The sequence below is a fragment of the Sphingomonas immobilis genome (assembly GCF_030580995.1).
Taxonomy (GTDB): domain Bacteria; phylum Pseudomonadota; class Alphaproteobacteria; order Sphingomonadales; family Sphingomonadaceae; genus Sphingomonas; species Sphingomonas immobilis.
Genome location: NZ_JAUQSZ010000006.1, coordinates 1 through 113,921 on the forward strand (window position 1 = coordinate 1; position 113,921 = coordinate 113,921).

The following is a 113,921-nucleotide window of genomic DNA, read 5'->3' on the forward strand; positions in this document are numbered from 1 at the left end:
CGCCCGAGCCGAGCGCGGAGCTGCGCGAGGCGCTGGCGGGCGCGCGCGACGCGGGCTCGGCGCGGCGCTGGATCGGGCGGCGGCTGGCGGAGGCGCATGAGACGCCGCTCAGCGCGATGCTGGTCGCGCTCAACCGCTTCGACATGATCAACACCGCCTACGGCCGCACCGTCGGCGACGGCCTGCTGCGCGGCGCGCTGAAACGCATCGAGGAGGCCGCACGCGAGGTGCTGGGTCGCGAGGCGCTCGTCTCGCGGATGAGCGGATCGTCGTATCTGGTCGCGGCGCGGAGCCCTCGGACCCGCATCGATCTTGCCGCCGAACGCATCGCTGGCGAACTTGCGCGGCCGTTCGTGACCGGCGAGACGATCGCCGTGCTGGGCTGCCGCATCGGTCTCGCCGAGGCGGTGGCGGCGGACGATTCCGGCAGCCTGCTGCGCCGCGCAAGCGAAGCGCTGGCCGACGCGCGCGCCTCCGACAGCGCGACGGTGCGCGTCGCGGAAGCGGGCCCGCGCGACGAGACGCCGATCGACATGCTCGCCGTGGCACTCCACCACGCGATCGAGCAGGGCGAGATCGACATCCTCTTCCAGCCGCAGGTCTCGGTCTCGACCGGCGCGATCGTCGGCGTCGAGGCGCTGGCGCGCTGGGAACATGCCAAGCTCGGCACGATCGGCGCGGAGACTTTGTTCGCCGCCGCCGCCCGCGCCGAGCTCGAGATCGGCCTGTCCGACCATATCCAGAAGATCACGCTGGAGCGCGCCGCCGCCTGGCCGGCGGAACTGCGGGGGCTTCGGCTCGCGCTCAACCTCACCGCCGCCGACATCGCCCGGCCGGGCTTCGCCGATCGGTTCCTCGACCGCGTCGACACCAGCGGCTTCCCACGCAGCCGCCTGACGCTGGAGATCACCGAGAGCGGGCTGATCGAGGATCTCGGCATCGCCGCTAGCCTGCTCTCGCAACTCCGCACGGCGGGTTGTCGCATCGCCATTGACGATTTCGGGACGGGCTATTCGAGCCTCGCCTATCTCAAGGCGTTGCCGCTCGATTACCTCAAGATCGACAAGAAGCTGGCACAGGACATCACCGGCACGCCGCGCGACCGCGTGGTGGTGCGCGGCGTCATCGACATGGCGCGCTCGCTGGGGCTGACGGTGATCGCGGAAGGGGTGGAGACGGCGGAGCAGCTCGAACTGCTCGCGAAGGAGGGGTGCCAGTTGTACCAGGGCTTCCTGCGCAGCGAGGCGGTGTCGAGCGCGGTGTTGGTGGGGCTGGTGTCGGGGTAGACGTTCCCACGCTCGCGTCGTCACCCCGGACCTGTTCCGGGGTCCAAGGTTCCGCCGGCGAAGCGGCATGATGTTCAAGCGTCACGCGCGCCGCACGTTGGGCTCCGGCACAAGGCCGGAGTGACGCCTGAGGCTTGGGGAACAGCAGCCAACCACCCGAACGGGACGTCCGCTCCGACCCGTAGCGCACGCTCGCAGACCATTTGAGCTGTACCGCAAACCGTTGTAGAAAGCCGCCGCGGCGGGGGGCAGAGGAAACCCGCAAGGGTGCCAGAGGGTAGTGCTGACCGCGCCCAGGGACTTGGGCACCGCTCGCGTTAAGCCTATGCGCGAGCCTTAGCCCCGCCGCACCTCGCGTCCGCTAATCACCCATCCCGGACATTTCCGCTGTCCTACAGCGCCCGTCATATGCGATGCCCAGCCGTCGCTCTTTCAAACCGTCGATCCCTGGGTTGTGCGCCCGCGGCGCACAGCCTCCGCGCGTCCGTATGCCGCAGTCGTCGGTGCCGGCGGACGGGGGCACCAGCGTGAATCGGTGTGAGCTTCGGCACCCTATTGGTGCAATTTCGGAAACGATCGCGCCTTACATTTTCGATTCAGGTGTCAATCTGTCAAGCGAAGTCTAACTCTACGCCCACCCCTCCAGCACCTGATCCGGCGGCCTGTGCCCGTCGGCCCACATGCGGATGTTCTGGATCACTTTCTCGCCCTGCGCCATGCGGCCTTCGAACGTGGCGGAGCCCATGTGCGGGGTCATCACCACGTTGGGCAGCGCGAGCAGGCGCGGGTCGATCTCGGGCTCGTGCTGCCACACGTCGAGGCCCGCGCCCGCCAGTCGCCCGCCTTCGAGTGCCGCCACCAGCGCCTCCTCTTCGACGATGCCGCCGCGCGAGGCGTTGATGAGGTGGACGTGCGGCCGCAGCAAGGCGATGCGGCGCGCGTCGATCAGGTCGCGGCTGTCGGCGTTGAGCGGCGTGTGGATCGTCAGGATGTCGATCGCGCCCAGCATCTCGTCGAGGTTCGGATGCCATTGCGCGCCGAGTTCCGCCTCCAGCACCTTCGGCAGGCGCTCGCGGTTGTGATAGTGGATCGACAGGCCGAACGCGCGCGCGCGCCTTGCCACCGCTTGCCCGATCCGCCCCGCGCCGATGATTCCGAGCGCCTTGCCGCCGATGCGGTGGCCGAGCATCCCGCCCGGGCTCCACCCCTTCCACTGGCCCGAGCGGACGAGCTTCTCGCCCTCGGCCAGCCGGCGCGGCACCGACAGGATCAGCGCCATCGTCATGTCGGCGGTATCCTCGGTCAGCACGCCGGGCGTGTTGGTAACGATGATGCCGCGTGCGCGCGCCGCTGTCAGGTCGATATGATTCACGCCCGCGCCGAAATTGGCGATCAGCTTCAGCCGGGGGCCCGCGCCGGCGATCAGCTCCGCGTCGATCGCGTCGGTGACCGACGGCACCAGCACGTCGCACTCGGCAACCGCCGCGGCGAGATCGTCGCGGGTCAATGCCACGTCCGCACGGTTGAGCGTGGTGTCGAACAATTGCTCCATACGCGCCATGGTCGCATCCGCCAGTTCGCGGGTGACGAAGACCTTGGGATGAGCGACGCGTCTCGTTTCGGGCATATGCGCGGCTTGGCGAAGCGTGGCCGCATCGTCAACGCCATTGAAGCCTGCAGCAATCGCGCGGTAGAGATGGCGGGGGAGGATGAGGGAACGAACATGCGGGGTTTCAACAAAGGTGTGGCGGGCGCGCTCGCGGCGGTGATGATCGCAACGACCGTCGGGCCGGCGATCGCCGCGCTGGTGCAGCGCAAGCCGCCATACTACGCCTCGATCGCGGCGGGCCGCGCGCGGATGCGCACTGGCCCCGCGCGTACCTATCCGGCGATCTGGCAATATCAGCGCGCCGACCTGCCGGTGAAGGTGATCGACACCTACGAACACGGCAACTGGTTGAAGGTCGAGGATCCGGGCGGCACGCAGGGCTGGATGCTCGGCTCGCTGATCCGCGATACGCGCACCGGCTTCGTGATGGGCCCGCCGGCCGAGCTGTTCGATCAGCCACATGCCGATGCGCGCATCCGCTGGCGCGCGGCGCCGGGCGTGGTCGGCCGCCTCAGCAAATGCGCGCGCGGCTGGTGCTATTTCGACGTGCGCGGGCGCGGCGGCTATATCGAGACGATCCATCTCTGGGGCGTCGATCCGACGGAGATCATCCCCTGAGCCTCCGGTTCGAGCGCGATGACCTGACCCGGCCCGACGTGGTCGCACTGGTCGAGCTGCACCTGCGATCGGCGTTCGAGAATTCGCCGCCGAACGCGGTGTTCGCACTCGACCTGTCGGGCCTGCGCGATCCTGCCGTGGCGCTGTGGACCGCATGGGAGGGCGATACGCTGCTCGGCATGGGCGCGCACAAGAAGATCGAGGACGGGCACGGCGAGCTAAAGTCGATGCGTACCGCGCCCGTCGCGCTCAGGCGCGGGGTGGGCGGGGCGATCCTCGCGCACCTGATCGCGGAAGGGCGCGAGGCGGGCTATTCCCGATTGAGCCTGGAAACCGGATCGAACGAGGCCTTCGCCCCCGCGCGGGCGATGTACGAACGCGCCGGCTTCGTGCCATGCGGCCCGTACGGCGACTATCCACCAGGGGATTTCAGCCGGTTCTATACGCTCGACCTGCGCGTTTGAGCGATATGGAAACCCTCACCACGGTCCTCAAATGGATCGCCTCCGGCGGCGGCATGATCGCCGCCATCATGGTCTCACTCGACATAGGACGGAAGATCACCGGCTGGGGGCTGGTGCTGTTCGCCGCCTCTGCTGTGGTGTGGGTGGCGGGGGCGATCATCACGAAGGACGGCGCGCTCGGCACGCAGAACGCGGTGCTGTGCGCGATCGATCTGTTCGGGGCGTATCGCTACCTGATCCGCAAGAAGGCCGATGGCTGAGCTGATCGTGTGGGCGGTGCTGCTCGGTCTGCTGGGAGCGGTGATCGGCAGCTTTGTCGCGACGCTGGTGATCCGCTGGCCACAGGGGCGGACGATGGGCGGGCGCTCGCAGTGCGATAGCTGCACGCGGACGCTGGGCGCGCGCGACCTCGTGCCGCTGCTGAGCGCGGCGCTGTCGCGCTGGCGGTGCCGGACGTGCGGTGCGGGGATCGACGCGCGGCACTGGCGGATCGAGGCGATGGCGCTGCTGATCGGTGTCGCGGCGGGGCTCGCGGTGCCGGGGCCGGTAGGGCTGGCGGGGGCGCTGTTCGGCTGGCTGCTGCTGGCGCTTGCCGCGCTCGACGTGACCGAGTTCTGGCTGCCCGACCGGTTGACGCTGACGCTGGCGCTGGCGGGGCTCGCGACCGGGGTCGTGGGGATCGACCCGCCGTTGACGGATCGCCTCATCGGCGGCGCGGCGGGGTTCGCGAGCCTGTGGCTCGTCGCCTTCGGATACAGGCATCTGCGCGGGCGCGAGGGGCTGGGCGGGGGCGATCCCAAGCTGTTCGGCGCGATCGGGCTCTGGATCGGCTGGCGGATGCAGCCGGTGGTGCTGTTCCTCGCCGCGCTGGCAGGGCTGGCGGTGGTGCTGTTCGGCATGGTGCGCGGGCGCACCGCGCGGCTCGACGACCGCTTGCCGTTCGGGGCGCTGCTGGCGGTGGCGGCTTACCCGGCGTGGCTGTTCCTGCTAGGCAGCGGGGCATGAGCCTGCTCCTCGCCCTGTTGCTTGCCGCCGACGATCTGCCGCTCGGCACGCTGCCGAAACAGGCGCTGCCGGCGAGTGGGTGCGCGGCCTTCCTGTGGAGCGGCGGCGAGCAGAAGACGCTGATCGCAATGGCGACCGCCGAACCGGGGCAGTTGCGCCTGGTACTGAACGGTGCCCCTGTCGATCTGCCGCGTACCGCGCGATCCGGCGCGAGTACCTACGGCCTGTCCGCGACGACCGACTATGCCGCGCCCGGTGTCCGCGCCACGCTCGATATCAAGGTCGAGGCGCGGGGTGATGTCGTCAAGGGCGGCGTGGTCTCCGAAGGGACGCTGCGGCTGGAGCGCGACGGGCAGGATGGGGTCGTCGTCCCCATCACCGGCATCGTCGGCTGTAGCTAGCGGACCTGCGGCGCGGGCTGGACGTCCTCCGCCTCGACCGGTTTGGGATTGCGGATCGAGGGGCGCAGGCGCGCAACGCTGCACAGCCCCGCCACCACCGCCAGCCCCGCCGCGACCAGCGCAGGCGTGCGGCCGCTCCCGATGCCGAATGCGAGCAGGCACGCGACGAGCGTCGCGCCCGTCGTCTGTCCGACCAGCCGCACCGTCGAGACGAGCCCACCCGCCGCTGCTGCGCGATCCTGCGGCGCAGAGCCGATGATGAGGCGCGCGTTGGGCGGCAGGAACAGGCCGAAGCCAGACCCGCACAGGGCCATCCGCCAGGCGATGTCGAAATAGCTCGGATCGGCTGGCATGAAGGCAATTAGCGACAAGGCCGTCACCGCCACCGCCATACCGATCCCGCCGAGCAGCCCGGCCGGAACCCGGTCTGACAGCCAGCCGGAGAAGGGTGCCACAAACATATTGGTAAGCGGCCACGGCGCGATCGCTGCGCCGACCTCGGCAGGCGTGAAGTGGAATTCGTGCTGGAGGCGGAAGGGCGTCGACAGCAACAGGGTCATCGAGGCGATGAACGCCGTGTAGGCGCCGATCGCCGACAGCGCGAGAACGGGACGGCCGAGCAGATCGATCGGCAAAATCGGATTGCTCTCCTTGCGTTCCCGCTGAACGAAGCGATAGCCGATGATGAGACCGACGATAACAATCGCCGCCGACACGACGTGGCTGCCACTCGTATCGTGTACCGCCGATTCAAGTCCGCCGATGACGAGTCCGAACGTTGCCGCACACATCACCGCGCCGAGAATGTCGAACGGCTCCTCGCGCGGTTCCGATTCGGGTAGCGCCTGACCGAGTACCAGCGAAAGGATCGCGAAGGGCACGGCGCTGGCGAACACCCACGGCCACGGCGCGACCGCCAGGACCAGTCCGCCAAGCGTCGGGGCGAGTGCGGCGGAGCTGGATACGATCACCGAATTGATGCCGAGCCCGCGCCCGAGCTGCGCCTTGGGATAGACCTGCCGGATAAGCGCCGCCGAGACGCTGAGCGATGCGGCCGCGCCGATCGCCTGCGCACCGCGGACGATCAGCAGGAACGGCAGGCTCTTGGCAAAGAAGCACAAAACCGTCGCGACGGTGAAGATCAGCTGACCGAGCTGGTACATCCGCCTCAGCCCGATCCGTTCGCCGAGGCCCGCGAACGGCAGGAGCAACATGACGAGGGTCAACTGATAGATGGTGACGACGCTGACAACGGCGCTGCTGTCGACGCGAAGGTCGCGGGCGATCGTGGGAAGCGCGACATTCGGCACCGCGCCGTCGATGATGACGAGTGCCGAGCCGCAACAGAGCGCGCCGATCGCCATCAGGCGGCGCGGCATGGGAAGACCGTCGGACATCTACCGTGCTTCCGGCCGAGAAAGAATATGGTTCATGCGGGCGACCATCCCGGCGGCGCGAGTTCGAAACCGTCGAAGGTGAAGCCGGGCGTGACGACGCAGCTTACCAGCCCCCAGCCCGCCGGGGCCTCGGTCGATTGCCAGGCGTGTGCGGGAACGAGGCCCTGCGGCGTATCGGCGCTGAGCACGATTTCACGGGTTTCGCCAACTTCATGGATGAGGAGCGTGAGCGGCGATCCGGCGTGCCAAAGCCAGAGTTCGACGGCGTCGACGCGGTGCCAGTGCGATCTTTGCCCCTCTTCGAGCAGGAACAGGATCGCCGAGGCGAGGCCGCGCGGGTCGCCGCCGGGCGCGGGCTGGCGCATCGTTTCGCGATACCATCCACCCTCGGGATGCGGCGCGAGATCGAGGCTGGCGACGAGGGGATGCGTCATGCCGCCGCGCTAACCCCGGCGGGAGAAGTAGGCAAGCGTCCCAAAACAAGGCGCGTCAAGTCTTGCTGCGCTGCGGCATTTTGCGTACAGGTCGGACTATGAACGCTACCGCAAGCCTGGCCGTGAAAGAAGCCCCGTCCGCCGACGTCCCCACCGTATTCGAGGGGATCGTGCGCAAGCGCTGCCTCTCCGCGACGTATAACCGCACCGAGGTAACGCTCGCGCCGCACGTCATCTATACCCGCCATGGCGACCTGTTCGTCGATGGCGTGGTGATCGAGCGTGACGGCAAGCCGCCCAAGGAACTCAAGCTCGGCACGTTCAAACTGGCCGGGCTGACCGCGCTGCGCCTGACGCCGCGCGCCTTCAAGCCGAGCCCGCTGTTCATCGCCGGCGATCCCAAATACGCCGAGACGGCGCTGATGACGGTCGAGCCCTAAGCCGCTTTTCCGTCGAAGATGACGTTGCGGATCTGCGCGGCTTCACCGACGTAGCGCGTGTCGGGTTCCGCCACGCCGCGCCGGTTGGTCTGGGCGGGCAGTTGCGAATAGAGCGACGATTCCTCGTGATGGATGCGGGTGCGGATGCGCTGCATCAGCGCGCGCGTCGCCCGCACGTAATCCGGCCATTCCGCTTCGCTGGCGAGCGAGCCCCAGCGGCGGACGTGGTCCTTGAAATCGTTCAGCAGGCGGTTCTGTTCGGCCAGCGCCTTCGTCGCCATCGCCGCGACGTGCGGGCGGCGGTCGTTCATCAGCGGACGCAGCAGCGTCGCTTCCTCGTTGGCGAAATGGGCCAGCAGCTCGCGCGTGAAGGTCCAGCGTTTGGCGGCGAGCTCGGCCGAGCTTTCGGGGCGCGGGCCTGCGATCTGGCGCTCATTGCCGGCCACCGCCGCGAGGATGCGGCGATGTTCGTCGAGCAGTTCGGGCGCGCCAATGATCATGTTGCTCCGACTAAATGCGTTTAGTGACCGAAAGGTTGTGACGGCCGCCCGTACTGCTACTTAAGGGCCATGGACGAGGAGGCTCCCGTGGCGCCGGGTACGCGGCTGGGCGTGCCGTGGCTGTGGCCACTTGCGGCGCTTTTCGCCGTGTCCGCGCTGTTGCTCGGTATCCATATCGCGGGCGAGCTGATCGAGGGTGAGGGGTTCGGCTTCGACATTCCGATCCTGCTCGCGCTCCGCGTGCCGGGGCATCTCGACACGCCCGTCGGACCGGTGTGGCTGACGCAATCGGCGATCGACCTGACTGCGCTGGGCGGATTCACGTTGATGTGGTTGTTCGGGGCGTCAGGCATCGCGTTCCTCGTCTATCTGGGCCGCCGGGCCGAAGCGGCGTGGATCGCGGCGGCGCTGATCGGCAGTTCGCTCATCAGCACGCTGCTGAAGGGCCTGATCTCGCGACCGCGGCCGGCGCTCGTCCCGCATCTTGCCTGGGTCGACAACGCCAGCTTCCCGAGCGGCCATGCGATGATCTCCGCCGCGACGTACCTCACGCTCGCGCTGATGCTGTGCGAGACCTATACGGCGCGGGGCGTGCGGGTGGCGATCGTCGCGTTCTTTTCCCTTCTGGTCGTGCTGATCGGGTGCAGCCGTGTGTATCTGGGCGTCCACTGGCCGAGCGACGTGCTGGGCGGGTGGTGCTTCGGGACGGTGTGGGCGGCGGCGATGTTCGCCGCGAACCGGGCGTTGAAGCGGCGGATCGTCTGAGCTGCCCGAGCCTTCGGATCGGGTCCGAAGGTAACGAAGGTGCCGCAAAACGGGGGCGAAAATGCGACGAACCGAGTGGCTATCCGTTTCTGTCGAAGCGGGGGCGCATTGCCGCGAGCAACAGGCTCGTATTGTACCGCTTGCGACTGCCGACCTGTTGGCCGCGGTAGAATACCGGCACCTCCTCGCCCTCGATCGCGCGGTCGATCGCGGTGCCGTCGCGCATGACGCCGCCCGCTTCGACAGCCCGGTCCCAGGCTGCGGCGAAGCTGCTGTCCGGGCCTGCGCGGCGGCGTAGCGCATAGGCCGACTTTGCGCTCATCCCCGCGCTTCTGGCCGCCGGGCGCACCGCACCGATCTTCGCGAGACCGGCGATGAAGAGGCGCTGCCGTTCGGGCGTCCAGCCGTCGTGGCGGGTGGAGGCGGACGGGACGGGGGTGAAATCGAAGGGATCCGTACCGTCGTCGGACGGGGCCTCACCGAGCTCGCCGAGCAGGGCATAGAGATCGGGGAGGGTGCGGGGCTTGCTCATCTAGGAGCGTATGACGCGGGACGGGGTGTGTAGGACAGCGGATTTTGCAGGTGGGGAGGAGCGCGAACGCGCCCCTCCCTTCGCGGTCAGCGGCAGATGCGGACGCGGCGGTGATGGCGCCATTCGGTGCGGCAGCGCCTACGGCCGTTGTTCCAGCCACGGCGATCGTGGCGGGCATAGCTGCGGCGCTCGCTGCGGCGATCCCAGCGGCGGTCCTGCCGGCCGTCGTGGCGATCCATGCGGTCGCCGCGACGATCGTCGCGCATGCCGTCGCCGCGATGATCGCGCGAGACCGCGCCGTCGTGCATCTGCGCCGAAGCCGCGCCGGACATGCCGATACCGGCGGCCATCAGGCCGGCGGCGATGAGGTGAGTGAATTTCATGAGGTTCCTCTCGCAGGCCCGGTTCGGGCCTGCGGGGGATACGAATGGCGGGGGTTATGGTTGCGCTATCGTAATCGTCGCGTGTCAAGTGACGGTTGACAACATGACTGTATCGGGTTAGTCGGAAGCGTGGAGATCGAGAGCATTCGGCACAAGGCGTTGCGATCGTTTGCGGAGACTGGCCGGGCGAAGGGCTTGCCCGGCAACCTCATGGATCGGTTGCGCAATATGCTGGCCTATCTGGCGGCGGCTGCATCGCCGGATGAGTTGAAGGTTCCGCCCAATTTCGGGGCGCACGTCCTGACCGGCGACCGCGCCGGAGAATGGTCGCTGACGGTGACGAAGAACTGGCGGATGACGTTTCGGATCAACGCGAACGGCGCGATCGAGGATCTCGATCTGGAGGATTATCACTGATGGCGATCAAACTTCATTCCAGCTTCGCGGTGCATCCCGGCGCGTGGCTGCGCGCGGAAATCGTCGAGCCGCACGGGCTGTCCGTAACGGATGCGGCGGCGCGGCTGCACGTGACGCGGCAGGCGATGAGCAATCTGCTCGGCGGACGGGCCGGGCTGTCGGCGGAAATGGCGATCCGCTTCGAAAAGGCATTCGGGTTGAGCGCGGATACCTTGATGCGGATGCAGGCGGCGCATGATCTGGCCGAGGTGCGCGCGCGGGCGGGGGAGATCGAGGTGGAGCGGGTGGCGGCTTAAACTATGAAAAAAGTGACCAAGCCGGAATCGGAAAAGGCGATCCGACATCTTGTCCGTCAATGGGCAAACGCAAGCGGAGTTCTTCCGGGCCAATCAAAGATGCCTAGCTTCGACGATTTCGTATTGTGGCTCCGGCAACGAGGAGGGAGCAAATATCTAGAATTCCGCTCGGTGATGGGGGCCCTCGAGGATGCTGAACTATGGTTTGACGAAGAATTGCGTCAGACTTGGCGTAACTGATCTCAAGCCGCCTTCAAATCCCTGAACGGTAGCGCGCTGGTTTCCAAGGTCGTCAGGTCGAGCTTGGTCGAGGCGTGGTCGATGTCGATGCCGACCACCGCGCCGTCCGCATCGAAATCGGCGTTTACGCCATCGGCGATCTCGCGGGTTTCAGTGCCAGCGGCCTCGCGCAGTTCGATGTAGAGACTGTCGGTCTCAGGATAATAATGCAGCTTCATCACTCGGCCTCGCGGTAATTGCGGTCGAAGAAGGCGTTATGCACCGTCTCGCCATCCTCCAGCGTCACGACGCGAAGGATATAGGATTTGACCGGATCGGACAATTCGACGCGGCCCCAATAGCGGATGCGGGCATCGGGTTGGACTTCGCGACGGAGCGGATCAGTAAGGGTGGCCACGATCCATTCGCGTTTGAGGTTGGGTCGCTTACGCATCACCTGCTCCTCGAAATAGCGCGTCGTCTTCACGCGGGGATGGTCACGAAGCTATCCATAACCCGCTTCCGGCCGGCCTCTTCGAAATCGATCTCGAGCTTGTTTCCCTCGATCTCGGCGATCGTGCCGTAGCCGAATTTCTGGTGGAACACCCTCAACCCTACCGACACGTCCGCGCGGCCCTTGTTGCCCAGGCTCACCGCGCTCGCGCGGGCCTCGACCACGCGGCTCGGTTCGCGCGAGAATGTGCGGCTGGTGAAGGTGCCCCCGTCCTTGAAGGAACCGTCCTTCACGCCCGCCGCGCGTTGCCAGCCGGGGCCTCGGCCGGTGCCGCGCGCGACGTCGGCGAACGGGTCGGCCCGCTCCGACCAGTTGGCGCGCCACAGGCTTTCGCCGCCGCTCATGCTGTTTTCGGATTCGACATGCGCTTTCGGCAGTTCGCCGACGAAGCGGCTGGGGATGCTCGACGTCCACTGGCCGTAGATGCGGCGGTTGGCGGCGTGAAGGATCACCGCTTTGCGCCGCGCGCGGGTGATGGCGACATAGGCGAGGCGGCGTTCCTCCTCCAGTGACGCATTGCCGCCCTCGTCGAGCGAGCGTTGCGAGGGGAACAGGCCTTCCTCCCAGCCGACAAGAAAGACGGTGTCGTATTCGAGCCCCTTGGCGGCGTGGATCGTCATGATCGTCACCTTGGCCTCGTCGGCCTGCGCCTCGTTGTCCATGACGAGGCTGACGTGTTCGAGGAACGCGCCGAGACTCTCATATTCCTCCATCGCGCGGACGAGTTCGTTGAGGTTTTCCAGCCGGCCCGACGCCTCGACCGATTTCTCGGCCTGGAGGACGCCGGTATAGCCGCTTTCGTCGAGGATCTGGCGGGCGAGTTCGGCGTGCGGCAGGTCGTTGGCCATGCGCCGCCAGCGGGCGAGATCGATGACGAAATTGCCGAGCGATTTCCGCGCGGCGCCGGTCAGCTCGTCGGTGTCGAGGATGCGCGCCGCCGCCGTCGAGAGCGGGATGCCCTCGGCGCGGGCGAGCATGTGGAGCTTCTGCACCGCCTTGTCGCCCAGGCCGCGCTTCGGGACATTGACGATGCGCTCGAAGGCGAGATCGTCGGCGCTTTGGTGGACGATGCGCAGATAGGCGAGCGCGTCGCGGATCTCGGCGCGTTCGTAGAAGCGGAAGCCGCCGATGATGCGGTAGTTCATGCCGATCGCGATGAAGCGGTCCTCGAACTCGCGCGTCTGGTGCTGGGCGCGGACGAGGATGGCGACCTTGTCGAGCGACAGGCCGTTCCGCTCGGCCGCCTCGATCTCGTCGCCGACGCGGCGCGCCTCCTCCGGGCCGTCCCACACGCCGAGAACCTTGACCTTCTCGCCCTCGGCCTCCTCGGTCCAGAGCGTCTTGCCGAGGCGGCCTGAGTTGTTGGCGATCACGCCCGATGCGGCGGCGAGGATGTGCGGGGTGGAGCGGTAATTCTGTTCGAGCCGGATCACCTTCGCGCCGGGGAAATCCTTTTCGAACTTGAGGATGTTCTCGACCTGCGCGCCGCGCCACGAATAGATCGACTGGTCGTCGTCGCCGACGCAGCACAGGTTCTTGCGCTCCTGCGCGAGCAGGCGGAGCCAGAGATACTGGACGCTGTTGGTGTCCTGATATTCGTCGACCATGATGTAGCGGAAGCGCTGCTGGTATTGCTCCAGCACTTCGCGGTGCGTCTTGAGGATGACGAGCATGTGGAGCAGCAGGTCGCCGAAATCGCAGGCGTTCAAGGCGGCGAGGCGGGTCTGATACTGCTGGTACAGCTCGCCGCCGCGGCCGTTGGCGTAGCGTTCGCTCTCGCCGGCGTCGATCTGCGAGGGGATGAGGCCCTTGTTCTTCCATTCGTCGATCAGCCCGGCGAGGCTGCGCGCGGGGAAGCGCTTCTCGTCGATGTCGGCGGCGATGACGAGCTGCTTGAGCAGGCGGAGCTGGTCGTCGGTGTCGAGGATGGTGAAGTTGCTCTGCAGGCCCACCAGTTCGGCGTGGCGGCGGAGCATCTTCGCGCCGATTGCGTGGAAGGTGCCGAGCCACGGCATCCCCTCCACCACATCGCCGACGAGGCGGCCGACACGCTCGCGCATTTCGCGCGCGGCCTTGTTGGTGAAGGTGACGCTGAGGATTTCCGACGGATAGGCTTTCCGCGTCCACAGCAGGTGGCCGAGCCGCGCGGTCAGCGCCGCCGTCTTGCCGGTGCCTGCGCCCGCCAGCACCAGCACGGGGCCCTCGGTGGTGAGCACGGCCTCGCGCTGCGGAGCGTTGAGACCCTTGAGATAGGGCGGTTCGCCTGAAGAATCGGAGGGGGACGGTACTGGCATGGACATCGGTGAACAGGTAGGGAACAAGGCGAGTCGGGGCAAGTTGCTTGGAAAGGATCGCTCATGGCCCTGGAGGGCGGATGCCATTGCGGCGCGGTGCGCTACGCCCTCGAAGGCGAGCCCGAGCATAGCGCTTTGTGCCTGTGTACCGATTGCCGCAAGGCGGCGGGCGCGCATCTCGTCGGCTGGGCGCTGTTCCGGCAGGATCAGGTTTCGGTTTCGGGCACGACGCGGGCGTACAATTCGTCCGGCGATATCGAACGGCATTTCTGCCAGGAATGCGGCACCGGGCTGTTCTATCTGAGCGAGAGCATTTTCCCCGGCAAGATCGACGTGCAGACCGCGACGCTCGACGATCCCGAGGCGCTGGCGCCGCAGCTATGGGTGCAGGCGGCGGACGCGCCGAGCTGGGCGGGGGGTATAACAAATCTGCCACGGTTCGATCGCTATCCGGTCTAGGAGCCGATCTCGCCGTATTGAGCAATTGCCCCGCGCCTGCGAACGCGATATGGGCGCTCCTCGAAACGCGGTGCAGATGGTGCATCGCTCCGGCCTCGTCGATCGACTGGGCTGCCGTCAAACGGTAACAGACCAGGCAACGCCGACCTTATGGCCTCAAGTCCCCTAGCGCAGCCCGATGCGGGCGAGCGTCACGTCAGCGCGCCGCATCTCGACCGGGCGCTGCACCCGGCCGGGCGCTGGATCTTCCTGGCGGTGCTGATCGGCGCGCTGGGCTATGCCGGCGCGAGCATCCTGTTCGACACGCGGCAGGCGGGCGAGGGCATGGCCTTCGCGACCTTCGCCTTCCTGGGGCTGGCGCTGCTGATCGCGCTGGGCTTCGAATTCGTGAACGGTTTCCACGACACGGCCAATGCGGTGGCGACGGTGATCTATACCCACTCGCTGCCCGCGCCGGTCGCAGTGGTGTGGTCGGGCCTGTGGAATTTCCTGGGCGTGATGTTTTCGAGCGGGGCGGTGGCCTATGCGATCGTCACCTTGCTGCCCGTAGACCTGATCCTGCACGTCGGATCGGGCGCCGGTTTCGCGATGATCTTCGCGCTGCTGTTGGCCGCCGTGATCTGGAATCTCGCCACGTGGTTCGTCGGCCTGCCCAATTCGTCCAGCCACGCGCTGATCGGATCGGTCCTCGGCGTCGGTTTCGCCAATCAGTTGCTGGTGGGCGGCGACGGCACGTCGGGGGTCGATTGGGGCCAGGCGCAGAAGGTATTGTCGGCGTTGCTGTTCAGCCCCCTGATCGGCTTCGTCGCCTCGCTGGTGCTGCTGCTCGTGATGAAACGGGTGCTGCGCAATCCCAAGCTGTATTCGGCGCCGGAGGGCAATGCCCCGCCGCCCAAGGGCATCCGCGCGACGTTGATCGCGACCTGCACCGCCGTTTCCTTCTTCCACGGCAGCAATGACGGGCAGAAGGGCATGGGGCTCATCATGCTGATCCTGATCGGCTGCGCGCCGACGGCCTATGCGCTCAACCGCACGATGCCGGCGAGCGAGACGCCCGCCTTCGTCGCATCGGTCAACGCCGCCGCCACCGCCTTCCGCGCGCATGGCGGGGCGAGTACCGCGGGCGATGTCGAGGCTTCGCGGAAAGTCCTGACGCAGGCGCTGCAGACGCGCACCGCGACGAGCGCGCCCGTCTACGGCGCGATGGAGACGCTGTCGCGCGACGTCAGCGCGCGGATCCAGGGCTATGGCTCGCTCGACAAGGTACCCGCCGCCGCCACCCCGAACCTGCGCAACGATATGTACCTGTTGCAGGGCGTGGGTCAGCTCGTCATCAAGGACAAGACCGCCGCCAAGACCTTCTCCGAACCCGAGCTGAAGGCGATCGGCGATTACGAAAAGCGGCTGGAGCAGGGCACGCGCTTCATCCCGCTGTGGGTGAAGATCGCGGTCGCCATCGCGCTGGGGCTCGGCACGATGGTCGGCTGGAAGCGGATCGTCGTCACCGTCGGCGAGAAGATCGGCAAGACGCACCTGACCTACGGCATGGGTGCGTCGGCGGAGATCGTCGCCGCCTTCACGATCATGACCGCCGATATGTTCGCCGCGCCCGTCTCCACCACGCATATCCTGTCGAGCGGCGTCGCCGGTGCATCGGTTGCGAGCGGAAGCGGCCTGCAGGCGCGCACCATCGTCAACATGGTGCTGGCCTGGGTGATGACGCTGCCCGCGGCGATGCTGCTGTCGGGCGGGCTCTATTGGCTGTTGCTGGGCGTGGTGAAGCTCGTCGGCTAGCCGCGCAGGCGAGGGCTTACTTCGCCGCCGTCAGAATCTGCTGGCCGGAATGTTCGGTCCAGGCATTGAGCCAGGTCAGCGCCGCGAGTTCGGAAATGAACGCCTGGCCCTGACTGCTCATGTCGGCCTTGAGCCGAAGCTTCATCATGCTGTTCGTCACCAGCATCGCGGTACGATCCCCCGGCTGGCGGATCGCGGCCATCGCATCGATGAGGTCGCGGCGCGCCTTTTCGCTGAACCGCGCTTCCAGACGATCATCGAATATCAGGCGATAGGGATCGCCGTTGCGACGCGCAGCGACCATCGCGGCGGTAAGATCCGCGATGAGGCGCGGAACTTCCGAATCCCGGATGGCGCGTTGGACTTCCAGCACGATCACGCCGTCGCCACGGTCTTCGGCGGGGGAAAGTAAATATGGTGGCATTGCGCCGGGCCCCTGGCTCATGTCTGTCCGTGTCGATCCGTCGGGAATGGCGCGAACAAGGTTAAGATCGTTCAAAAACAGCGATTAGACATTGGTCGAAGTGACGGAGCTTGACCGCCCGGCGCGACCACGCAATCAGGCATGGGTGAAAGCCCATCCGATACCCGCGCACCCCATGATACGTCACCGGCGGGTGCTGCTCGCCAGCCTGACCGGCACCACGGTCGAGTTCTACGATTTCTACATCTACGCGACCGCCGCCTCGCTGGTGTTCGGTCCGCTGTTCTTCCCCGGCGAAGACAAATGGGTGCAGATGCTGTCGTCCTATGCGGTGTTCGCGGTCGCCTTCGTCGCGCGGCCGGTGGGAGCGGCGCTGTTCGGGCATTTCGGCGACCGGATCGGGCGCAAGTCGACGCTCGTCGCCAGCCTGATGTTGATGGGTGGATCGACCGTCGCGATCGGATGCCTGCCGACCTACGAACAGATCGGCTGGTGGGCACCGGCGATCCTGTGCGTGCTGCGTTTCGGCCAGGGGCTGGGGCTGGGCGGCGAATGGGGCGGTGCGTCGCTGCTGGCGGTCGAGAATGCGCCGAAGGGGTGGGAGATGCGCTACGGCATGTTCCCGCCGCTCGGCGCGCCCGTGGGGTTCATCGCCGCCAACGGCTTCTTCCTGGTCCTGGGCGCGGTGCTGGACGACCGTCAGTTCGCCGACTGGGGCTGGCGCCTGCCGTTCCTGACGAGCGCGGTGCTGGTGCTGATCGGTCTGTGGGTGCGCCTGAAGCTGACCGAGACCCCCGCCTTCCTGGAGGCGGAGGCGCAACACGCGATCCCCAAGGTGCCGATCGGCGAGCTGCTGCGCGATCATCTGCGGCCGGTGCTGGCGGGGACGTTCTGCGTCGTGTCGACCTTCGCGATCTTCTACCTCGCGACCGCTTTCGCCATCGGGTACGGCACCGGCGTGCAGGGCCATCCGAAGCAGATCTATCTCTCGGTCGAGATGGCGGCGATCCTGTTCCTGGCGCTCGGCGTGGTCGTCGCGACGACGCTGTCGGACTGGTACGGCGTGCGGCGCGTGATGACGCTGGGGTTCGCGGGCTGTGCGATCGCGGGGCTGACGATGGCACCGGGGCTCGGTGCGTCGTCAATGGTCACGGTGTGGTTGTGGCTGAGCTTCGCGCTGTTCGGGATGGGCTTCACTTATGGCCCGCTTGGCGGGTTCCTGCCCGAACTGTTCCCGGCGGGCGTGCGCTACACGGCGGTGTCGCTGGTGTTCAGCCTCGGCGGCATCATCGGCGGCGGGCTGGCACCGATGGGTGCCGCGGCGCTGGTCAAGACCGGCGGGCTGGCATCGGTCGGCTTGCTGCTGGTCGTGGCGGCGACGCTGAGCCTGATCGGTATGGCGCTGATCAGGCCGCGCGCCGCAGCAAGGTGATCTTGGCCTTGCCGTAGACGCGGCTGGCCTCTTCCTCGAAGCCTGCCACATCGACGACTTCGCGCTTGCCGGTCTCGATGCTGACGATCGTCGCGTCGTTCACCCAGCCGAGCCGGGCGAGCTTGTCGAGCGCGACGAAGCCCGCGCCGCTGTCATAGGGCGGGTCCATCAGGATCAGGTCGAGCGGGGCGACCGCGGGCCCGAGCGCGAGGACAGAACCGGCGCGGACATCGGCCTTGGCCCCCAGTTTAGAGACCTCCAGCTTGGCGATGTTGGCGCGCAGCGCGTCGAGCGCGGGCTTGTCCTGTTCGACGAACAGGCAGGAGGCGGCACCGCGCGACAGCGCCTCGAGTCCGAGCGCGCCCGAGCCCGCGAAAAGATCGGCGACGGCAAGCCCTTCGAAACTGCCGACGCGGCTGGCAAGCATCGAGAACAAAGCCTCTCGAACGCGGTCGGCGGTGGGGCGGGTGGCGTCGCCCTTCGGCGTTACGAGCGGGCGGCCGCGCCACTCTCCGGCGATGATGCGCATGACTTACTTCCGGCTGCGGGGAGGACGGGGTTTGCCGCTCGGCTTGCCGCGACCGCCCGAGGGGCCGGCCGTGCGGGGCGAGGCGGGGCGCGGCGGACGCGGGGCGGCATCGTCGCGATTGGCGCGGTGCGCGGCGGCACGCGCGGCGCGGGCGGGCTTGGCGACGGTCGACGGGGTTTCTGTGCCGCGCTTGGGCTTGGCGTCGTAGAAGCGCTTCGGTTTTATCGGCGCGGGTTGCGTCGCGCGTTCCTCGGCAGGGCGGCTGTCGCGCGGGGACCAGGTGGCGTCGCGCTGCGGGCTTGTCCTGGCGGCGTTGGCGCGGCGCGGCGCGGGGCGCGGTTCGGCGAAGGCGGCCTTGTCGGCGCGGGCCGCGACTTCGCGGGTGATGCGGGGCTTCGCCGGTGCGCGCGGGCCCTTCGCCGCAGCCGGTGCCGCGCGGCTTTCGCGCGGCGGCGCGGGGGACGGGCCTTTCGCCCGCGCCGGTTGCGGCAGGTCGATGCGCGTGGGGTTCTTGCGGAAGCTGGCGACGTCGTGCCCACGAACCTCGCCGACCTGGCCGGGGCCGAGATCGCCGAGCACGAACGGGCCGTAGCGCGTGCGGATCAGCCGCGAGACCTTGAGGCCGAGATATTCGAGCACGCGGCGGACTTCGCGGTTCTTGCCCTCGGTCAGGATCATCTCGATCCAGACGTTCGCGCCGGTGCGGCGTTCGAGGTTGGCGTCGATCGAGCCGTAGCGCACACCCTCGATCTCGATGCCGTGGATCAGGTCTTCGAGCTGTTCCTGCGTGATCGGGCCGTAGGCGCGCGCGCGATAGGCGCGCTCGACGCCGGTCGCGGGCAGTTCGAGCTGGCGCTTCAGCTCGCCGTCGGTGGTGAGCAGCAGCAGTCCCTCGGTGGCGAGATCGAGCCGTCCGACGGGCACCACGCGCGGCAGATCCTTCGGCAGGCGATCGTAGATGGTCGGCCGCCCCGCCGGGTCGCGCTCGGTGACGAGCAGGCCGGGCGGCTTGTGATAGAGGAACAGGCGCGCGGGCGCGGGGGCTTCGACGGGGTTGCCGTCGACCGTCACGCCGTCGAGCGAGGGCAGGATCGTCGCGGGCGTATCGATCACCGTGCCGTTGAGCGCGACGCGCCCCTCGGCGATCATCCGCTCGACCTCGCGGCGCGAGGCGATGCCGGCGCGCGCGAGCAGCTTGGCGATGCGCTGCGTGTCTTTGGGGGCGGTGGGGGGCGGGGAAGGACGTTTCACCCGCACCTGATAGCGATTTTCGCTGTCCGCACCCGCAAAATTTCTTGCGCCCGATTTGTTGCCCGCGCGTTAAGGAACCGGACACGTAACGAAAGGCATCGGCAAACGATGTTCGGGCGCAAGAAACGACGGATCACGCGGCTCCTCATCGTAGAGGACGAACCGCTCGTGGCGTTCGATACCGAGCATTTCCTGCGTGATGCCGAATATGAGATCGTCGCGACGGTCGACCGTGTCGCCGATGCGCTGGCCGCGATCGGCGATGGCGCGGCGATCGATCTCGTGCTGGTCGACGTCAGCCTGTCGGATGGTAGCGGCGTGGATGTCGCCAAGGCGGCGCACGCGGCGAACATCCCCGTGCTGTTCGTGACCGGCCAGTGCCCCGAAGGCGGGCGCGCAGTGGCGAACGGGTGCCTCGCCAAGCCCTATGCGCAGCGCGATCTGCTCGCCGCGATCGGCGTGATCGAGGCGGTGCTGGACGGCAAGGCCACGCCGAAGCGACTTCCCGGCGGCCTCACGCTTTTCGCGGATGCCGCCTGAGCGCCACTGTTGCGGGAACATTGCGCGGACTCTAGGCTGGCGGCGTGCCGGGGCTGGAGTGACGGAATGGACGTGGTGGGGGAAAAGACCTGGTTCGACGGGATAAAACCCTATGTCGAGAAGGCACCGCTGGCCTCGCTGGCGCTGGGCGTATCGTCCGCCTTCCCGCTGACGATGATCAACAGCACGCTGGCGAGCCGGCTTGCGGAAGCCGGGATCGAGAAGAAGAGCGTCACCGCCTTCGCGCTGATCATCCTCGCCTATAATCTCAAGTTCCTGTGGGCGTGGATCGTCGAGGGGGTGAAGCTGCCGTTCCTGCACCGGCTTGGGCAGCGTGTGTCGTGGCTCATCGTCATCTCGGTGCTGGTGTGTCTTGCCGCGATCAACCTAGGGCTGGCCGATCCCAAGGTGTCGCTGGCGGGGACGGCGACGGCGGCGCTGCTGCTGGGGATCGCGGGAGCGACCTTCGACATCGTCATCGACGCATACCGGATCGAGCTGCTCGAACCGCGCCAGTTGGGTGTCGGCGCGGGCATGGGGCAATATGGCTGGCGGATCGGGTCCGCGCTGCTCGGCGGGCTCGCGCTGGTGACGGCGCAGCGCTACGGCTGGGCGACCGCCTATTTCGTGAGCGCGGCCTTCGCGCTGCCTGCGCTGGTGACGGCGCTGCTGATGGGCGAGCCCAAGCGGCACGTAGAGATCACGGCGAAGCGCCCCGGTGGCAATATCGGCAAGGCGCTGGTCGGGCCGTTCGTGGAATTCTTCCAGCGGCCGGGCGCGGTGATCGTGCTGCTGTTCATCGTCATCCACAAGATCGGCGATACGCTGGCGAACCTGACCTTTCGCATCCTGTTCAACGACCTCGGCTTCAGCAAGGACGAGATCGCGCTGTACGATGTCGGCGTCGGTTTCTGGGCATTGATGATCGGCGTGTTCGTGGGCGGCGTTCTCTATGCCAAGCTCGGCATGAAGCGGGCGGTGCTGATCAGCCTGGTGCTGATGGCGGTTTCCAACCTCAGCTTCGCAGGGCTGGCGGGGGCGGGCCACTCCAACCTCGGCATGGCGGCCGCGATCGGCTTCGAGAATTTCTCGAGCGGCGTCGGCGGCGTCGCGGTGACGGCGTATTTCTCGGCGCTGACCGACCTGCGCTTCACCGCCGCGCAATATGCGCTGATCTCGGCGGCATCGAGCATCTTCGGGCGGATCCTGTCGGGCACGATCGCGGGCGGCCTGGTCGAGCGGTTCGGCTTCGTGGACTTCTACCTGCTGACGACGGTGGCGGCGCTGCCCGGCGTGCTGCTGTTCTGGTGGATGCTGCGCGCAGGGATGGTCGACCGTTCGATCGGCGACGCGGGGACGCGCGATTCCGACGGGAGCGTCGATCCGGCATGATCCTCTATCTCGCCATGTTCGCGATCCAGGTCGCGTGCATCATCGACGTGATCCGCAACGGACGGAATCAGCTCTGGATCATGGCGCTGATGTTCCTGCCGGGCGCGAGCGCCTTCGCCTATGTGATCCTGGAGGTGCTCCCGCGCATCCAGAACAATCGCCACGTCCGCACCGCGCACGCCAAGGCGGTCGACGCGCTCAACCCGGAACGCGAGGTGAAGGCCGCGCGCCACGCGCTCGACATCGCCGACACCGCCGCCAACCGCCTGCGCATGGCCGACGCGCTGACCGCGCTGGGGCGGCATCCTGAAGCGCTGCCGTATTACCATGACGCGATCGAGCGCGGGCCGCTCGACATGCGCACCGGCGAGAAACTCGCGCGGTCACAGTTCGAAACGGGCGATGCGGCGACGGCGCTGGCAACGCTGGAGGCGAACCCGCCCGCCAGCGCGCAGAGCGACCGCGACCGGCAGGGCTTGTTGCGCGCCCGCATCCTCGACGCGCTGGGGCGCAAGGAAGAGGCGCTGGAAATCTACGCCGATCTCGTCACGCGCATGCCGGGCGAGGAGACACGCTGCCGCTATGCCGCGCTGCTGATCGAGCAGGGCTGGGACAAGAAAGCGCTCGGCGTGCTGGAGGAGGTCGAGGCGCGGATGAAGCTGCTAGACCGCCAGCAGCGCGCGGCCGAGGCCGATATGTACCGCTGGGCGATGGAGCGGCTGCGCGAGTTGCGGGGGAAATAGGTCGGGGTGGGCAGGCTTGGGGCGAGTGCTGTCCCTTCCTCACTCCAGCCCACCCCTGGCCCCTTCCGTGACCGGAAGGGATAAAGAAGACTTTAGCCCCGACCGATCGGCCGCCCCGCATCCGCGAACGCCGCGGCGACCGCGGTCGCGCTCGCCAGCACGCCATCGGCGCGGCGCACGCCGAGCAGATCGCCGAGCAACACCGCCGCGCTGTCGGGTTGCGTTTCGCAGCGCGCGAGGATCGTCACCAGCGTCCGTTCCGATGGGGTCATGCGGCCGCAGCACACGGGTGCGATGGCGATCGGCATGGTCGAGGCGGACGCGAGATCGGCCATCAACGCGCGGATCAGCGTCAGCGGGCGGCGGAAATCGCGGCCGAAACCGTGGACCAGCGCCTGCGCCGCGACCGCGTCGTTCAGCCCGTGCGCGCCGATCCGCCGCATCGCGAACAGGGCGAGCCGCGCATTGTCGCAGTCCGGCATGGGTGCGAGCGGGGCGTTGCTGGTCAGGGCGGCAATCGTCATCGGGGGCTCTCCTGTTGTCGAGTCCCTTGTCCGAAATCCGCTATTGATAGTCAATCGCAATAATATCAGTCGGGAATCTCGTCGTTCGCGCGGAGCACTTCGCCCGCCAGATAGAGCGAACCGAGGATGAGGACGATCGGCGGCTCGGCCTGATCGGCGATCTCGACGATGTCGGCGAGCGCGCCCGGCACGTCTGCGGCGGTGTGCGCGGCGATACCCAGCGCGCGGGCGGTGGCGGCGAGATCGGCGGGCGCGTGATGCGCGTGATCGGGCACCGGCACGGCATGGAGCGTGGTGGCGAGGCCCGCGAACGGCGCGAGGAGACCGGCGGGATCCTTGTTCGACAGCATGCCGAGGATGAGGTGAACCTCGCTGCGGCCGGTGCCGGGGTGCGCGATCTGTTCGAGCGTCGCGGCAATGGCACCGGCGGCGGCGGGATTGTGCCCGCCATCGAGCCAGAGCTGGCTGCCCGGCGGGAGCATCGCGGCGAGCGGGCCGGGCGCAAGATGCTGCATCCGCGCGGGCCAGGTCGTGCCGGTCGCCGCGGCGGTGAAGGACTGCGGCGGGATGGCGAGCGCGCTCTGGTGGCGCAGCATGGCGATGGCGAGCGCGAGGTTGCCGGGCTGATGCGGCCCGGCCATGCGCGGGAGCGGGGTTTCGACGGTGCCGCGTGCGTCCTCATATACGAGCGTCGCCCCGGCGGAGGCCGGGGCCGTTGCGTGTCGGGCACCTGGCTCGCCGTGTAACGTGGCGGCCCCGGCCCCCGCCGGGCCGACGATGTGGTGACGCCACTCGGTCCTCACTGCGCCTGCCTTCGCCGCGACTTCGGCGACGCGCGCGGCGATGTCGGGCGGGTATGCCATCGTCAGCAGCGGGACTCCCGGCTTGGCGATGCCCGCTTTCTCCCCCGCGATCTCCAGTGCGGTGTCGCCGAGGAAACTCTGGTGATCGATACCGAGCTGGGCGATGCCGGTGACGAGCGGCGCGGGGATCACATTGGTCGCGTCGAGCCGCCCGCCGAGGCCGACCTCGATCACGCAGGCGTCGGCGGGGGTGCGGGAGAAGGCGAGGAAGGCGGCGGCGGTCGTCACCTCGAAGAAGCTCGCGCCGATATCCCCGGCATGGTCGAGCACTTCCGAAAGCAGCGCGGCGAGCGTGTCGTCGTCGATCAACGTGCCCGCGATGCGGATGCGCTCGTTGAAGCGGACGAGGTGCGGGCTGGTGTAGACGTGGCACGTCAGCCCCGCCGCCTCGATCGCCGCGCGCAGGAAGGCGCAGGTCGAACCCTTGCCGTTGGTGCCCGCGACGTGCAGCACCGGCGGCAGGCGAAGGTGCGGATCGCCGAGCCGCGCAAGCAAGGCGGTGATGCGTTCCAGCCCGAGAATGTCCGCGCCTGGGGAGAGTGCCCACAACCGGTCGAGCTGCGCCTGCACGGCGGGAGCGGAGGAGGTGGCGGAGTCCATTCAGCTCCCCTCCCGCTCGCGGGAGGGGTTGGGGGAGGGCAGTGTCGCGAGCACCCGTTCGATTTCGGCGACCACGCCCTCCGTATTATGCAGAATGTCGTTGTTCCAGAAGCGCATGACGCGAAAACCTTGTGACTCGATAAAGGCCGTGCGGGCGGCGTCATCACTCACAGCAAGAGCGTGCTGCCCGCCATCGACTTCGATCACCAGCCCACCACTCCGCGAAACGAAATCGCAAATGAAAGGGCCAATCGGCACCTGACGGTTGAAGCGAACACCGGCGACCTTGCGCGCGCTGATAGCCCGCCAGAGACACTTTTCGGCCTCTGTCGGATTGGCGCGGAGAGCGCGAGCGGCGGTTCGTTGCTCCATTCCCTCCCCCAACCCCTCCCGCAAGCGGGAGGGGAGTTATTTCGGTGCCCTCTCCCCGGAGGGGAGAGGGCATTTTATACTTAAGCCGCCCGTTTCGCGCCGAGGAAATCGACGACGCTCGCCAGTGTCGCGCGCAGGTCTTTCCGGTGCTTCACCATGTCGATCATGCCGTGATCGAGCAGATATTCCGCGCGCTGGAAGCCCTCGGGCAATTTCTCGCGGATGGTCTGTTCGATCACGCGCTGGCCCGCGAAGCCGATCAGCGCGCCGGGCTCGGCGATCTGGACGTCGCCGAGCATCGCGTAGCTCGCCGTCACGCCGCCGGTCGTCGGATCGGTCAGCACCGCGATATAGGGCAGGCCCGCGTCATGGAGCAGCTGGATCGCCGCCGTGGTGCGCGGCATCTGCATCAGGCTGAGAATGCCTTCCTGCATGCGCGCGCCGCCGGCCGCGGTGAAGATGATGTACGGGCATTTCTCCGCGATCGCCGCCTCGACGCCGCGGATGAACGCCTCGCCCACGGCAAGCCCCATCGATCCGCCCATGAAGGCGAAATCCTGCACGGCGACGACGACCTTCAGCCCTTCGATCTTGCCCTTGGCGGTGATCAGCGCATCGGTCTCGTTGGTCGCGGCGCGCGCGGCCTTGATGCGATCGACGTAGCGCTTGCTGTCGCGGAACTTGAGCGGATCCTCGGGCACCTTGGGCACCGGCAGCAGGGTGTAGCCTGGATCGAGCGTATATTCGAAGCGCTGAGTCGGCCCGATCCGCTCATGATGCTGGCAATGCGGGCATACGTGGAGGTTCTCCTCCAGCTCCTTGACGAACACCATCTGCCCGCAACCCTTGCACTTGTGCCAGAGGTTGTCGGGCGTCTCCTTCTTGACGGGGACGACGAGCGAGAGCGCGTTGCGGACGTTGCTGAGCCAGCTCATGCGGCGATTTCCTGCCTGGCACCGCGAATGGCGGCGGATAAGGTTTCGATATAGGCGCGAACCGGGGCGGGCGCATCCTTGCCGTGCGCGCCGACCAGCTCGACGATGGCCGAGCCGACGACGACGCCGTCCGCGACGCGGGCGATGGCAGCCGCCTGTTCGGGCGTGCGCACGCCGAAGCCGACCGCGACGGGAATGTCGGTCGCGGCCTTGAGGCGCGCGACGGCATCCTCGATCGATGCCTGTGCGGCCTGCTGCTTGCCCGTGATGCCCGCAACCGAGACGTAGTAGAGAAAGCCGCTCGCGCCATCGAGGACGGCCGGCAGGCGCGCGGCGTCGGTAGTGGGGGTGGCGAGGCGGATCAGGTCGATCCCCGCGCTGCGCAGCGCGGGGCCGAGCGCGGCGTCCTCCTCGGGCGGGATGTCGACGCAGATGACGCCATCGACGCCCGCGTCCTTGGCGGCGGCGGCGAACCAGTCTGCCCCGCGGATCGTCATCGGGTTGGCATAGCCCATCAGGACGAGCGGCGTTTCGGGATGACGCGCGCGGAAGGCCTTGGCGATGCTCAGGATGTCGGCGGTGCGCGTGCCGGCACCGAGGCTGCGGATGTTCGCCGCCTGGATCGCGGGGCCGTCGGCCATCGGATCGGTGAAGGGCATGCCGAGCTCGATCACGTCGGCCCCGCCGGCGACGAGCGCGTCGAGAATGGCGGCGGTGTCAGCGGGAGTCGGGTCGCCCGCCGTGACGAAGGCGACGAGCGCGGGATGGGCTTTGGCGAAGGCGTTGGAGAGGCGGGTCATACGGCAGTCCGTCTTTGAACGATAAGTTGTGAGAGGGCGCCGATGGCGATGCCTGCTTGAACAGCCTCAACGAGTCGTGGGGCGTGCAAACTCCAAGCCGCGAAATTCAGCCCGTATTCGTTGAGTTGGCGGACCACAACTGCGATAGCCGCGCCCACGACCGCGGCAACTCCCACGTTGAGTAACCGGCGGGTTTGTCGGTTCACACATCTACCTCGTCACCCCGGACTTGTTCCGGGGTCCAAGGTGCCGCGTGCGAACCAGTCGCGGTTCTTGCGACGCGGTGGATGCCGGAACGGGTCCGGCATGACGAGTAGAGAGTGGCGGCGCGGGTCATCGCGCGCCTCTTAGGCGAAGTGGGACGCGATTGGAAAGCCGCGTCCTCAGCCTGCTTCGTCACCCCAGCGAAGGCTGGGGTCTTTGTGGGGCGGGCGTCACGCTCGCCCACGCGGAGATCCCGGCTTCCGCCGGGATGACGGAATGGAGATCAGGCCGCCTTGCGCTGGAACATGGTGATGCCGATCGCGGCACCCATGCCCATCGCCAGGGCCTGCATCAGATTCTCCGGCGATACTGCGCCTTCCAGCGGCTGATCGAGCGCGCCGGCGAACAGTACGCGCATCACGATGATCGTCGTCATGATCACCAGCATCGACGTGATGCCACGCCGGATCATCTCGTTGTTCAAACCGTTCATTCGCCACCCCCCGGTGAGCATTAACCAAATCAGATCGCCACACCCAATGCCTCGGCAACCGTGAAGATATCCTTATCGCCCCTGCCGCACAGGTTCGCCAAGATGATCTGGTCGCGCTTCATCTCGCGCGCGCGGCGGGCCACCGCAGCGATGGCGTGGGAGGGTTCCAGCGCGGGGATGATGCCCTCGGTCCGGCACAGCAACTGGAACGCATCGAGCGCCTCGGTGTCGGTCGCCGAAGTATATTCGACGCGGCCGATCGAATGCAGCCAGCTATGCTCCGGGCCGATGCCGGGATAGTCGAGCCCCGCCGAGATCGAATGCGCCTCGTCGATCTGGCCGTCCTCGTCCTGCAACAGATAGGTCTTGTTGCCGTGGAGGATGCCCGGCGCGCCGCCCGCGAGACTGGCGGCGTGCTGCTTGTCGAGGCCGTGGCCCGCCGCCTCGACGCCGAGCATCGCCACGTCGGCGTCGTCGAGGAAGGGGTGGAACAGCCCGATCGCGTTCGATCCGCCGCCGATCGCCGCGACCAGCAGATCGGGCAGGCGATCGATGCGGCTCAGCATCTGCGCGCGCGCCTCGCGGCCGATCACGCTCTGGAAATCGCGGACCAGCTCGGGGTACGGGTGCGGGCCCGCCGCCGTGCCGATGATGTAGAACGTGTCGTGGACGTTCGCGACCCAGTCGCGCATCGCCTCGTTCATCGCATCCTTGAGCGACTTCGACCCGCTCTCGCACGCGCGCACTTCCGCACCGAGCAGTTTCATGCGGAACACGTTGGGCTGCTGCCGCACGATGTCCTTGGCGCCCATGTAGATGACGCAGGGCAGGCCGAAGCGCGCGCAGACGGTCGCGGTGGCGACGCCGTGCTGGCCCGCGCCCGTCTCGGCGATGATGCGCGTCTTGCCCATCCGCATCGCCAGCAGGATCTGGCCGATGCAATTGTTGATCTTGTGCGCGCCGGTGTGATTGAGTTCGTCGCGCTTGAACCACACCTGCGCGCCCATGCCCTCGGGGGCGTTCTCGCGCAGCGCCTCGGTCAGGCGCTCGGCGTGATAGAGCGGGCTGGGGCGACCGACATAATGTTCGAGCAGATCCTCGAACTCGGCCTGGAACGCCGGGTCCGCCTTCGCCGCCTGCCACGCTTTGTCGAGATCGAGGATCAGCGGCATCAACGTCTCGGCGACGTAACGTCCGCCGAAGGGCCCGAAATGCCCGGTCTCGTCGGGCTGGGCGCGGAAGGAGTTGGGAGCGTTCATGGGGTGGGCTTTAGCACTCCTCTGCGATCATCCAACCCCACCCGTTCGCCCTGAGCGAAGTCGAAGGGCATGTCACGAGCGCTGCGTTTGCGGCACGTGCTTCGACTTCGCTCAGCACGAACGGTTAGAGGGAGGCGACCGCCGCCAGAAACGCCGCGATCTTGCCCGCGTCCTTGATGCCGGGCGATATCTCCACGCCGGACGACACGTCGACCAGAGTCGCCCCCGTCCGCGTCACCGCCTCGCGCAGATTGACCGGATCGAGCCCGCCAGACAGCGCCCAGGGCAGGGGATGGCGGAAGCCCTCGAGCAGCGTCCAGTCGAAGCGCACGCCCATCCCGCCGGGCAATGCCGCGCCGGGCGGCGTCTTGGCGTCATAGAGGATGCGATCGGCCGCGCCCGCGAAGGTGACGGCTGCGGCGAGGTCGGCGGCGGTGCGCACCGCGACGGCCGCCCAGATCTCGCGGCCGGTCTTAGCCTTGATCGCGGCGGCGCGTGCCGGGGCGGTGTCGTGGAGCTGCAGCGCATCGAGCAGGCCAGCGTCGAGCGCCGATTCGACTGTCGCATCATCGGGATCGACGAACACGCCAACACGGCGGACATGGCCGGGCACGCGCGCGGCGAGTTGCGCGGCACGCTCCCGCGACAGGTTGCGCGGGGAGGGCGGGAAGAACACGAAGCCGACATGGCTCGCGCTGCCGGCGATGGCGGCGTCGAGCGTTTCGGGTGTGCTGAGGCCGCAGATTTTGGCTGTCACTGGCATGGCGTCTCATCATCAGACGACGCGGCCATGTCCATCCCCAATCGTCACCCCAGCGCAAGCTGGGGTCTTATGGGGGCGGGTGCTGCGTTCTCCTCCTCGCGACCCCAGCTTGCACTGGGGTGACGGTCATCGGAGGGGTGACGGTTGCGCGAGGCGCTTCGCCAGCACCGTCATGAACAACGGCGGATCGAGCGGGATCGGGAAATCGCGGCGCTCGCCGGTCTGCGCATAGCCGCGGCGTTCGTAATAGGCGATCAGCTCGGCGCGCTGCTCGATCACGGTCATCTCGATGCCCATCGCGGCGAAGCTATCGCGGGCGAGATCCTCGGCGGCGGTGATGAGCTGACGGCCCAGCCCGCCGGCCTGCAAGAGCGGATCGATGCACAGCAGGCCGAGATAGGCGATGCCGCTGCCCTTGTCGCTCACCTGAACGCAGCCGATCGGGGTATCGCCGTGGAGCGCGACGATGAGCCGCGTCGTCGGGTCGGCGAGGATGCCCTCCAGCGTCGCCATGTCGGTGCGCGTGCCTTCGGCGATGATGTCGGCCTCGTGCGTCCAGCCCGCGCGGGCGGAATCGCCGCGATAGGCGCGCTCGATGACCGGGTGAAGCCGCTCGAGATCGGCCGCGACGGCGAGGCGGGAGGTCGTCAGCCTCATACGTGGCCGTTGAACGCGACGTGCGTGAACGTCTTGGCCGCCACGTCATATTCCGCGCCGAAGAACGCCTCGCCCCCGTCGCAGACGATGATGGGCTCGCGGCGCCAGCGGCCATCGTCGCCACCCGCGCCCTTGGGCACGAAATTGCCATAGATCAGCCGCTTCCCGCCGCGCACGATGCCAACATATTGCCGGATCCAGCCATGCGGCGCGGAGGCGAAGGCGGGCCGGTGCCTGATCTGCTCGGTCAGCACCGTGGGCAGCGCCGCCTCCATCGCCATGATGTCGCCCGCCAGCGGCGTCCACCCCGCTTCGCCGACCGGCGGCGTATCGCGAGAGCATTGGTGCAACAGCGTCGCGACCTTGCTGCGGTCGAACACGACGTAATCGCCATCGGCTGCGAGGGCGGGCGTCGCGGCGAACACCGCGAGCAACAGGATCAGGCGCTTCATCGGGAAATCTCCTCGCTCACCTGCCACAATACGCCGGCGGGATCGAACAGGAAGCCGACGCGCAGGCCCCAGGGCTGGACCTTCGGCGCGCGCGGTTTCTGGACGTGGAAGCGCGTGGTCAGCCCCTCCGTGCGCGTCCACCAGCCGTCGAGGTCGCGCACGAACAACTGCAGCATCATGTTCTCCGCCCATTCCTTGACGTAGAATTTCTGCAGCAGAAACCCCGCGCCCTCGAAATCGAGGATCGCGAGGTCGTCGTCCTGCCAGTCGATCGTGAAGCCGATCGCTTCGTAGAACGCCTTCGACACCGCGAAATCCTTCGCGGGCAGGAACGGGCGGATCATCGCGCTCACTGGTTGGGCGCGACCCAATTGTTGGCGGAGATGAAGCGGTCGTCGATCCGGTAGTTCCCGCCCGGGCAGAAACGCTTCGTCGCGGGCGAGCCGGTAAGGACCAGCTCCGTCAGCGCGCCGCTCTTGTCGTATTTGAAGGTGAAATCGACCGTGTCCGCGCCGCTCGTCCAGCGTGCGCTGGTCGGGCCGGTGATCGTCGCGACGAGCGAATCGCCGTCGTTCTTGGGCAGCATGCAGTAATTCTTGCTGTCGTCATCGACGCTGCTGCGGCGCAGGCTGAACAGGAATTCGCGCGCGTTGCGATGCTCGACATGCAGATAGGCGATATCGGCAGTCTTGTAGTTCGCCTCGAAATCCTCGGTCTCGAAACCCTGGAGGTTCGTCAACTGGCCCTCGTAATCCTCCTCGACCTTCTTCGCGTCGCAGGTCTTGGCGCAGCTCCGGCGCATCAGCGCCTGCCAGTCGCGCTGCTGGCCACGGAAGTTTCCCTTGTCGAACAGGACGGACAGCCGCTCGCGGTAGAGGGCGGCGACGTCGGCGTCGAGTTTCGACAGCTTCGGGCTCGCGCAGATCGTCTTTTCGAGCGGATGGCTGGCCTTGGCGCAATCGAAGCTCGGACCCCCGGCAGCGGCGGCAAGAAGCAGAAGCGTGATCATATCCATCCCCCCGGATTGTCTGGTTAGAGCGTCGCCTCGATGGCCCTTGCGGCGGTATCGGGATCCTCCGCGCCGGTGATCGGGCGGCCGATGACGAGGATCGAGGCACCCGCGTCGAGCGCGGCGCGCGGCGTGACGATGCGCTTCTGGTCGCCCACTTCGCCGTTGGGCGGGCGCACGCCGGGGACGACGAAGAAGCCCTTGGGCCACAATTTGTGCGCCGCGCCGACCTCCTCGCCCGAGCAGACGATGCCGTCGACGCCGGAGGTCATCGCCAGCTCGGTCAGGCGCAGCACCTGCTCGTGCGGGTCGCCATTGACGCCGATCGACTTGAGGTCGCTGCCGTCGAGGCTGGTGAGCGTCGTCACCGCGACCACCTTGGTGCCGAGCGGGGCGGCCGCCTTGGCATCCTCCAGCATGGCGCGGCCGCCGGCGGCATGGACGGTCAGGATCGCCGGCTCGAGCCCGCGCAGCGCCATGATCGCCTTGGCGACGGTGTTGGGGATGTCGTGGAACTTGAGGTCGAGGAAGATCGGCAGGCCGAGATCGTGCATCTCGTGAACCCCCGACCGCCCGTTCGCCATGAAGAATTCGAGCCCGAGCTTGATGCCGCCGACATGATGGCGGACGCGCGCGGCAAGCGTCTTGGCGCGCTCCAGATCGGGCGTGTCGAGCGCCACGTAGATGCGGTTGCTCACAGCGTCGCCCCGGGCAGGAGCGGCGCGGGTGTGGGTGCCGCGACGACGGGGCCGTCGGGCTCCAGCACGGGCGGTGGCGGCGGGGTCAGCGCCTCGCGCAGCGTCGCGATCGTGCGCTCGGCATTGGCGAGCTTGCCGCGCAGCCGCCACCGCGCGGCCTGATGGAACAGTAGCATCGGCAGCAACCCGATGAGGAAGGTGATGAGCAGCAGCAGCGGCAAATTCACCTCGGCGACGAGATTGCCCCACAGCGCGATCCGCACCGTCGTCCAGTTGGCGAAGGTGAACAACGCCCCGACGCAGGTGAGAAGGCACCAGAAGAGGATTTTCAGGAACTGCATGGCGACGAGGCTAACGCGGACCAAGCCGTCATGCCAGCGAAAGCTGGCATCTCGGGGTTTCGGTCGCGCCAATTGCCACGAGACCCCAGCGTTCGCTGGGGTGACGAATGTGGCGTGCGCTACCCGATCTCCAGCCGCAGGCTCGCGATCAGCGGGGCGATTCCCGTCAGCCGCGCTTCCTCCTCGTCCAGGATCGCGTGGAACGCCGCGCGCTTGATCGCGGCGACGCGGCCGGGCTTCAGCCGCGCCTTGCCGTCGAGCGTGGACACGGTGATGTCGATCATCCGCTCCGCTCCGTGCAGACGGCCCCACAGATAGTCGTTCTCGCGATACGCGCGGCTGAAGAACGCGCCGAAGGTGTTGAACTGCACGCCCTTCAGCGTCGCCTCCGCGACGCCGCTGCGGATGCCCGTTGCGTCGTCGGGCGCGATGCGATCGACCTTGATCGGATCGAACTCGTCGAGGCCCTCGCCCTGCAGCAGCGGCAGCGTGGCGACGTCGAAGAACGGGAAGCCGAGATAGGCGAGCAGCAACGGCCGCTTCACCTCGCGGCTGGCATTGCCGAGCGCCTCGGCCAGCCGCGCGTCGGTATCGGTATCGAGCGTCTTCAGGTTCAGCGATTCGGCGAGCGCGTCGAGCAGCGGCCCCGCGTCGCCGCGCAGCAATCGCACCTCCTTGCGCAGATGCGCGTGATGCTCGGTGCGCTGGCAATCGAGATAGTCGGCGAGGCTGGCATAGACGGCCTCGCGCACCGCGATCAGCGTGGTGTCGGTCGTGTCGGCCTCCATCGCCGATACGCGCCGCGCGAGCAGGCGCAGGCGGCGGATGCGAAAGCCGAGGTCGAAGGTGCGCAGGAACGCGATCGTCTCCGCGCTCGCCCCGCTGGCGAAGGTGGTGGCGACGTCGAAGCCGCGCCCGCGCACCGCCGCGACGATATCGGCGCGGATGCGCGTCCAGCGGTGCGGTTCGGGCTCGCCGCCGGCGTGGCAGAGCAGCGACACGATCGTCTCGATCACGCCCGATATCTTGAGGTGGCCGTATGCCGCATAGCCGTAGCCCGCTTCCTTGGCGGCGGCGGATTGCGCGCGGGTGCGCCACGCGGCGAGGCGCTGCGGCGTCGGATAGTCGAGGAACAAGGTGTAGCCGAACAGCGCCTCGATCTGGCGTTCGACCTCGGGACGGATCGCCTCGGTGATCGCGCGCATCCGCTCGATCCGGCGTGAGCGTTCGGCGATCTCGTCGAGATTGTCGCGGATCGGCTGCTGGCGCGGCAGTTCGGAGACCGCGCCGATGATCGTCTGGAAGAAACCGGGCGGCTTGGTGCCGCTGCCGCCGAAGCTGAAGTTCAGCCCCGGAAACGGATCGATATAGACGAAGCGGCGGTCGACCTGGCGGCGCGCGGGGCGTTCGCGCAAAGCCTCGATGGCAGGGCGGAACGGCGCGTTTGCGAGCACCGATCCGTCGATCAGCACCGCGCTCTCGGCGGCATTGGCGGCGGCCTGCCGCGGCAGCACGCGGGCGATGAAATCGGCGCGGCTGGGCCAGCTCACCGCGCGGTCGGCCAGCACGCGGTCGAGCTCCCCCAGCATGAAGGGCGGGAAGGCGCCGGGGAAGCTCGACGTCGAGCGGGCCGCGAAGGCGAGCTCGGCGGTGTGCGCGAGGCTGTCGACCGCCAGACCGTGATCGGTGAAGGGCACGACGAGGCGATGTTCGGTCTCGACCACTTCGGGCGGCGAATTGAGCGTCAGGCGCTCGGGATGGCCGCGGAAATCGGTGACGGTGACGAACAGGTCGAGCGGCTGGCCCTCCGGCAGCAGGCGGGGGCCGCGCGGCGCGACCGTCATCGCATCGAATGCATCGATGATGAGATTGAGAAAGCGCTCGCCCCCGAACGGCGGCTCGAACCAGCGCGAGCGGATGAAGTGCGACAGCTTCGCGCGCACCTCGTCGCGCGCGCCCGCCTCCACCGCTTCATCGACGGTGCTGCCGCTTTGCTGCGCAGCATACCAGACGATCGGGAAGGCCCACATCTTCGAGAAGCGCGATCCCGGCGCCTGCTTGGGATCGACCAGGGCTTCGATATCGGCGGTGTCGAGCCACAGGTCGGTCAGCGGATCGAGCGACTGGCCGGTGCTGATCGCCTGCGCGAGGAAGATCGCGTTGATGCCCCCCGCGCTCGCGCCTGCGAGGATATCGACCAGCGCGCGCAGCCGCACACCGGTCTCGTCGGCGATCTCGGCGAGCAGGGCGTGATAGACGCTCTCGCTGCCCGGAGACGGCGTGGTGCCGGCATGGAAGCCCTGGCTCGCGCGGGCGAGGCGCCAGATCTCCTTGGTGATGCCGTGCATATAGACCGCCAGGCTGATGCCGCCGTAGCAGACGAGCGCGAGGCGAAGCTCCTTCTCGCGCAAGGGTTATGCACTCCCTCCGTTCGCCCTGAGCTTGTCGAAGGGCTGTCCTTCTTTTCGATCGTCGAAAGAAGAACAGTGCTTCGACAAGCTCAGCACGAACGGTTTAGGGGCGATTGTCACGCCTCCTCCAGCACCGCCCATACGGGCAGGTGATCGGACGCGCGTCGCGCCGTTGCGCTCGCATGGACGCCGCATTCCACCACGCGCAGTTCGCGGCTGACCATGATGCGGTCGAGCCGGCCGATCGGGCGGCGCGCGTGAAAGCTCGGGGGCGTGGGGGCGCTGGGATAATGCTGGCCGAAATCGCGCAGGCACCCGCCGTTCGCGCTCCATTCGTTGAGATCGCCCATCAGCACCGCCGGTATTTTCCGCACGCTCGATTCGACATGCGCGAGGATCGTGTGCGCCTGCCGCCTGCGCCAAAGTCCCGACAGATCGAGATGCATTCCGACGATCCGCACCAGCGACCCGCCGACGCGGATATCGGCGGAGACCGCGCCGCGCGGCTCCAGCGCGGGCAGGTGGATCGTCTCGTGATCGATCACCTGCGCGTCCTTGCGCACGAGGATGGCGTTGCCGTGCCAGCCCATCGTGCCGTCGTGCCGCCCGAAGGTGACGGCGCGAAACGGCGAATGCTCCTCGATCTGGTGATGCGGGATGATCCGCGCCTTCGCGCCGAAGCGGCGGTCGCATTCCTGCAGTGCGACGATATCGGCATCGACCTCGCACAGCACGTCGAGGATGCGGCGCGGATCGCGCCTGCGGTCGAGCCCGATGCCCTTGTGGATATTGTAGCTGGCGACCTTGAACATGTGCGTCGCGCGGTAACGCTCCGGGCCGAAGGATGGTGCCGAGAGCACCGGGGCATCGGATTGCGCCGCGCTGTTCGTCGGGTCAAGAGGTCCGGGAGCGCAGCGCCGCGTTCAGCGCATCCCGGTCGAGTACGCCCTCCCAGCGCGAGACGACGATCGTCGCCACCGCGTTGCCGATGAAGTTGGTGAGACTGCGACATTCGCTCATGAAGCGGTCGACGCCGAGGATCAGCGCCATGCCCGCCACCGGCACCGAGGGCACGATCGACAGCGTCGCCGCCAGCGTGACGAAGCCCGCGCCGGTCACGCCCGCCGCGCCCTTGGAGGAGAACATCGCCACCGCCAGCAGCAGCACCTGCTGCTCCAGGCTGAGCTGCACGTTGGTCGCCTGCGCGATGAACAGCGCCGCCAGCGTCATGTAGATGTTGGTACCGTCGAGGTTGAAGGAATAGCCGGTCGGCACGACGATGCCGACGACCGACTTCGGGCAGCCCGCCGCCTCCATCTTGGTGATGAGCGCGGGCAGCGCGCTTTCCGACGAGGAAGTGCCGAGCACCAGCAGCAGTTCGGCCTTGAGGTACACGAGCAGCCGCAGCACGGAAAAGCCGCAGGCCCAGCCGACGAGGCCGAGCACCACCACCACGAAGAAGATCGACGTCAGGTAGAAGGTCGCGACCAGCGCCGCGAGGTTGGCGAGCGTGCCGACCCCGTACGCGCCGATCGTGAAGGCCATCGCCCCGAACGCGCCGACGGGGGCGGCCTTCATCAGGATCGCGACGACGCGGAACACCGCCGCCGATACGTCGTCGAGCAGCGCCGCGACCCGCTCCCCGCGCTCGCCGATCAGGACGAGGCCGATGCCGAACAGCACGGCCACGAACAACGTCTGCAGGATGTTGCCCTGCACGATGCCCGACAGGAAGCTCTCGGGAATGATGCCGAGCAGGAAGCCGATCAGCGTGGTCTCGTGCGCCTTCTCGGCATAGCCGCTGACCTTGCTGACATCGAGCGTGGCGGGATCGATGTTCAGCCCAGCGCCGGGCCGCACGACGTTGGCGACGACCAGCCCGACGATCAGCGCCAGCGTGGAGAAGGTGAGGAAATATCCGAACGCCTTCGCCGCCACGCGCCCGGTCGAGGCGAGATCGCGCACCCCCGCGATCCCGCCGACGATGGTCAGGAAGATGACCGGCGCGATGATCATCTTCACCAGCTTGATGAAGGCGTCGCCGAGCGGCTTGAACGCCTTGCCGATATCGGGCCAGAAATGCCCGAGGATCACGCCCAAGGTGATCGCCACCAGCACCTGCACGTAGAGATGCGCGTACCAGGGGTGCGGCGCGGCCGGTGCGGCATCGGCGGAGGGGATCTTCAGGCTCATCTCCTTCAGGTGATCGGGGAGATTCGCCGGGTTGGCAAGTTCGGGCGGCGCGATCTTTTCGGGCTACGCACGTCGCGTCGACGCGCTAAGACGCGCGCATGATGAAACGCCTTCTCGCGCTCGCCGCCATCGCCATCGCCACCCCAGCCGCCGCGCAGGGCGTAGACCCCGCCGCGATCACCAGGACGGTGCAGGACATTTCCGCCGACGCCTTCCAGGGCCGCGCACCCGGCGGGCCCGGCGAGACGGTGACGATCGACTATCTGGTGAAGCGCTTCGCGGCACTCGGCCTGCAACCCGGCGGCCCGGATGGCCAGTGGACGCAGACCGTGCCGCTCCTGCACACCAGGCTCGGCCAGCCCGAGCGGTTCGGCGTGTCGGTCAAGGGCAAGTGGCAGGGCTGGACGCGCGGCGAGCAGGCCTATGCCTGGTCGTTGCAGCCGAACGACAAGGCGGTGATCGACAACGCCCCGCTCGTGTTCGTCGGCTACGGCGTGACGGCCCCCGAGCGGAAATGGGACGATTTCAAGCGGGCGGACCTGCACGGCAAGGTCGCCGTCATCCTCGTCAACGATCCCGATTTCGAAGCGGTGCAGGGTGAGCCTGTCTTTCAGAAGTTCGGCGGGCGCACGATGACCTATTACGGCCGCTGGACCTACAAGTTCGAGGAGATGGCGCGCAGGGGCGCGATCGGCGCGCTGATCGTCCACGATACGCCCGGCGCGGGCTATGGCTGGAACGTCGTGATATCGGGGCAGGGCGAGGCGTATGACATCGTTCGGCCCGCCGGTCAGATCACCAGCCTGCGCCTGCAGGGCTGGTTGAACGGCGACGCCGCGGCGACCCTGTTCGCCCAAGCCGGGCTGGACCTGCCGGCGCTGCGCAAGGCGGCACGCGACCCCGCTTTCACGCCGGTCCCGCTCAAGGGCATCACTTTCTCGGCGGCGATCCCGGTCAGCCATGAAGTCGTCGAGAGTCACAACGTCCTCGCGAAAATTCCGGGCAAGGCCGCGGCGGATCAGACGGTGATGTTCGGCGCGCATTGGGATGCGTACGGCGTCGGCCCGGCCGACAAGCAGGGCAACACCATCCGGCGCGGTGCCAACGACGACGGCATCGGCGTGGCCGCGCTGCTGGAGATCGCCCGCATCCTGAAGGCCGAGCCGGCACCGCGGCGCACGATCGCCTTCGCCGTCTGGACGGCGGAGGAGCGCGGTCTGCTCGGTTCCGAATATTATGCCACGCACCCGGTCTATCCGCTCGAGACGACGGCGGCGAACCTGACGATCGATATCCTGCAGACCGCCGGCAAGGCGAAGGATGCGATCCTGGTCGGCGTCGGGCAGGACAGTCTGCAGGACGACATGGCGCGTGTCGCCGCGACGCAGGGGCGGCGCGTGACGCCCGAGGGCCTGCCCGAGCGCGGGCTGTTCTACCGCGCCGATCATTTCAGCCTGGCGAAGCGCGGCGTGCCCGTCCTGCTGCAAATGGGGATCGCCGGCGCCTCCGATCTGGAGACGGGCGGCACGGCGGCGGGGCAGGCGTGGATCGATGCCTATACCGGCAAATGCTATCACCAGCCCTGCGATGCCTGGTCGCCCGACTGGAATCTCGACGGCGCGAAGCAGGATATCGACCTGATGCTCGTGATCGGCCGCGAGGTGGCGAACGGCACTGCATGGCCGAGCTGGAAGCCGGGTTCCGAGTTCAAGGCGATCCGCGACAAGAGCGCCGCGCTCAGGAAGTAAGCGCCAGCAAAGCGAACGTGGCGAGCCAGTGCGTGCCCATGTAATCGTCGGCGATGTGCGGCAGGCTGGCGGTGATATGGGCGTCGGCGGCCGCGCACGCGGCGGGCGTGACGGGGTGCGCATCGCCGAGCGCGGTGGCGATCGTCCGCCAGCACCACGCGCGGCTGAGGTTGAGGCCGTCGAGATGCGCGATCTTGCCGTCGCTGCGATCGGAGACGTGGGCGGGGGTGAACAGGGTCGCGGGGCGGCCTTCGGTCAGGTGCGGCAGGAAGGCGTCGAACCATTCGGGGAACGCCGCGCCGAGCAGGCGGCTCATCAGCGTGGCCTCGATCAGCGAGGATGACAGGAACTCGTCGCCGCCCGGTTCCCACGCCTGACAGTCGCGGTCCTCGCTGAACCAGCCGCGCGCGGTGGTCTCGATCAGTGCGGCGAGATCGGGGTCGTGGGTCCGCGCCCAGTCGATCGCCAGCGTCAGCGCGAAGGCGGAATTGCCGTGCGTGCCGGTGCGGATCGGGTAGGTCAGCTTGGGCAGGAAGGCGCGGAAGCGATCCGCGAAAGCGCGTGCCAGCGGCTCCAGCGCCGCGCCCCACGGCGCCCCGGTTTCATCTGCGTGCCGCGCCGCCTCGCCGTGCAGCGCCAGCGCCCAGGCCCAGCCATATGGCCGCTCGAACCCGCCGGAGCTCGGCCGCGCGAGATAGGCAAGCTCGCCCGCGACGTTCTCCGGCGTCAGCATCGCGTCGGCGCGCGCGCGGATCGCCTCGGCCTCGGGCATGTCCGGGAACAGCCGCGCCAGCGTCAGCACCTGCCACCAGCCATGCACGCAGCTATGCCAGTCGAAGCTGCCGTAGAAGATCGGGTGCAACGCCGACGGCGTCGCCGCATCATCGGGGCCGTCCAGCACGTGATCCAGCTTGTGCGGATATTCCTGCCCGAGATGCCCGAGCGTGAGCGCGGCGAACCGGGCGGCGAGACTCTGGTCGAGCATCATCGGATCACCATCCACAACAGCACCACGTTGAATACGAACAGCGGCAGCGCAGTCGGCAGTTGCGCCTTGATCACGCCGTTCCGGTCCTTCAATTCCAGCAGGGCCGCCGGCACGAGATTGAAGTTCGCCGCCATCGGCGTCATCAGCGTCCCGCAGAAGCCCGCAAGCATCCCGATCGCCGCGACCGGCGCGGGATCGGCACCGTGCAGCCGCACCAGCAACGGCAGCCCGACCGCCGCGATCATCACCGGGAATGCGGCGAAGGCGTTGCCGATCGCGATCGTGAACAGCAGCATCCCGCCCGCATAGACGATCACCGCGCCGATCAGGCTGCCGCCCGGGATCGCCTGTCCCGCCAGCACGCCGACCGCAGTGCCGACGCCCGCGCTCGCGAACACCGCGCCGAGGCTGGCGAGCATCTGCGGCAGCACCGCCGCCCAGCCGATATCGTCCATCAGCCGCAACCCCTCGCGGAACGGCGCGGCGGGGGCGGGCCGCAGCCAGACATAGCAGACCGCGAGCGCTACACCCACGCCGAGCGTCAGCGCGACGAGCGTCGCCTGCTTGGGGTCGATCAGCGCAGGCATCTGCTTGAACGCGAAGGTGCCGATCAGCGCGGTCGCCGGGATGATGAGCGCGGGCACGAACAGCATCGCGCCGCGCGGTCGCGTCGGGGCGATATCGTCGGTGCGCCGCGCCCGCATCCGCCCGAACGCGGCGACCGCGACCAGGGCGATGACGAGACAGCCATTGCCGAGATCGCCCAGCCGGTCGCCGGCGAGGAAGCTGAGCGCGAGCAGGGCGTGGAAAGCGGCATTGCCCCAGCGCCGCCCACCCGCGCTCAGCACCGCGAACGTGAGGAACACGCAGCCCGCGATCGGATAGACGAGGTTCAGCCCGATCATGCGCGTTTCGCCCGGCGGTCGAGCCACAGCAGCCGCGCGCCGTGGATCAACAGCGCGGCGATCGCAGTCGGGATCGCCCAGACCGAGAGGTGGAGCGGCTCGATGGCGATGCCGTACCCCTGCAGCACGCCCTTCATCAGCAGGATCGATCCGATCGCGATGAAGATGTCCTCGCCGAAGAAGAGCGCGATATTGTCGGTCGCGGCGGCGAGCGCGCGCAGTTTTTCCGGGTCGTGATCGCTGCCTTCCGCCGCCGCCTCGGTCATCGGCGCAACGAGCGGGCGCACGGTCTGCGGATGCCCGGCAATCGACGTCAGCCCGAGCGCGGCGGCCCCCTGCCGGAAGATCATGTAGAGCAGCAGCAACCGCCCCGGCGTCGCCCCGCGCAGCGTGCGCACCAACCCCGCCGCGCGCGCCTGCAGGCCGTGGCGTTCGAGCAGGCCGATCACCGGCAGCACGATGTAGACGACGGTAACGAAGCGGTTCTCGTTGAACGCCTTGCCGAACAAAGCGATGATCCGCAGCGGATCGAACCCCGCCGCCAATCCCGTCACCAGCGCCGACGCTGCCACCACCAGCAAGGGATTGAAGCGCAGCGCAAAGCCGAGCGCGATCACCGCGATGCCCGCGAGTACGAGCATCAGTGATCCATACCCTGCCGCCGCAATCCCACACTCCGTTCGGGCTGAGCGTGTCGAAGCCCTGCACTTTCTTCCGGGGAAGAACAGCCCTTCGACAAGCTCGGGGCGAACGCGGGGAGGGTGAAGGTTTCCATCGCTGCAGCTTTGCATATCGATGCGAAGGTCGCCAAGCAGGGACGATGAACGGCTGGCAATTCTGGATCGATCGCGGCGGCACCTTCACCGATGTCGTCGCGCGGCTGCCCGACGGCCGCGTGCGCACGGCCAAATTGCTGTCGCACGATCCCGCCCGCTACGAGGATGCCGCCGTCGCCGGGATCGCGCGGCTGCTGGCGGACGGCGGCGCGACGCTCGCCCACGTGACGGCGGTGAAAATGGGCACGACCGTCGCCACCAACGCGCTGCTCGAGCGCAAAGGCGAACCCACGCTGCTCGCGATCACGCGCGGCTTCGGCGACGCGCTGCGGATCGGATACCAGGCGCGGCCGGAGATTTTCGCGCGGGCGATCGTGCTGCCCGAACAGGCCTATGCCGGGGTAATCGAGATCGCCGAACGGGTGGATGCGGACGGCGCGGTGCTGGAACCGCTCGATACGGACGCAGCGCAGCGCGATCTGGCGGCGGCGTATGCGCGCGGCCTGCGCTCCATCGCAATCGTGCTGATGCACGGCTATCGCCATACCGCGCACGAAGCGGCGCTGGCGGAGATCGCGCGCGCGATCGGCTTCACGCAGGTCTCTGTAAGCCATGTCGTCGCGCCGTTGATCCGGCTGGTCGGGCGCGGCGAGACGACCGTCGTCGACGCCTATCTGTCGCCGGTGCTGCGGCGCTATGTCGATCGCGTCGCTGCGGCGCTGGGCGATACCGAGCTGCTGTTCATGCAATCCAACGGCGGTCTCGCCAGCGCGGGCGCGTTCCAGGGGCGCGACGCGATCCTTTCGGGACCGGCGGGCGGCATCATCGGCATGGCGGAGACGGCGCGTCAGGCCGGGATCGCGCGTGTGATCGGCTTCGACATGGGCGGCACCTCGACCGACGTGTCGCATCATGCCGGCACGCTGGAGCGGATCGGCGAGGCGGTCGTCGGGGGCCTGCGCGTTCGCGCGCCGATGTTGCAGATCCACACCGTCGCGGCGGGTGGCGGATCGATCTGCCGCTTCGACGGAATGCGGCTGCGGGTAGGCCCGGAAAGCGCGGGGGCCGATCCGGGGCCCGCCTGCTACCGCCGCGGCGGGCCGCTGACGATCACCGACTGCAATCTGCTGCTCGGGCGGCTGCAACCGGCGCATTTCCCGAAGCTGTTCGGCGTAAACGGCGACCAGCCGCTCGACCGCGACGTGGTTGTGGCGAAATTCGATACGCTCGCCGCCGAGACCGGATCGACGCCCGAGGCGCTCGCGCTCGGCTTCATCGAGATCGCCAATCAGGCGATGGCCAATGCGATCCGCACGATCTCGGTCGCGCGCGGCCACGATCTTGCGCGCTATGCGCTGGCGAGTTTCGGCGGGGCGGGCGGGCAACATGCCTGTGCGATCGCCGATATGCTCGGCATCGACCGGGTGATGATCCACCCGCTCGCGGGCGTGCTGTCGGCGTTCGGCATGGGCATGGCGGCGCAGCGCGTGGTGCGCGAGGCAACCGTGGCGCTGCCGCTCGACGCGGGCGAACCTGCGGCGCTCGACATGCTGGCGCGCGATGCGGAGGCCGCACTCGCCGCGCAGGGCGCGCAGCTCGAACGCACCGAGCGGCGGCTGCGCCTGCGTCACGCGGGCGCGGACACGACGCTGACGCTCGATGCCGCGCCGTTCGAGACGCTGGCAGCGCGTTTCGCCGAGCGACACCGCGCCCGCTTCGGCTATGTCGATGCCGCCACGCCGCTGGTGATCGACGCCGCCGAGGCCGAGGCGGTCGCGCGCTCGACCGCCGCCGAGGTGCGCTTCGAGCCCGGTAGCGGTGCGACGTCGGAAGCGGTGGCGCTCCACGACGGCACCGCGCCGCTGTTCGACCGCGACACGCTCCCTGCCCGATGGTCGTGCGAAGGCCCCGCGATCGTCGCCGATGCGTCAGGCACCAGCTTCGTCGCGCCCGGCTGGCGCGCGGAGATCGACGCCACCGCCAATCTGATGCTGACCCGCGCCCAGCCGCTGGTGCGTCAGGCTGCGGCCGGCACCGAGGTGGACCCGGTGCGGCTCGAACTGTTCGCCAACCTTTTCATGGCGATCGCCGAGCAGATGGGCGTCGCGCTCCAGCAGACCGCGCGGTCGGTGAACATCAAGGAGCGGCTCGATTTCAGCTGCGCGCTGTTCGATGCCGAGGGCAATCTCATCGCCAATGCACCGCACATTCCGGTGCATCTCGGCTCGATGGGAGAGAGCATCCGCACCATCATCGCCAATCGCGGCGATACGATGCGGCCCGGCGACGTCTATGCGCTGAACGATCCCTATCACGGTGGCACGCATCTGCCCGACGTGACCGTCATCATGCCCGTATTCGCGGATAGCGACGGCCCCGCCTTCTTCGTCGCGGCGCGCGGCCATCAGGGTGACATCGGCGGAACGACGCCCGGTTCGATGCCCGCCGACAGCAAAGTGATCGGCGAGGAAGGCGTGCTGATCGACGATTTCCTGCTCGTCCGGGCGGGCCGTTTTCGCGAGACCGAACTGCGCGCGCTGCTGGCCTCGGGCGACTGGCCCGCGCGCAACCCGAACCAGAACGTCGGCGATCTCCGCGCGCAGATCGCCGCGTGCGCACGCGGCGGCGAAGCGTTGCTCGCCGCCGTAGCGGAACACGGGCTCCCGGTGGTGCAGGCGTACATGGCCCATGTCCGCGCCAATGCGGAGGAAGCGGTGCGACGCCTGCTCGCGCGGATCGAGGGCGGCTCATTCCGCTGTCCGATGGATAACGGCGCGGAAATCGCCGTCGCCGTCACGATCGATCGGATCGCGCGCAGCGCCCGCGTCGATTTCACCGGCACCAGCGCCCAGCGACCCGACAATTTCAACGCGCCCGCCTCGATCGTGCGGGCGGCGCTGCTCTACGTCGTGCGCGTGCTGGTCGACGAGCCGATCCCGCTCAACGAGGGCTGCCTCGTCCCGTTCGAGATCGTCGTGCCGGAAGGATCGATGCTGCGCCCGCTTCCGCCGGCGGCGGTGGTCGCGGGCAATGTCGAGACCAGCCAGATCGTGACCGATGCGCTGTTCGGCGCGTTCGGCGCGATGGCTGCGGCACAGGGGACGATGAACAATTTCACCTTCGGCGACGGCGCGCGGCAATATTACGAGACCATCGCGGGCGGCTCAGGCGCGGGCCCGGATTTCGCGGGCGCCTCCGCCGTCCAGACGCACATGACCAACAGCCGGATGACCGACCCCGAAGTGCTCGAAACGCGCTTCCCCGTCCTGGTCGAACGCTTTGCGATCCGCGCCGGCTCTGGCGGGGCGGGGACGTATCCGGGCGGCGACGGCACCGTCCGTCAGATACGCTTTCGCGAACCCATGACGGCGACCCTCCTCACCAACCGGCGCGAGACGGCGCCGTTTGGCTTGGACGGCGGCGCTGACGGTGCGCCGGGACGCAATAGCCTCGTCCGCGCCGACGGCGCTACGCAGACGTTGCCCGCCTCCGTCCGGCTCGACGTCGCAGCGGGGGATTCGATCGTCGTCGAAACGCCCGGTGGCGGAGGTTTCGGCGACGGCCGCTAAGTCCGGCGTTCAGCCGCGCGAGACGCAGCGAAAGCCGATGTGGCTGGTGGAGGAATCGATCGGCTGCGGATGCCGCGCGGCGGGCCGGTATCGCTGACAGTAATTGGCGGCGCAGAGATGCGATCCGCCTTTCAGGACTTTGCGGCCGATCCTGATCTCGGGCTCCAGCGGGTCGAAGCTCGCGGCGCGCGTTCCGCCCCTCGGATTGGCTTCCGCGGGCGCGCAGCATGACCTGGCGGGCTTGCCCTTCGCGCCGCCACGGACGCCGTACCAGTCGGCGGTCCATTCCCAGACGTTGCCGATCATGTCGTACAGGCCAAAGCCGTTCGGCGGATAGATGCCGACCGGAGAGGTTCTGGCCCAACCGTCGAGCAACTGGTTCGCGAAGGGAAAGAGCCCCTGCCAGTAATTGGCGAGCATGGCCCCGTCCGGCGCAAGCGTGTCGCCCCAGGCATAGTCGGCATCGTCGAGCCCGCCGCGCGCGGCATATTCCCACTCGGCTTCGGTCGGGAGGGTCTTGCCCGCCCAGGCGGCATAGGCCTGCGCGTCGGCATAGCTGACATGGACCACGGGATGATCCTCCAGCCCGTCCAGCGAACTGTCGGTCCCGAGCGGCCTGCGCCAGTCCGCTCCGGCGGTGAAATGCCACCAGAGCGAGGGATCGTTCGTATCGACCGGCGTGGATGTCGGCTGGAACACGCCGGATCCGGCAAACGCCATTTCGGGCAACATGCCGGGGTAATCCGCGGGATCGGGCACCGTCTCCGCGATGGTGACATGGCCGGTCTCCGCCACGAACCGCGCGAACTGGCGGTTGGTGACGGGAAAGCGGTCGATACGGAAAGCATCGACGCGAACCTGCCGCCGCGGCGCTTCTTCCGCGTAGAAACGATCGGAACCCATGCCGAACGTGGCACCGGGCAGCGCGACCATGTCTCCGTCAGGATCCGTCATCATGCGCCCTATATCCGCACGCGCACACCCATTGTGTAGGTGGTTTCGTCATAGAAGGATTCGAAGGACAGGTAGGAATTGCCGACATAATCGCGGGTCTTGCTCCGCAGGATGTTCGTGCCGCCGACATCGAAGCGGATCTTCGGGGTGATATCGTAGCCGAGGCTGAAATCGAGGCGGCCGGCCGGGCGGACGTAGCTCAGCAACGTGGTCGTGCCCGCCGGGCGCACCGAGATCGAACCGGTCTGGTCGCTGTCGAAATATTGCGATCGATAGGTGTAGATCAGGCGGCCGCTCAGGCCGTATTTCTCGTAGAGCAACCCGGCGGTGAAATTGTACTTCGAAACGCCCTGAAGCGGGTTGCCCGCGAGCGGATCATTGCCCTCGATCTTGGAATCCGCCAGCGTGAAGGCACCCTGCACGCCGATGCCGGACCAGGCGCCCGGCAGGAAATCCGCGAAATACTGGCCGCTGACCTCGATGCCTTTCAAGCTCGCCTCGCCGAGATTGCGCGGGCGGGTGACGCTGTAGGTGACGGCGTTGTACGTTTCGGGTGCCGCGCCGTTCAGCACGCGGTCGTGGATCTTCCGATAGTATCCGGCGACGGCGATATACCCACCGTGGAAATAATATTCGACCGTGGCGTCGAAATTGTCGGATTTCTGCTCGCGCAGATTGGGGTTTCCGGCGCTGCCGCTGCTCTGCACGAACGGGTTGTTCGACAGCGCGAGCGTGACGACGGGGTTGAGATCGGTGAACTCCGGCCGCCGGATGGACTTCGAGTAGCTGAGGCGCGCCTGCAGGCCACCGTCGAGCTTCAGGCGCGCGGTTGCAGTGGGCAGGAAATCCCGGTCGGTCGTGTCGGCGTTGATCGGCGTGTAGGTCGTCACGCCGGCCGCCGTCGTCGCCTGGAAGAAGTTCAGGGATCGATCGGTCTGGACGAAGCGCCCGCCGACGATGCCGTCGATGGCCAGGCCTTCGCTCACGTCGAGCGCGTAGTTCAGCTCGGCATAAGCGGAGATCGTCTGCTCATCGGCATTGAACTGCCTGTCCTTCTGGTACGCGGGGCGTCCGGCCGCCAGGCCGACGTAGCGCCGCAGCGCATCCTGACCCGCGCCCGACAGCAGATAGTCGGGATTGGGCACGTAGAAGGCTTGCCCGCCATTGATGCCGGGCGCGGCCGAGCCGAGCGACAGGAAATCCGCCGGCAGCCCGGTCGCCGAAACCTTGACCGCCGTCGGCTCCGTCGCGGTGCCGAGGTTGCCGCCCGGCACGGCGGTGTTGAGAACGACCTGCTGCGTGCTGGCCGATCGCTTCGCATAGCGCGCGCCGACGCGGATGCTCGACAGGAACCCGCCCAACTCCTTCCGCGCGTCGGCCTTCGCCGCGAACAGATAGCCGTCTGTCAGCTGGAAATTCTGCTGATAGCTGTTGCGGATATAGAGCCCGTCTGTGGTCTGGAGCGCTCTGCCGGGGATCGTGAAGCGCGGAACGCCGTCCACGTTCGGCTCCAGCGTCACGCTGGCGAGGCGCTGGCCGATATCGGCGATGATGAGCGTGTTGTCGGCGTGCGACGTCTGGTAGGAAAGGTCGAGATTGGCATTCCACCCCGCCCGGTCGAAGGTGATGCCGCCGGCGATACTCTTGTTGTTCGTGTAATTGTCGCGCGCCTGCGTCGTCTGGTTCACGACGAGATTGTTGAAGGTGATGCTGTTGACCGCGCAGAGCGTCTGCAGCGTGGATGCGGCCGTTCCCGTCGGGTTCTGGCCCGCCGCCGTCGCGTTCGCCTGGAAGCAGTTGTCGCTCTTCGAAATGCCGCTCAGCGTCACGTTGGTGGTATAGGGCTGCATGTTGGCGCCGTAATGCGCGCCGCGATCGTGCGAATCCGTATAGAGCCCGTCCAGGTAGACCTGCACGCCCGGTGCGGCCTGCCACTGTACGGACGCATTGACCTGGGTGCGGTCCAGCCGGCCTTCTTCCGGGAAATTCTGCATGATGTTGGGAAGCAGCAAGCCCGGCGTATTGAGCGGCGCAGCCTGCGAGCTGCGGACACCGCTCAGGATCGTCTGGTCCCGTTCGTAATCGTTGCGCTGCCACGTCGCATTCACCAGCACGCCGATTTCGCCGATGCCGGTGTCGAACCGTTTCGTGGCGAGGCCGCCGAACGAGGGGCTCACGTCGCCGGCGCGCAGGCCGTAATTGCCGCGTGCGGACAGGACGACCGTCGGCTTGGTAAAGCTGAACGGCCGGTTGAGCTTGAGGTCGATCACGCCCGCCAGGCCGCCTTCCACGAGATCCGGCGATTGCGATTTGTAGACATCGACGCCCGCCAGCGCCTCGGCGGGAAGATCCTGAAGGTTGAACTTGCGACCCGTCGTCGTGAAGATTTCGCGGCCGTTCACGGTGGTCAGGACATCGGGCAGGCCGCGCACGCGAACATCGCCGAGTTCGTTGTTGCGATTGACCGACACCTGAATGCCGGGAACGCGCTGAAGCGCGGCGGCCGTGGTCGGATCGGGGAGCTTGCCGATATCCTGTGCGACGATGGAATCGACGATCTGCGTGGCGTTCCGCTTGATGTCGGCGGCGCGTTGCAGCGACTGGCGGATTCCGGTCACGACGACTTCGCCGTCGTTCTGCGCGTCGTCTGCGGCCGCGGCGGCGGGAGGAGCGGGGGCGTCGGTGTCGCGCGCGTGTGCGGGCGCGGCGGCGGCAATGGTCAAAAGCGAGGCTGAGAGCCCGAGGGCGATACGCGCGTTCACTGGAATGTCTCCCTGTCGTGTCGCGACACCAGCTAGCAAAGCTCGTGAAAAGCTGGCGCAAGAATTCCTATCAACGTAGTATGATTTATCTGCACGCGGGGATTTGCGATCCTGCTAGGACGCGCAAACGCCTCGCTGGCCGAAGGAGATTGGAGAATGTCCGTACCCCGCAAACGCCCATTCCTGCGCGGTGCCGCCGTCGCGCTCGCGCTGGCCGCGCCGCTGGCCGTCGTCGCGACGACGGCACCGGCAACGGCCAAAGAAGCGCCGGCACGTCCGGTTCCCGCCGCACAGCGCCCGAACGTGCTCTTCGTGCTGGTGGACGACATGGGCTATGGCGATCTGTCGATCATGGGCAATCGCAAGGTCGCGACGCCCAATCTCGACAAGCTCGCACGAGACGGCGTGCTGCTCACGCAGTTCCATGACGCATCGCCGATCTGTTCCTCCTCGCGCGCCGGTTTTATGACCGGGCGTTTCCCCGCGACCGTGGGCTTTGTCGGCATCACCGCGACGCGCGCCAAGAATGCGGAACAGGGGCAGGCGGACTGGCTCGATCCCAAACTGCCGACGCTGGCCAAGTTGCTGAAAGGCGCGGGCTATACGACGGCGCATATCGGCAAATGGCATCTCGGCGGCGGGCGCGACATCGGCAACGCGCCCTGGCCGACCGCCTACGGCTTCGACAAGAGCTTCACCACGTTCGAGGGGCTGGGGCCGCGCGTGCTGGTATCGGACGAGGAACGCGATCTCGCGCAGGCGTCGGACAAACTCGGACAGGGCCCGCGGTTCTGGGAAAACAAGACGAACCTGACGCGGCTATATGCCGACATGGCCGTCGATTTTGTTGCGCAGCATGGCGACAAGCCGTGGTTCGTGAACCTGTGGCTCAACGACGTGCATGATCCCTGGGCCCCCGATGACGAGAGCCTGTCCGAAGTGATGGGCAAGGGGACGAGCTCGGACGACGACCGTTTCCTCGCGAGCCTCGTCAAGATGGACCGGACGCTGGGGCGGCTGTTCCAGCGGCTCGATCAGATGGGCCAGCTCGACAACACGCTTGTCATCGTGACCTCCGACAACGGGCCGTCTTCGCTCCAGAAATATTACAAGGATGGCAATACCGCGCCCGGCAGCGCCGAAAACCTTCGCGGCCGCAAGTTCAGCCTTTACGAAGGCGGCATCCGGCAGCCGTTGATCCTCTACTGGCGCGGCCATGCCAAGGCGGGCACGCGCGACGAGACCACGGTTGCGGGCGGTGTCGATCTGTTGCCGACGCTGGCAAGCATCATCGGCGCGCCGGCGCCAGAGGGGAGCGTGGGTATTGATCTCTCGCCGGCCCTGGCCGGCACGCCCATCACCACGCGCCCGCCGCTATTCTGGGCTTATGGCAAGGAAGGTGCGAAGACGCAGCCGAACGTGCCGTTTCAGGAACGCGACGTGTCGCCGCGTTTCGCGATCCGCGACGGCGACTGGAAGCTGCTTGCCGAGTTCGGCGGTGCCAAGCCGCAGCTCTACAACCTGGCGTCCGATCCTGCCGAAGCGAAGGATCTCGCGGCAGGGCAGCCGGCGGTTCGTGATCGCCTGCTCGCCAGGCTGAAGAGCTGGATGAGCAGCCTGCCACGCTATGTTCCGCGTGACGAACCTGCGAAGCCGGTGCCCGCGGCCTCGCCAGCGCCCGATCAATAGCGACGAGTCATTGGAAGCGCAGCGCGCGCTCCGCTTTCAATGGCCGCCGGCGCGTTTGCGGAAGGAGGTTGGCGCGTCGCCGAAGTGATTTCGGAAGGCGCGGTTGAAATGGCTCTGGCTCGTGAAGCCGAGCGAATCCGCGATGAAGGCGATCGACACGTTCGACTGGTTGAGCATCTGTTCCGCACGCTCGAGCCGGGCCTTCAGCACATATTGATGCGGCGAGATGCCGACCGCCTGCTTGAACACGCGGCAGAAATGCGACGGCGTGATGCCGGCGATCGCCGACAGATCCTCCAGGCTGTGCTCGGCCTCCGGCGCCTTGTTGATGGCGCTCAGCACATTGTGGATGCGGTACGAGGAAAAGGACGAGGTCGGCACGTCGGCGGGCGCCGCGCTCGACGGGCCGCGCATCATGTGCGCCTTCAATGCGTCGATCAGCGCGGCGACATAGACGTCGCGCCCGTCGGACGACGGCTTGTACAGTTCCGACAGGATCTGGCGCGCCAGCGCCGCGCCGAGCGGATCGGAAAACGCGAAGCGCATCTTGGCGAACTGCTCGAAAACGGATGCCGCCTGCAGGTCGTGCCGGTTGATACTGAAAGTAATGACATCAAGCTCGCCATCAACCAGCCAGCGCGTCGGCATGGTCGCGGGCACGATGGTGGCGGCACCGGGGAAGGAGGTGGTTTCACTCCAGCCGTCGCGGTCCCACGTCCGCACGCTCGGCTTGCCGCCGAGATGAATGACGAACATCGGATCGGGCAGGCCGGGCAGCGTGTAGCTGCCGACGAAATTGCGCCAGCGGCTGAAGCGCCAGCGGCCGTCCGAAGACGCCGCCGCCATTTCGGGTCCGCGCTGCAGCGTGTCGGAGATGATCGCCTCCGAATGCCAGACATCCTGAGTCGGATCCTTGCCGGCGCGGGTCAGCATGCCGCCCCCCGTTCGAGGGCCGAGTGTCGGGAAACGGCGCATCGACGCATCTGGGGCAAGATCAATCCATATCCTCTCTGCGCGGGCTGCGCCCGTCTCGGCCAGGTACTATAGCGCACATTGCGGTCGAATCTTTGCAAAAATCGTCGTGGCTTTGCCTTTGCCACGCGCCGTTCGGATTCTCGGCGATTGCCATCAGGCCGTCCCCTCGCATCACGGGATCAGCACGGCTTTGATGCAATCGCCGCGATGTTGCGCCGCCACCGCCGCGTTGATCTCGGCGAGCGGATAGGTCGTCACCAGCTTGTCGAACGGGAAATGCCCCGCGCGGTGCAGCGCGATCAGTTCGGGGATGAAGCCGTCGAGATCGGTATCGCCCTCGATGATGCCGACGATCCGGTGGCCGTAGGTGATGACCGAGGCGAGGTTGATGGTGAGCGTGCTTTCCGGCCGCGGCGGCACACCGACGAGTCCGAGCATGCCATGGCTGCCGAGTGTCGCGAGCGCCGCTTCGACCACGGCTTCGCGCCCGCTGGTCTCGATCGCGAAATCCACGCCTGCGGGCAGGAGTTCCCGGACCGCGGCTGTTACGTCGCCGGCGGCGGGATCGATGACATAGGTGGCGCCAAGCTCGATCGCCATGTCGCGCCGCGAGGCGAGCGGTTCGACGAGGATGATGGTCGCGCAGCCGCGATAGGCGGCCGCCATCACCGCTGCCTGGCCGACCGGCCCGCCGCCGAAGATCGCGATCGAGGAGCCCGGCGGGCAATCGAGCGAGCGCATCACCGCGCCCGCGCCCGTCTGCAGCCCGCAGGCGAGCGGACCCAGCAGCTCGAGCGCCACGCCGTCGGTATCGACCTTGACCAGATTGCGCTCCTCCGTCAGCGCGAAACCGGCGAAGGACGACTGGCCGAAGAAGTTCGCCGACAAGGGCGCGCCGTCACGGTGAAGGCCCGTGCTTCCGTCCGCCCGCGCGCCCGCATAGTTGAGGTCCGGGAAGGACTGGCAATAGGAGGGCAGGTGTTCCGCACAGCGCGGGCAGTGGCCGCAACTGCTGAACCCGATCACGACGGAGTCGCCTGGCTGTACCTTGGTGACGCCTGCGCCGATCGCCTCGACGACGCCAGCACCCTCATGGCCGAGCACGGCGGGCAGCGGGATCGGGATGAATTGGTCCCGCGCGACGAGATCGGTGTGGCACAGGCCGACGCCGGCAATGCGCACCAGCACCTCGCCGGGGCGCGGCGCGTCGATCTGCACGGTCTCAACGGTGAAGTCGGGTATCGACCTGCTCGTGACCGACCATATCATGCCACAGATGACCGGTGCCGACCTCGCTCGCGCCGCGAAGAAACTGCGGCCCCGGCTGCATGTTCTGGTGGTCTCGGGATATTCCGATGCGACAGGCCTCGCGGCCGATCTGCCGCGACTCGAAAAGCCGTTCCGGCAGGCCGAACTGGCCTCGCATCTGGAAGCGGTGATGAGCCCGCGTTCGTCTGCCACGAGCGTTCACTAAAGCGACCGAAATGCGATGCGGACGCCCTCGACCAAGGGCAGTCGATGCGCGTGCCTGTCGTGGAAGCAGAACTGCCTCGATAATGTCACGATACCGCAACGCCGCGCGTGCAGGCGGCGCCTAAGCCGATAAACGGCGGATCAGGGGAATACACATCATGACTGTCCGAGCATCTCACCTGCTTTGCGGGTCGCTTCTGCTTGCCTGCACCTCCACCGCGGCTCTCGCACAGAGCAACGAGACGCCGAGCACTGCAGCGCCCGCGGAGGCGGATACGGCGACCGACATCGTCGTGCTCGGCTTCGGTCAGTCGCGTCAGGTGCAGACGGTGACGCAGGCCGACATCCTGCAGCTCACGCCGGGTTCGACCCCGCTGAAGGCGATCAGCAAGCTGCCGGGCGTCAACTATCAGGCGGCCGATGCCTTCGGCGCGTACGAATGGTCGTCGCGCATCACGCTGCGCGGGTTCAACCAGAACCAGCTTGGCTTCACGCTCGACGGCGTTCCGCTCGGCGACATGAGCTACGGCAACTCGAACGGCCTGCACATCAGCCGCGCGATCATCTCGGAGAATATGGGCGCGGCGTCGGTCGCGCAGGGCGCCGGCGCGCTCGGCACGGCATCGAGCAGCAACCTCGGCGGCACGATCGAGTTCAATTCGCTCGCGCCGTCGAACACCTTCGGCATCGCGGCCTCGGCCACCTACGGCAGCGACCAGACCTTCCGCGGTTTCGTGCGCCTCGAAAGCGGCGACATCACCGGGGGTGGCCTGAAGGGCTATCTCAGCTACGCCTATCTCAAGACCGACAAGTGGAAGGGCTTCGGCGAACAGCGCCAGCACCAGATCAACGCGAAGATCGTGCAGGATCTGGGGGATCGCGGTTCGATCACGGCATTCTTCAACTTCTCCGATCGCCGCGAGCAGGATTACCAGGATCTCAGCCTCGATCTGATCAACCGGCTCGGCTACAATCTCGACAACATCTCGAACGACTTCCCGCTCGCGAACCGCCTCGCGCAGATCTACGCCAACCAGAACGCGCCGGTCGGCGGTCCGCTGCCCTACCCGGGCGTCGGCACCGTATTCCCGGCACCGTACCAGACCGTCGACGACGTCTATTTCGACGCGGGCGGCCTGCGCCGCGACTATCTGGCGGGTGCGACCTTCGACAGCCACCTGACTGACAACCTGTCGCTCAAGCTGACCGGCTATTACCACAACAACCACGGCCAGGGCGTCTGGTATCTGCCGTACACGCCGACGCCGGGTGGTGCCGCGCTGTCGGTGCGCACGACCGAATACGATATCCACCGTGGCGGTATCCTCGGCCATGTCGCGCTCGATACCGGCCCCAATCACCTCGAGGTCGGCGGCTGGTACGAATCGAACGACTTCGAGAACGCGCGCCGCTTCTACGGCCTCGCCAATCAGGCGACCGCGTCGCTGCCGACGCTCGAGTTCAAGACCAACCCGCTGTTCACGCAGTTCGACGCGAAGTTCAACACCGAGACGCTGATGTACTACGTCTCGGACAAGCTGGCGCTTGGCAGGCTGACGCTGACCGGCGGCTGGAAGGGGCTGAAGGTCACCAACAACGCGATCGGCATCGTCGGCGTGCTGGCGACGGGCCGGATCGAGGCGAAGGACTGGTTCCTGCCGCAGGCGGGCGCGCTCTACCGGCTTTCGGATCAGGCCGAGCTGTTCGCCAATTTTACGCAGAACATGCGCGCCTTCACCTCCGCCGCGGTCGGCGCTTCGCCGTTCGCCACGACGCAGGCCGGCCTCGATGCGATCCGCAACACGCTGAAGCCGGAGCGGTCGACCACCTATGAGGCGGGCGGGCGTTTCCGCATGAACGGCTTCCAGGCGTCGGTCGTCGGCTATTACGTCGACTTCTCGAACCGCCTGCTGTCGCTCGCCAACGGCACCGGTGGTGCTGGCAACCCGACGACGCTGCAGAACGTCGGATCGGTGCGCAACTACGGCATCGAGATCACGGCGCTCTACAAGGTCTTGCCCGCCGTCTCGCTGTTCGCCTCCTATTCCTATAGCCGGGCGGAATATCTCGACAACGTCATCAGCAACGCCATCGGCAGCGTCGGCGCGATCGATACGGCGACCAAGGGCAAGACCGTGCCCGACAATCCCGAGCACATGCTGAAGGGCGAGGCGGTGTACGACGACGGCCGCTTCATGGGGCGGATCAGCGCGAATTATATGTCGAAACGCTATTTCACCTATCTCAACGATCAGTCGGTGCCCGGCCGGGTGCTGGTCGATGCGGCGATCGGCTATACGTTCAAGGGCGAGGGCTTCCTCAACGGCTTCGGCATCGAGGCGAGCGTCACCAACCTGACCGATCTCAGCTATGTCGCAACGATCGGCTCGAACGGCTTCGGGAAGAGCGGTGACAGCCAGACGCTGCTCGCAGGTGCGCCGCGCCAGTTCTTCGTGACGCTGAAGAAAGGTCTCTAAGGGCTGAAACGCAAAACGGGGGCGCCGGCCGGCGCCCCCGTTCTCTTTTTCCCGTTCGAAATGCCCTCAGCCGGCGGCGTTGCGCCCGTGCTGTAGAACCGCCGTGTGGCCGATCATCGCCTTGCGCGAGGCCGTCTTGATCGTGTCCATCATCACCCAGTCGTTGCTGATCCGGTCCGGCGTGATCGTCGTCGCCATATAGCCGCGGCGGCTGGTGTCGCACCATTTCAGCTCGGGATTGGCCGCCACCAGTCCGGCGGCGACGCGCTTGGGATCGGTGCGGACGCTATGTTCGTAGCCCGGCGAGGTCACGCTGTGCCCGGCGAACTCGACGCCGGCGGGCTTGCCGTCCTGCGCCAGATCGTAGCTCCAGGCATTGTGGCTGTCGCCCGTCAGCACGACGAGGTTCGCGCCCATCGCCTGCGCCGATTTCAGGAAGCGCGACCGCGCGGCGGGATACCCGCCCCAGCTGTCGTAGTTGAACGGCAGCCCCGCCTGCGCCGCCGCGATGCCTGCGAGGATATACCCCTTCGAACTGTCCTTGGCATCCGGATCGATCCAGTCTGCCGCCTGCGCCGGCATCACCGTACTGCCGAGGATCGTGCCGAAGCCCACTACCTGCCAGTGCGTGCCGCGTGCGACAGAGCCGCGCATGGCGTGCGCGAGCCAATCCTCCTGCTGCGACCCCATCATCGTCGCGGCCGGGTCCATCCACGCGCCGTCGCGGAAGGCGACGAGCGCCTTCGCCGGATCGGCTTGCTTGAAAAGATCGGCGATATCGGGCTGCCGCGTGCGCGCCAGCAGCCGCGTTTCGGTGCGGAACAGCGTCGCCAGCGTGCCGATGTCATAGGCCTTCCACGGCTCGTCTGACACCGGCATCCATTCACGGTAGGCCTGGATCGCGGCGGCGCGGCGGATGCCCCAGTCGCCCTCCGCCGCCTGGTGGTTCTCGGCGCCGCCCTCCCAGCTGTCGTTCGCGGATTCATGATCGTCCCACTGGACGATCATCGGCACCGACGCATGCAGCTTCTGGAGATCGGGGTCCGCGCGGTAGCTGGCGTAGCGGAGGCGGTAGTCGGCGAGGTGCAGGAGTTCGGTCGACGGCTCCAGCGGGCGCCCCGCCACGACCTCCGCGGCGGCGGGATAGGTTCCCGCCTCATATTCGTAGAGATAGTCGCCGAGGTGGATGGCGAGATCCACGTCGCCGCGCGCGACGGCGTGGCCATAGGCGTTGAAATAGCCGAACGGCATGTTCGAACAGGAGAAGGTCGCAATGCGATAGCTCGCGGGGATGCCTTCCGGCAGCGTCTTGGTGCGTCCGGTCGGCGAAAACGTGCCGTCGGGCGCGACGAAGCGGAAGTAATAGCTGCGGCCCGGCGCGAGCCCGCCGACGGTGATCTTCGCGGTGTGATCGCGCCACGGCCCGGTAATCTGCGCGCCGCCGGAGACGATCTTCGCGAAGTCCGGCGTTTCCGCCACTTCTACGCGAAGCTCGACGGCGTCGCCGTTCGTGGGAACATAGCGCGTCCACAACAGCATCGAATCCGCCGCCGGCTCGCCGCTCGCGACGGCATGGGTGAAGCCCCGCGCGGTCGCGATGCTGGCCGATTTGGCGAAGCCGGGCACGGCGAGGGCCGTCAGGCCGAACGTGCCGGTCATGAGGAGAGAACGGCGGTTGATCGACTGCATTGGGAGGCCTCCTGCGCTTCCCGCGAAGTCCTGCATTGTCGATAAGTCCTGCGCGTGACACTTTGCCGGAGCGCGGTGAGTCAGCGCCCCGCCGACGGAGTCAGATCACGCGCGGGTCAACGCCCGGCGACGCCTCACGCCGCCGCCGGGTTTATATGGTCAGTTCGCCGGCAGTGCCCAGGCGATCACCTGATCGCCGATCGGGGTCTTCATGAAGTGATGGCCGCCGGTCATCAGCACGACATATTCGCGGCCGTTCTGCTCATAGACCATCGGTGTGGCCTGACCGCCGGCGGGAAGCGCGACCTGCCAGAGGATCTTGCCGGTCTTGATGTCGATCGCCTTGAACAGATCGTCGGTCGCTGCCGCCACGAAGATCACGCCGCCCGCTGTCACCACCGAACCGCCGTTATTGGGCGTACCGATCGTGAAGGGCAGGTAGCTCGGAATGCCGAACGGCCCGTTCTTCCGGGCCGAGCCGAACGGCCGGTCCCAGATCGTCTTGCCGGTGGCGATGTCGATCGCGCGGATGCCGCCGTATGGCGGCTGCTTGCACAGCATGCCGGTGAACGGCATCTGCCAGCCGGCGTTGACGTCGATCGCATAGGGGGTGCCGGCCTGCGGGTCACCGGCACCCTCGGCACCCGCCTCGACCTTCACCTGCTTGCCGTCCTTCAGCATCGCCGCTTTCTGTTCGCGCGTGAACCAGCCCTGCTTGTCGGCCTGAACACGCGGCACGAGCCGGTTGTAGTTCGGCATGTCGTTATAATTGGCGACGATCACGCCACGCGCCGGATCAACCGCAAGGCTGCCCCAGTCGCTGCCGCCGTTATAACCGGGATACTCGATCGAATGCCGGTCCACCTCGGGCGGAGTGAAGAAGCCCTTGTAGCTCGCACGGCGGAAGTTGATGCGGCAGATCATCTGATCGATCGGCGACATGCCCCACATATCGGACTCGGTCAGCGGATCCTTGCGCAGCGTCTGCCACAGCGACACGATCTGCGTAGGCGAGCGCTGCCCGGGTTCGATCCCGCCCCCCGGAGCCTTGATCGTCCCGACCGGCGTCAGCGGTCTACCCGTCGCGCGATCGAGCACGTACATGTCGCCCTGCTTCGAGGCGACGAGCAGGGCGGGCGTGCCCTTATAGTCGATCAGCGAAGGTTGGCTGCCGAAGTCGTAATCCCAGACGTCGTTCTTCACGGCCTGGAATTTCCAGCGGGGCTTGCCGGTCGTGACATCGAGCGCGACGATCGAGGTGCCGAAGCTGTTCTCGATCGGGGAGCGCAGCGTGCTCCAATAATCGACCGTCGAATTGCCCATCGGCAGGTAGACGAGGCCGAGCTGTTCGTCGCCGCTCGCAATCGTCCACATATTGGGGGTGCCGCGCGACCATTCCTGGCCGGCGGGCGGATAGCCGTTCCACTCCGGGTGTTTCATGTCCCAGGCGAAGCGCAGCTTGCCGGTGACCGCGTCGAAGCCCTGGATCACGCCCGAAGGCTCCCAGCGCTCCTGCCCGTCGGTGGTCTGGTGGCCCGTCACGGCGATGCCGCGGATGATGACGGGCGGCGAGTTGATCGAGACGAGGCCGGGAAACACCTTGCCCATGCCGATCTTGGCATCGACCTGGCCGTTCGCGCCAAAATCGGCGCAGGGCTTGCCGTCCTTCACGTCGACCGCGACCAGTCGCGCATCAAGCGTGCCCTCGATCACGCGCTCCGCGCAGGCATCGCCGGGCTTGGCGACGGGGTTTTTGTAGTAACTCACGCCGCGACAGGCGGCGGTGTACGGAATCCATTCGTCCGCGACCTTCGGATCGAAGCGCCAGCGCTCCTTGCCCGTCGCCGCGTCGAGCGAGATCATGATGTTCTTGGCCGAACACAGATACAGCGCGTCGCCGATCTTGAGCGGCGTCGTCTCCGCGCCGTACATCTTCGCGGCGGCAGGGGTAGCCGGCATGTCGCCGGTGTGGCTCAGCCAGACCTGTTGCAACTGGCCGACATTGCCGGCGTCGATCTGCGTGAGCGGCGAATAGCGGCGTGCCGCGCCGGTGCCGCCATAAGCGGGCCAGTCGGCGCCGGTCGCCGTGCCCGATGGATCGCCCATGCCGATGGAATTTTGCGCGGGCAGTGCCGCGACCGTGCTATCCTGCGACCCGAGCACGGTGAAGAGGACGGCCGTCGCCGCGATCACCGCCGCCACGCCGCCACCCGCCAGTTTCCAGCGGTTTGGCGCGCGCGTCAGCGTCGGCATGACGAGGAAGGTGGCGATCAGCAGCACGATCGGCGCGACGATGCGCGGCACCAGCGCCCAGACGAGATTGCTGTGAGCATCCACGAACGCCCACGGCACCGTTACCGCCACCACGCCGATATACACATAGGCGCCGATCATCCGGCTGCGCATCAACTGCACGCCCGCGGCGAGCATCGCGATGCCGACGACGAGATAATAGAGCGACCCACCCAGCACCGCGAGCCATGCTCCGCCGATGCCGAGCACGATGCCGATCGCGGCAATCACCAAACCGAGTAATATTGCCGACCAGCTGCGCCGTCCGCCCATCTTCAAGTCTCCATCTTTGTCCCGGTGGGCATCTGCTGGGCGCGCGTGGAGAACGCCTGATCTGCTTGGCGTGGCCAACCGGTCACGGCGCGGAGAGTTCCTTGTGGATACATGCAACACAGGGTTTCCGGTTTGTTGCTGCAGACCGCAGGTTCATTGCCCGCCGATCGTCGCTCCACGTTTGTCCGGCAGTCCGTGGCGCATCCGTACGATACGATCGTCCGCTTCTGAATCGAAACGGTCGAAAAACGCCGCGCGGAGACAATCCGCACATATCGCACTCGAGTATAAGGGAAATATGGTGGACGCACTTGGGCTCGAACCAAGGACCCGCTGATTAAGAGTCAGCTGCTCTACCAACTGAGCTATGCGTCCGTATCCCTCGTCGGCAGGGGCGCTGTTGGCGCGGCCGCTTCGGGAGGTGCGCGGTTAGCAACGCTTGTCCGCGCATGCAAACGGTTTTTTGCTACCAGCGCGTCACATTGCTGTTTTGGCGGTCGATCGACATCAGGATGCCGAGGCACAGCATCACCGTCATCTGCGCGGAGCCGCCGAAACTGATGAGTGGCAGCGGCACGCCGACGACCGGCGCGAGGCCCATCACCATCGCCATGTTGATCGAGACGTAGAAGAAGATCGTCGTCGTCAGCCCCGCCGCCGTCAGCCGCGCGAAGCGGCCTTCGGCGCGCAGGGCGACGCTCAGGCCCCATTGCACGATGATGCCGAACGCCACGATCAGCAGCACGCCGCCGACCAGGCCCCATTCCTCCATCATCGTCGCCAGCGCGAAATCGGTATGGCCCTCCGGCAAATAGTCGAGGTGGCTTTGCGTCCCGTTGAGGAAGCCCTTGCCGAAAATCCCGCCCGATCCGATCGCGATCTTCGACTGGCTGATGTGATAGCCGATGCCGAGCGGATCGCTCTCGGGATCGAGGAAGACGAGGATGCGGTTGCGCTGGTATCCGTGCAGCACGAAGTTGATCGCCAGCGGCACGGCCGCCGCCAGCCCCAGCGCGGCGCCGATGAACAGCCGCAGCGGCACGCCGGCCAGGAACATCACCGTCACGCCGCTCGCCACGATCATCAGCGCGGTGCCGAGATCGGGCTGCTTCATCACCAGCGCGGCCGGTAGCAGGATGAGCAGGCCGGCAGGCCAGATCGCGCCGAATTTGCGGATCTCACCGGGCGGCAGCATGTCGTAGAATTTGGCGGCAGCGAGCACGATGCACGGTTTCATCAGCTCGGACGGCTGCAGGCGGATGATGCCGAGATCGAGCCAGCGCTGCCCGCCGCCGCGCACCGCGCCGACCAGCTCGACCAGCACCAGCATCACGATCAACACGCCGTAGGCTGGAAGCGCGAACTTCGGCCAGAAGCGCCCGGGCACGCGCGACAGCACGATGGCACCGCACAGGAATACGATGAAGCGGATGCCCTGTGGCACGGCCCATTGCCGCGCGTTGCCGCCCGCCGCCGAATAGAGGACGAGCAGGTCGAAACCGCCGATGCACAGCACCAGCAGGATGATCTTCCACGGCAATTGCGCGAGCGGCTTGGGGACGTAATCGAGCGTGCTCACTGGTCGCGCTCCGTCGTCCCGTCAGCGGCGACGCTGTTGCCGGATTCGGTGGTGTGGGCGACGGCCTCCGCGGTCGAGACGTCGGCAGCTGCGGCGGCGTTGACGGCGGGGGCTTCGGTCGCGGCGGTGGCGCCCACCTCGGTCTGCGCGGCGACGGTCGGCGGCGGGGCGTTGGCGGCAAGGCGGTACGCTTCGGACTCCGCCGCCATGCGCGTCTTGTAGTCGCCGCCCCAGGTCGGCTCGACCTCCGCAAGCGACTTCAGCGCACGCTCGCGGTCGAATAGATAGGTCATGATGTCGCGGCCTATCATCGGCGTGTCGAGGTTGCGGACAGTATGGCCGTTGTGTTCGAGCACGATCGCGGCGGCATAGCGCGGCTTGTCGGCGGGCGCGAAGCAGACGAACAGCGCGTGGTCGCGCAGCTTGAACGGCAGGCTCGCGTTCTTGAGCACGCCGCCGGCGCGTTCCGCCATCGTGATGCGGCGAACCTGCGCGGTGCCGGTCTTGGCGGCGAGGCTGATGCCCGGCACCTGCATCCGCGCCGCACCGCCGGTGCCGCCGCCGTTGACGACGTTGAACATCGCATCGCGCACGACGGCGAAATGCTCGGGCGCTATGCCGATTTCCGGGGCGTCGTGCGCCTGGCCGGCGATGATGCTGGGCTTCAGCGCCCGGCCGGATGCGAGCCGGGAGGCCATGACGGCAAGCTGCAGCGGATTGGCGAGTACATAGCCCTGGCCGATCGAGGCGTTTAGCGAATCCGCCACCGTCCAGGCGGTCTTGTATTTCTTCAGCTTCCACGCCGGATCGGGCATCGTGCCGTAGCGCTGGCTGGCGAAGGGCAGCTCGAACTTCTGCCCAAGCCCCATCTCGCGCGCGATGGGGGCGATCTTGTCGTACCCGACCCGCCGGGCCATCTCGTAGAAATAGATATCGCAGCTCTGCATGATGGCATGTTTCAGATCGAGGCCGCCGTGCCCGCTCTTCTTGTGGCAATGGAACACGCCGTTGCCGACGCGCAGCGCCCCGGTGCAGTTGACGCGCGCGCTGGGATCGATCCCGGCGGCGAGCAGGGCGAGGCCGTTCATCGGCTTGACGGTAGATCCCGGCGGGTAGAGCCCCTGCAGAACCTTGTTCATCAGCGGCACGTGATCGTTGTCCGACAGCATCTTCCATTCGAGGTGGCTGATACCATCGGTGAAGCTGTTGGGGTCGTAGGCCGGCATCGAGACCATCGCCAGCATCTCGCCGGAAAGGCAGTCGATCACCACCGCCGACCCGGAGTTGGTGCCGAGCCTGCGCGCCGCATATTCCTGCAGACCCGCGTCGATCGTCAGGCGCGCGGTGTGGCCGGGCTGGTCGGGGCGGGTGGCAAGCTCACGCACCAGCTTGCCGCGCGCCGTCACTTCGACGCGCTTGGCGCCGGGCACGCCGCGCAGCGTCTGCTCGAGCGTCTTCTCCAGCCCGTCCTTGCCGAGCTTGAAGCCCGGCGCGAGCAGCAGCGGATCCTTGGTCTTGAGATATTGTTCGGAACTCGCCGCACCGACATACCCCGTAAGGTGCGCGACCGCGGCACCGAGCGGGTAGCTGCGTGCAAAGGCCCGCGTCGGCTGAACGCCGGGCAATTGCGGCAGGTGGACGCTGATGCTCGCGAACCGCTCCCAATCGAGATTGTCGACTACCTGCACCGGCTGGATGCCGCGGGCGTGCTTCAGGTCGGCGGCGATGCGGGCGAGGTCGGTGTCCTTCAGGCCGAGCAGGCGCTGCAACTCGGCGATGACCCGGTCCTTGTCCTCGAGCAGATCGGGGATGAGATCGACACGGAAATCGGTGCGGTTGTTGGCGATCGGCCGGCCGTGGCGATCGACGATCCAGCCGCGACGGGGCGGCACCAGCGTGTTGTTCACGCGGTTGCTCTCAGACAACAGGCTGTAATGCTCGTTCTCGGCGATCGCGAGCCACGTCATACGGCCTGCCAGCACCAGCGCGAACGCTCCCTGGCCCACGCCCAGCATCAATGCCCGGCGCGAAAAGCTATAGGATTGCGTGGCCTCGGTAAGGATCCGCTCGGGACGGCTCATGCAGGTTCATAATCCCGATCGAGCCACGCGCAAAGCAGCGATACGACCGGAAACAGCATCACCGAGATCGCGATCTGCAGCACGACCGCCGTGTCGACATGCGCGGCGAGCGGCGACGCGGTGAGGCGGGCAAGCGAAAGGCAGAAGGCGACGCCCCCCGCCGCGATCAGCCAGTTCTGCCAGAAATCGCGAAACACGAGACGCTGGTCGATCAAATCGATCATGAAGAAGCACAGCATCCACATCGTCATCGCGCTGCCGAAGGGCTGCCCGCTCAGCAGATCGTCCCACAGGCCAAGGCCGAGCGGTGCCCAGATCGGGATTGCATCCGGCCGCATCAGCCGCCAGCCGAGCAGCATCAACAACCCGAACGGCGGCAGAATGGGGAAATGCGCGACCATCGGCAGGATCGCGATCAGCGACCCGGCCATCACGCTCACCGCCGGGCGAACGCGCATCCAGGTCGAGTCGGGCGCCTCGTCGAACGGGCCGCGCTTGCGCGGGGGCCTCATTTCTTCGGGGCCTTGGGCGGTGCGGCCGGGGCGGGCGGGGGCGGCAGCGGCGGCAGATAGGCACGCTCCACCATCGCATAGTCGAGCGTGTCGGCGCGCGCGAAAGCCTGCGCCAGCGCGATGTCGCGGCCGCGCTTCACGACGCGCGCGACCGGAATGTTGGGCGGATAGACGCCGCCCGCGCCCGAGGTGACGAACAACTCGCCAGCGACGAAATCGGCGTTGCCGCTCACGGCGCGCACATCGAGCAGCCCGTCGCCGCGCCCCTGCGCCAGCGCGGCGAGCCCGTCGCGCGTGCGGCGGACGGGCACCGAGCTTTCCGGGTCGGTCAGCAGCAGCACGCGCGCGGTGTTGGGGCCGGTCTCGATCACCTGGCCGATCAGGCCTCCGGGCCCGCGCACCGGCTGCCCCGTCTCGACATGCTGCCACGCGCCCGCGTTGAGCGTCGCGAAGCGCCGCGTGCTCGATCCCGAGGAGGAGACCAGCCGCGCCGTGACGACCGGCTCGGCGATCCGCTCGCGCACCTTGAGCAGCGCCTTCAGCCGCCGGTTCTCATAGGCCAGCGCGCGCGCGCGCGTGAGCAGCGCCCGCTCATCCTCGATCTGCTTGCGCATCGCGGCGGTCTGCCCGCCAGTCACGAAATCGACCACCGTCTGCGGCGCCGCGCCGACCGTGCGACCGGCCCAGGCGATGCCCGAGGAGATCGGCGTGGTCACTTCGGCAACGCCAGCGCGGAACGCCGCGAACGCGACCGGATCGAAATGCGAGAGCGCAAGCAGGATCGCGCCGACCAGCGTCCCCGCGACGGCGATCACATAGCTTGCGAATACGCTATATTGCGCGCGCCTGGAAAATCCCGGACGCCGATTGCCGGACGCCGCCATCAATACCCCGTGTAAGGCCGCAACGGCCCGCTAGAATCGTCTGCTGTCCTACACCGGGCGGCCGGCATTGGGTAGCGATCAGGCGCTGTGCAGCACCCCGCGATAGACCGGATCTTCCAGCGCGCGGCCGGTGCCGAGCGCGACGCAGGTCAGCGGGTCTTCGGCGATGGTCACGGGCAGGCCGGTCTCGTCGCGCAGCACCTCGTCGATCCCGCGCAGCAGCGCGCCGCCGCCGGTCAGGACGATGCCCTGGTCGACAATGTCGGCGGCCAGTTCCGGCGCGGTGTTCTCGAGCGCGATGCGCACGCCCTCGACGATCGTGCCGACCGGCTCCGAGAGCGCCTCGGCGATCTGGCCCTGGTTGATCTGGATTTCCTTGGGCACGCCGTTGACGAGATCGCGGCCCTTGATGTGGATCGTCAGGCCGATGCCGTCTGCGGGCGGCTTGGCGACGCCGACTTCCTGCTTGATCCGCTCGGCCGTCGCATCCCCGATCAGGAGGTTGTGGTTGCGGCGGACGTAGCTGACGATCGCCTCGTCCATCTTGTCGCCGCCGACGCGCACCGAGGTGGTGTAGGCGAGGCCGCGCAGCGACAGCACCGCGACTTCGGTCGTGCCGCCGCCGATGTCGACCACCATCGAACCGATCGGCTCGGTGACCGGCATGTCGGCACCGATCGCCGCCGCCATCGGCTCCTCGATCAGCCACACCTGGCTCGCGCCCGCGTTCGATGCGGCGTCACGGATCGCGCGGCGCTCGACCGAGGTCGAGCCCGACGGCACGCAGATCACGATCTGCGGCCAGCGCATGAAGCGCCGCTGCCCGCCGTGGACCTTGTGGATGAAGTGCTTGATCATCTGCTCGGCGACGTCGATGTCGGCGATCACGCCGTCGCGCAGCGGGCGGATCGCCTGGATGCTGTCGGGCGTCTTGCCCATCATCAGCTTGGCGTCGTCACCGACTGCCTTCACGCGCTTCACGCCGTTGATCGTCTCGACCGCGACCACCGAAGGCTCGTTGAGAACGATCCCGCGCCCGCGCAAATACACAACCGTATTCGCCGTACCGAGATCGATCGCCATGTCGTGCGACATGAGTCTGAAGAACTTCGAAAACCAGGCCATTGGGTAATCCGTCTTGCGCCGCTTTTCAAAGAACACGCGGCAGGTCGCACAGCCCCGCGAGGGACCACTTTCATGAGTGATTGCGGGTCGCGGGATGGCTGCGCTTGGGCTAGAGCATGACCCATGTCAATACGGCGCCTGCCCGAACACCTCATCAATCGAATCGCCGCAGGGGAGGTCGTCGAACGCCCTGCATCGGCGCTCAAGGAACTGGTCGAGAATGCTATCGACGCCGGTGCCACGCGCATCGCGATCCGCCTCGGCGCAGGCGGCACGGACCTGATCGAAGTGACCGACGACGGCTGCGGCATGAGCCCCGCCGACATGGCGCTCGCGCTGGAGCGGCATGCCACATCGAAGCTCCCCGACGAGGCGATCGAGGCGGTTGCGACGTTGGGTTTTCGGGGCGAAGCGTTGCCCTCGATCGCGAGCGTCGCACGGCTTTCGCTGGAGAGCCGGGTGCCGGGAAGCGAAGGCTGGTCGCGCACGGTCGACAACGGCGAAGTGACGGGCGAAGGGCCCGCCGCGATTCCCCCCGGCACGCGGGTGCGGGTCGATAGCCTGTTCGAGCGCGTTCCCGCGCGGCGGAAATTCCTGCGCTCGCCGCGCAGCGAATATGCCGCCTGCCTCGATGTCGTGAAGCGGCTCGCGATGGCGCGGCCCGATATCGGCTTCACGCTCGAGCATGACGGGCGGCGCGTGCTCTCGGTGAGCGCGGGCGAAACGCTGCCCGATCGCGTCGCCGCGCTGACCGACCGCGGCCTCATCGAGAACGGCATCGGCATCGACTTTGTGCGCGAGGGCGTCGCGCTGGGCGGGATCGCCGGCCTGCCGACCTTCAATCGCGGCGTCGCCGATCACCAGTATCTCTTCGTCAACGGCCGGCCGGTGAAGGACCGGCTGCTCGTCGGCGCGGTGCGCGGTGCCTATGCCGACTTCATGGCGCGCGACCGCCATGCGGTGGTCGCGCTGTTCCTCGACGTGCCGCCGAGCGAAGTCGACGTCAACGTCCACCCCGCCAAGACCGAGGTCCGCTTCCGCGAGCCCGCCCTGGTGCGCGGATTGATCGTCAGCGGGCTGCGGCGTGCGCTCGATGAGGCGGGCCACCGCAGCGCGCAGCGCGCCGACGCGGCGACGATGGAAATGTGGACCTCTTCTTCTTTTTACCCCTCCCCTTCAGGGGAGGGGCAAGGGGTGGGGGATGCCTCGCAGAGCTTTGCGTTTGAGGCGCAGCCCCACCCCAACCCCTCCCCTGAAGGGAAGGGGCTTGGCTCGCGGGTGTACGACCGCCGCCCCACCTTCTTCACACCACCCCCGCAGGCCCGCGCCGAGCCCGCCTACGCCCCGCCGCCCGAGACCGTCAGCTTTCCGCTCGGCGTGGCGCGGGGGCAGGTGGCCAAGACCTATATCGTCGCCGAGGCCGAAGACGGGCTCGTGCTGGTCGATCAGCACGCCGCGCACGAACGGCTCGTGCTGGAACGGATGCGCAAGAGCATGGCCAATGGCGGCGTGGCGTCACAGGCGCTGCTGCTGCCCGAGGTGGTCGAGCTGGACGAGCCCGCCTGCGACCGGCTGGAGGCGCGCGCGGGTGAGCTGGCCGAGTTCGGCCTCGACCTCGATCGCTTCGGCCCGCGCGCGATGCTGGTGCGCGGCGTCCCGGCGATGCTGGGTCAGGGCGACGTGACTGGCCTCGTCACCGACATCGCCGACGAACTCGCCGCCTTCGACGAGGCGCTGAGCCTCAAGGAACGGCTCGATCACGTCGCCGCGACGATGGCCTGCCACGGCTCGGTCCGCGCCGGCCGCGTGCTGTCGGTGGCGGAGATGAACGCGCTCCTCCGCGAGATGGAGGTCACGCCGCACTCCGGCCAGTGCAACCACGGCCGCCCGACGTGGGTGAAGCTGGCGCACGGCGATATCGAGAAGCTGTTCGGCAGGCGCTAGGGGCGTAGCCCCGGTGCGCGGGAGCGCAAGCGCCGCGCCCGGACGGCGGGTCGGCGCGAAGCCCCGAACCCGGCCGACGGCTTTGCCGTCGGCGCGCCAGTGGATGGCAGAAATCGACCTATAGTGGACGTTCGCGGCGGATTGTGGACGGCAGCTATCGCCCCAAGAGCGGACGTTCGCCGCCATTCGTCACCCCGGCCTTGAGCCGGGGCCCATGCCTCCGCAAACGCAACGCGGCGGCTCAGGTGAGCGACGACAAACCAAGGCCGATCGCCAAATCCTCCCATTGCGGATTGTCACGTTCGATCACGCAATCTTCCAGTCGCGCAGCCACTTCTTGATCCGCTTCTCGCGGAGGATCGCAGCTTCCATCGTGTCGCCCAGCTCGAACCAGACGAGGCGCCTGACCCCATATTCCTTGGTGAAGCCGTCGAAAGTGCCCTCGCGGTGCTGGATGATGCGACCGAGCAGGTTCGAGGTCACGCCGGTGTAGAGCGTGCCGTAATGGCCGCTCGCCAGCATGTAGATGGATGGGCTCACTTCCCTCATACCGGCACGTCTGCGGCAGCATGGGCCCCGGCTCAAGGCCGGGGTGACGATCGGCTGGTGCAAACGGCAGCTCCTCACCCACCCCAAACACCGCTGTCCTACACCCACCTCTCCAGGTTATACCGCACCCTCGCTCTTTGAACCGTCGGCCGCCACGTCCCGCCATTCCGGCGAATGCCCGCTCTCGCCCACATGCAAACCACGCGGGGAAGGGAGGAAGGGGGCAGACGTAACGTAAACTTCGTAAACTTCCGCCGCGAAACGCGCCGGCTCCCGACCCCCGGACCAGTGTGACCTTAGTGTGACTTTCCGCCGCGCCGGCCGCTAAACCTCGCCCACTTTCACCCGCTTCAACCGCGGCAGCCGCTCCAGATCGGCCGCCTCCTTGATGCCCTTGCGCAACTCGTCGCGCTTCTCGTGGATCGAGGCGATCACCGGGCCGACCGCCACACCGAGATCGGTCAGTACGGCTTCCGACAATTGCAGCGAGCTTTCCAGCGTCTCGGGCACGGCATCGGTAACGCCTGCGCGGTACAGCTCCGCCGCGTGATCGACATCGCGGGCGCGCGCCACGATCGTCAGCCCCGGCACCCAGCCGCGCACGCGCCGCGCCAGCCGCACCGTCAGCACCGGATCGTCCATCGTCAGGATCAGCGCGCGCGCACGGCCGAGGTTGAGCCGGTCGACGAGTTCGGGACGCGCCACGTCGCCGAAGATCACCGAATAGCCCTCCTGCCGCGCCGTCTTCACGACATCGATATTGGCCTCGACCGCGACATAGGGCTGGTTGTGGACGGCCAGCATCTCCGCGACCATCCGCCCGACGCGACCGAAGCCGATGATGACGGTGCCGGGGCCTTCGACGGAGATCACCGTGTCGCTGGTGTCGCCGCCGCTGCGCCGTTCGAGCCGCGCCGCCACCGCGCGGCCCATCATCGCGAGCAGCGGCGTGATGGTCAGGCCGATCGCCGTCACCGTCTGCCAGAAGGCGGCGGTGGAAGGTGCGATCAACGATGCCTGCGCTGCGGTGCCGAGCACGATCAGCGTCGTCTCGGACGGGCTCGACATGAGGAGCCCGGTCTCGGCCGCGACGCCGCTCTTGGCGCGGCCCATCTTCAGCAGCACGAACGTCACCAGCGATTTGACCGCGATCACGCCGACGATGCCGAGCAGCAGCGCCTGCCAGTTCTGCGCGACCTGCCGCAGATCGAGGCTCATGCCCACGGTGATGAGGAACACGCCGAGCGCGAGGCCCTTGAACGGCGCGGTCATCACCTCGACCTCGCTGTGATAATCGGTCTCGGCGATCAGCAGCCCGGCGAGCAGCGCGCCCACGATCGGCGACAGCCCCGCCGCCGCGGTCGCCAGGCTGGCGACGATGACGATCAGCAGCGATGCGGCTAGGAACAGCTCCGGGCTCTTGGTACGCGCCGCCTGCGCGAACAGGCGCGGCAGGATGAAACGGCCGGCGACGAACAGCGCCGCGACCGTCAGCAGCCCGCGCCCCAGCACGCCGACGAACGCCCAGTTGCCGCCCGCCGCATTGGGGGCGAGCGCCGCCAGCACGAAGATGATCGGCACGAGCGCGAGATCCTCGAACAGCAGCATCGCGAAGGCTGAGCGGCCTACGGCGCTCGTCGTCCCCGCGATCGGGATCACCAGCGCCGTCGAGGACAGCGACAGCGCGAAGCCGAGGCCCATCGCGCCCGGCCATTCCTGACCCAGAAAGTGCAGCGCCACGCCGATGATGAGGCCCGAGGCGATCAGTTCGGCCGCGCCGGTGCCGAACACCTGCGCGCGCATCGCCCATAATCGCTTGAACGACAGTTCCAGCCCGATCGAAAACAAGAGCAGGATGATGCCGAACTCGGCGAACGGCTCGATCGAATGCGGGTCCGAAATCGTGATGTAATAGAGCCAGGGATAGTGCGGCGTCAGCGCGCCCAGTCCCGCCGGGCCGACCAGGATGCCGACCAGGATGAACCCGATCACCGGACTGATCTTGAACCGTGCGAAGGTCGGGATAACCAGACCCGCCGCGCCGAGAATAACGAGCGTGTCGCTCAGCCCCTGATTGTCGATCCCCAATGCCATGCGCTAACCTTAGGGGGCTCGTGAAGGATTTGTCATCCCATGACTGATAGCGATGTGCTGATTATCGGCGGTGGCCCCGCCGGCATGGTTGCGGGGCTGTTGTTCGCGCGGGCCGGGCTACGGACGACGGTGCTGGAGAAGCACAAGGATTTCCTCCGCGACTTCCGCGGCGACACCGTGCATCCGTCCACGTTGCGGATCTTCCACGAGCTCGGGCTGCTGGAGGCGTTGCTGGCGCGGCCGCACCAAAAGGTGCGGCAACTCGGCGCGCGGGTGGCGGGGCGCGATCTGCACATCGTCGATTTCACGCATCTGCCGGTGCCCGCGCCGTACATCGCGCTGATGCCGCAATGGGATTTCCTCGATTTCACGGCGGAGGCGGCGCGGCGCTATCCCGGCTTCGCGCTGCGCCAGTCGTGCGAGGGCGCCGCGCTGATCGAGGAGGACGGGCGCGTTCGTGGCGTGCGCACGGCAGCGGGCGAGGAAATCCGCTCGCGCCTCACGATCGCCGCAGACGGGCGCGATTCGCGGCACCGCGACGGGCTGCCCTCGATCACGGTCGGCGCACCGATGGACGTCTTCTGGTTCCGCATCCCCAAGCGCGCGGAGCCCGAGAACGAGAGCATGGGCGTGTTCGACACCGGCCTGCTCTTCGTGCTGATCGATCGCGGCGACTATTACCAATGCGCTTTCGTCTTTCCCAAGGGCGGAGCGCAGGCGATCCGCGCCGAGGGGATCGCGGCGTTCCGCGAACGCGTGCGGGCGGTCGGCCCGGAGACGACCTCGATCGACGAGACCGTAAAGAGCTGGGACGACGTCAAGCTGCTGACAGTGACGGTCGACCGGCTGGAGCAATGGCACCGCCCCGGCCTCCTCGTGATCGGCGATGCCGCCCATGCGATGTCGCCGATCGGCGGAGTTGGCATCAATCTGGCGGTGCAGGATGCGGTGGCAACGGCGAACCTGCTCGCCGCGCCGATGGTGGCGGGGGAGGATGTCGATCCGCTACTCCATAAGGTCCGCGACCGGCGGATGATGGCGGTTAAGCTGACGCAGCAGATGCAGAAGCTGGTTCAGGACGCGATCGTCGCGCCGCTGCTTTCGGCGACGGAACCGATGGACGGCCCGCCGCTCGCGGCGCGGTTGCTGGACCGCGTGGCGCTGCTCAGGCGGATACCGGCGCGCGTTGTGGGGCTGGGTTTCCGGCCGGAGCATGTGAAATCGCCGGAGGCAGAAACGGGGGAAAGTCTATGATGAGCGTGGTGATGGTCGCGGCGATGTTGGCGGGTGCGGCTCCTGCCGATCCGTTGATGGAGGCGGCGCAGCTCGTGAAGGCCGGCAAACCGGAGGCGGCATTGCCGATCCTCGACGCATCTCTTGCCGGCTTCGCGAAGGATTATGCCGGTGAGAAGCGCCGTATCTATTGCGGTAACGCTCCCACGGAGACGATCGTTTATATGCTTGGGGCGGCAAAGGACAAGGCGGACGCCGTGGCGATCAAGCCCGATTGGTGCGAGGCGCTGTTCCTCAAGGCCTTTGCGCTGGTCGATCTCGGCCGCCTGCCGGAGGCGCGCACGCTGCTGGAACGCGCGGTGGCGATGGCGCCGATGCACGCGCACTACCTCAACGAACTCGCCTACAACTACACGCAGACGCGCGAATGGCCGCGCGCGCTGGAGCTTTACGAGAGCGCCATCTCCGCCGCCGAGATCGGAGCGAAGGAAGCGCGGATCGAGGAGAAGGGACGCGGCTATCGCGGCGTCGGTTTCGTGCGGGTCGAGCAGGGCAAATGGGACGAGGCCAAGACTGCTTATGACGAGACGCTTAAGCTCGACCCGAACGACGCGAAATCGAAGGGCGAGCTCCGCTACATCGCCGAGAACCGTCCGCACGACCCGAAATGAGAAAGAGCCGGACCCGCATCGGCGGGCCCGGCTCTTTTCAGAACGCGGCGCGTCGAGGGATCAGAGACCCTTGGCCATCGCCTGTTCGAGGTTCTCGCGGACGGCCTCGAAGAACTGCTCGGTCGTCATCCATGCCTGATCGGGGCCGATGAGGAGCGCGAGATCCTTGGTCATCTTGCCGCTCTCGACGGTGTCGATGCAGACCTTCTCCAGCAGCTCGGCGAACTTCGTCACCTCGGGCGTATCGTCGAACTTGCCACGATAGATGAGGCCGCGCGTCCAGGCGAAGATCGAGGCGATCGGGTTGGTCGAGGTCGCCTTGCCCTGCTCGTGCATGCGGAAGTGGCGGGTGACGGTGCCGTGCGCCGCCTCGGCCTCGACGGTCTTGCCGTCCGGCGTCAGCAGCACCGAGGTCATCAGGCCGAGCGAGCCGAAGCCCTGCGCGACCTGGTCCGACTGCACGTCGCCGTCGTAGTTCTTGCAAGCCCAGACGAATTCGCCCGACCATTTCAGCGCCGATGCGACCATGTCGTCGATCAGGCGGTGTTCGTAGACGATGCCGGCTTCCTTGAACTTGTCGGCGAATTCGGCCTCGAACACCTCGGCGAACAGATCCTTGAAGCGGCCGTCATAGGCCTTGAGGATGGTGTTCTTTGTCGACAGGTACACCGGCCACTTGAGGTTGAGGCCGTAGTGCATCGAGGCGCGGGCGAAATCGCGGATCGAATCGTCGAGGTTGTACATCGCCATCGCGACGCCCGAGGACGGGAAGTCGAAGACCTCCTTTTCGATCTTGTCGCCATTTTCGCCGACCCAGGTGATGCTGAGCTTGCCGGGGCCGGGGACGCGGAAATCGGTCGCACGGTACTGGTCGCCGAAAGCGTGGCGGCCGACGACGATCGGCTTGGTCCAGCCCGGGATCAGGCGCGGCACGTTGGAGATGACGATCGGCTCGCGGAAGATGGTGCCGCCCAGGATGTTGCGGATCGTGCCGTTGGGCGACTTCCACATCTGCTTGAGCTTGAATTCCTCGACGCGCGCCTCGTCCGGGGTAATCGTCGCGCACTTCACGCCGACGCCGTATTTCTGGATCGCATGCGCGCTGTCGATCGTGACCTGATCGTTGGTCTCGTCGCGGTACTGGACGCCGAGGTCGTAATAATCGAGCTCGATGTCGAGATAAGGCTTGATCAGGCGCTCGCGGATCCATTCCCAGATGATCCGGGTCATCTCGTCGCCGTCGATCTCCACGACGGGGGTCTTCACCTTGATCTTCGCCATGTGCGGTTTCCTGTTTCCGGGAGTGATTTGGGGCAGCGTCTAGGAGGAAGGAGGGAAGGGGGTCAAGCGCGTCGGGCACGGGAACGTAGCTGAGAGGCCGGGAAGCGCGCCGTGTTGGCGCGGCAATACGCTGGCCATCGGCGCGGACGCGGGGTAGACCGGGGCCATGCCATCACTCGAAAAGCCGGAAATCGTCACCACCACCGTCAAGTGGCGCGTGCCCGACATGCACCCCGAAGGACGTAAGTACGTGCTGATCGCGGGCGCGGCGACGTTGGTCGCGCTCTGGTGGGTCGGGTGGTTCCTGGCGTGGCCGCTGGTCGCGCTGACGGTGTGGATCGCCCTGTTCTTCCGCGATCCGCTGCGCGTGACGCCGCAGGGCGACGGGTTGATCGTTGCGCCAGCGGACGGGCTGATCACGATGATCGAGCGGGTGCCGGTGCCGGTCGAGATCGCCGGCGAACTCGGCGACGCGCCTATGGTGCGCGTGTCGATCTTCATGTCGGTGTTCGACGTCCACATCAACCGCACGCCGATCGCGGGGTCGATCAAGCAGGTGGTCTATATCTCCGGCAAATTCCTCAACGCCGATCTCGACAAGGCGAGCGAGGAGAACGAGCGCCAGCATATCGTCGTCGAGGGGCGGCCGGACGCGAGCGGAAACGCGCGCAAGATCGGCTTCACGCAGATCGCCGGGCTGGTGGCACGGCGGATCGTGCCGTTCGTGAAGCCGGGCGACATGGTCGCCGCGGGGCAGCGGATCGGGCTGATCCGCTTCGGCAGCCGCGTCGACGTGTACCTGCCGGAAGGCTGCATCTGCCAGGTCGCGCTCGGCCAGCGCAGCATCGCCGGTGAGACGGTGCTGGGCCGCGTCGGCGGCGACGCGGTGACGGGCGTCACGCAGTGATCGTGTCCGTTATGAGTCCTCCCCCGCAAGGGGAAGGTGGCATGCGAAGCATGTCGGAGGAGGAGGACAGGGGTGTCCTCTCGAATGGTCCGCAGACATCCCCACACGTCGCTGCGCGTCACTTCCGCCTGGCGGTGAAGGATACGGAGACGGCATGAGACCGCCAAGCCTCCGCCGCCGTACGCCGCGCGGGCTGCCACTGCGGGCGGTCGCGCCCAATGTGGTGACGGCGCTGGCACTGTGTGCGGGCCTGACCGGCATCCGCTACGCCATCTCGGCCGATTGGGAAGCGGCGGTCACGATGATCATGATCGCGGGCGTGCTCGACGGGCTCGACGGGACGGTCGCGCGGCTCGTGCGCGGCGAAAGCCGGTTCGGAGCAGAGCTCGATTCGCTGTCGGACGCGATCTCGTTCGGCGTCTCGCCCGCGTTGATCCTCTATCTGTGGTCGCTGAAGGAAGCGCCGCGGCTGGGCTGGGCCTGCGCACTGGTCTTCGCGGTGTTCTGCGCGCTGCGACTGGCGCGGTTCAACGCGGCGATCGACGTCGGCGCACAACCTCACAAGTCGGCGGGATTTCTGACCGGAGTACCCGCGCCGCTCGGCGCGGGATTGGCGATGCTGCCGCTGTACCTGACGTTCTGGACGGGTGAGCCGCTGTTCCGCAATCCTGCGGTGGTGCTGCCCTGGGTTGCGATCATCGCATTGCTGATGATCTCCAGCGTGGCGACCTTTAGCTGGTCGTCGCTGCGGCTGCGCAATCACATCCGTTTCGAGGCGCTGGCCGTGGTCGTGCTGCTCGGTGCGGCGCTGATCTCCGCGCCGTGGCACACGCTGACCGCGCTGTGCGTAGTCTATCTCGCAATGCTTCCGTTCAGCATCACGAGCTACCGCCGGGTCAGGCGACTGCGCGAAGCGGCGCAGCCGGGCGTGCCGCCGTCGCCGGACGCATCGTCCGCGCCCGGACACGCGGATCGCTGATCACCAGCCTGGCCTGATCGAGCGCCGGATCGGGCAGGCCACGCAGCAGCGCCGCGATGCGCGGGAGGGAAGGAACGAGGGTAAACGCGAACACCCAGGCTGCGACCGCGAATCCGGCGGCGAAAACCATGCTATCGAGAACAGCGACCATCCCTCGAAACTCCCTATTGCGGCGCGAGGACCGAATCGCTGGTACGCCCCAATGCGACCAATGGTTCCGTGTCCTCTCTTGAGTCCCGTTATGTTCCATTCATGTTCCGACTGTCAAGCGCCCTGCGCGCTTGATTTGCGCGAAATGTTCCGCTAACGGCCACGCCTTCACACCGCATGGGAAGCACATATAGCCGGTGTCCGGGGCTGAGCCCGATGGATCACACGCTTCCCAGAGGAACAACCGGAAAGGAAATATCTATGGCGGCACCTGTCGTCTCCATGCAGCAATTGCTCGAAACGGGCGCGCACTTCGGCCACCAGACTCATCGCTGGAACCCGAAGATGAAGCCTTACATTTTCGGCGACCGCAACGGCGTCCATATCCTCGACCTCTCGCAGACCGTGCCGCTGTTCGCGCGCGCGCTGGAGTTCGTCGCCGCCTCGACCGCCGCTGGCGGCAAGGTGCTGTTCGTCGGCACCAAGCGCCAGGCGCAGGAGCCGGTCGCAGACGCCGCGCGCCGTTCGGGCCAGCATTTCGTCAACCACCGCTGGCTGGGCGGCATGCTCACCAACTGGAAGACGATCTCGAACTCGATCAAGCGCATGAAGGCGCTTGAGGAGCAGCTCTCGGGCGACACGCACGGCCTCACCAAGAAGGAAGTGCTGCAGCTCACCCGCGAGAAGGACAAGCTCGAACTGTCGCTCGGCGGTATCCGCGACATGGGCGGCATCCCGGACGTGATGTTCGTGATCGACGCCAACAAGGAAGAGCTGGCGATCAAGGAAGCCAACACGCTCGGCATCCCGGTCGTCGCGATCCTCGATTCGAACGTGTCGCCGGACGGCATCGCCTTCCCGGTGCCCGCCAATGACGACGCCAGCCGCGCCATCCGCCTCTATTGCGAGGCGATCGCCATCGCCGCGACGCGCGGCGGCAACGAGCAGGTCGCGCGCCGTCAGGACATCGGTTCGATGGAACAGCCACCCGTCGAGGAAGCGCTGACTGTCGCGACGCCGGCAGCCGAGCCGGCCGATGTTCCTGCCGAGCCGGAAATGGCAGCGGAAGCCGAGCGCCAGCTCGACGCGTAAGTGTCACAAGGTGCGTCTACGGGCGCACCTTTATTGCCGTTCGCCCTGAGCCTGTCGATGGGCGTGTCCAGCACGTGTTTCGACAGGCTCAGCACGAACGGTTCTTTTTATCGGGCCGCAAACGGCTCAAAACACGAGGAAACGTAAGATGGCCGAGATCACAGCCGCTGCGGTGAAGGATCTGCGCGAAAAGAGCGGCGCGGGCATGATGGATTGCAAGAAGGCGTTGACCGAAGCGAACGGCGACACCGAAGCGGCAATGGACTGGCTGCGCGCAAAGGGTCTGGCCGCCGCCGCCAAGAAATCGAGCCGCACCGCCGCCGAAGGTCTGGTGGGCGTCGAGGTTTCGGGCACCAAGGGCGCTGCCGTCGAAGTCAACTCCGAGACTGATTTCGTCGCGAAGAACGTACAGTTCCAAACGTTCGTGCGCGACGTCACTTCGGTCGCGCTCGAACTGGGCGACGATCTCGACACGATCAAGGCAGCCCCGCTGGGCACCGATACGGTCGGCGAGATCCTGACCAAGAACATCGCCACGATCGGCGAAAACCAGGCGATCCGCCGCGCGAAGCGGCTGGAAGTGACCCAGGGCGCTGTCGTGCCGTATGTCCATAACCAGCAGGTTGCGGGCCTCGGCAAGATCGGCGTGCTCGTCGCGCTCGAAAGTGCCGCGCCGGTTGAAAAGCTCGAAGCGCTGGGCAAGCAGATCGCAATGCACATCGCAGCCGCCTTCCCGCTGGCGCTGAACGCCGACGGCATCGATCCCGCCATCGTCGAGCGCGAAGCTGCGATCGCCAAGGAAAAGAACGCCGACAAGATCGCGGGCAAGCCGCCCGAGGTCGCCGAGAAGATCATTCGCGGGCCGGTCGACAAGTTCCTGCGCGAGAACGCGCTGCTGACGCAGGCGTTCGTGATGGACGGCAAGACCCCTGTGCAGGACGTCGTCGCCGCCGCCGCCAAGGAAGCCGGCTCGCCGATCGTGCTGAAGGATTATGTCCGTTTCCAGCTCGGCGAAGGCATCGAGAAGGAAGTCAGCGACTTCGCGGCGGAAGTAGCGGCCGCATCGGGCGTTCCGCAGAACGCCTGATTCGCCTTCCAGGCACGGATACGGCGGTCGGAGCGATCCGGCCGCCGTATCCAGTTTCGAAGGATAATGTATGCGGGAACGACGAAGCGCGCGGCAAGCAGTTGCCCCTTCAATCCGCCCCGCCTAAGGTCCGCGCCGCTCCCACCGGCCAGCCACGCAGGACATTTGTGACCAATCCGCGATTCAAACGCATCCTGCTCAAATTGTCGGGCGAGGTTCTGATGGGCGAGGGTGGCCTTGCCATCGATCCCGTCGTCACCGCGCGTGTCGCCGGCGAGATCAAGGACGCGCGTGAGGCGGGGTTTGAGCTGTGCGTCGTCGTGGGCGGCGGCAACATCTTCCGTGGTCTTTCCGCAGCCGCCAAGGGCATCGAACGCGCGACCGCCGATTACATGGGCATGCTTGCGACTGTCATGAACGCGCTCGCGGTGCAGAACGCACTCGAGCAGATCGGCGTCGATACGCGCGTGCAATCCGCCATCCCGATGCAGTCGGTATGCGAGCCCTTCATCCGCCGTCGTGCAGAGCGGCATCTGGAAAAGGGCCGCGTCGTGATCTTCGCGGCAGGCGTCGGTTCGCCGTTCTTCACTACCGATTCCGGCGCGGCGCTGCGCGCCGCCGAGATGAAGTGCGACGCTTTGTTCAAGGGTACGTCGGTCGACGGTGTCTATGATGCCGATCCGAAGAAGGTGGCAACGGCAAAGCGTTATGAGACCGTCGCTTACAGCACGGTCCTCGCACAGGATCTCAAGGTGATGGACGCCAGCGCCATCGCGCTCTGCCGCGACAACAACATTCCGATCGTCGTCTTCAACATCCGTGAAGCCGGGAACCTCGCCGCCGTCTTGCAAGGCGATGGCGTGTCGACGATCGTGCAAGCTCAGGGAGAGTAAATATGGCCGCATACGACAAGGCCGATCTGGAACGCCGCATGGCCGGCAGCGTCGAGGCGCTGAAGAGCGATCTCGGCGGTCTGCGCACCGGCCGCGCGTCGACGTCGCTCCTCGATCCGGTGACGGTCGAGGTGTACGGGTCGCACATGCCGCTCAACACGATCGCGACGGTATCCGTGCCGGAACCGCGAATGATCTCGGTGCAGGTGTGGGACAAGTCCAACGTCGGCCCTGCGGACAAGGCGATCCGTTCGGCCGGGCTCGGTCTCAACCCGATCGTCGACGGCACCACGCTGCGACTGCCGATCCCGGACCTGACCGAGGAACGCCGCAAGGAACTCGCCAAGCTCGCCGGCAAATATGCCGAGGGTGCCCGCATCGCCGCGCGCAACGTGCGCCGCGACGGTATGGATGCGCTCAAGACCGACGAGAAGAAGGGCGTCTATTCCGAGGACGAGCGCAAGCGGCATGAGATCGAAGTTCAAAAGCTCACCGACGCGACAATCGCCGACATCGATGCGGCGGCGGCCGCAAAGGAAAAGGAAATCCTGGGCAAGTGAGCACCCGGCCCGCTCCTGCTGATCCGATGGCTGCCGGCGGGGCTGTCCCGCGGCACGTCGCGATCATCATGGACGGCAACGGGCGCTGGGCCAAGAACCGCTTCCTGCCGCGCGTTGCTGGGCACAAGGCCGGGATCGACGCCGTTCGCCGCGTTACCCGCGCCGCCCGCGCGATGGGAATCGAGGCGCTGACACTCTACGCCTTCTCCTCGGAGAATTGGCGCCGTCCCGAGGACGAGATCAGCGATCTGATGGCGCTGATGCGTGTCTTCATTCGCTCCGACCTCGAAGAACTGGTGCGCGAAAACGTGCGGCTGCGGATCATCGGCGACTATCGCCGCTTCTCCGACGATCTGGTCGAGATGATCGACAACGCCGTCGCGCGTACGTCGGTCAATACCGGCGCGATCCTTGCGGTCGCGCTGAATTACGGATCGCAGGCAGAATTGGCTAGCATCGCACGACATTTCGCCGAAGCTGCGCAGCGCGGCGAGATCGACCCTGCCGCGATCGATGCGAACATGATCGAGGCCGCGCTCGACACGCGCGATCTGCCACCTCTCGACCTGCTGATCCGCACGTCGGGCGAGGTGCGGCTGTCGAACTTCCTGCTGTGGCAGGCGGCTTATGCGGAGTTGCTGTTCACCGAGACCCTGTGGCCCGACTTCGATGGCGATACGCTGGCCGAGGCGGTCGCGACGTTCTCACAGCGGCAGCGCCGGTTCGGGGGCCTGTGAGCGAAGGCCCCGTGTCAAAGCAGTTGCCGGAATTGGCGACGCGCGCGATCGTCGGCGTCGCGCTTGTCGGCGTTGCGCTGGCCGCGATCATCTTCGGCGGGTTCATCTTCTGGCTGGTCTGTTCAATCCTTGGCTTGCTGATGATGGCGGAATGGGCGGACCTGTTCAAAACGCCGGCGGGTCAAAAGAGACTTGCGCAGTTCGCCTTGTTCGCGGCGCTCTCGGCAATGTCGCCGATCACCTGGGGCCCGGGCTTCTTCACGCTCGGGCTGGTGGCGGCGGCGGGCTTCTTCATTGTCATCGTGACACAGCGGCCGATGCTCGCACTAGGCGCGGTGTATGTCGGTCTGCCGACCTTGTCGCTGTTGCTGATCCGCGAGCAGCACGGATCGGGTTATGACGGGTTCGTGCTGACGGTCTGGGTATTCGCGCTGGTCTGGGCGTGCGACGTCGGCGCCTACGCGGCGGGGCGAACGATCGGCGGGCGCAAGCTGGCACCGCAGATCAGCCCGAACAAGACCTGGGCCGGGCTGATCGGCGGAATGGCGTTCGCGAGCCTCTTCGCGGCGGCGATGCATTCTTTCTACGGCCTTCCGCTACGTCTGACGCTGGCGACCCCGGTGCTTGCGCTGATGGCGCAGGGCGGCGATTTATACGAAAGCTGGTTGAAGCGCTGCGCCGGCGTGAAAGACAGCGGCAACATATTCCCCGGCCACGGCGGCGTGCTAGACAGGCTCGACGGATTGGTGCCGGTGGCACCTGTCGCCGCATTTTTGGTCATTTTGCCGAGATTCTATTTCTGATGAAGACCGTTACCATTCTCGGCGCGACCGGATCGGTCGGCACCTCGACGCTCGACCTCATCGAACGCGACCCCGAACAGTTTCAGGTGCTGGCGCTGACCGCCAATAGTGATGTCACGAAGCTGGCAGCGGCGGCGATCCGCACCAATGCGCGCCGCGCGGTGGTGGCGGACGAGCGCTGTCTCGACGCCTTGCGCGAGGCGCTGGCGGGAACGGGCATCGAAGCGGCTGGCGGCGCGCAGGCCGTCACCGATACCGCCGAACTCGGCGCGGACCTGACAATGGGCGCGATCGTCGGCTGCGCGGGGCTGGAGCCGGTGCTTGCGGCCGTCGATCAGGGCCGCACCGTCATCATCGCCAACAAGGAGCCGCTCGTCTCGGCCGGCGACGTCGTACTCGCTGCGGCGGCGAAGAGCGGGGCGACGCTGTTGCCCGCCGATTCCGAGCACAATGCGATCTTCCAGTGCTTCGACGCGGCGCGGCCGAACCGTGTACGGCGGATCATCCTGACGTGCAGCGGCGGGCCGTTTCGGGAAAAGTCGCTTGAGCAAATGCGCACGATGACGCCCAAACAGGCGGTCGCGCATCCCAATTGGTCGATGGGCGCGAAGATCTCGGTCGATTCGGCGACGCTCTTCAACAAGGGCCTCGAACTGATCGAAGCCGCGCGGCTGTTCCCGGTGCCGCACGATGCGATCGAGATCGTCATCCACCCGCAATCGGTCATTCACTCACTGGTCGAATATATCGACGGCTCGACGCTGGCGCAGCTCGGCCCGCCCGACATGCGCGTGCCGATCGCGAGCTGCCTCGCCTGGCCGGACCGGATGGCGACGCCGATGGAGCCGCTCGATCTCGTGAAGATCGGCCGGCTCGATTTCGAGGCACCCGATCCGGTGCGCTTCCCGGCGCTGCGACTGGCGCGCGAGGCATTGGACGCGGGTGGGGCACGGCCTGCCATCCTCAACGCCGCAAACGAGGTCGCGGTCGCCGCATTTCTCGGCGGAGACATTCGCTTCCTCGAAATTGCCGCAATCGTTGAGGATACCTTGACCCGCTACGATCCGCCCGCGCCTGGGGCCCTTGCCGACGTGCTTGCCGTCGATGAGGAGGCGAGGGTAATCACGGCAGCGCGTGTGAAGGATTGTGTTGCGTGACCCAAAGCCCCGGCATCCTGATAACGATAGTGGCGTTCGCGCTCGTCATCGGGCCGCTGATTTTCCTGCATGAAATGGGGCATTACCTCGCCGGGCGACTGTTCGGCGTGAAGATCGACGCTTTCTCGATCGGCTTCGGCAACGAGGTTTTCGGCTTCACCGACAAGCGCGGCACGCGCTGGAAATTTTCCTGGCTGCCGCTCGGCGGATACGTGAAGTTCGCCGGCGATATGAACGCGGCGAGCGTACCCGACCACGACTGGCTGATGCTCCCGCCCGAGGAACGCGCGCGCACGCTGCAGGGCCGGCCCGTGTGGCAGCGGATGATCGTCGTGGCGGCGGGGCCGATCGCCAACTTCGTCGTGGCGATCGTGCTGCTGACGGGTTTCATCATCGGCTATGGCGACTTCATGGCGCCTCCGGTTGCCGGGACAGTGGTGGCAGGCAGCCCCGCTGCAGTCGCCGGTATTCAGCCCGACGATCGCATCACCGCTTTCGACGGCCGGGCGATCACCACCTTCAGCGAACTTGCCGCGCTGACGCAGCCCAATCCGGGCAAGGCCGTGACACTTACGGTCGAGCACGAGGGCGTGTCGCGTACCGTGACGGTCAAGCTCGACGTGCAGACGGTGACGACCAAGAGCGGCAAGACGCTGCGGCTCGGCCTGCTCGGACTTCAACGCCGTCCGGTCAGCCTGATCGAAGCACCTTTCGTCGGCGTCCGGCGCACGTTCGAACTCACCGGCATGATGGCGAAGGGGCTCGGCCAGATCATCGTCGGCCAGCGGTCGGTGAAGGAGCTTGGCGGGCCGCTCAAGATCGCACAGGTCTCGGGCCAGCAACTGGCGCTGGGATGGGATTCACTGATCTGGCTGGTCGCGATGATCTCGATTAATCTGGGATTCATCAACCTCTTGCCAGTTCCCATCCTGGATGGCGGCCATCTGTTCTTCTACGCCATCGAGGCGATCCGCAGGCGGCCGGTGCCGCCGCAGGTGCAGGAATGGGCGTTCCGGGGTGGGCTCGCCGCGATCCTCGCGCTGATGGTGATGACGACCTTCAACGATCTCGATTCATTCGGGCTGTGGAAGAACCTCGCCGGGTTGATTGGCTGACGAAGCTGGGGCAGGGCAGGCCCGCGAAATATTGCCAGTGTGTGAATTCTCCGATTTGGGGTGGGATGTGACAGCGATCAAGGTTTCAACGTTCGGGAAGCGCGCGCTGCTCACGCTGATGGCGGGGACGATGCTGTCGACCGCCTTTGCTGCCGCCGATGCACAAGGTCCGGGTGGCCGCGGCGGCCGCCCGCCGCGTGGTGGCGGTGGCCCGCGTGGTGGTGCCGAGAGCCGCCCGGTCGATCTGCCGCCGCCGCCTCCGACGGCCCCGGCGGTCGTCGTCAGCGATCCCAACGCCAAGAAGATAAACTCGCTGCGCGTCGAGGGATCGCAGCGTATCGAGCCCGATACGGTGTTGTCCTACACGAAGCTGCGCGTCGGCATTCCGTACAATAACGAATCGCTCGATCAAGCAATCAAGGATCTGCTCGGCAGCGATCTGTTTGCCGACGTGACGATCGATGGTGCCGTATCCGGCGACATCGTGCTGCACGTCCGTGAGAACCCGATCATCAACCGCGTGATCCTGGAGGGCAACAAGCGCCTGAAGGAAGACAAGATCACCAAGGAGATTAAGCTCAAGCCGCGCCAGATCTTCACGCGTTCCGCCGTCCGCCAGGACGTCGCGCGCATCGTCGAACTGTATCGCCGCCAGGGCCGCTTCGCCGCCGCGATCGAGCCGAAGATGGTCAATCTCGACCAGAACCGCGTCGACGTGGTGTTCGAGATCGACGAGGGACCGAAGTCCAAGGTCCGCCAGATCAACATCATCGGCAACGAGGTGTTCTCCGATAAGGCGCTGCGTGGTCAGATGGCGACCAAGCAGGCGCGCCTGACGACGATGCTGTCGTCGAATACCAGCTACGACCAGGATCGTCTCGCTTACGATCAGCAGAAGATGCGTCAGTTCTACCTGACCAACGGCTACGCCGATTTCCGCGTCACCTCCGCCGTGGCCGAGCTGACGCCGGACAAGAAGGACTTCATCATCACGTACGTGGTGGAGGAAGGAAAGCGCTACAAGTTCGGCGACGTCACGGTCGACAGCGACATTCGCGACTTCGACAACAAGAAGCTGGCCACCAGCCTCGGCATCAAGAAGGGCGATTGGTACAACGCGAAGAAGGTCGAGGATTCTGTCGATGCGCTGAGCCAGTCGGCGGGCCTGTTCGGCTATGCCTTCGCGGAGGTGAACCCCGAGTTCAACCGCGACAAGGACACGCTGACGATGGGGATCAATTTCCACATCGCCGAAGCAAAACGTACCTATGTCGAGCGCATCAACGTGACGGGCAACACGCAGACGCAGGACAAGGTGGTCCGTCGCGAGATCCGTCTCGCCGAGGGCGACGCCTTCAACGATTTCCAGATCAAACGCTCGCAGGACCGCATCAATTCGCTGGGCTTCTTCCAGGACAAGTTCGAGATCAAGAAGAGCCAGGGCTCCTCGCCGGATCGCATCATCCTCGATGCCGCGGTCGAGGAGAAATCGACCGGCGAGCTGTCGCTCTCGGCAGGCTTTTCGAGCCTTGAGCAGTTCATCGTCCAGGCCTCGATCACGCAGCGCAATTTCCGCGGCAAGGGCCAGGAGCTGCGCGCATCTGTCAATTATTCGAGCTACTCGAAGTCGGTCGAGCTCGGCTTCACCGAGCCGTATCTGTTCGACAAGAACATCGCCATTGGCGGCGACATCTTCCGCCGCGATTACAACGCCTTCAACTATATCGGCGACCAGCGGCAGACGACCTACACGCAGGTCTCCACCGGCTTCCAGATCCGCGCGGGCATTCCGCTGACCGAATATTGGTCGCTCGCGGCGCGCTATGGCCTCACCTATGACCAGGTCGGTCTGGACTCCTCGTATTTCAACAGTGCCGGGCAGTGCGATCCGCTCGTTGCGGGCCGGTATCTCTGCGAGGCGATCGGCAATCGCTGGACGTCGTCGGTCGGCTATTCGATCCTGTTCAGTTCGCTCAACAGTCGATTGCGGCCGACTGCGGGCCAGAGCCTGTCGTTTAGCCAGGATTTTGCCGGCCTCGGCGGCGACGTGAAATATCTGCGCACCAAGTTCGAGGCGAGCAAGTTCGTCAACATCGGCGCGGGATTCATCGGGTCTGCGCGGCTTGAGGGCGGGTACATTTTCTCGCTCGAAGGTGCGAAGGGGGCTGGCGTCGATAAGGTCCGCATCACCGACCGCTTCTACCTCGGCGAGCCCGATTTCCGCGGGTTCAACATCCGCGGTGTTGGCCCGCGCGTGACACGCACCGGCTACACGACGGACAGCTCGGGCAACCAGGTTCTCGTCACTGACCGCAACAGCATCGTCGATGACGCGCTGGGCGGCACCAAATATTACCTCGGCCGTCTGGAAGTCGAGATTCCGCTCGGCTCCGGCGCGCGTGAGCTCGGGTTGCGGCCGTCGATCTACGTCCAGGCGGGCGCACTGTGGGGGATCACGCGCCCGTTGCCGACGATCGCCAGCGGTTTCCCCGAGACGATCGATCCGGTAACCGGCCGCAAGACCATCCTGCCGCTGATTCTGCCGGTACTGGCGTCGAATGGACAGGCGCTCTATCAAGTGCCGACGACCGACGCGAGCAATCCGGGCCTTACCACGACCTGCGTGGTCGGCTATTCGAGCGCGATCGGCGGGGCCTGTGCAGGCTCCTCGACCAACATTGCGGTCACCAACTCCACGGCACCGTTCCTCGAACAGTTCCTCGGCGATTCCGCGAGCCCCAGGCTCTCGGTCGGCGCCGGCGTGAACTGGAACTCGCCGTTCGGGCCACTGCGCATCGACGTTGCCTATGCTTTCCTGAAGCAGCCGGGCGATGATTCCAAACTCATCACATTCAACGTAGGGACACAATTCTGATGAAGACGCTCAAGGTTATCCTGCTCGGTTGCGCGCTCGCCGCGCCCGCGCTGCTCGCCGCCGGTTCTGCCAACGCCCAGGTTGCGGGTGTGGCCGTCGCCAACCCGGAAGCCGTGATCCTGGGTGCGAAGGCGCTCGGTACCGCGTTCCAGACGATCGGCACCACGTACAAGCCGCAGCTCGATCAGGCACGCACGCGCCAGACCCAGCTTGAGGCACAGATCAAGACGCTCAGCGCACCGCTCGATACCAACAAGGACGGCCAGATCTCGCAGGCCGAGCTTCAGGCCGGTCAGGCCGCCAAGAGCCCGGCGCTGACGCAGATCGAAAATGCGCAGAAGGCCGCGCAGCAGGAAATGTCGCGCCTCACTCAGCCCGCTACGCTGGCGCAGATGTACGCCATCGACCAGATCACGCAGAAATATCCGGCCGCGCTCAAGACCGTCGTCGACGCCAAGAAGATCAGCCTGTTGCTCAGCGCGGATTCGGTGATCTTCGGAACGCCTGCCGTGGACGTGACGGACGACATCCGCACCGCGGTCGACGCCGCCGCCCCGACCGTTCCGGTCACGCCGCCCGCCAACTGGCAGCCGTCGCAGCAGGATGCGCAGCTGCTCCAGCAGTATTTCCAGATCGCCAACGCCCAGGCTCAGCGCGCGCAGCAGGCTGCTCCGACCCCCGGTGCCAAGCCGACGACGCCGGCCCCGGGCCGCTGATCGGGCGCTCGGTAGGTGAGTGAAGACGAGGGCCGGGGTGCCACAGGCCCGCTCGATATCGGGCGGGTCTTGGCGGCGCTCCCGCACCGCTATCCGCTGTTGCTGGTCGACCGTGTCGAGGAGCTGATCCTCGACCGGTCGATCGTCGCGATCAAGGCGGTGACGATGAACGAGCAGTTCTTCCAGGGGCATTTCCCCGGCCGCCCGATCATGCCGGGCGTGCTCCAGGTCGAGGCGCTGGCGCAGGCGGCGGGCGTGCTCGCGGTCGAGAGCCTGGGCCTCGCAGGATCGGGCAAGCTCGTTTATTTCATGTCGATCGACGGCGTGAAGTTTCGCAAACCGGTCGAGCCCGGCTGCCTGCTGCGGCTTGAGGTCGAGTTCGTCCAGAAGCGCAGCCGCGTGTGCAAATTCGCGGGGAAAGCGATGCTCGACGGCGAGATCGCGACCGAATGCGAATTTACCGCGATGATCGCCGACCCGCCCAAGGCGTAGCGACGCGGTGATTGCGTATCCGGCGCGGCTCTGTTAGGGGCCGCGCCTTCGCTGCCGGTCGGTAACCGGTGGCTTGACCCGGAGAATTTAACGTGAAGAGCAACATCCACCCCGATTATCACACCATCAAGGTGCAGATGACCGACGGCACGACCTTCGAGACCCGCTCGACCTGGGGCAAGGAAGGCGATCTCATGCAGTTGGAGATCGATCCGCTGGCGCATCCGGCATGGACCGGTGGCAAGGGCCAGATGCTCGACGCGGGCGGCCAGGTGGCGCGCTTCAACAAGCGTTTCGGCGGCCTCACGCTCAAGAAGTAAGCCGGTGCGCGCGTTAAGCGCGCATTAGGTATAAGTGCTTAGGCTCCCCCTTGCGCTACCCTGGCGCGAGAGGGAGGGGCCATGCTTGCAGCCGAATTCGAACCCGCCGTCGCCATCGCGCGCGGCTCTCGCCGTGGCAGTCCGCGCGCGCCGGTGTCGCTCGACGCACGCATCGGCCGGGGTGGGCTCGACCGCACGCTTTGCCGTGTGACCGATATCTCGCTGCACGGCGCACGGCTCCACACCTATTCGCCGCTCGAGGAGGGCGCGATGATCTGGCTGACGCTGCCCCAACTCGGCCAGGTCTGCGCGACGATCATGTGGGCCGACGATTTCGTCGCGGGTTGCGTCTTCCACGCGCCGCTCGACGATGAATTGTTCGCCAAATTCGCGGAGACGCATGCGGTGGCGGAGCGGCCACGCTCGTTCAGCTAGGCGATCAGCCGAAGATCGCCATCTTCGCCAGCGGCATGTCGCCCGCGCAGCCTTCGATATTGGCCTTTAGTCCCGGCTGGAAGCGCTTCGCCTGGTCGAGCAATTCGCGCCGTCCTTCCAGTTCACGCATCACCGCCTGCCCGCGCCGGTAGCTCTCGCACGCCAACGCGCGATCCCCGGCGGCGCGCGCGATATTGCCCATCGTCACCTCCGCCGCGACCAGCCGGTTGAGCGCCGCCGCGCGCCGTGTCGGGCCCGCCGCCGCCTCAAACAGCGCCAGCACCTGCGTCTGCAGTGCAATCGCCTCGGCATGGCGGCCGTGGGTGGAGGCATTCTGAGATTCGATTTGACGCACGTTGGCGCCGAACGAGCGCAGCGATATGTCGTTGGCCTCGATCTTCAGCAGCCGTTCGTTGGCGTCGTGCGCGATGGCGATGAAGCGCTTCGTCTCGGATTCGCGCCCGGCAAGGCCGGTGGCGGTGCCATAGCCGATGTAAGCGTTGTACATGCGCGCGTAGAGCACGACCGGATCGTTGGGCACCGCTGCTTCGAGCCGGGCGAAGCGCGCCTCGGCATCGAGCAGATGGACGACACCCTCGTCAAGCGCGTCGACCAGATACCCGCGCAGGCCGCGATAATGCGCGGCATAGGCGCGGTCGAGCTCGGCCAGCCGCGACGCGCGCATCGCTGAGGGCCACTCCGCGATATCGCTCTCGAGGCGGGATGCGAGCTGCGCGAGCCGGTCGGGCCGGTTCTGCAGCGTGGCGAGTTCGAGCTGGGCGCGGCGCAGCTTCCGCCGCGCGTCGTGCCATCCCTGCGATCGATCGGCGGGCGCGATCCCCGCGAGTACCTTTTCGGCCTCCGCCAGCGTCGCGGTGGCGGCGTCGGTCCTGGAATCGCCGTGCGCCTCGATCATTGCGCGCGCGGTCAGCGCCTGGACGAGATCGGTCGCCGCGACGGGCCCGCCGATCGCACGCAGCATCCCGACGGCGCTCGCGATATTGGCGCGTGCCTGCGCGAGATCCCCCAGATTGGGCTGGGCGGGCACGCCCTGCGCGTTGGCGAGCGCGACGAAACCCTGCGCGGCTTCCAGTTTCAGTGCGTCGTCCGCCCCGGCCTTGGCGGCGAGCGCCGAGAGATAGCGTTGTGCCCGCCCCGCGAGCGACACCCGCGCGGCGGTGTTGCCGACGACGCGCCCGAGCCGCCCGTTGAGATCGAACACCATGTAGCGCGCGAGGCTGCGCAATTCCTCGAAACGCGCGGCCTCCGCCCGCTGCGCCGTCTGCGCGCGCGTATAGGCGGCGAGCGTGAGCGCAAGCGCACCGACCAGCAGCAGCGTCGCGGCCGTGACCGCCGCCGCGCCGAGCCTGTGGCGACCGAGAAACTTGCCGAAGCGGTAACGCTTGCCGCCAGCCACAGCCGAGACCGGAAAGCCACCGTTCCACGCAGCGACATCGTCGGCGAGCGCGTCTACCGTTGCATAGCGCGCGAGCGGATCGGAGGCGGTAGCGCGCGCGACGATCGCGACAAGTTCGCGGTCGCCCGGCCCCGGCGGAAGCAGCTTCTCCAGCAGCTTGCCGAGCGAATAGACGTCGGCGGCGGTCGTCACCGCGTTGCTCGTCAGCCGCTCGGGCGCGGCATAGCCGGGGGTGAGGCTGAGGCTGCCGATCGACGGCGCATCGCCTGCGGGCGCGGCATCGAGCGGGCGGGCGATGCCGAAATCGATCAGCTTCACCACGCCGCCCTGCGTCACCAGCACGTTCGACGGCGTGAGATCACGGTGAATGACGAGCGCGCGGTGCGCGAAGGCGACCGCCGCGCAGATATCGCAGTAGAGCCGCACGCGCTGGGCGCGCGACGGTCGATGCTCGGCCACCCAGTCGAGCAGCGGCAGGCCGTCGACATGCTCCATGACGATATAGGGCGACCCGCCCTCGGTCTCGCCGCCGTCGTAGAGTTGGGCGATATTGGGGTGCGTGAGGCCCGCGAGCGTCTGCCGCTCGCGCTGGAAGCGTTCGACCAGTACCTCGGAAAGCAAACCGGGCTTGATGATCTTGATCGCCACGACATGGCCGAAATCGCCGGTGTCGCGCTCACCGCGATAGACGGAACCCATGCCGCCGCGCCCGATCCGCTCGACGATGCGATACGCGCCGATGCGCTCGGGCGGCAGTTCTTCGTCGAGGGTGCCGATCGCGCCGCCCGTCTCCAGCGCGCTCAGCCGGTCGGCGGCGCGCATCGCCTGCAGGCGCGCGGCGAGATCGGGCCGGCCCTGCGTCGCCTGCGCGATCCAGGCATCGCGATCCGCCTCGGGCACCTCGAGCGATGCCTCGAACAGCGCGAGCACGGTGCGTTCTAGATCGTCGCTCATTGGTCGATCGGATTGGCGAGGGCGTCGGTCAGCCAGGCCCGCGCGACCTGCCAGCGCCGTTTCACCGTCGGTTCCGACATCCCCGTCACCCCGGCGATATCGCCCGTCGTCATTCCCCCGAAATAGCGCATCTCGACCAGCTCCATCAGGCCCTCGTCCAGGGCCTTCAAACGGATAAGCGCGGATTCGAGCCGATTCAGATCAAGCCTTTGTCCGCCGTCGATCTGCGTGACGAGCTCGACCTTCTGATGCTGGCGCTTGGCGGACCCTTTGGAGCGGGCGTGATCGACGAGGATGTGGCGCATCATCCGCGAGGCGAGCGCGACGAAATGCGCGCGGTCGCTGAGCGAGACGCGCTCCATCTGCACCAGCCGCAGCACCGTTTCGTTGATGATGTCGCCGGTCGAGAGCGAGGAATCGCGCTCCTTGCGGAGGCGCGCGGCGGCGATCTGCGCGAGTTCGGGATAGAGCCGGTGGATCAGCCGGTCGCGCGCGCCGGTCTCCCCCGTCTGCCAGCGCAGCAGCAACGCATTGGTTTCCGGCCGATGTTCCATCAATTCCCCCGGACCGAAAGCGTAGCGGCGCAGTCGGGCGATTCAATGCGATTCGAAAAAGATACGTCCCGGCGTGATCCGGTTTCGCGCTTTTCGTCGCTTTACCTGGAGAGAGGGGGCGAGGGGCCTCCCGCATCACACGGGGACTGCTTCATGCAAAAGTATTCACTTCGCCTTTCGGCCAGCGCGGGCGTGCTCGCCGCGATGATCGCCTTCCCCGGCGCGGCGGAGGCGCAGCAGGCGCACCCCGGCGATGCGAAATGCCCGATCGTGGCGGGCGTCGCCAATTGCTCGGGCGATCTGAAGGCGGGCATCACCTATACCCCCGCCGATCCGGCCGTGACCGAGATCCAGGTGACATCCGCCAACGCGCCGATCGATCCCGGTTACTTCGCGATCGGGGTCAACCGCAGCGACCGCGATATCAAGCTGACGATCGCCAATGGCATCACGATCAACAATTTCGACGATCCGGCCATCGGCGGCCCCGCGCAGGGCGTGGTGGTGATCTCCGCCGGGCACGACGTGACGATCGACAGCGGGGCTACGATCACGCAGGACGGGCGCGCGGGGCCGGGCACCGGCATCGGCGTGAACACCAGCGGCGCAGGCTCCGACCTGTCGATCACCAACCGCGGCAACATCACGACCAAGACCAATACGCAGCAGGCGGCCGCGATCAACGCGCAGGTGAGCACCGCGACCGGCACCGTTGCGATCACCAACAGCGGTGCCCTGACGGCGACGTCGGGCGGCAGCGGCGAGCGCAACGACATCACATCGGCCATCACGATCAACGGCACGGCATCGCCGACCTATACGATCAACAACAGCGGCAACCTCGCTATCACGACCGGGCCTAACACATTCGACACCGATTTCGTCGGCGAGGCGACGGCGATCATCACCAACAGCTTCGCGGCGACCAACACGACGACGATCGTCAACAGCGGCACGATCACCGGCACCGGGCCCAATGCCAGCGGCATCGTCGGCTTCTCGCGCAACAACAACGGCGCGGCACCCTCCGTCATCGATATCCAGAACACCGGTGCGATCACGCTGACGGGCGGCGAGAGCTACGGCATCCAGGGCCAAGTGGAAGGGATCGCGGCGAACGTCACTATCGTCAACAAGGGTGCGCTCACGCTGAACGCGACCACCGGCGGCATCGACGCGATCCGCGCGATCGCGACGGCGGGCACGATGACGATCAAGATCGACAACCAGGCCAATTTCTCCGGCACCGCGAGCGCGAGCGGCGGGCTGGGCGGCATCAGCATCATCAGCGATCCGGTTTCGAAGAACAATCGCGGCGACTACACGATCACCAACACCGGCGCGTTCAGCTATGCCAATTCGCCGATCGTGCAGGGAATGACGGTGTTCAGCACCGCCGGCGACACGGTGACGGCGCGGATCACCAACAGCGGCAACATCGATGCGTCGGGCACGATCAGCAACAGCAACAGCTGGGGCATCTACGCGCGCTTCGATCAGGTCGACAGCTCCGAGGCGACGGGGCGCAGCACGCTGAGCCTCACCAACAGCGGGAGCATCAGGATGGGCTCCGGCACGGCGCTGACGCTGCATGCGAGCGATATCGCCGTCACCAATTCGGGCGCGCTGTCGACGACGGGGGCGAACAGCGCCGTCGTCGATCTTTCCAGCAAGGAAGCGAACGGGTCGATCGATTTCGCGACCACCGCCAGCCTGACCGCGAGCGGCAGCGGCAGCGACGGCATCCGCGCGGTGGCGGGCAACGTGGCGCAGGTCACGGTCGGCGCGGGCGCGACGGTGCAGTCCGGCTCCGGCACGACCGTTGCCGCGCTGCGCATCGCCGCCGCGCCGGTGACGCCGCCGCAGCAGCAGTCTGGCGTCGGCGCAGCGGCCGAGGGCGGGCAGCAGGCGCAGGCCGTGCCGAGCGCACCGGGCGCTTACGTCAACGTCGCGGGTGCGCTGACCTCGGCGGCGGGCACCGGCCTGCTGGTGGCCGACGTCGCGGCGCTGAACCTGACGGTCGCCAATGGCGGTGCGATCACCGGCGGGCTCAACGCGATCACCTCGAACGTGCAGAGCAACATCACGCTTGGCGCGGGGAGCATCAACGGCACCGTCGTGCTGAGCAGCTTTGGCGACGTCATCGACGCGACGGCGGGCGGCGGCAAGTTCACCGGCGCGATTGCGATGGGCGACGGCAACGACGTCTTCCGGGGGAGCGGCACGCAGCTTACCAAGCTCGACATGGGCGACGGCGACGATCTCGTCGAGCTTTCCGGGCTGGTCAGCTTCAGCGAGATCCAGGGCGGCAGCGGCACCGACATCGCGCGCTACACGACGGCTGCGGGCGCGGCGCTGTCGCTCGATCTGACGCCGATCACGATCAACAGCTTCGAGCAGTTCATTCAGGACGGGCCGGGGCAGATCACCTTCACCGGTAGCAACAGCTTCACGACCGCATACGAGCTGCGCAGCGGCACCTTGGTGCTGAACGCGGCGGTGGCGAACGTCGATATCGCGACGCTGGCGGGATCAACGCTCAGCCTGGGCGGTGCGACGCGCAACGTCTCGGCGGCGGGCACTGTGACGGTCGACGGCGGGCGCAAGGCGACGAGCGCATCGGTGACGATCGCCGGCGGCAATGCGACGGTGACGGGTGCAGGATCGGTGTGGACGGTCGGCGGGCCGTTCACGGTCGGCAGCACGGGCAGCGGCACGCTGGTCGCCAGCAACGGCGGGCAGATCAGCACGAGCGCGCTGACGCTGGGCGGCGGTGGCACATCGAACGGGACGCTGACGATCGGCGGGGCCTCGGGCGGCGCGGCAGCGGCGGCGGGCGTGATCGATGTCGCGAGCATCACCCTCGCGGGCGGCACCGCCGCGAACACTATCCTGTTCAACCACACTGCCGCCACGGCGTCTCCGTTCGAGCTGAAGAGCGCGATCGGCAGCGCCAGTGCGACCAACGCGATCATCCGCCAGGCGGCTGGCGCGACCCTGCTGAGCGGCAACAGTGCCGGCTTCCTCGGCACGACGCAGGTCGATGGCGGTGCGTTGCTGGTCGGGGGTACGCTGGGTGGGACGGTGAACGTCGGCGCGAACGGCCTGCTCGGCGGCACCGGCACGGTCGGGACGACGACGGTGGCGGGTACGCTGTCGCCGGGGCGCTCGGCGGGGACGCTGAATGTCAATGGCAACATCACCTTTGCGGCGGGATCTACCTTCCTCGTCGAGCTGAACGCCAACGGCACTGGCGACCGCGTCACCGCCAGCGGCACCGCGACGATCAACGGCGGCACGGTGCGCGTGGCGACGCTCGATCCCGAGACGAGCTATGTCGGCGGCACCGTCTATCGTTTCCTGCAGGCGAACGGCGGGCGCACCGGCACGTTCACCGGACTGAGCGAGACGTCGGCGTTCCTCGACTTCACGCTGGGCTACGACGCGACGGGCGCATTCCTGACGGTGGCGCAGGTGCTGCGCTTTCCCGACGTGGCGCAGACGCCGAACCAGATCGCGGCGGCGGGCGGCCTCGCCGCGTTTGGGCAGACGGCGGGGTCGGACAGCCTTGCGGTCTACAACGCGCTGCTCATCACCGATGCGTTCAACGCCCGCGCGGCGTTCAATTCGGCTTCGGGTGAGATCTATGCGAGCACGCTGGGCGCGCAGCTCAGCCGGGGGGCGGCGATCTCGGGTGGGCTGATCGCGCGGGCTAACGTGGTGGCGGAGCCGGGCTGGGGCATCTGGGGCGGCGGCGATCTCGACGCCAGCCGCGTCAACGCCGACGGCAACGGTGCGTATTACAGCGCGCAAAGCGTCGGCGGGTCGCTCGGCATCGACTATCGCGGGGCGGGCAACGGCTGGGCGGTCGGCATCCTCGGCGGGCGCAGCAACGGCAATGTCGATCTCATCGCACGCCTGTCGCGGGCGGAGACCGATAGCTGGAACGTCGGCGGCTATGTCCGCTACGGCACCGGCGGGGCGGGGCTGACCGCGACGGCGAGCGTCGCCTATCTGACCGGCGACGCGGCGGTGGCGCGAACGGTGACGGTCGGCGCGGTGACGCGGACGGCGGGCGCGCGCACGAAGCTCGACACGGTCGCGGCCGGCGGCGAGCTGCGCTACGGCCTCGGCCTCGGCGTCGGCACCGGCGGCTGGTCGGCGGGCCCACTCGGGCGGATCGTCTATGCGAGCAGCAACCTCGGCAGCTTCACCGAAAGCGGCGCGAACAGCCTCAACCTGAACGGCGCGGGCACCAAGAACGACCGCGTCCGCTACGGCGGCGGCGGCTTCGTGCGGTGGCAGGGCGGCGCGAGCGCGTTCGACCTCAACCTCGCCTACATGACCGGGGACCGCACGGCGGGCGCGGCCGCGCTGGCGCTGGCGGGGTCACCGGCGACGCCGTTCGTGGTGCGCTCGGCGGTCGGCGACAAGGGCGCGGTGGCGCTGGGGGTGAGCGGGCTTGTGTCGCTCGGCGGCGGCTGGTCGCTCGGCGGCAATGTCGATGGGACATTCGGGTCGCAGCAGCGCGACCTGACCGGCACCGCGCGCGTGAGCTTCCGCTTCTAGGCGGGAGGGGCGGGCACCGGCGCGGGACTTCGACCCCTTGCGCCGGTGCCCGTTCTCGCGTTCCACACCTTGCCGCGGAACGGAGTCCGCCGCGGTAAGTTACGCATCTGTCACGTTCCTATTCCGGGTGCGCAACAGTCCAGGTCATGCCCATGCGATTCCTTTCCGCTGCCGTAGCTCCCATGCTCCTCGCCGGCGCCGCGCTGGCCCCATTCGCCGCCGCCGCGCAACCGCGCGACGCTGTCGCCAGCAACGAAATTCCAGGCGCGGTCAACGTCCTCGGCTTCGGCGACATCAAGCCGCAGAGCGGCGGCAAGCTGAGCTTCGCGCCACAGGGCATCACCTTCGCCAACGACAAGGAGCAGGCGACGATCCCGTTCGCCGCCGTCCAGGCGTTTTCGATCGAACATTCGACCACCGGGATCCTGCGCGGCACGGGCAGCGCCGTCGCGCGCAACGTGCCTTACGGCGGCGGACAGCTCTACAGCGCGATCCGGCTCGGCGCGGAGACGCTGACGATCTTCTACCGCGACGAGCACAAGGCGCTGCACGGCGCGGTCGTGATCCTGCCGAAGGATCGCAAGGACGATGCGTTGCAGGCGTTCGCGGCGGCGCGGTTGCGGCCGGGCGTGGGGCCCGCCGCCGGCCTGGCGCTCACCAAGGCATCCGCCCGCAAGCGTGGCAAGCGTCAGCGTAGCGTGCCGGTCAGCGATGTCCACGCTGTGCAGGTCGCGCTGCCCGCGACGCTCGCGCCCGATCTGCCGACCGCTTTCACCGCCGGCATCTATGAGGAACTGGTCGAGAAGCTCGGCCAGAACTCCGCCTTCGACGCGGTGTGGCGGCAGGGCGACGACCGCGCGGCACCCAATGCGCTGGCGTTGAACCTCACCGTCACCAAGCTCCAGAAAGGCAGCGCCGCCGTGCGCGGCGCCATCCCGATCGTCGGGATGCTGGCCGGCAAGACGCTGATAACGGCGGACCTGCAACTCGCCAATTCCACCGGCACGCCGCTCGTTCGCCAGACGATCAAGGGATCGAAGCGCTGGATGGGCGAAAGCATGATCGCTACCAGCAGCCTGGCAGAGCGCGCGAGCAAGGCATTGCAGGATGCGCCGGTGCTGGCGGGCAAGAGAACTGCTCAGGCCAGCAAGTAAACGGCGAAGATGACGGGCGCTGATGCAGAGGCGTGATTACACCGCGACCTCGCGGGACAGTCCACCGCTTGCGCGCCGCCGCCGCATCGCTCCGCCAACGATTCCGAAACCTCCGATCATCATCGCCCAGCTCGCTGGTTCGGGTGCCGCGGACTGCAACGAGAAGGACAATTGCTGACCCGTCGCGGTCACAACGGTCGCAAAGTCGTCATTGGACGAATATGCGCCAGATGTAGCGTTGGCGTTGGTGACTTCCCAATGGGTCCCGATAGCCGTGGGGTAGTTGAGGCCGAACCAATATTGCGTATTGGCCGCGGCCTGGAATGGCGTCTCGAACGAGAAGGACACCGTCTGCCCCGCGTAGCCCGGGCCGTAGCTTCCCGATCCTCCTGGGCCTATGACGACGTTCTGTGCGATCCCGCTGTCGATCAAGTTGCCGGTCGATGGCTGAGCGCCGGAATAGATATAGTAGTTCAGCGGTAGCGTTGGCTGGCCAATCGCCGTCTCATACACGTTCGTGAAGGTGGCGCCCGTCACATCGGTCGTCGTCGCGAGCGTGAAATCATCAGCGACCTGCCTTGTTCCGTCGATCGGGAAAATGTTCGCACCGTTTGGCGCGCCGTTGTTGTAAACGGTATCCGCCCGGGCCACGCTGGGCATAGCCACCGCCATCGCCAGCATCGCCCACAATCTCGCCCGCATCGCCAGCCCCCTGAAATTTTCGCTCTACTACTGCGCTTTAGGGCACTTCCTTCCAAAGTACACGGCTATTGCAAACGTCGCGATGAGGCTTCGGCGGCAGGTATTGCGGGCCGTGCAATCGCCGTGCGCGCACCCACGGATTGGCGGAGAGAGTGGGATTCGAACCCACGGTGAGCTTGCACCCACGGCGGTTTTCAAGACCGCTGCCTTAAACCACTCGGCCATCTCTCCGTGGTTGCCTGCGCTTACGGCGAGGCGGGGGATTTGTGCAAGGTTTGGGGTTCATGTTGACGTTTCCTTGTGCCAGAGTCCGCCGCTATGCGGGGACTTATGACGACATGGCGCCGGATCGGCATCACAGCCGTAGCGGCGCTGCTCGGCGCGGCGCCGGTGCAGGCGCAGGACGATGCGGGCTTCCAGAGCTTTCTCGGTGAGCTGCGCGTGAAGGCGCAGGCGCAGGGCGTGCGCACAGCGACGATCGATGCGGTGCTGCCGACGCTGACCCTCAATCCGCGCGTGATCGAGCTCGACCGGCAGCAGCCCGGCGGCGACCCCAATGCCGCTCCGCCGCCGTTTGCGCCCTACCGCATCAAGCATGTCGACACCTCGCGCATCACGCGCGGGCGCAACGCCTATCAGGCGCAGCGCTTCCGGCTGAAGCGGATCGAGGACGAGACGGGCGTGCCCGAATCGATCATGGTCGCGATCTGGGGGCATGAGACCAATTATGGCAACGTGATGGGCGGCTTCGACCTGCCGCGCGCGCTGGCGACGCTCGCGTATGAGGGCCGCCGCCGCGAATTGTTCACCGACGAATTCATCGGCGCGCTCAAGATGATCGATCGTGGCGTCCCGCGCGAGCGGCTCGTGGGGAGCTGGGCCGGCGCGACCGGTGGGCCGCAGTTCCTGCCCTCGGTCTACAACCGGCTCGCGCGCGACGGCGACGGCGACGGGCGCGCGGACATCTGGACGAGCGATGCCGATACGCTCGCCTCGATCGGCAATTATTTCGCCAATGCCGGATGGCGCAAGGGCCAGCCCTGGGGTCTGGCCGTCACCGTGCCGGCCGGGTTCGACCGGGGCCAGATCGTCAACCGGCTGGTCAGCCCGCGCTGCCCGCGCGTCTTTGCGCGCCACAGCGGCTGGAAGACGGTGGCCGAGTGGCGCGCGCTGGGCGTGATGCCGCAGACCGCGCGCTGGCCCGACGATACCGTGCTGGCGACACTGATCGAACCCGATGGTCCGGGCGCCACCGCTTACCTGCTGACGGGAAATTACCGCGTGATCCTCGATTACAATTGCTCGAACTTCTACGCGCTTTCGGTCGGGCTGCTGTCCGATGCGGTGGCGCAATAATGCTGACGCTGATCGCCCTGCTCGCCGCCGCTGCGGCCGAACGCCACCCCGCGCCGACGATCCTGCTGCCCGAGGGCCAGTCGCGCACCGAATGGTCCGCGCCGGTTCAGGCCGGGCCGGACGCGGCGCCGCTGCCTCCGACGGAGAATTACCAGCGCAACCCGAGCTACACGCGTGCGCCCGCACCGCCGCCGCAGGACGTGCCGCCCGAGGTGGCGCGAAGCTCCGGCCCGCGTGCGACGTCGGGCACGCAGGACTACGATTCGGTCGTCCATGCCGGGATGTTCGACGGTCGCGGCGAGGATCAGAAGTACGACCGCGCGACCGCGACGATCGCATCGCCCGATCTGCCGGTGGGCTCCTTCGCGGAACTGACGGCGCTCGACAGCGGGCGGACGATCGTGGCGCTGGTGGTTGCCAACGGCATCCGCGACGGGCGCGTCGCACTCTCGCCGGAGACGGCGCAGGCGCTCGGTGCGGGGCCGGATGCGGGCATCCGCGTGCGCGGTGCGATCCCCAGCCCGCAGGAACAGAATGCATTGCTCTCGGGCGGTCCCGCGCCCGCGCGGATCGACGCGCCCGAGGCGTTGCTCGTGGCGCTGCGCAAGCGGCTGTCGGTGGCCGGCGCGCGCACGCCGGTACGCCCGAAGCCGCTGCCCGCCACGCGCCCGCAGCCCCAGCCACGACCGGTCGCAACCCGCCCCGGCGCGCCTTATGCGCTGCCCGACGGCGACGCACCGCCGCCTCCGCCGCCAGCACGACCTTCGGTGCGCCAGTCCGCACCGATCCGCACGCCGCAGCCGGCCGCGGGCGGCTTCCTCGTGCAGGTCGCGGCACTTTCCAGTGCCGCCCGCGCGCAGACCGTCGCGCGTTCGCTCGGCGGGCGCGTGCTGCCCGGCGGCAACCTCTACCGCATTCAACTCGGCCCTTTCGATGCCGGATCGGCGAAGCGCGCGCGTGACGACGCCGCCCGGCGCGGTTATCCCGATGCGCGCGTGATCCGCGCCAATTGATTCTCGTAGTTTAAGGCCCGTTCCTATGAAGAAGTTCGCCGCCGCCTCGCTGATCGCGATCCTCGCAAGCGTCCCCAGCATGGCCGCCGCGCCCAGCTACGACACGCCCGCACCGGTCGCCTATCTGGAGGACGTCACCTCGGGCGCGGTCCTCTATCAGAAGGACGCCGACCGCCGGATGCCGCCAGCATCGATGGCGAAGATGATGACGGTCTACGTCGCCTTCGACATGATCAAGAAGGGCGAGCTCAAGCTCGACCAGAAATTCCACGTCCAGCCCGAGACGTGGCGGAAATGGCATTCGCAGGGATCGACCATGTTCCTGTCGGTCGACGAGGACGTGGCGGTCGACGATCTGCTCAAGGGCATCGTCACTTTGTCGGGCAACGATGCCTGCGTGGTGCTGGCAGAGGGGATCGCGGGCACCGAGGCGAACTTCACCGAGCGGATGAACCAGGACGCCAAGCGGCTCGGCCTGACGAACAGCCATTTCGGCACGTCGAACGGCTGGCCTGACGGCGGCGTCACGTATGTCACCGCGCGCGATCTCGCGAAGCTCGCCAAGGCGACGATCAAGGATTTCCCGGATCTCTACAAGCGCTTCTATTCGCTGCGCGATTTCACCTGGGGCAAGACGCTGGGCGCCGCCGCACCGATCCGTCAGGACAATCGCGACCCGCTGCTCGGTCGCGTCGCCGGGGCGGACGGGCTCAAGACCGGCCACACCGAGGAGGCGGGCTATGGCTTCACTGGCTCCGCGCAGCAGGGCAATCGCCGCCTCGTGATGGTGATGGCGGGGCTCGGCACTTACGGCCAGCGCGCCGAGGAATCGGTCAAGTTCATGAACTGGGGCTTCGGATCCTGGAAGTCGCAGCCGGTCGTGAAGAAGGGCAAGAAGGTCGAGACCGCAGAGGTGCAGATGGGATCGACCAACAAGGTCGATCTGATCGCGCCGGAGGATTTGACCGCGACTTTGCCCGCCGGGCTGATCTCCAATATGTCGCTGAAAGTGGTCTACGAAGGCCCCGTGAAGGCCCCGATCAAGCAGGGACAGCATATCGCCGATCTCGTCGTCACCAGTCCCGACATGCCCGCGCAGACGCTGCCGCTGGTGGCCGCCGCCGACGTGCCGCAGGCCGGCTTCTTCGGTCGCGTCTGGGCTGGGCTGATGAGCCTGTTCGGCGCCTGAGATGATCGTATGAGCGGCCGCTTCATCTCGCTCGAAGGCGGGGAGGGGGCGGGCAAGTCCACGCAGGCGCGCTTGCTGGTCGAGGCGCTGGCGGCGCGCGGCATCGAGGCGATCATCACGCGCGAACCCGGCGGCAGCGAAGGCGCCGAAGCGATCCGCGAACTGCTGATGCAGGGCGAGGTGACGCGCTGGAGCGCGCACAGCGAGGCTTTGCTCTTCGCCGCCGCGCGTGCCGACCATGTCGAGAAGCGCATCAACCCCGCCATCGGCGCAGGCATCTGGGTGATCTGCGACCGCTTCCTCGACAGCAGTCGCGCCTATCAGGGTGTCGCGGGCGGGATCGACGATGCCGCGATCCTAGCGCTGCACGGTTTCGGATCGCGCGGGCTGCTGCCCGACCGCACCTTCGTGCTGGAAGTGTCGATCGCGCAGGGCCGCGCGCGTGCCGAGGTGCGCGACGGCGCGGCGGCGGATCGTTTCGCGGCAAGGGGCGATGCCTTTCACGCCGATGTCGCGGCGGCATTCCGGCGCTTTGCCGAGGCCGAGCCCGAACGCTTCCGGGTGATCGACGCAGGCGGCGACGTCGCCAGCGTCCACGCGGCGATTCTGGCCGGTCTCCGCGACCTGCTGCCATGACCCTCCCACTCGGAAACGACGCCGCGCACGCCGCCTTCGCCGATGCGATGGCGAGCGGATCGCTCCACCACGCCTGGCTGTTCGCGGGGCCGGAAGGGATCGGCAAGGCGCGGTTCGCGCGCGCCGCCGCCATGCGAATGCTCGCTGACGCCATGACACCGGGCGCGCTGCCGCCAGGGTTCGACGTGCCCGAGGACCACCAGACACGACGCCTGATCGAGGCGGGCTCGCACCCCGATTACCGCGAACTGGTGCGCATGCCCAAGGAAAGCGACAAGACCGGCACCGAGCTCGCGCGCTCGATCCCGATCGCGCAGGTGCGTGCGCTGTTGCCGCTGTTCGCGATGAAGCCGTCGCTTTCGCCCCGCCGCGTCGTGCTGATCGACGCGATCGACGATGTCGAGCGGCCCGGCGCCTCGAACGCGCTGCTCAAGAACCTTGAGGAGCCGCCGGCGGGGACGATCTTTCTCCTCATCAGCCACGCGCCCGGCCGCCTGCTGCCGACGATCCGCTCGCGCTGCCGTCTGCTGCGCTTCGATCCGATCGGCGAGGGCGAGATGCGCGGCATCGTCGGTGCGCAACTCCCGCAGGCCGACGATGCCGAGATCGCGGCGCTGGTGCGTGCGGGCAACGGCTCCCCCGGCCGTGCGCTCGGGTTCGCGGGGCTGAACCTCGCGGCGATCGACAGCGCGCTCGCCGGCATCGCGCGCGACGGCGACCGCAGCAACGGCGCGCGCGTGAAGCTCGCCAAGGCGCTTGCGCTGAAGGCGGCGCAGCCGCGCTACGAAGCATTCCTCGATCGCGCGCCCGCCTTCATCGCCGATGCCGCGCGCAATCGGCAGGGCGAGCGGCTGCGCACCGCGCTCGACAGCTACGACACCGCCCGCGCTCTGGCGGCGAGCGCACGCGCGCTGTCGCTCGACGCGCAGGGAACGGTGTTCGAGATGGCCGGCCTCGTTGCGAAGCTCGCCGCCTAGCCCTAGGGAGACGGCATGGCCGAACCCTATTACATCACCACCGCGATCAGCTACCCCAACGGCAAGCCGCATATCGGCCACGCTTATGAGGCGATCGCGGCCGATGCCATCGCGCGCTTCCACCGTCAGGCCGGCCGCGACGTGCGCTTCCAGACCGGCACCGACGAGCACGGCCTGAAGATGGTGCAGACGGCGCGCGACAAGGGCGTCGAGGTGCGCGCGCTCGCCGACGAAATGTCGGGACTTTTCCGCAGCATGTGCGACAGTCTCGATATCTCCTACGACCATTTCATCCGCACGACCGAGCCCGATCACCACCGCGCCAGCCAGGCGATATGGGAAGCGATGGCCGCGAACGACGACCTGTACCTCAGTCGCTACGAAGGCTGGTATTCGGTGCGCGACGAAGCGTTCTACGACGAGAAGGAACTGGTTGAGGGGGAAGGGGGCGAGAAACTCTCGCCGCAGGGCACGCCCGTCACCTGGACGGCGGAGGAGAGCTGGTTCTTCCGCCTCTCGAAATATCAGCAGCCGCTGCTCGATCATTATGCCGCCAACCCCGATTTCATCCGCCCGGAGAGTCGCCGCAACGAGGTGATGCGCTTCGTCGAGGGCGGGTTGTCGGACCTGTCGGTGTCGCGCACCAGTTTCGACTGGGGTGTGAAGGTGCCGGGTGCTGAGGGGCACGTCATGTACGTATGGGTCGACGCGCTGACCAATTACCTGACCGGCACCGGCTATCCGGACGCGGCATCACCGCTGGCGAAATACTGGCCCGCAGATCTGCACGTCATCGGCAAGGATATCGTGCGATTTCATACGGTTTACTGGCCAGCCTTCCTGATGAGTGCGAAGCTGGCGCTTCCGAAGGCGGTGTTCGGCCACGGCTTCCTTCTCAACCGCGGCGAGAAGATGTCGAAATCGGTCGGCAACGTCACCGATCCGATGGATCTGATCGCGCGGTTCGGCGTCGATGCGCTGCGCTATTTCATGCTGCGGGAAGTGAGCTTCGGACAGGACGGCAGCTATTCGGAAGAGGCTATCGTCACGCGCTGCAACGCTGATCTTGCCAACAACCTCGGCAATCTGGCGCAGCGCTGCCTCTCGATCATCGCCAAGAATTGCGACGGCAAGGTGCCCGCCCCGGGCGAATCGACGGCGATCGAGCAGGCGTTGTCCGACAGTCTCGCGAAGGCCCGGACCGAACTCGACGAGGCAATGGACGATCTCGCGCTGCACAACGCGCTGGAGGCAGTGTGGTCGGCGGCGCGTTTCGCCAACCAATATTTCGCGGAACAGGCACCGTGGAGCGTCCGCAAGACCGATCCGGCGCGCGCGGACACGATCCTGTACCACGCGGCGGAGGCGATCCGCCGGCTGGCGATCCTGGCGCGCTGGGCGATTCCGGGCGGCGCGGACAAACTGCTGGATCTGCTGGCCCAGGCCCCGGACGCGCGTGATTTCGACGCGCTCGACCGGCCGCTCGCACCCGGCATCGCGTTGCCGGCGCCGAGCGGCGTCTTTCCGCGTCTCGAAATGCCGGCCGACGCCTGATGTTCGCCGACAGCCATTGTCATCTCAATTACAAGGGCTTGGCCGAGCAACAGCAGGACGTGTTGCAACGTGCCCGCGCGCGCGGCGTGTCGGCGATGCTCAACATTGCAACGCGCGAAAGCGAGTGGGACGATGTGCTCGCCACCGCGGAGCGCGAGCCCGACGTCTGGGCGACGGTCGGCATCCACCCGCATGAGGCCGACGAGCATCCGCATATCGATACCGCCCGCCTGATCGACCGCGCGCGGCACCCGCGCGTCGTCGGCATCGGTGAGACCGGCCTCGACTATTATTACGATCACAGCGACCGCGCTCGCCAGCAAACGTCTTTCCGCGCGCACATCGCCGCGGCGCGCACGACGGGGCTCCCCATCGTCGTCCACACCCGCGACGCCGAGGACGACACCGCCGCGATCCTGCGCGAGGAGATGGGAGCGGGGGCCTTCCCCGGCGTGATCCACTGCTTCACCGCGAGCGGCGCCTTCGCGGACATCGCGCTGGAACTCGGCTTCTACATCTCGATTTCGGGCATCGTTACTTTCAAGAACGCGCGCGACCTGCAGGAAACCGCCGCGCGCCTGCCGCTCGACCGCTTGCTGATCGAAACCGACGCGCCCTTCCTCGCGCCCGTGCCGCACCGGGGCAAGACCGGCGAGCCCGCCTTCGTCGCCGATACGGGCACCTTCCTCGCCGGGCTGCGCGGCGAGAGCGTCGACACGCTGGCCGCAGCGACCGCGCAGAACTTTCACGATTTGTTCGCAAAGACGCGCGTATGAAGGTGAGGGTGCTCGGATCGGGCACCTCGTCGGGCGTGCCGCGCATCGGCAACGATTGGGGCGCTTGCGACCCGGCGGACCCGCGCAACCGCCGCACGCGCGTGTCGATCCTGGTCGAAACCGCGACGACGCGCATCCTCGTCGATACCGGGCCGGACATGCGAGAGCAGTTGCTGGCGGCCGATGTCAGCACGCTCGATGCGGTGATCTGGACGCATGATCATGCCGATCATACGCACGGTATCGATGATCTACGGCAGGTTTTTCACGCGATGGGCCGGCCGGTACGATGTTTCGCGCGGATGTGGACGGCGCGAAGCCTGCGCGGGCGCTTCGGCTATGTGTTCGAAGGCACCAGCGGCTATCCGGCCACCGCGACGATCGAGGATCTCGCCGATACGCTGACGATCGGCGATATCGCCTTGCGCATCGCCGACCAGCCGCATGGCAAGATCACCTCCGCCGGCCTGCGTTTCGAAGCGGACGAGGTGGCGCTCGGTTATGCTACCGATCTCAATGACATGACGGACGATGTTGCAGCAATCTACAAAAATCTCGACCTGTGGATCGTCGATGCCCTGCGCGAGCGCGTCCACCCGTCTCACGCCGATCTTGCCATGACGCTCGGCTGGATCGATGCGCTGAAACCACGCCGTGCGCTGCTGACCCACATGGACCAGTCGATGGATTACGAAACGCTGCGCGCCGAACTGCCGCCAGGTATCGAGCCGGCATATGACGGCCTGGAGGTCATACTGTGACGCCCGGAGCGCTGGCCCTCGTGCTGATGCTGATCCTGCCGGTCATGGCGCTGGCGGCGCGGCGGTTGCCAATGGGCCAGCTCGCGACGATGGCGCTGGCGTGGGTCGGCATCTTCGCGATCGCCATCGTGATCGTGTCCTTCGTCAGCCAGAACAGTTCGCTCACCAACGGCATCAACTCGGTGTTCTACGGCGACAGCGTCACCGGCAGCGAGACGCGCATCACCAAGGGCGAGGATGGCCATTTTCACGCGCGCGTCTCGATCAACGGTGTGTCGCGCACGATGCTGATCGACAGCGGCGCGACGACGATCGCGCTGTCTCAGGAAACGGCGCGCGCTGCCGGCCTGGACCTGGAGGAATCACCGTTTCCGGTGCTGGTCGAGACCGCCAATGGAACGGTTTCCGGCAAACGAACGACGATCCCGAACCTCAAATTGGGGTCTATCGACGCAGAGGGCCTCGGCGCGATCGTGCAGGACAATCTTGGCGATCAGGATCTGCTCGGTATGAATTTCCTGTCGCGGCTCAAATCGTGGCGGGTGGAGGGCAACACGCTCATCCTCGTCCCGGCATCTAAACAGACTTAACATAATATATATTATCGGACTTGGTGATATGGCGAAGCAGGAACCCCTTTCGTGAGTTCGGCAGGCATCGAGCGGCTGGTGGCGATCATGGCGCGGCTGCGCGGCCCGGACGGTTGCGAATGGGACCGCGCGCAGAGCTTCGCGACGATCGCGCCGTATACGATCGAGGAAGCCTATGAAGTCGCCGACGCCTGCGCGCGCGACGACATGGCCGAGCTCAAGGACGAGCTCGGCGATCTGCTGCTTCAGGTCGTCTTTCACAGCCGCATGGCCGAGGAAGCCGGCCATTTCGCGCTCGCCGACGTCGTCACCGCGATCAGCGACAAGATGGAACGCCGCCACCCGCATATCTTTGGTGATGTGGCCGACGGCGGCCATCACCTCTGGGAAGTCATCAAGGCCGAGGAACGCGCCGCCAAGGCCGACCGTAGCGCGCTCGCCGGCGTCGCGATCGGCCTGCCCGCGCTGCTGCGGGCGGAGAAATTGCAGAAGCGTGCCGGCCGCGTCGGCTTCGACTGGCCCGACACGCGCGGACCACGCGCGAAGATAACCGAGGAAATCGCCGAGGTCGAAGCCGCGACGACCCCCGAGGAGATCGAGGAGGAAATCGGCGACCTGCTCTTCGCGACAACCAATTGGGCGCGGAAACTGGGCGTCGATCCCGAAGCGGCCTTGCGCGGTGCGAACGGCAAGTTCGAACGCCGCTTTCGCGCGATGGAGGCCGCAGACGAGCGGTTCGCGGAGCGGTCGCTGGAAGAACAGGAAGCGTTGTGGCAACGCGTGAAGGCTGCCGAGCGCGCGTGATCGACCGGCTTGCCATCGCCGGCTATCGGTCGCTGCGCAAGGTCACGATCGCGCTCGGCCGTATCACCGTGGTCACGGGTGCCAACGGCAGTGGCAAGTCGAGCCTCTATCGCTCGCTCCGCTTACTGTCCGAGGCTGCGCAAGCTCGACTGATCGCCTCGGTCGCGGCGGAGGGCGGGCTCGTCTCGACACTGTGGGCGGGCCCGGAGAAATTCAGTCGCGGCATGAAGGACGGGAGCACGCCCGTTCAGGGCCTCCGGCGATCGGAACCCGTCGCGCTGAAACTCGGTTTCTCGAGCGACACGCTCGGCTATGCGATCGATCTCGGGCTGCCGGGCCCGAGCGCGGCTTCGAGCTTTCCGCATGATCCCGAAATCAAGGTCGAGGCGCTGTGGAACGGCCACACGCTGTCGCCGCGCGACCTGATCGCCGAGCGGCGCGGGCCCGGCGTGCAGGTCCGGCGGCAGGATACCGGCGAATGGCGGCGCGTCAGCACGACGATCGCGCCGTTCGACAGCATGATGACGCAATGCGCCGATCCGGTCGACGGCCTCGAACTGCTGATGCTGCGCGAGCAGATGCGCGGCTGGCGCTTCTACGATGATCTTCGCACCGATCGCCACGCCCCGGCGCGGCGGCCGCAGGTCGGCACCTTCACGCCGGTGCTGTCGGCGGATGGCGGCGATCTCGGCTCGGCGCTGCAGACGATTCTCGCGATCGGCGACCGAGCCGGCCTCGCGGAGGCCGTCGCCGATGCGTTCGACGGCGCGACGATCGACGTCAACGAGACGTTCGAGGTCGAGATGCGACAGCACGGCCTGTTGCGTCCGCTGCGTGCCGCCGAATTATCCGAGGGCACCTTGCGCTATTTGCTGCTCGCGGCGGCCCTGCTCTCGCCGCGCCCGCCCGAACTGATGGTGCTGAACGAGCCGGAGGCGAGCCTGCACCCCGATCTCATCCCGCCGCTCGCGCGCCTGCTCGCGCATGCGGCGAAAGCGAGCCAGATCATGATCGTGTCGCACGCCGAGGCGCTGGTCGAGACACTGATCGAGGAGCGCGACGCGACTCACATCCTGCTCGAAAAGCAACTCGGCGAGACGATCGTGGCGGATGCCGACCCTGTCGACTGGACTTGGCCGAAGCGTTAGTCGCGTTCCAGAAAACGCCCGTAATCGCGCTCGCTCATCCGCACGTCGTAGGTCGCCGCCTCATTCTCGACGCTCTGGCCCAGCACTTCGCCGTGCGCGTGCAGCCAGGCCGCCCCCGCCCCGTCGGCCGCATCCAGCGTGATCGTGTAGCGGCGGTGGCCCTCCGTCAGCAGCGCGGCGACGGTGTCGAGCAGGCCGGGCACCCCTTCCCCGCTCAGCGCCGAGATCGCCACCACGTCGTCGCGCCGCGCGGCCTCGGCCAGCATCAGTTCGCGCGCCTCGCCCGCCAGCAGGTCGAGCTTGTTCCACGCCTCGAAGCGCGGCGTCGTGTCCGCCACGCCGATCTCGCGCAGCACCGTCTCGACATCCTCGCGCTGCGCGGTCGTGTCGGGATGCGCGATGTCGCGGACGTGGATCAGCAGGTCGGCTGAGACCACCTCCTCCAGCGTCGCCTTGAACGCCGCGACGAGCTGCGTCGGCAGTTCCGAGACGAAGCCGACCGTGTCCGACAGGATCGCCTTGTCGATACCCGGCAGCGAGATCTGCCGCAGCGTCGGGTCGAGCGTTGCGAACAACAGGTCTTCCGCCATGACGTCAGCACCGGTTACGCGATTGAAAAGCGTGGACTTTCCCGCGTTGGTATAGCCCACCAGCGCGATTACCGGCCACGGCGCGCGCTGGCGCCGGTCGCGGTGCAGGCCGCGCGTGCGGCTCACCTGTTCGAGCTCGCGCCGCAGCCGTGCCATGCGGTCGCGGATCAGGCGGCGGTCGGCCTCGATCTGTGTCTCGCCCGGACCGCCGAGGAAGCCGAAGCCGCCACGCTGCCGCTCCAAGTGAGTCCAGCTCCGCACCAGCCGACCCGCCTGATAATCGAGATGTGCGAGCTCGACCTGCAACCGCCCCTCGGCGGTCGCGGCGCGCTCACCGAAGATTTCGAGGATGAGGCCGGTGCGGTCGATCACCTTGCACTCCAGCGCCTTCTCCAGATTGCGTTGCTGGATTGGCGTGAGCGCGGCGTCGAACACCGCCAGCCCCGCGTCCTCCATACGGATCGTCGTCGCCAGCGCCTCGACCTGCCCGCTGCCGATCAGCGTCGCGGGCTTAGGCGCACGCACCCTCAGCGCGACTTTCTCGACCACCGAAACGCCGATCGCCTCGGCCAGCCCCGCCGTTTCGGCCAGACGCGCCTCGGCGTCGCGCGCCGATGCGCCGTGATCGGGATAGATCACGACGGCGCGTGCGCCGCGCGCGAATTCGTCGCGGTCGCGTTCGAATCCGCTAGTCATGCAAAGTTATCAATCCGCGTCGGAATCTTCGGTCTCTTCCGAGAGGTTGAGCGGATGCGCCGGCTGGATGGTGGAGACCGCATGCTTGTAGACAAGCTGCGACATGCCGTCGCGCTGGAGCAGCATGCAGAACAGATCGAACGCGGCGATATGCCCCTGCAGCATCACGCCATTGACCAGGAACATCGTGACATTGTCATTCGACTTGCGCACGGCACTCAGGAAGATTTCCTGCAGAAGCGGCTGTTTACGCTGCGCTTCTCCCACCGCGCTGACGATCGCGGCGACGTCCACCGCGTTCGACGGCATGATCGTCGAGATGGCGTGCTTGTAGATCAGCTGCGACTGGCCGTCGCGGCGCAGCAGCACCGAGAAATTGTCGAACCAGGTGACGATACCCTGCAACTTCACGCCCTTCACGAGAAACATCGTGACGGGGGTCTTCGAACGGCGCAGCGCGTTGAGGAACAGGTCTTGCAGGGAAGCTTGCTTGTCGGCCATCGGTCGATCCTTTGTTCTTGGCGGGTCTTTCCCGCGGCGCGCCGGTTCCGGCGTCGGTTGTGCGATTGTCGCAATGCACAATCTAGGGCCGGTTGGGGCGTTCGTCCACAGGCCAAACCCACAATCGTCATCCCGGCGAAAGCTGGGATCCTGCGGCGGCGGTCGCGAACCTCGCCGCGAGACCCCCAGCTTTCGCTGGGGCGACGTGTCCGGCTCAGTCCTCCCGCACCTCGGAAATGCCGAGCAGCTTCAGCTTCCGGTGCAGCGCGGAGCGCTCCATGCCGATGAAGTTCGCGGTGCGCGAGATGTTGCCCGAGAAGCGCTTGATCTGGATGCGGAGATACTCGCGTTCGAACGTCTCGCGCGCCTCGCGCAGTGGTGAACCCATGATCGCTGTCGATCCGCCGCCAAGCTCGCCCGAATCGCCCAGCACCTCGGCGGGCAGCATGTCGAGATCGATGCGGCCGATGCGGTCGCCCGGCGCCATGATGATGACGCGCTCGACCACGTTGCGGAGCTGGCGGACGTTGCCCGGCCATTCGTAGCTTTGCAGCGCGACCATCGCGTCGGGCGCGACTTCGGGCGTCGGCACGCGGCGTTCGGAGGCGTAATGCGCGACGAAATGATCGATCAGCGCGGGGATATCCTCGCGCCGGTCGGAGAGCGGCGGGATCTGCACCGGCACGACGTTGAGCCGGTAATAGAGATCCTCCCGGAAGCGCCCCTCCGCGATCTCGTCCGACAGGTCACGCGCGGTCGCCGACACGACGCGCACGTCGACCTTCACCACGCGCTGCCCGCCGACGCGGGTGAAACTCTGGTCGGTCAGCACGCGCAGGATACGGGCCTGCGTCGCGACCGGCATGTCGGCGATTTCGTCGAGGAACAAGGTGCCGCCATGCGCCTGTTCGAGCAGGCCGGAGCGGACGAGGTCACCCCCCTCCTCCACCCCGAACAATTCCTCGTCGACGCGCTCGGGCGTCATGCGCGCGGCGCTGACGATGACGAAGGGTGCATCGGCGCGCTGGCTCCAGCCGTGAAGCAAACGCGCAGCGATCTCCTTGCCGACGCCCGCCGCGCCCATCACCAGCACGCGGCTGCCGGTCGAGGCGACGCGCTTCAGCGTTGCGCGCACGGCGTTGATCGAGCCCGAATTGCCGGTGAGGTCGGTATTGTGCCCCGCCGACGCGCGCAGCGACGCAACCTCGCGGCGCAGCGCCTCGGTCTCGGTCGCGCGCGCCACCATCAGCAACAGACGCTCGGCCTCGAACGGCTTTTCGATGAAGTCGGCCGCGCCGCGCCGGATCGCGGCGACGGCAGTGTCGAGATTGCCGTGGCCCGAGATCATCAGCACCGGCACGGTCGGGTCGCGGCGCTTGATCTCGTCGAGCAGATCGAGCCCGTCGAGCCGCGAGCCCTGCAGCCACACGTCGAGCAGCACCAGCGACGGCCGCCGCGTCGCGATCGCCTCCAGCGCGGCGTCGCTGTCGGCCGCGGTGCGCGTGCCATAGCCCTCGTCCTCGAGCACGCCCGCCACCAGATCACGAATGTCGTGCTCGTCGTCTACGATCAGGATGTCGAGTGCCATGGGTCAGGTCCGATTGCGGGTGAGTTCTATGGGGCGTTCGTCGGCGGCCAGCGCATCGCCGCCGTCAAGTGCGGAAAGGGCGGTCATGTCGAAGCGGATCGTCACATGCGTGCCGCCGCCGTCGTTATCCTCGAAGGCGATCGTGCCGAAATGCTCCTCGACGATCTTCTTGACGATGGCGAGGCCGAGCCCGGTGCCGCGTGCGCGCGTGGTGACGTACGGCTCGACGATGCGGTCGCGATTGGCGGGCAGGCCGACGCCGTTGTCGCGCACCTCGATCGTCGCGCACTTGCCGTCGTGGGTCACGCGCATCGCGATGGCACCGGCCACCCCGTCCTTCGCCTCGACCGCCTCGACGGCGTTCTTGACGATATTGGTCAGCGCCTGGCCGATCTGGCGGCGGTCGCAGACCAGCGTCGCGCCGGGCTCGTCATGCGTCAGCGTGAAGGCGATGTCGGGATGCGCGACCTCGTGCAGGAACAGCGTCTGCCGCGCGAGATCGAGCAGGCTTTCGGTGCGGAACACGGGCTTGGGCATCCGCGCGAAGGAGGAGAATTCGTCGACCATCCGCCGCAGGTCGCCGACCTGGCGGATGATCGTATCGGTCAGCCGCGCGAACGTACCGTCGTCGGTCGCGATCTTGTTGCCGTAGCGCCGTTGCAACCGCTCGGCGGCAAGCTGGATCGGGGTCAGCGGGTTCTTGATCTCGTGCGCGATGCGGCGCGCGACGTCGGACCAGGCGGCGCGGCGCTGGTCGAGCAATTGCCCGGTGATGTCGTCGAAGGTCAGGATCGGCCCCTCCTCCGCTCGCGTGATCTTCACCGCCAGCGTCTTGACGTCACCGCCGGTGTCGAGCTCGACGATCGCCTCGCGCTCGTCGCCCTCGACCAGCGCGCCGAGCTCGGGCGAGATCAGCGACAGCGGCTTGCCGACCGGGCTTTCCTCGCCGGTCCTGAGCAGCGCCACCGCCGAGGGATTGATCAGTCGGATCGCTCCGTCGGCGCCGATCGAGATGACCCCCGCCGTCACGCCAGACATCACCGCCTCGATCAGCGCCCGCCTGCTCTCCAGCGCGCCCGTCTGGCGCTCCAGGCGGCTCGTCATCTGGTTGAAGGCCGTGCCGAGCGTGCCGACCTCGTCCTGCGTCTTGGAAACCGGCACGCGCGCGCTCAGGTCGCCGCCCGCCACCTGACGCGCGGCATCGACCAGCTTGTTGATCGGCTGCACGAGCTGGTCCGCAAAGGCCAGCGCCGCCAGCATCGTCAGCCCGACGATCAGCAGCGCCACCATGAACAGCGCCACGTTGAACTTGAGCTGCAGCGACAGCGCCTGCTGCTGGACGGAGGCATATTCGCGGTTGATCGTATCGGCCGACGCCACCTGCCGGTTGAGGAACTCCACGTTCACGCTGGTCGCGGCATAGAGATAGAGGTTGTCGGTCCCCTGCACCGGGATGATGACCCACAAGGCCTCCTTGTCGCGATCGACGAAGGGGAAGCGCTTGGAGGCCTTGAGCGCATTGATCAGCTTCTGGTTCACCCGCCGCGCGAAGGTCGCCGCGGGCGGGGGATTGAAGGCGTAGAGCACCGGCAGTTGATCGCCCGGCCCTTCCACGAACAATGCCGATTGCTCGAGGTTGCGATAATAGGTCTGCTGGTTGAGGAATTGCTGGAATTGCGGCGACTGCATCGGGATGCGCGGATATTCGCGCGTCATGTCCAGCATCATTTGCCGCGTCTCGCCGGCCCAGCGCTGCACGACGAGGTTCTGCCCGTCCTCGGCGAGTTTCAGCGACGAGTTGAACGCATTCTGCGCGCGGTCGGACAGCCAGAATTGCGTGCCCGACTGGAACATCACCGACGCGGCGATGACGGTCAGCACGATCGGCACGCTGGCGATCAGCGAGAACATGGCGACGAGGCGGACGTGCAGCCGCCCGCCCCCTTCCGAAGCGGCGCGCGCGGCGCGGCGGCGCGCGATGCGGCGGCCGATCAGCACGATCAGCGCGACGAGCGGCACGAGGTTGGCGAACAGCAGGGCGACGGCGGCGAGCGGGCTCAGCAAGCGGCCGCTCGCGTCGCTCTGGCTCACCACATAAGAGGTCGTGATGGCGGCTGCGATGGCCAGCGCAAGGACACCGAATTCCACCGCCGGGGTCACGTTGAACCGGCGGCGCGGGGCTTCCGTCTCCATCACCTGTTGCGCTGGGGCGTCCATTGCGGCCACGCTAGACCGAGATTGTGGCCAAAAGAACACACAATCTTGATCGGCTTGTCGCTATTCAGCACCACTTTGGCGGATCAGAAGTCGATCCCGAGCAGGTCGAGCCGCTTGCGCAGCGTGTTGCGGTTGATCCCCAACGCCCGCGCCGCGCGCAACTGGTTGCGGCCGTGGCGCTCCAGCAGCGCCTCGATCAGCGGGCGCTCGACCTCGCCGATGATACGGTCATAGAGCGACCCGTCGTCGAGCGCGGCGGGCTCCTCGATCGCCATCCGCTCGAGCCGCGCGCGCACCGCGGCGGCGATGCCGGGATCGACCGCGGCGGGCGATGACGCCGTGGCGGCGCTGCCCAGCATCGCGCGCACTTCGTTGGCGTCGATCGTGTCGTCGCGGCTCAGCACCGCCATGCGGCGCATCATGTTCTCCAGCTCGCGGACGTTGCCGGGCCAGTCGTAGCCTTCCAGCACCGCGGTGGCGGGCGCGTCGAGCTGCTTGCGCGGCAGTCCGCCTTCCGCCGCACGGTCGAGGAAGTGTCGCGCGAGCAGCGCGATATCCTGTCGCCGCGCGCGCAGGGCGGGCAGCGAGATCGGCACGACGTTGAGCCGGTAGAACAGATCCT

At 67.1% G+C, this 113,921-nt stretch carries 106 protein-coding genes and 2 tRNA genes (1 of these 108 running past the window's edge); 52 read left to right on the forward strand and 56 right to left on the reverse strand.

What is annotated here, in order from left to right; all coding sequences use genetic code 11:
* Positions 1-1,286, forward strand: a 1,286-nt coding sequence (locus Q5H94_RS09750; RefSeq protein WP_304561076.1) for a GGDEF domain-containing phosphodiesterase, incomplete at its 5' end; no start/stop codon positions are given.
* Between the two features lie 628 nt (positions 1,287-1,914).
* Here the strand turns inward: Q5H94_RS09750 and Q5H94_RS09755 are convergent.
* On the reverse strand, positions 1,915-2,913 hold the full coding sequence (locus Q5H94_RS09755) for a 2-hydroxyacid dehydrogenase (protein WP_304561077.1): 999 nt from the start codon (positions 2,911-2,913) through the stop codon (positions 1,915-1,917).
* Here Q5H94_RS09755 and Q5H94_RS09760 point away from each other — a divergent pair.
* The 5 genes from Q5H94_RS09760 to Q5H94_RS09780 are packed head-to-tail and all read left to right on the forward strand — an operon-like array spanning position 2,887 to position 5,383.
* Positions 2,887-3,513 carry an SH3 domain-containing protein gene (locus Q5H94_RS09760; protein WP_341850104.1) on the forward strand — a complete coding sequence of 209 codons (627 nt, stop codon included), beginning with the start codon at positions 2,887-2,889 and terminating at the stop codon, positions 3,511-3,513. The genes Q5H94_RS09755 and Q5H94_RS09760 overlap by 27 nt on opposite strands.
* 38 nt (positions 3,514-3,551) lie before the next feature.
* Complete coding sequence (locus Q5H94_RS09765; RefSeq protein WP_304561078.1) at positions 3,552-3,977, forward strand: GNAT family N-acetyltransferase; 426 nt, start codon at positions 3,552-3,554, stop codon at positions 3,975-3,977.
* 5 nt (positions 3,978-3,982) lie between these two features.
* Positions 3,983-4,237 carry a hypothetical protein gene (locus tag Q5H94_RS09770; RefSeq protein ID WP_304561079.1) on the forward strand — a complete coding sequence of 85 codons (255 nt, stop codon included), beginning with the start codon at positions 3,983-3,985 and terminating at the stop codon, positions 4,235-4,237.
* Complete coding sequence (locus tag Q5H94_RS09775) at positions 4,230-4,982, forward strand: prepilin peptidase (RefSeq protein ID WP_304561080.1); 753 nt, start codon at positions 4,230-4,232, stop codon at positions 4,980-4,982. The genes Q5H94_RS09770 and Q5H94_RS09775 overlap by 8 nt, the downstream gene beginning before the upstream one ends.
* Positions 4,979-5,383: a hypothetical protein gene (locus Q5H94_RS09780; RefSeq protein ID WP_304561081.1), complete on the forward strand. Its 405-nt coding sequence runs from the start codon at positions 4,979-4,981 to the stop codon at positions 5,381-5,383. The genes Q5H94_RS09775 and Q5H94_RS09780 overlap by 4 nt, the downstream gene beginning before the upstream one ends.
* On the opposite strand, the gene Q5H94_RS09785 is transcribed toward Q5H94_RS09780, so the two are convergent.
* Both Q5H94_RS09785 and Q5H94_RS09790 read right to left on the reverse strand, forming a co-directional pair.
* The gene (locus Q5H94_RS09785; RefSeq protein ID WP_304561082.1) at positions 5,380-6,780 is read right to left on the reverse strand and encodes an MFS transporter; all 1,401 of its coding nucleotides are present in this window, start codon (positions 6,778-6,780) and stop codon (positions 5,380-5,382) included. The genes Q5H94_RS09780 and Q5H94_RS09785 overlap by 4 nt on opposite strands.
* Positions 6,781-6,812: 32 nt before the next feature.
* Entirely contained in the window at positions 6,813-7,214 is a 402-nt protein-coding gene (locus tag Q5H94_RS09790; RefSeq protein WP_304561083.1) for a cupin domain-containing protein, read from the reverse strand.
* Positions 7,215-7,312: 98 nt separating this feature from the next.
* On the opposite strand from Q5H94_RS09790, the gene Q5H94_RS09795 reads away from it, so the two are divergent.
* Positions 7,313-7,654, forward strand: coding sequence for a hypothetical protein (locus Q5H94_RS09795; protein ID WP_304561084.1), 342 nt, complete (start codon positions 7,313-7,315; stop codon positions 7,652-7,654).
* Here the strand turns inward: Q5H94_RS09795 and Q5H94_RS09800 are convergent.
* On the reverse strand, positions 7,651-8,154 hold the full coding sequence (locus Q5H94_RS09800; RefSeq protein ID WP_304561085.1) for a hemerythrin domain-containing protein: 504 nt from the start codon (positions 8,152-8,154) through the stop codon (positions 7,651-7,653). The two genes, Q5H94_RS09795 and Q5H94_RS09800, sit on opposite strands and share 4 nt — an antisense overlap.
* An 87-nt stretch (positions 8,155-8,241) precedes the next feature.
* Here Q5H94_RS09800 and Q5H94_RS09805 point away from each other — a divergent pair, with 87 nt between their 5' ends.
* Positions 8,242-8,919: a phosphatase PAP2 family protein gene (locus tag Q5H94_RS09805; protein WP_304561086.1), complete on the forward strand. Its 678-nt coding sequence runs from the start codon at positions 8,242-8,244 to the stop codon at positions 8,917-8,919.
* Positions 8,920-8,998: 79 nt separating this feature from the next.
* Here the strand turns inward: Q5H94_RS09805 and Q5H94_RS09810 are convergent, their stop codons facing one another.
* Together Q5H94_RS09810 and Q5H94_RS09815 are read right to left on the reverse strand one after the other, a co-directional pair.
* The gene (locus tag Q5H94_RS09810) at positions 8,999-9,451 is read right to left on the reverse strand and encodes a hypothetical protein (protein WP_304561087.1); all 453 of its coding nucleotides are present in this window, start codon (positions 9,449-9,451) and stop codon (positions 8,999-9,001) included.
* Between the two features lie 86 nt (positions 9,452-9,537).
* A complete protein-coding gene (locus Q5H94_RS09815) occupies positions 9,538-9,834 on the reverse strand; it encodes a hypothetical protein (protein WP_304561088.1) in 297 nt (98 codons plus the stop codon).
* A gap of 129 nt (positions 9,835-9,963) precedes the next feature.
* Here Q5H94_RS09815 and Q5H94_RS09820 point away from each other — a divergent pair, with 129 nt between their 5' ends.
* The gene (locus Q5H94_RS09820) at positions 9,964-10,251 is read left to right on the forward strand and encodes a type II toxin-antitoxin system RelE/ParE family toxin (protein WP_304561089.1); all 288 of its coding nucleotides are present in this window, start codon (positions 9,964-9,966) and stop codon (positions 10,249-10,251) included.
* Positions 10,251-10,547 carry a HigA family addiction module antitoxin gene (locus Q5H94_RS09825; RefSeq protein ID WP_304561090.1) on the forward strand — a complete coding sequence of 99 codons (297 nt, stop codon included), beginning with the start codon at positions 10,251-10,253 and terminating at the stop codon, positions 10,545-10,547. Before Q5H94_RS09820 ends, Q5H94_RS09825 begins: the two co-directional genes overlap by 1 nt.
* A 242-nt stretch (positions 10,548-10,789) precedes the next feature.
* Here Q5H94_RS09825 and Q5H94_RS09830 read toward each other — a convergent pair whose 3' ends face one another.
* From Q5H94_RS09830 to Q5H94_RS09840, 3 genes are read right to left on the reverse strand one after another with little or no spacing between them, the layout of a single operon-like run.
* On the reverse strand, positions 10,790-11,005 hold the full coding sequence (locus Q5H94_RS09830; protein ID WP_304561091.1) for a DUF2283 domain-containing protein: 216 nt from the start codon (positions 11,003-11,005) through the stop codon (positions 10,790-10,792).
* Positions 11,005-11,220: a hypothetical protein gene (locus tag Q5H94_RS09835; RefSeq protein ID WP_304561092.1), complete on the reverse strand. Its 216-nt coding sequence runs from the start codon at positions 11,218-11,220 to the stop codon at positions 11,005-11,007. The genes Q5H94_RS09830 and Q5H94_RS09835 overlap by 1 nt, the downstream gene beginning before the upstream one ends.
* Before the next feature lie 29 nt (positions 11,221-11,249).
* Positions 11,250-13,580 carry an ATP-dependent helicase gene (locus tag Q5H94_RS09840; RefSeq protein ID WP_304561093.1) on the reverse strand — a complete coding sequence of 777 codons (2,331 nt, stop codon included), beginning with the start codon at positions 13,578-13,580 and terminating at the stop codon, positions 11,250-11,252.
* Positions 13,581-13,637: 57 nt separating this feature from the next.
* Between Q5H94_RS09840 and Q5H94_RS09845 the strand changes: the two genes are divergently transcribed.
* Together Q5H94_RS09845 and Q5H94_RS09850 are read left to right on the forward strand one after the other, a co-directional pair.
* A complete protein-coding gene (locus Q5H94_RS09845) occupies positions 13,638-14,033 on the forward strand; it encodes a GFA family protein (RefSeq protein ID WP_304561094.1) in 396 nt (131 codons plus the stop codon).
* 150 nt (positions 14,034-14,183) lie between these two features.
* Positions 14,184-15,827, forward strand: coding sequence for an inorganic phosphate transporter (locus Q5H94_RS09850; RefSeq protein ID WP_304561095.1), 1,644 nt, complete (start codon positions 14,184-14,186; stop codon positions 15,825-15,827).
* 16 nt (positions 15,828-15,843) lie between these two features.
* On the opposite strand, the gene Q5H94_RS09855 is transcribed toward Q5H94_RS09850, so the two are convergent.
* On the reverse strand, positions 15,844-16,251 hold the full coding sequence (locus Q5H94_RS09855; protein ID WP_304561096.1) for a hypothetical protein: 408 nt from the start codon (positions 16,249-16,251) through the stop codon (positions 15,844-15,846).
* Positions 16,252-16,426: 175 nt separating this feature from the next.
* Here Q5H94_RS09855 and Q5H94_RS09860 point away from each other — a divergent pair, with 175 nt between their 5' ends.
* Complete coding sequence (locus Q5H94_RS09860; RefSeq protein WP_304561097.1) at positions 16,427-17,683, forward strand: MFS transporter; 1,257 nt, start codon at positions 16,427-16,429, stop codon at positions 17,681-17,683.
* Here Q5H94_RS09860 and rsmD read toward each other — a convergent pair.
* On the reverse strand, positions 17,658-18,212 hold the full coding sequence (gene rsmD, locus Q5H94_RS09865; protein WP_304561098.1) for a 16S rRNA (guanine(966)-N(2))-methyltransferase RsmD: 555 nt from the start codon (positions 18,210-18,212) through the stop codon (positions 17,658-17,660). The two genes, Q5H94_RS09860 and rsmD, sit on opposite strands and share 26 nt — an antisense overlap.
* Positions 18,213-18,215: 3 nt before the next feature.
* The gene (locus tag Q5H94_RS09870; RefSeq protein WP_304561099.1) at positions 18,216-19,463 is read right to left on the reverse strand and encodes a pseudouridine synthase; all 1,248 of its coding nucleotides are present in this window, start codon (positions 19,461-19,463) and stop codon (positions 18,216-18,218) included.
* 108 nt (positions 19,464-19,571) lie between these two features.
* Here Q5H94_RS09870 and Q5H94_RS09875 point away from each other — a divergent pair, with 108 nt between their 5' ends.
* The 3 genes from Q5H94_RS09875 (at position 19,572) to Q5H94_RS09885 (ending at position 22,138) form a co-directional block, all read left to right on the forward strand.
* On the forward strand, positions 19,572-20,003 hold the full coding sequence (locus tag Q5H94_RS09875) for a response regulator (protein WP_304561100.1): 432 nt from the start codon (positions 19,572-19,574) through the stop codon (positions 20,001-20,003).
* Positions 20,004-20,069: 66 nt separating this feature from the next.
* Complete coding sequence (locus tag Q5H94_RS09880) at positions 20,070-21,395, forward strand: AmpG family muropeptide MFS transporter (RefSeq protein WP_304561101.1); 1,326 nt, start codon at positions 20,070-20,072, stop codon at positions 21,393-21,395.
* Positions 21,392-22,138, forward strand: a complete 747-nt coding sequence (locus Q5H94_RS09885; RefSeq protein WP_304561102.1) for a tetratricopeptide repeat protein — start codon at positions 21,392-21,394, stop codon at positions 22,136-22,138. The genes Q5H94_RS09880 and Q5H94_RS09885 overlap by 4 nt, the downstream gene beginning before the upstream one ends.
* Positions 22,139-22,230: 92 nt before the next feature.
* Here the strand turns inward: Q5H94_RS09885 and Q5H94_RS09890 are convergent, their stop codons facing one another.
* The 17 genes from Q5H94_RS09890 to dctA all read right to left on the reverse strand — a co-directional run bounded on the left by Q5H94_RS09890 (position 22,231) and on the right by dctA (position 36,712).
* Positions 22,231-22,662: a DUF6628 family protein gene (locus tag Q5H94_RS09890; RefSeq protein WP_304561103.1), complete on the reverse strand. Its 432-nt coding sequence runs from the start codon at positions 22,660-22,662 to the stop codon at positions 22,231-22,233.
* A 65-nt stretch (positions 22,663-22,727) separates the two neighbouring features.
* Positions 22,728-24,125 carry a bifunctional folylpolyglutamate synthase/dihydrofolate synthase gene (locus tag Q5H94_RS09895; RefSeq protein ID WP_304561104.1) on the reverse strand — a complete coding sequence of 466 codons (1,398 nt, stop codon included), beginning with the start codon at positions 24,123-24,125 and terminating at the stop codon, positions 22,728-22,730.
* Positions 24,126-24,497, reverse strand: a complete 372-nt coding sequence (locus Q5H94_RS09900) for an endonuclease domain-containing protein (RefSeq protein WP_304561105.1) — start codon at positions 24,495-24,497, stop codon at positions 24,126-24,128.
* 80 nt (positions 24,498-24,577) lie between these two features.
* Positions 24,578-25,432: an acetyl-CoA carboxylase, carboxyltransferase subunit beta gene (accD, locus tag Q5H94_RS09905; protein WP_304561106.1), complete on the reverse strand. Its 855-nt coding sequence runs from the start codon at positions 25,430-25,432 to the stop codon at positions 24,578-24,580.
* Entirely contained in the window at positions 25,429-26,232 is an 804-nt protein-coding gene (gene trpA, locus Q5H94_RS09910; RefSeq protein WP_304561107.1) for a tryptophan synthase subunit alpha, read from the reverse strand. The genes accD and trpA overlap by 4 nt, the downstream gene beginning before the upstream one ends.
* A 487-nt stretch (positions 26,233-26,719) precedes the next feature.
* On the reverse strand, positions 26,720-26,929 hold the full coding sequence (locus Q5H94_RS09915; protein WP_304561108.1) for a hypothetical protein: 210 nt from the start codon (positions 26,927-26,929) through the stop codon (positions 26,720-26,722).
* A gap of 29 nt (positions 26,930-26,958) precedes the next feature.
* The gene (trpB, locus tag Q5H94_RS09920) at positions 26,959-28,188 is read right to left on the reverse strand and encodes a tryptophan synthase subunit beta (protein WP_304561109.1); all 1,230 of its coding nucleotides are present in this window, start codon (positions 28,186-28,188) and stop codon (positions 26,959-26,961) included.
* A gap of 124 nt (positions 28,189-28,312) precedes the next feature.
* Positions 28,313-28,951 (reverse strand): phosphoribosylanthranilate isomerase, encoded by a 639-nt coding sequence (locus Q5H94_RS09925; protein WP_304561110.1) that lies wholly within the window; start codon positions 28,949-28,951, stop codon positions 28,313-28,315.
* 126 nt (positions 28,952-29,077) lie between these two features.
* Positions 29,078-29,608 carry a GNAT family N-acetyltransferase gene (locus tag Q5H94_RS09930; protein WP_304561111.1) on the reverse strand — a complete coding sequence of 177 codons (531 nt, stop codon included), beginning with the start codon at positions 29,606-29,608 and terminating at the stop codon, positions 29,078-29,080.
* Positions 29,605-30,060: a phospholipase D-like domain-containing protein gene (locus tag Q5H94_RS09935; RefSeq protein ID WP_304561112.1), complete on the reverse strand. Its 456-nt coding sequence runs from the start codon at positions 30,058-30,060 to the stop codon at positions 29,605-29,607. The genes Q5H94_RS09930 and Q5H94_RS09935 overlap by 4 nt, the downstream gene beginning before the upstream one ends.
* The gene (locus Q5H94_RS09940; RefSeq protein WP_304561316.1) at positions 30,057-30,404 is read right to left on the reverse strand and encodes a VOC family protein; all 348 of its coding nucleotides are present in this window, start codon (positions 30,402-30,404) and stop codon (positions 30,057-30,059) included. Before Q5H94_RS09940 ends, Q5H94_RS09935 begins: the two co-directional genes overlap by 4 nt.
* A gap of 5 nt (positions 30,405-30,409) precedes the next feature.
* Entirely contained in the window at positions 30,410-31,069 is a 660-nt protein-coding gene (locus tag Q5H94_RS09945; protein ID WP_304561113.1) for a lysozyme inhibitor LprI family protein, read from the reverse strand.
* A 23-nt stretch (positions 31,070-31,092) separates the two neighbouring features.
* Positions 31,093-31,767 carry an orotidine-5'-phosphate decarboxylase gene (gene pyrF, locus Q5H94_RS09950; RefSeq protein WP_304561114.1) on the reverse strand — a complete coding sequence of 225 codons (675 nt, stop codon included), beginning with the start codon at positions 31,765-31,767 and terminating at the stop codon, positions 31,093-31,095.
* Positions 31,764-32,132 (reverse strand): lipopolysaccharide assembly protein LapA domain-containing protein, encoded by a 369-nt coding sequence (locus Q5H94_RS09955; RefSeq protein WP_304561115.1) that lies wholly within the window; start codon positions 32,130-32,132, stop codon positions 31,764-31,766. Before Q5H94_RS09955 ends, pyrF begins: the two co-directional genes overlap by 4 nt.
* A 95-nt stretch (positions 32,133-32,227) precedes the next feature.
* A complete protein-coding gene (locus tag Q5H94_RS09960; protein WP_304561116.1) occupies positions 32,228-34,519 on the reverse strand; it encodes a patatin-like protein in 2,292 nt (763 codons plus the stop codon).
* Between the two features lie 116 nt (positions 34,520-34,635).
* Positions 34,636-35,331 (reverse strand): endonuclease/exonuclease/phosphatase family protein, encoded by a 696-nt coding sequence (locus tag Q5H94_RS09965; RefSeq protein ID WP_304561117.1) that lies wholly within the window; start codon positions 35,329-35,331, stop codon positions 34,636-34,638.
* Between the two features lie 82 nt (positions 35,332-35,413).
* A complete protein-coding gene (dctA, locus tag Q5H94_RS09970; RefSeq protein ID WP_304561118.1) occupies positions 35,414-36,712 on the reverse strand; it encodes a C4-dicarboxylate transporter DctA in 1,299 nt (432 codons plus the stop codon).
* A 98-nt stretch (positions 36,713-36,810) separates the two neighbouring features.
* On the opposite strand from dctA, the gene Q5H94_RS09975 reads away from it, so the two are divergent.
* Complete coding sequence (locus Q5H94_RS09975; protein ID WP_431312153.1) at positions 36,811-38,460, forward strand: M20/M25/M40 family metallo-hydrolase; 1,650 nt, start codon at positions 36,811-36,813, stop codon at positions 38,458-38,460.
* On the opposite strand, the gene Q5H94_RS09980 is transcribed toward Q5H94_RS09975, so the two are convergent.
* The 3 genes from Q5H94_RS09980 to Q5H94_RS09990 are packed head-to-tail and all read right to left on the reverse strand — an operon-like array spanning position 38,450 to position 40,994.
* Entirely contained in the window at positions 38,450-39,448 is a 999-nt protein-coding gene (locus Q5H94_RS09980) for a DUF2891 domain-containing protein (RefSeq protein ID WP_304561119.1), read from the reverse strand. The two genes, Q5H94_RS09975 and Q5H94_RS09980, sit on opposite strands and share 11 nt — an antisense overlap.
* On the reverse strand, positions 39,445-40,353 hold the full coding sequence (locus Q5H94_RS09985; RefSeq protein ID WP_304561120.1) for a DUF979 domain-containing protein: 909 nt from the start codon (positions 40,351-40,353) through the stop codon (positions 39,445-39,447). Before Q5H94_RS09985 ends, Q5H94_RS09980 begins: the two co-directional genes overlap by 4 nt.
* The gene (locus tag Q5H94_RS09990) at positions 40,350-40,994 is read right to left on the reverse strand and encodes a DUF969 domain-containing protein (RefSeq protein ID WP_304561121.1); all 645 of its coding nucleotides are present in this window, start codon (positions 40,992-40,994) and stop codon (positions 40,350-40,352) included. Before Q5H94_RS09990 ends, Q5H94_RS09985 begins: the two co-directional genes overlap by 4 nt.
* A gap of 179 nt (positions 40,995-41,173) precedes the next feature.
* On the opposite strand from Q5H94_RS09990, the gene Q5H94_RS09995 reads away from it, so the two are divergent.
* A complete protein-coding gene (locus Q5H94_RS09995; RefSeq protein WP_304561122.1) occupies positions 41,174-44,698 on the forward strand; it encodes a hydantoinase B/oxoprolinase family protein in 3,525 nt (1,174 codons plus the stop codon).
* Between the two features lie 9 nt (positions 44,699-44,707).
* Here Q5H94_RS09995 and Q5H94_RS10000 read toward each other — a convergent pair whose 3' ends face one another.
* On the reverse strand, positions 44,708-45,631 hold the full coding sequence (locus Q5H94_RS10000) for a formylglycine-generating enzyme family protein (protein ID WP_304561318.1): 924 nt from the start codon (positions 45,629-45,631) through the stop codon (positions 44,708-44,710).
* 29 nt (positions 45,632-45,660) lie between these two features.
* On the reverse strand, positions 45,661-48,414 hold the full coding sequence (locus Q5H94_RS10005; protein WP_304561123.1) for a TonB-dependent receptor: 2,754 nt from the start codon (positions 48,412-48,414) through the stop codon (positions 45,661-45,663).
* 156 nt (positions 48,415-48,570) lie between these two features.
* Here Q5H94_RS10005 and Q5H94_RS10010 point away from each other — a divergent pair, with 156 nt between their 5' ends.
* The gene (locus Q5H94_RS10010; RefSeq protein WP_304561124.1) at positions 48,571-50,103 is read left to right on the forward strand and encodes a sulfatase family protein; all 1,533 of its coding nucleotides are present in this window, start codon (positions 48,571-48,573) and stop codon (positions 50,101-50,103) included.
* Positions 50,104-50,139: 36 nt separating this feature from the next.
* Here the strand turns inward: Q5H94_RS10010 and Q5H94_RS10015 are convergent, their stop codons facing one another.
* Together Q5H94_RS10015 and Q5H94_RS10020 are read right to left on the reverse strand one after the other, a co-directional pair.
* The gene (locus Q5H94_RS10015; protein ID WP_304561125.1) at positions 50,140-51,036 is read right to left on the reverse strand and encodes a helix-turn-helix domain-containing protein; all 897 of its coding nucleotides are present in this window, start codon (positions 51,034-51,036) and stop codon (positions 50,140-50,142) included.
* 213 nt (positions 51,037-51,249) lie between these two features.
* Entirely contained in the window at positions 51,250-52,260 is a 1,011-nt protein-coding gene (locus Q5H94_RS10020) for an NAD(P)-dependent alcohol dehydrogenase (protein WP_341850105.1), read from the reverse strand.
* On the opposite strand from Q5H94_RS10020, the gene Q5H94_RS10025 reads away from it, so the two are divergent.
* A complete protein-coding gene (locus Q5H94_RS10025) occupies positions 52,253-52,552 on the forward strand; it encodes a hypothetical protein (protein WP_304561331.1) in 300 nt (99 codons plus the stop codon). The two genes, Q5H94_RS10020 and Q5H94_RS10025, sit on opposite strands and share 8 nt — an antisense overlap.
* Positions 52,553-52,709: 157 nt before the next feature.
* A complete protein-coding gene (locus tag Q5H94_RS10030; protein WP_304561127.1) occupies positions 52,710-55,028 on the forward strand; it encodes a TonB-dependent receptor family protein in 2,319 nt (772 codons plus the stop codon).
* Positions 55,029-55,094: 66 nt separating this feature from the next.
* On the opposite strand, the gene Q5H94_RS10035 is transcribed toward Q5H94_RS10030, so the two are convergent.
* From Q5H94_RS10035 to Q5H94_RS10070, 8 genes are all read right to left on the reverse strand, one after another.
* Entirely contained in the window at positions 55,095-56,717 is a 1,623-nt protein-coding gene (locus tag Q5H94_RS10035) for an alkaline phosphatase D family protein (protein ID WP_304561128.1), read from the reverse strand.
* 159 nt (positions 56,718-56,876) lie between these two features.
* Positions 56,877-59,282: a membrane-bound PQQ-dependent dehydrogenase, glucose/quinate/shikimate family gene (locus tag Q5H94_RS10040; RefSeq protein WP_304561129.1), complete on the reverse strand. Its 2,406-nt coding sequence runs from the start codon at positions 59,280-59,282 to the stop codon at positions 56,877-56,879.
* Positions 59,283-59,581: 299 nt separating this feature from the next.
* A tRNA-Lys gene (locus tag Q5H94_RS10045) sits at positions 59,582-59,657 on the reverse strand.
* 91 nt (positions 59,658-59,748) lie between these two features.
* The gene (rodA, locus tag Q5H94_RS10050; protein ID WP_304561130.1) at positions 59,749-60,861 is read right to left on the reverse strand and encodes a rod shape-determining protein RodA; all 1,113 of its coding nucleotides are present in this window, start codon (positions 60,859-60,861) and stop codon (positions 59,749-59,751) included.
* Positions 60,858-62,942, reverse strand: coding sequence for a penicillin-binding protein 2 (gene mrdA / locus Q5H94_RS10055; RefSeq protein ID WP_304561131.1), 2,085 nt, complete (start codon positions 62,940-62,942; stop codon positions 60,858-60,860). Before mrdA ends, rodA begins: the two co-directional genes overlap by 4 nt.
* Complete coding sequence (gene mreD / locus Q5H94_RS10060; RefSeq protein ID WP_304561132.1) at positions 62,939-63,454, reverse strand: rod shape-determining protein MreD; 516 nt, start codon at positions 63,452-63,454, stop codon at positions 62,939-62,941. Before mreD ends, mrdA begins: the two co-directional genes overlap by 4 nt.
* A complete protein-coding gene (mreC, locus tag Q5H94_RS10065) occupies positions 63,451-64,338 on the reverse strand; it encodes a rod shape-determining protein MreC (RefSeq protein WP_304561133.1) in 888 nt (295 codons plus the stop codon). Before mreC ends, mreD begins: the two co-directional genes overlap by 4 nt.
* Positions 64,339-64,416: 78 nt before the next feature.
* A complete protein-coding gene (locus Q5H94_RS10070) occupies positions 64,417-65,463 on the reverse strand; it encodes a rod shape-determining protein (protein ID WP_304561134.1) in 1,047 nt (348 codons plus the stop codon).
* A gap of 123 nt (positions 65,464-65,586) precedes the next feature.
* Between Q5H94_RS10070 and mutL the strand changes: the two genes are divergently transcribed.
* Positions 65,587-67,407, forward strand: a complete 1,821-nt coding sequence (gene mutL, locus Q5H94_RS10075) for a DNA mismatch repair endonuclease MutL (protein WP_304561135.1) — start codon at positions 65,587-65,589, stop codon at positions 67,405-67,407.
* 306 nt (positions 67,408-67,713) lie between these two features.
* On the opposite strand, the gene Q5H94_RS10080 is transcribed toward mutL, so the two are convergent.
* A complete protein-coding gene (locus Q5H94_RS10080) occupies positions 67,714-67,956 on the reverse strand; it encodes a GIY-YIG nuclease family protein (protein WP_341850106.1) in 243 nt (80 codons plus the stop codon).
* 324 nt (positions 67,957-68,280) lie between these two features.
* Positions 68,281-70,050, reverse strand: a complete 1,770-nt coding sequence (locus Q5H94_RS10085; protein ID WP_304561136.1) for a cation:proton antiporter domain-containing protein — start codon at positions 70,048-70,050, stop codon at positions 68,281-68,283.
* A 39-nt stretch (positions 70,051-70,089) separates the two neighbouring features.
* Between Q5H94_RS10085 and Q5H94_RS10090 the strand changes: the two genes are divergently transcribed.
* The gene (locus tag Q5H94_RS10090) at positions 70,090-71,304 is read left to right on the forward strand and encodes an FAD-dependent oxidoreductase (protein ID WP_304561137.1); all 1,215 of its coding nucleotides are present in this window, start codon (positions 70,090-70,092) and stop codon (positions 71,302-71,304) included.
* Positions 71,304-71,954: a tetratricopeptide repeat protein gene (locus Q5H94_RS10095; RefSeq protein WP_304561138.1), complete on the forward strand. Its 651-nt coding sequence runs from the start codon at positions 71,304-71,306 to the stop codon at positions 71,952-71,954. The genes Q5H94_RS10090 and Q5H94_RS10095 overlap by 1 nt, the downstream gene beginning before the upstream one ends.
* Positions 71,955-72,014: 60 nt before the next feature.
* Here the strand turns inward: Q5H94_RS10095 and Q5H94_RS10100 are convergent, their stop codons facing one another.
* Positions 72,015-73,235, reverse strand: a complete 1,221-nt coding sequence (locus Q5H94_RS10100) for an NADP-dependent isocitrate dehydrogenase (RefSeq protein WP_304561139.1) — start codon at positions 73,233-73,235, stop codon at positions 72,015-72,017.
* Positions 73,236-73,401: 166 nt separating this feature from the next.
* Between Q5H94_RS10100 and Q5H94_RS10105 the strand changes: the two genes are divergently transcribed.
* The 15 genes from Q5H94_RS10105 (at position 73,402) to Q5H94_RS10175 (ending at position 87,553) form a co-directional block, all read left to right on the forward strand.
* A complete protein-coding gene (locus Q5H94_RS10105) occupies positions 73,402-74,142 on the forward strand; it encodes a phosphatidylserine decarboxylase (RefSeq protein WP_304561140.1) in 741 nt (246 codons plus the stop codon).
* 154 nt (positions 74,143-74,296) lie between these two features.
* The gene (locus Q5H94_RS10110; protein ID WP_304561141.1) at positions 74,297-75,121 is read left to right on the forward strand and encodes a CDP-alcohol phosphatidyltransferase family protein; all 825 of its coding nucleotides are present in this window, start codon (positions 74,297-74,299) and stop codon (positions 75,119-75,121) included.
* A 411-nt stretch (positions 75,122-75,532) separates the two neighbouring features.
* The gene (rpsB, locus tag Q5H94_RS10115; RefSeq protein ID WP_304561142.1) at positions 75,533-76,363 is read left to right on the forward strand and encodes a 30S ribosomal protein S2; all 831 of its coding nucleotides are present in this window, start codon (positions 75,533-75,535) and stop codon (positions 76,361-76,363) included.
* A 148-nt stretch (positions 76,364-76,511) separates the two neighbouring features.
* Positions 76,512-77,450: a translation elongation factor Ts gene (gene tsf, locus Q5H94_RS10120; protein WP_304561143.1), complete on the forward strand. Its 939-nt coding sequence runs from the start codon at positions 76,512-76,514 to the stop codon at positions 77,448-77,450.
* Positions 77,451-77,617: 167 nt separating this feature from the next.
* Entirely contained in the window at positions 77,618-78,343 is a 726-nt protein-coding gene (pyrH, locus tag Q5H94_RS10125) for a UMP kinase (protein ID WP_304561144.1), read from the forward strand.
* A 2-nt stretch (positions 78,344-78,345) separates the two neighbouring features.
* Positions 78,346-78,903: a ribosome recycling factor gene (gene frr / locus Q5H94_RS10130; protein WP_304561145.1), complete on the forward strand. Its 558-nt coding sequence runs from the start codon at positions 78,346-78,348 to the stop codon at positions 78,901-78,903.
* Positions 78,904-78,929: 26 nt separating this feature from the next.
* Positions 78,930-79,640 carry an isoprenyl transferase gene (locus Q5H94_RS10135; protein ID WP_304561319.1) on the forward strand — a complete coding sequence of 237 codons (711 nt, stop codon included), beginning with the start codon at positions 78,930-78,932 and terminating at the stop codon, positions 79,638-79,640.
* 11 nt (positions 79,641-79,651) lie between these two features.
* Positions 79,652-80,443: a phosphatidate cytidylyltransferase gene (locus Q5H94_RS10140; RefSeq protein ID WP_304561146.1), complete on the forward strand. Its 792-nt coding sequence runs from the start codon at positions 79,652-79,654 to the stop codon at positions 80,441-80,443.
* Positions 80,443-81,600 (forward strand): 1-deoxy-D-xylulose-5-phosphate reductoisomerase, encoded by a 1,158-nt coding sequence (locus tag Q5H94_RS10145; RefSeq protein WP_304561147.1) that lies wholly within the window; start codon positions 80,443-80,445, stop codon positions 81,598-81,600. Before Q5H94_RS10140 ends, Q5H94_RS10145 begins: the two co-directional genes overlap by 1 nt.
* The gene (locus Q5H94_RS10150) at positions 81,597-82,715 is read left to right on the forward strand and encodes a M50 family metallopeptidase (protein ID WP_304561148.1); all 1,119 of its coding nucleotides are present in this window, start codon (positions 81,597-81,599) and stop codon (positions 82,713-82,715) included. Before Q5H94_RS10145 ends, Q5H94_RS10150 begins: the two co-directional genes overlap by 4 nt.
* A gap of 118 nt (positions 82,716-82,833) precedes the next feature.
* On the forward strand, positions 82,834-85,590 hold the full coding sequence (gene bamA / locus Q5H94_RS10155) for an outer membrane protein assembly factor BamA (RefSeq protein ID WP_304561320.1): 2,757 nt from the start codon (positions 82,834-82,836) through the stop codon (positions 85,588-85,590).
* Entirely contained in the window at positions 85,590-86,306 is a 717-nt protein-coding gene (locus tag Q5H94_RS10160; RefSeq protein WP_304561149.1) for an OmpH family outer membrane protein, read from the forward strand. Before bamA ends, Q5H94_RS10160 begins: the two co-directional genes overlap by 1 nt.
* A gap of 15 nt (positions 86,307-86,321) precedes the next feature.
* Positions 86,322-86,798, forward strand: a complete 477-nt coding sequence (gene fabZ / locus Q5H94_RS10165) for a 3-hydroxyacyl-ACP dehydratase FabZ (protein ID WP_304561150.1) — start codon at positions 86,322-86,324, stop codon at positions 86,796-86,798.
* A gap of 92 nt (positions 86,799-86,890) precedes the next feature.
* Positions 86,891-87,118, forward strand: coding sequence for a 50S ribosomal protein L31 (gene rpmE / locus Q5H94_RS10170; protein ID WP_304561151.1), 228 nt, complete (start codon positions 86,891-86,893; stop codon positions 87,116-87,118).
* An 81-nt stretch (positions 87,119-87,199) separates the two neighbouring features.
* The gene (locus Q5H94_RS10175; RefSeq protein ID WP_304561152.1) at positions 87,200-87,553 is read left to right on the forward strand and encodes a PilZ domain-containing protein; all 354 of its coding nucleotides are present in this window, start codon (positions 87,200-87,202) and stop codon (positions 87,551-87,553) included.
* Positions 87,554-87,557: 4 nt separating this feature from the next.
* On the opposite strand, the gene Q5H94_RS10180 is transcribed toward Q5H94_RS10175, so the two are convergent.
* Together Q5H94_RS10180 and Q5H94_RS10185 are read right to left on the reverse strand one after the other, a co-directional pair.
* Positions 87,558-89,924, reverse strand: coding sequence for a serine/threonine-protein kinase (locus Q5H94_RS10180; protein WP_304561153.1), 2,367 nt, complete (start codon positions 89,922-89,924; stop codon positions 87,558-87,560).
* Positions 89,921-90,478 (reverse strand): ECF-type sigma factor, encoded by a 558-nt coding sequence (locus Q5H94_RS10185; protein ID WP_304561154.1) that lies wholly within the window; start codon positions 90,476-90,478, stop codon positions 89,921-89,923. Before Q5H94_RS10185 ends, Q5H94_RS10180 begins: the two co-directional genes overlap by 4 nt.
* Positions 90,479-90,631: 153 nt before the next feature.
* On the opposite strand from Q5H94_RS10185, the gene Q5H94_RS10190 reads away from it, so the two are divergent.
* Positions 90,632-95,047 carry a beta strand repeat-containing protein gene (locus tag Q5H94_RS10190; RefSeq protein WP_304561155.1) on the forward strand — a complete coding sequence of 1,472 codons (4,416 nt, stop codon included), beginning with the start codon at positions 90,632-90,634 and terminating at the stop codon, positions 95,045-95,047.
* 182 nt (positions 95,048-95,229) lie between these two features.
* Positions 95,230-96,201, forward strand: coding sequence for a DUF4410 domain-containing protein (locus Q5H94_RS10195; RefSeq protein WP_304561156.1), 972 nt, complete (start codon positions 95,230-95,232; stop codon positions 96,199-96,201).
* Positions 96,202-96,237: 36 nt separating this feature from the next.
* Here Q5H94_RS10195 and Q5H94_RS10200 read toward each other — a convergent pair whose 3' ends face one another.
* Positions 96,238-96,882 (reverse strand): PEPxxWA-CTERM sorting domain-containing protein, encoded by a 645-nt coding sequence (locus tag Q5H94_RS10200; protein WP_304561157.1) that lies wholly within the window; start codon positions 96,880-96,882, stop codon positions 96,238-96,240.
* A gap of 162 nt (positions 96,883-97,044) precedes the next feature.
* Positions 97,045-97,134: transfer RNA gene (locus Q5H94_RS10205), tRNA-Ser, on the reverse strand.
* 99 nt (positions 97,135-97,233) lie between these two features.
* Between Q5H94_RS10205 and Q5H94_RS10210 the strand changes: the two genes are divergently transcribed.
* From Q5H94_RS10210 to Q5H94_RS10260, 11 genes are read left to right on the forward strand one after another with little or no spacing between them, the layout of a single operon-like run.
* Entirely contained in the window at positions 97,234-98,259 is a 1,026-nt protein-coding gene (locus tag Q5H94_RS10210; protein WP_304561158.1) for a lytic murein transglycosylase, read from the forward strand.
* Positions 98,259-99,272 carry an SPOR domain-containing protein gene (locus Q5H94_RS10215; RefSeq protein WP_304561159.1) on the forward strand — a complete coding sequence of 338 codons (1,014 nt, stop codon included), beginning with the start codon at positions 98,259-98,261 and terminating at the stop codon, positions 99,270-99,272. Before Q5H94_RS10210 ends, Q5H94_RS10215 begins: the two co-directional genes overlap by 1 nt.
* 25 nt (positions 99,273-99,297) lie before the next feature.
* Positions 99,298-100,461 (forward strand): D-alanyl-D-alanine carboxypeptidase family protein, encoded by a 1,164-nt coding sequence (locus tag Q5H94_RS10220; protein ID WP_304561160.1) that lies wholly within the window; start codon positions 99,298-99,300, stop codon positions 100,459-100,461.
* Between the two features lie 9 nt (positions 100,462-100,470).
* Positions 100,471-101,097, forward strand: a complete 627-nt coding sequence (tmk, locus tag Q5H94_RS10225; RefSeq protein ID WP_304561161.1) for a dTMP kinase — start codon at positions 100,471-100,473, stop codon at positions 101,095-101,097.
* Positions 101,094-102,074 carry a DNA polymerase III subunit delta' gene (locus Q5H94_RS10230; protein ID WP_304561162.1) on the forward strand — a complete coding sequence of 327 codons (981 nt, stop codon included), beginning with the start codon at positions 101,094-101,096 and terminating at the stop codon, positions 102,072-102,074. Before tmk ends, Q5H94_RS10230 begins: the two co-directional genes overlap by 4 nt.
* A 15-nt stretch (positions 102,075-102,089) precedes the next feature.
* Positions 102,090-103,628 carry a methionine--tRNA ligase gene (gene metG, locus Q5H94_RS10235; RefSeq protein WP_304561163.1) on the forward strand — a complete coding sequence of 513 codons (1,539 nt, stop codon included), beginning with the start codon at positions 102,090-102,092 and terminating at the stop codon, positions 103,626-103,628.
* Positions 103,628-104,404, forward strand: coding sequence for a TatD family hydrolase (locus Q5H94_RS10240; RefSeq protein WP_304561164.1), 777 nt, complete (start codon positions 103,628-103,630; stop codon positions 104,402-104,404). The genes metG and Q5H94_RS10240 overlap by 1 nt, the downstream gene beginning before the upstream one ends.
* Complete coding sequence (locus Q5H94_RS10245) at positions 104,401-105,165, forward strand: MBL fold metallo-hydrolase (protein WP_304561165.1); 765 nt, start codon at positions 104,401-104,403, stop codon at positions 105,163-105,165. The genes Q5H94_RS10240 and Q5H94_RS10245 overlap by 4 nt, the downstream gene beginning before the upstream one ends.
* Positions 105,162-105,755 carry a retropepsin-like aspartic protease family protein gene (locus Q5H94_RS10250; protein ID WP_304561166.1) on the forward strand — a complete coding sequence of 198 codons (594 nt, stop codon included), beginning with the start codon at positions 105,162-105,164 and terminating at the stop codon, positions 105,753-105,755. The genes Q5H94_RS10245 and Q5H94_RS10250 overlap by 4 nt, the downstream gene beginning before the upstream one ends.
* A 51-nt stretch (positions 105,756-105,806) precedes the next feature.
* Positions 105,807-106,559, forward strand: coding sequence for a nucleoside triphosphate pyrophosphohydrolase (gene mazG, locus Q5H94_RS10255; protein WP_304561167.1), 753 nt, complete (start codon positions 105,807-105,809; stop codon positions 106,557-106,559).
* Positions 106,556-107,707, forward strand: a complete 1,152-nt coding sequence (locus Q5H94_RS10260) for an AAA family ATPase (protein ID WP_304561168.1) — start codon at positions 106,556-106,558, stop codon at positions 107,705-107,707. Before mazG ends, Q5H94_RS10260 begins: the two co-directional genes overlap by 4 nt.
* Here Q5H94_RS10260 and hflX read toward each other — a convergent pair.
* From hflX to ntrC, 5 genes are all read right to left on the reverse strand, one after another.
* Positions 107,704-108,993, reverse strand: a complete 1,290-nt coding sequence (hflX, locus tag Q5H94_RS10265; RefSeq protein WP_304561169.1) for a GTPase HflX — start codon at positions 108,991-108,993, stop codon at positions 107,704-107,706. The two genes, Q5H94_RS10260 and hflX, sit on opposite strands and share 4 nt — an antisense overlap.
* Before the next feature lie 9 nt (positions 108,994-109,002).
* On the reverse strand, positions 109,003-109,605 hold the full coding sequence (gene hfq, locus Q5H94_RS10270; RefSeq protein WP_431312159.1) for an RNA chaperone Hfq: 603 nt from the start codon (positions 109,603-109,605) through the stop codon (positions 109,003-109,005).
* Positions 109,606-109,708: 103 nt separating this feature from the next.
* A complete protein-coding gene (gene ntrX / locus Q5H94_RS10275) occupies positions 109,709-111,082 on the reverse strand; it encodes a nitrogen assimilation response regulator NtrX (protein ID WP_304561171.1) in 1,374 nt (457 codons plus the stop codon).
* Positions 111,083-111,085: 3 nt separating this feature from the next.
* Positions 111,086-113,299 carry a sensor histidine kinase NtrY-like gene (locus tag Q5H94_RS10280; protein ID WP_304561172.1) on the reverse strand — a complete coding sequence of 738 codons (2,214 nt, stop codon included), beginning with the start codon at positions 113,297-113,299 and terminating at the stop codon, positions 111,086-111,088.
* An 83-nt stretch (positions 113,300-113,382) separates the two neighbouring features.
* On the reverse strand, positions 113,383-113,921 hold the final stretch of the coding sequence (gene ntrC / locus Q5H94_RS10285; protein WP_304561173.1) for a nitrogen regulation protein NR(I). The gene runs 883 nt beyond the window's last position; 539 of the gene's 1,422 nt are visible here — the last part of the coding sequence; its start codon lies beyond the right edge, outside the window; its stop codon occupies positions 113,383-113,385.

Coding starts and splice junctions, on each gene's coding strand:
- Q5H94_RS09760 (WP_341850104.1), top strand. CDS start 2,887: ATGAGCGACGCGTCTCGTTTCGGGCATATGCGCGGCTTGGCGAAGCGT.
- Q5H94_RS09755 (WP_304561077.1), bottom strand. CDS start 2,913: ATGCCCGAAACGAGACGCGTCGCTCATCCCAAGGTCTTCGTCACCCGC.
- Q5H94_RS09770 (WP_304561079.1), top strand. CDS start 3,983: ATGGAAACCCTCACCACGGTCCTCAAATGGATCGCCTCCGGCGGCGGC.
- Q5H94_RS09775 (WP_304561080.1), top strand. CDS start 4,230: ATGGCTGAGCTGATCGTGTGGGCGGTGCTGCTCGGTCTGCTGGGAGCG.
- Q5H94_RS09780 (WP_304561081.1), top strand. CDS start 4,979: ATGAGCCTGCTCCTCGCCCTGTTGCTTGCCGCCGACGATCTGCCGCTC.
- Q5H94_RS09785 (WP_304561082.1), bottom strand. CDS start 6,780: ATGTCCGACGGTCTTCCCATGCCGCGCCGCCTGATGGCGATCGGCGCG.
- Q5H94_RS09790 (WP_304561083.1), bottom strand. CDS start 7,214: ATGACGCATCCCCTCGTCGCCAGCCTCGATCTCGCGCCGCATCCCGAG.
- Q5H94_RS09795 (WP_304561084.1), top strand. CDS start 7,313: ATGAACGCTACCGCAAGCCTGGCCGTGAAAGAAGCCCCGTCCGCCGAC.
- Q5H94_RS09800 (WP_304561085.1), bottom strand. CDS start 8,154: ATGATCATTGGCGCGCCCGAACTGCTCGACGAACATCGCCGCATCCTC.
- Q5H94_RS09810 (WP_304561087.1), bottom strand. CDS start 9,451: ATGAGCAAGCCCCGCACCCTCCCCGATCTCTATGCCCTGCTCGGCGAG.
- Q5H94_RS09815 (WP_304561088.1), bottom strand. CDS start 9,834: ATGAAATTCACTCACCTCATCGCCGCCGGCCTGATGGCCGCCGGTATC.
- Q5H94_RS09825 (WP_304561090.1), top strand. CDS start 10,251: ATGGCGATCAAACTTCATTCCAGCTTCGCGGTGCATCCCGGCGCGTGG.
- Q5H94_RS09830 (WP_304561091.1), bottom strand. CDS start 11,005: ATGAAGCTGCATTATTATCCTGAGACCGACAGTCTCTACATCGAACTG.
- Q5H94_RS09835 (WP_304561092.1), bottom strand. CDS start 11,220: ATGCGTAAGCGACCCAACCTCAAACGCGAATGGATCGTGGCCACCCTT.
- Q5H94_RS09840 (WP_304561093.1), bottom strand. CDS start 13,580: ATGTCCATGCCAGTACCGTCCCCCTCCGATTCTTCAGGCGAACCGCCC.
- Q5H94_RS09845 (WP_304561094.1), top strand. CDS start 13,638: ATGGCCCTGGAGGGCGGATGCCATTGCGGCGCGGTGCGCTACGCCCTC.
- Q5H94_RS09850 (WP_304561095.1), top strand. CDS start 14,184: ATGGCCTCAAGTCCCCTAGCGCAGCCCGATGCGGGCGAGCGTCACGTC.
- Q5H94_RS09855 (WP_304561096.1), bottom strand. CDS start 16,251: ATGCCACCATATTTACTTTCCCCCGCCGAAGACCGTGGCGACGGCGTG.
- Q5H94_RS09860 (WP_304561097.1), top strand. CDS start 16,427: ATGATACGTCACCGGCGGGTGCTGCTCGCCAGCCTGACCGGCACCACG.
- rsmD (WP_304561098.1), bottom strand. CDS start 18,212: ATGCGCATCATCGCCGGAGAGTGGCGCGGCCGCCCGCTCGTAACGCCG.
- Q5H94_RS09875 (WP_304561100.1), top strand. CDS start 19,572: ATGTTCGGGCGCAAGAAACGACGGATCACGCGGCTCCTCATCGTAGAG.
- Q5H94_RS09880 (WP_304561101.1), top strand. CDS start 20,070: ATGGACGTGGTGGGGGAAAAGACCTGGTTCGACGGGATAAAACCCTAT.
- Q5H94_RS09885 (WP_304561102.1), top strand. CDS start 21,392: ATGATCCTCTATCTCGCCATGTTCGCGATCCAGGTCGCGTGCATCATC.
- Q5H94_RS09890 (WP_304561103.1), bottom strand. CDS start 22,662: ATGACGATTGCCGCCCTGACCAGCAACGCCCCGCTCGCACCCATGCCG.
- Q5H94_RS09895 (WP_304561104.1), bottom strand. CDS start 24,125: ATGGACTCCGCCACCTCCTCCGCTCCCGCCGTGCAGGCGCAGCTCGAC.
- Q5H94_RS09900 (WP_304561105.1), bottom strand. CDS start 24,497: ATGGAGCAACGAACCGCCGCTCGCGCTCTCCGCGCCAATCCGACAGAG.
- accD (WP_304561106.1), bottom strand. CDS start 25,432: ATGAGCTGGCTCAGCAACGTCCGCAACGCGCTCTCGCTCGTCGTCCCC.
- trpA (WP_304561107.1), bottom strand. CDS start 26,232: ATGACCCGCCTCTCCAACGCCTTCGCCAAAGCCCATCCCGCGCTCGTC.
- Q5H94_RS09915 (WP_304561108.1), bottom strand. CDS start 26,929: ATGAACGGTTTGAACAACGAGATGATCCGGCGTGGCATCACGTCGATG.
- trpB (WP_304561109.1), bottom strand. CDS start 28,188: ATGAACGCTCCCAACTCCTTCCGCGCCCAGCCCGACGAGACCGGGCAT.
- Q5H94_RS09925 (WP_304561110.1), bottom strand. CDS start 28,951: ATGCCAGTGACAGCCAAAATCTGCGGCCTCAGCACACCCGAAACGCTC.
- Q5H94_RS09930 (WP_304561111.1), bottom strand. CDS start 29,608: ATGAGGCTGACGACCTCCCGCCTCGCCGTCGCGGCCGATCTCGAGCGG.
- Q5H94_RS09935 (WP_304561112.1), bottom strand. CDS start 30,060: ATGAAGCGCCTGATCCTGTTGCTCGCGGTGTTCGCCGCGACGCCCGCC.
- Q5H94_RS09940 (WP_304561316.1), bottom strand. CDS start 30,404: ATGATCCGCCCGTTCCTGCCCGCGAAGGATTTCGCGGTGTCGAAGGCG.
- Q5H94_RS09945 (WP_304561113.1), bottom strand. CDS start 31,069: ATGATCACGCTTCTGCTTCTTGCCGCCGCTGCCGGGGGTCCGAGCTTC.
- Q5H94_RS09965 (WP_304561117.1), bottom strand. CDS start 35,331: ATGTTCAAGGTCGCCAGCTACAATATCCACAAGGGCATCGGGCTCGAC.
- dctA (WP_304561118.1), bottom strand. CDS start 36,712: ATGAGCCTGAAGATCCCCTCCGCCGATGCCGCACCGGCCGCGCCGCAC.
- Q5H94_RS09975 (WP_431312153.1), top strand. CDS start 36,811: ATGATGAAACGCCTTCTCGCGCTCGCCGCCATCGCCATCGCCACCCCA.
- Q5H94_RS09980 (WP_304561119.1), bottom strand. CDS start 39,448: ATGATGCTCGACCAGAGTCTCGCCGCCCGGTTCGCCGCGCTCACGCTC.
- Q5H94_RS09985 (WP_304561120.1), bottom strand. CDS start 40,353: ATGATCGGGCTGAACCTCGTCTATCCGATCGCGGGCTGCGTGTTCCTC.
- Q5H94_RS09990 (WP_304561121.1), bottom strand. CDS start 40,994: ATGCTCGTACTCGCGGGCATCGCGGTGATCGCGCTCGGCTTTGCGCTG.
- Q5H94_RS09995 (WP_304561122.1), top strand. CDS start 41,174: ATGAACGGCTGGCAATTCTGGATCGATCGCGGCGGCACCTTCACCGAT.
- Q5H94_RS10000 (WP_304561318.1), bottom strand. CDS start 45,631: ATGGTCGCGCTGCCCGGTGCCACGTTCGGCATGGGTTCCGATCGTTTC.
- Q5H94_RS10010 (WP_304561124.1), top strand. CDS start 48,571: ATGTCCGTACCCCGCAAACGCCCATTCCTGCGCGGTGCCGCCGTCGCG.
- Q5H94_RS10015 (WP_304561125.1), bottom strand. CDS start 51,036: ATGCTGACCCGCGCCGGCAAGGATCCGACTCAGGATGTCTGGCATTCG.
- Q5H94_RS10025 (WP_304561331.1), top strand. CDS start 52,253: ATGCGCACCAGCACCTCGCCGGGGCGCGGCGCGTCGATCTGCACGGTC.
- Q5H94_RS10030 (WP_304561127.1), top strand. CDS start 52,710: ATGACTGTCCGAGCATCTCACCTGCTTTGCGGGTCGCTTCTGCTTGCC.
- Q5H94_RS10035 (WP_304561128.1), bottom strand. CDS start 56,717: ATGCAGTCGATCAACCGCCGTTCTCTCCTCATGACCGGCACGTTCGGC.
- Q5H94_RS10040 (WP_304561129.1), bottom strand. CDS start 59,282: ATGGGCGGACGGCGCAGCTGGTCGGCAATATTACTCGGTTTGGTGATT.
- mrdA (WP_304561131.1), bottom strand. CDS start 62,942: ATGAGCCGTCCCGAGCGGATCCTTACCGAGGCCACGCAATCCTATAGC.
- mreD (WP_304561132.1), bottom strand. CDS start 63,454: ATGAGGCCCCCGCGCAAGCGCGGCCCGTTCGACGAGGCGCCCGACTCG.
- mreC (WP_304561133.1), bottom strand. CDS start 64,338: ATGGCGGCGTCCGGCAATCGGCGTCCGGGATTTTCCAGGCGCGCGCAA.
- Q5H94_RS10070 (WP_304561134.1), bottom strand. CDS start 65,463: ATGGCCTGGTTTTCGAAGTTCTTCAGACTCATGTCGCACGACATGGCG.
- mutL (WP_304561135.1), top strand. CDS start 65,587: ATGTCAATACGGCGCCTGCCCGAACACCTCATCAATCGAATCGCCGCA.
- Q5H94_RS10080 (WP_341850106.1), bottom strand. CDS start 67,956: ATGAGGGAAGTGAGCCCATCCATCTACATGCTGGCGAGCGGCCATTAC.
- Q5H94_RS10085 (WP_304561136.1), bottom strand. CDS start 70,050: ATGGCATTGGGGATCGACAATCAGGGGCTGAGCGACACGCTCGTTATT.
- Q5H94_RS10090 (WP_304561137.1), top strand. CDS start 70,090: ATGACTGATAGCGATGTGCTGATTATCGGCGGTGGCCCCGCCGGCATG.
- Q5H94_RS10095 (WP_304561138.1), top strand. CDS start 71,304: ATGAGCGTGGTGATGGTCGCGGCGATGTTGGCGGGTGCGGCTCCTGCC.
- Q5H94_RS10100 (WP_304561139.1), bottom strand. CDS start 73,235: ATGGCGAAGATCAAGGTGAAGACCCCCGTCGTGGAGATCGACGGCGAC.
- Q5H94_RS10105 (WP_304561140.1), top strand. CDS start 73,402: ATGCCATCACTCGAAAAGCCGGAAATCGTCACCACCACCGTCAAGTGG.
- Q5H94_RS10110 (WP_304561141.1), top strand. CDS start 74,297: ATGAGACCGCCAAGCCTCCGCCGCCGTACGCCGCGCGGGCTGCCACTG.
- rpsB (WP_304561142.1), top strand. CDS start 75,533: ATGGCGGCACCTGTCGTCTCCATGCAGCAATTGCTCGAAACGGGCGCG.
- tsf (WP_304561143.1), top strand. CDS start 76,512: ATGGCCGAGATCACAGCCGCTGCGGTGAAGGATCTGCGCGAAAAGAGC.
- frr (WP_304561145.1), top strand. CDS start 78,346: ATGGCCGCATACGACAAGGCCGATCTGGAACGCCGCATGGCCGGCAGC.
- Q5H94_RS10135 (WP_304561319.1), top strand. CDS start 78,930: ATGGCTGCCGGCGGGGCTGTCCCGCGGCACGTCGCGATCATCATGGAC.
- Q5H94_RS10145 (WP_304561147.1), top strand. CDS start 80,443: ATGAAGACCGTTACCATTCTCGGCGCGACCGGATCGGTCGGCACCTCG.
- bamA (WP_304561320.1), top strand. CDS start 82,834: ATGGCGGGGACGATGCTGTCGACCGCCTTTGCTGCCGCCGATGCACAA.
- Q5H94_RS10160 (WP_304561149.1), top strand. CDS start 85,590: ATGAAGACGCTCAAGGTTATCCTGCTCGGTTGCGCGCTCGCCGCGCCC.
- Q5H94_RS10175 (WP_304561152.1), top strand. CDS start 87,200: ATGCTTGCAGCCGAATTCGAACCCGCCGTCGCCATCGCGCGCGGCTCT.
- Q5H94_RS10180 (WP_304561153.1), bottom strand. CDS start 89,924: ATGAGCGACGATCTAGAACGCACCGTGCTCGCGCTGTTCGAGGCATCG.
- Q5H94_RS10185 (WP_304561154.1), bottom strand. CDS start 90,478: ATGGAACATCGGCCGGAAACCAATGCGTTGCTGCTGCGCTGGCAGACG.
- Q5H94_RS10190 (WP_304561155.1), top strand. CDS start 90,632: ATGCAAAAGTATTCACTTCGCCTTTCGGCCAGCGCGGGCGTGCTCGCC.
- Q5H94_RS10195 (WP_304561156.1), top strand. CDS start 95,230: ATGCTCCTCGCCGGCGCCGCGCTGGCCCCATTCGCCGCCGCCGCGCAA.
- Q5H94_RS10200 (WP_304561157.1), bottom strand. CDS start 96,882: ATGCTGGCGATGGCGGTGGCTATGCCCAGCGTGGCCCGGGCGGATACC.
- Q5H94_RS10210 (WP_304561158.1), top strand. CDS start 97,234: ATGACGACATGGCGCCGGATCGGCATCACAGCCGTAGCGGCGCTGCTC.
- Q5H94_RS10215 (WP_304561159.1), top strand. CDS start 98,259: ATGCTGACGCTGATCGCCCTGCTCGCCGCCGCTGCGGCCGAACGCCAC.
- Q5H94_RS10220 (WP_304561160.1), top strand. CDS start 99,298: ATGAAGAAGTTCGCCGCCGCCTCGCTGATCGCGATCCTCGCAAGCGTC.
- tmk (WP_304561161.1), top strand. CDS start 100,471: ATGAGCGGCCGCTTCATCTCGCTCGAAGGCGGGGAGGGGGCGGGCAAG.
- Q5H94_RS10230 (WP_304561162.1), top strand. CDS start 101,094: ATGACCCTCCCACTCGGAAACGACGCCGCGCACGCCGCCTTCGCCGAT.
- metG (WP_304561163.1), top strand. CDS start 102,090: ATGGCCGAACCCTATTACATCACCACCGCGATCAGCTACCCCAACGGC.
- Q5H94_RS10240 (WP_304561164.1), top strand. CDS start 103,628: ATGTTCGCCGACAGCCATTGTCATCTCAATTACAAGGGCTTGGCCGAG.
- Q5H94_RS10245 (WP_304561165.1), top strand. CDS start 104,401: ATGAAGGTGAGGGTGCTCGGATCGGGCACCTCGTCGGGCGTGCCGCGC.
- hflX (WP_304561169.1), bottom strand. CDS start 108,993: ATGACTAGCGGATTCGAACGCGACCGCGACGAATTCGCGCGCGGCGCA.
- ntrX (WP_304561171.1), bottom strand. CDS start 111,082: ATGGCACTCGACATCCTGATCGTAGACGACGAGCACGACATTCGTGAT.
- Q5H94_RS10280 (WP_304561172.1), bottom strand. CDS start 113,299: ATGGACGCCCCAGCGCAACAGGTGATGGAGACGGAAGCCCCGCGCCGC.